88 protein-coding genes, 2 tRNA genes, 3 pseudogenes and 1 riboswitch (1 of these 94 running past the window's edge) are annotated in these 115,343 nt (G+C 63.7%); of the genes and pseudogenes, 42 read left to right on the top strand and 51 right to left on the bottom strand.

Annotated features, from left to right (window positions below):
* Nucleotides 1-54, bottom strand: the start of a protein-coding gene (locus C8267_RS00470) for an Ig-like domain-containing protein (protein WP_106633270.1). It extends 1,533 nt beyond the left edge of the window; only the first 54 of its 1,587 coding nucleotides appear in the window; its start codon is at nt 52-54; the stop codon falls past the left edge of the window.
* Nucleotides 55-202: 148 nt separating this feature from the next.
* Nucleotides 203-1,888 carry a helix-turn-helix transcriptional regulator gene (locus C8267_RS00465; protein WP_106633269.1) on the bottom strand — a complete coding sequence of 562 codons (1,686 nt, stop codon included), beginning with the start codon at nt 1,886-1,888 and terminating at the stop codon, nt 203-205.
* Nucleotides 1,889-2,871: 983 nt separating this feature from the next.
* Between C8267_RS00465 and C8267_RS00460 the strand changes: the two genes are divergently transcribed.
* The 4 genes from C8267_RS00460 to C8267_RS00445 are packed head-to-tail and all read left to right on the top strand — an operon-like array spanning nt 2,872 to nt 6,942.
* Complete coding sequence (locus C8267_RS00460) at nt 2,872-3,888, top strand: NAD-dependent epimerase/dehydratase family protein (RefSeq protein ID WP_106633706.1); 1,017 nt, start codon at nt 2,872-2,874, stop codon at nt 3,886-3,888.
* 8 nt (nt 3,889-3,896) lie between these two features.
* Complete coding sequence (locus C8267_RS00455) at nt 3,897-4,628, top strand: glycosyltransferase family 2 protein (RefSeq protein ID WP_106633268.1); 732 nt, start codon at nt 3,897-3,899, stop codon at nt 4,626-4,628.
* Between the two features lie 3 nt (nt 4,629-4,631).
* On the top strand, nt 4,632-5,255 hold the full coding sequence (locus C8267_RS00450; RefSeq protein ID WP_087360681.1) for a lipid-A-disaccharide synthase N-terminal domain-containing protein: 624 nt from the start codon (nt 4,632-4,634) through the stop codon (nt 5,253-5,255).
* Entirely contained in the window at nt 5,245-6,942 is a 1,698-nt protein-coding gene (locus C8267_RS00445) for an ArnT family glycosyltransferase (RefSeq protein ID WP_158699646.1), read from the top strand. The genes C8267_RS00450 and C8267_RS00445 overlap by 11 nt, the downstream gene beginning before the upstream one ends.
* A 781-nt stretch (nt 6,943-7,723) precedes the next feature.
* On the opposite strand, the gene C8267_RS00440 is transcribed toward C8267_RS00445, so the two are convergent.
* The 6 genes from C8267_RS00440 to C8267_RS00415 all read right to left on the bottom strand — a co-directional run bounded on the left by C8267_RS00440 (nt 7,724) and on the right by C8267_RS00415 (nt 13,050).
* Complete coding sequence (locus C8267_RS00440) at nt 7,724-8,494, bottom strand: S1/P1 nuclease (RefSeq protein WP_106633267.1); 771 nt, start codon at nt 8,492-8,494, stop codon at nt 7,724-7,726.
* A 43-nt stretch (nt 8,495-8,537) separates the two neighbouring features.
* On the bottom strand, nt 8,538-10,253 hold the full coding sequence (gene rho / locus C8267_RS00435) for a transcription termination factor Rho (RefSeq protein WP_106633266.1): 1,716 nt from the start codon (nt 10,251-10,253) through the stop codon (nt 8,538-8,540).
* 235 nt (nt 10,254-10,488) lie between these two features.
* Nucleotides 10,489-10,574, bottom strand: a tRNA-Leu gene (locus tag C8267_RS00430).
* Nucleotides 10,575-10,616: 42 nt separating this feature from the next.
* Nucleotides 10,617-11,537, bottom strand: a complete 921-nt coding sequence (gene miaA / locus C8267_RS00425; protein WP_087360621.1) for a tRNA (adenosine(37)-N6)-dimethylallyltransferase MiaA — start codon at nt 11,535-11,537, stop codon at nt 10,617-10,619.
* The gene (locus tag C8267_RS00420) at nt 11,512-12,021 is read right to left on the bottom strand and encodes an IS1096 element passenger TnpR family protein (RefSeq protein ID WP_106633265.1); all 510 of its coding nucleotides are present in this window, start codon (nt 12,019-12,021) and stop codon (nt 11,512-11,514) included. The genes miaA and C8267_RS00420 overlap by 26 nt, the downstream gene beginning before the upstream one ends.
* Before the next feature lie 36 nt (nt 12,022-12,057).
* Complete coding sequence (locus C8267_RS00415) at nt 12,058-13,050, bottom strand: acyl-CoA reductase (RefSeq protein ID WP_106633264.1); 993 nt, start codon at nt 13,048-13,050, stop codon at nt 12,058-12,060.
* Nucleotides 13,051-13,259: 209 nt separating this feature from the next.
* Here C8267_RS00415 and C8267_RS00410 point away from each other — a divergent pair.
* The 6 genes and pseudogenes from C8267_RS00410 (at nt 13,260) to C8267_RS00385 (ending at nt 19,474) form a co-directional block, all read left to right on the top strand.
* Nucleotides 13,260-13,335: transfer RNA gene (locus C8267_RS00410), tRNA-Gly, on the top strand.
* A 437-nt stretch (nt 13,336-13,772) separates the two neighbouring features.
* Entirely contained in the window at nt 13,773-14,987 is a 1,215-nt protein-coding gene (locus C8267_RS00405; protein ID WP_234025638.1) for a site-specific integrase, read from the top strand.
* Nucleotides 14,988-15,313: 326 nt separating this feature from the next.
* On the top strand, nt 15,314-16,492 hold the full coding sequence (locus C8267_RS00400; RefSeq protein ID WP_234025637.1) for an aldo/keto reductase: 1,179 nt from the start codon (nt 15,314-15,316) through the stop codon (nt 16,490-16,492).
* 31 nt (nt 16,493-16,523) lie between these two features.
* Nucleotides 16,524-17,705, top strand: a pseudogene (locus C8267_RS00395) (iron-containing alcohol dehydrogenase).
* Nucleotides 17,706-17,758: 53 nt separating this feature from the next.
* The gene (locus C8267_RS00390; RefSeq protein WP_087362323.1) at nt 17,759-18,418 is read left to right on the top strand and encodes a flavodoxin; all 660 of its coding nucleotides are present in this window, start codon (nt 17,759-17,761) and stop codon (nt 18,416-18,418) included.
* A gap of 12 nt (nt 18,419-18,430) precedes the next feature.
* On the top strand, nt 18,431-19,474 hold the full coding sequence (locus tag C8267_RS00385) for an amidohydrolase family protein (RefSeq protein ID WP_234025636.1): 1,044 nt from the start codon (nt 18,431-18,433) through the stop codon (nt 19,472-19,474).
* Here C8267_RS00385 and C8267_RS00380 read toward each other — a convergent pair.
* Nucleotides 19,437-20,336, bottom strand: coding sequence for a helix-turn-helix domain-containing protein (locus C8267_RS00380; RefSeq protein WP_087362325.1), 900 nt, complete (start codon nt 20,334-20,336; stop codon nt 19,437-19,439). The genes C8267_RS00385 and C8267_RS00380 overlap by 38 nt on opposite strands.
* Nucleotides 20,337-20,507: 171 nt before the next feature.
* On the opposite strand from C8267_RS00380, the gene C8267_RS00375 reads away from it, so the two are divergent.
* Nucleotides 20,508-21,515 carry a flavin reductase gene (locus C8267_RS00375; RefSeq protein ID WP_442778170.1) on the top strand — a complete coding sequence of 336 codons (1,008 nt, stop codon included), beginning with the start codon at nt 20,508-20,510 and terminating at the stop codon, nt 21,513-21,515.
* A 141-nt stretch (nt 21,516-21,656) separates the two neighbouring features.
* Here the strand turns inward: C8267_RS00375 and C8267_RS00370 are convergent, their stop codons facing one another.
* The 8 genes and pseudogenes from C8267_RS00370 to C8267_RS00335 form a co-directional block, all read right to left on the bottom strand.
* Nucleotides 21,657-23,702, bottom strand: coding sequence for a BACON domain-containing protein (locus tag C8267_RS00370; RefSeq protein ID WP_158699645.1), 2,046 nt, complete (start codon nt 23,700-23,702; stop codon nt 21,657-21,659).
* Between the two features lie 184 nt (nt 23,703-23,886).
* A complete protein-coding gene (locus C8267_RS00365; protein WP_158699644.1) occupies nt 23,887-25,416 on the bottom strand; it encodes a tetratricopeptide repeat protein in 1,530 nt (509 codons plus the stop codon).
* Nucleotides 25,320-26,456 (bottom strand): hypothetical protein, encoded by a 1,137-nt coding sequence (locus C8267_RS00360; RefSeq protein ID WP_106633259.1) that lies wholly within the window; start codon nt 26,454-26,456, stop codon nt 25,320-25,322. Before C8267_RS00360 ends, C8267_RS00365 begins: the two co-directional genes overlap by 97 nt.
* A 125-nt stretch (nt 26,457-26,581) precedes the next feature.
* A complete protein-coding gene (locus C8267_RS00355) occupies nt 26,582-26,935 on the bottom strand; it encodes a hypothetical protein (protein WP_158699643.1) in 354 nt (117 codons plus the stop codon).
* A 324-nt stretch (nt 26,936-27,259) separates the two neighbouring features.
* Nucleotides 27,260-28,513, bottom strand: a pseudogene (locus C8267_RS00350) (glycoside hydrolase 5 family protein).
* Between the two features lie 274 nt (nt 28,514-28,787).
* Nucleotides 28,788-29,339 (bottom strand): cyclophilin-like fold protein, encoded by a 552-nt coding sequence (locus tag C8267_RS00345; RefSeq protein WP_106633257.1) that lies wholly within the window; start codon nt 29,337-29,339, stop codon nt 28,788-28,790.
* A gap of 292 nt (nt 29,340-29,631) precedes the next feature.
* Nucleotides 29,632-30,627 (bottom strand): DUF362 domain-containing protein, encoded by a 996-nt coding sequence (locus C8267_RS00340; RefSeq protein WP_087362328.1) that lies wholly within the window; start codon nt 30,625-30,627, stop codon nt 29,632-29,634.
* Between the two features lie 32 nt (nt 30,628-30,659).
* Entirely contained in the window at nt 30,660-32,615 is a 1,956-nt protein-coding gene (locus C8267_RS00335) for a TonB-dependent receptor (protein WP_106633256.1), read from the bottom strand.
* A 576-nt stretch (nt 32,616-33,191) separates the two neighbouring features.
* Between C8267_RS00335 and C8267_RS00330 the strand changes: the two genes are divergently transcribed.
* Together C8267_RS00330 and C8267_RS00325 are read left to right on the top strand one after the other, a co-directional pair.
* Nucleotides 33,192-34,271 carry an IS110 family transposase gene (locus C8267_RS00330; protein ID WP_106633255.1) on the top strand — a complete coding sequence of 360 codons (1,080 nt, stop codon included), beginning with the start codon at nt 33,192-33,194 and terminating at the stop codon, nt 34,269-34,271.
* Between the two features lie 376 nt (nt 34,272-34,647).
* Entirely contained in the window at nt 34,648-34,902 is a 255-nt protein-coding gene (locus tag C8267_RS00325; protein WP_106633254.1) for a hypothetical protein, read from the top strand.
* Nucleotides 34,903-35,028: 126 nt separating this feature from the next.
* Here the strand turns inward: C8267_RS00325 and C8267_RS00320 are convergent, their stop codons facing one another.
* The gene (locus C8267_RS00320; RefSeq protein WP_106633253.1) at nt 35,029-37,650 is read right to left on the bottom strand and encodes a 4-alpha-glucanotransferase; all 2,622 of its coding nucleotides are present in this window, start codon (nt 37,648-37,650) and stop codon (nt 35,029-35,031) included.
* A gap of 188 nt (nt 37,651-37,838) precedes the next feature.
* A riboswitch (cobalamin riboswitch) is annotated at nt 37,839-38,042 on the top strand.
* Between the two features lie 40 nt (nt 38,043-38,082).
* Between C8267_RS00320 and C8267_RS00315 the strand changes: the two genes are divergently transcribed.
* The 5 genes from C8267_RS00315 to C8267_RS00290 all read left to right on the top strand — a co-directional run bounded on the left by C8267_RS00315 (nt 38,083) and on the right by C8267_RS00290 (nt 45,111).
* Nucleotides 38,083-40,089, top strand: a complete 2,007-nt coding sequence (locus C8267_RS00315) for a TonB-dependent receptor (RefSeq protein WP_106633252.1) — start codon at nt 38,083-38,085, stop codon at nt 40,087-40,089.
* 103 nt (nt 40,090-40,192) lie between these two features.
* Nucleotides 40,193-41,266 (top strand): YncE family protein, encoded by a 1,074-nt coding sequence (locus C8267_RS00310; protein WP_234025680.1) that lies wholly within the window; start codon nt 40,193-40,195, stop codon nt 41,264-41,266.
* Between the two features lie 54 nt (nt 41,267-41,320).
* Nucleotides 41,321-42,349, top strand: a complete 1,029-nt coding sequence (locus C8267_RS00305) for a PKD domain-containing protein (RefSeq protein WP_106633251.1) — start codon at nt 41,321-41,323, stop codon at nt 42,347-42,349.
* Nucleotides 42,350-42,405: 56 nt separating this feature from the next.
* Nucleotides 42,406-43,842: a DUF5074 domain-containing protein gene (locus C8267_RS00295; RefSeq protein WP_158699642.1), complete on the top strand. Its 1,437-nt coding sequence runs from the start codon at nt 42,406-42,408 to the stop codon at nt 43,840-43,842.
* A 27-nt stretch (nt 43,843-43,869) separates the two neighbouring features.
* The gene (locus C8267_RS00290) at nt 43,870-45,111 is read left to right on the top strand and encodes a DUF5074 domain-containing protein (protein ID WP_106633248.1); all 1,242 of its coding nucleotides are present in this window, start codon (nt 43,870-43,872) and stop codon (nt 45,109-45,111) included.
* 101 nt (nt 45,112-45,212) lie between these two features.
* Here the strand turns inward: C8267_RS00290 and C8267_RS00285 are convergent, their stop codons facing one another.
* Together C8267_RS00285 and C8267_RS00280 are read right to left on the bottom strand one after the other, a co-directional pair.
* The gene (locus tag C8267_RS00285; RefSeq protein ID WP_106633247.1) at nt 45,213-45,908 is read right to left on the bottom strand and encodes a response regulator transcription factor; all 696 of its coding nucleotides are present in this window, start codon (nt 45,906-45,908) and stop codon (nt 45,213-45,215) included.
* On the bottom strand, nt 45,892-47,373 hold the full coding sequence (locus C8267_RS00280; RefSeq protein WP_158699641.1) for a sensor histidine kinase: 1,482 nt from the start codon (nt 47,371-47,373) through the stop codon (nt 45,892-45,894). The genes C8267_RS00285 and C8267_RS00280 overlap by 17 nt, the downstream gene beginning before the upstream one ends.
* A 151-nt stretch (nt 47,374-47,524) precedes the next feature.
* Here C8267_RS00280 and C8267_RS00275 point away from each other — a divergent pair, with 151 nt between their 5' ends.
* Both C8267_RS00275 and C8267_RS00270 read left to right on the top strand, forming a co-directional pair.
* Nucleotides 47,525-48,385, top strand: a complete 861-nt coding sequence (locus tag C8267_RS00275) for a GLPGLI family protein (protein ID WP_106633246.1) — start codon at nt 47,525-47,527, stop codon at nt 48,383-48,385.
* 13 nt (nt 48,386-48,398) lie between these two features.
* Nucleotides 48,399-50,969 carry a TonB-dependent receptor gene (locus tag C8267_RS00270; protein WP_106633245.1) on the top strand — a complete coding sequence of 857 codons (2,571 nt, stop codon included), beginning with the start codon at nt 48,399-48,401 and terminating at the stop codon, nt 50,967-50,969.
* A 331-nt stretch (nt 50,970-51,300) separates the two neighbouring features.
* Here the strand turns inward: C8267_RS00270 and lpdA are convergent, their stop codons facing one another.
* Together lpdA and C8267_RS00260 are read right to left on the bottom strand one after the other, a co-directional pair.
* Nucleotides 51,301-52,677: a dihydrolipoyl dehydrogenase gene (gene lpdA / locus C8267_RS00265; protein WP_106633244.1), complete on the bottom strand. Its 1,377-nt coding sequence runs from the start codon at nt 52,675-52,677 to the stop codon at nt 51,301-51,303.
* A gap of 99 nt (nt 52,678-52,776) precedes the next feature.
* The gene (locus C8267_RS00260; protein ID WP_106633243.1) at nt 52,777-54,471 is read right to left on the bottom strand and encodes a C69 family dipeptidase; all 1,695 of its coding nucleotides are present in this window, start codon (nt 54,469-54,471) and stop codon (nt 52,777-52,779) included.
* A gap of 156 nt (nt 54,472-54,627) precedes the next feature.
* Here C8267_RS00260 and C8267_RS00255 point away from each other — a divergent pair, with 156 nt between their 5' ends.
* Both C8267_RS00255 and proC read left to right on the top strand, forming a co-directional pair.
* A complete protein-coding gene (locus tag C8267_RS00255; protein WP_087362343.1) occupies nt 54,628-55,305 on the top strand; it encodes a YggS family pyridoxal phosphate-dependent enzyme in 678 nt (225 codons plus the stop codon).
* A complete protein-coding gene (gene proC, locus C8267_RS00250) occupies nt 55,302-56,081 on the top strand; it encodes a pyrroline-5-carboxylate reductase (protein WP_106633242.1) in 780 nt (259 codons plus the stop codon). The genes C8267_RS00255 and proC overlap by 4 nt, the downstream gene beginning before the upstream one ends.
* Before the next feature lie 242 nt (nt 56,082-56,323).
* Here the strand turns inward: proC and C8267_RS00245 are convergent, their stop codons facing one another.
* The 3 genes from C8267_RS00245 to argS form a co-directional block, all read right to left on the bottom strand.
* Nucleotides 56,324-56,611: a hypothetical protein gene (locus C8267_RS00245; protein ID WP_087362345.1), complete on the bottom strand. Its 288-nt coding sequence runs from the start codon at nt 56,609-56,611 to the stop codon at nt 56,324-56,326.
* 443 nt (nt 56,612-57,054) lie between these two features.
* A complete protein-coding gene (locus C8267_RS00240; protein WP_106633241.1) occupies nt 57,055-58,056 on the bottom strand; it encodes a hypothetical protein in 1,002 nt (333 codons plus the stop codon).
* A 146-nt stretch (nt 58,057-58,202) separates the two neighbouring features.
* Nucleotides 58,203-59,984, bottom strand: coding sequence for an arginine--tRNA ligase (gene argS, locus C8267_RS00235; protein ID WP_106633240.1), 1,782 nt, complete (start codon nt 59,982-59,984; stop codon nt 58,203-58,205).
* Between the two features lie 170 nt (nt 59,985-60,154).
* Here argS and C8267_RS00230 point away from each other — a divergent pair, with 170 nt between their 5' ends.
* From C8267_RS00230 to C8267_RS00215, 4 genes are all read left to right on the top strand, one after another.
* Nucleotides 60,155-61,432 carry a hemolysin family protein gene (locus C8267_RS00230; protein WP_106633239.1) on the top strand — a complete coding sequence of 426 codons (1,278 nt, stop codon included), beginning with the start codon at nt 60,155-60,157 and terminating at the stop codon, nt 61,430-61,432.
* Nucleotides 61,429-62,451, top strand: a complete 1,023-nt coding sequence (gene dusB / locus C8267_RS00225) for a tRNA dihydrouridine synthase DusB (protein WP_087362349.1) — start codon at nt 61,429-61,431, stop codon at nt 62,449-62,451. The genes C8267_RS00230 and dusB overlap by 4 nt, the downstream gene beginning before the upstream one ends.
* 236 nt (nt 62,452-62,687) lie before the next feature.
* The gene (locus C8267_RS10795) at nt 62,688-63,056 is read left to right on the top strand and encodes a hypothetical protein (protein WP_158699640.1); all 369 of its coding nucleotides are present in this window, start codon (nt 62,688-62,690) and stop codon (nt 63,054-63,056) included.
* A gap of 75 nt (nt 63,057-63,131) precedes the next feature.
* A complete protein-coding gene (locus tag C8267_RS00215; RefSeq protein WP_106633237.1) occupies nt 63,132-64,418 on the top strand; it encodes a S41 family peptidase in 1,287 nt (428 codons plus the stop codon).
* 149 nt (nt 64,419-64,567) lie between these two features.
* On the opposite strand, the gene C8267_RS00210 is transcribed toward C8267_RS00215, so the two are convergent.
* The 4 genes from C8267_RS00210 to C8267_RS00195 all read right to left on the bottom strand — a co-directional run bounded on the left by C8267_RS00210 (nt 64,568) and on the right by C8267_RS00195 (nt 67,299).
* Nucleotides 64,568-65,053: a methylglyoxal synthase gene (locus C8267_RS00210; RefSeq protein WP_087362351.1), complete on the bottom strand. Its 486-nt coding sequence runs from the start codon at nt 65,051-65,053 to the stop codon at nt 64,568-64,570.
* A 266-nt stretch (nt 65,054-65,319) separates the two neighbouring features.
* Entirely contained in the window at nt 65,320-65,739 is a 420-nt protein-coding gene (locus tag C8267_RS00205; RefSeq protein WP_087362352.1) for a DUF5606 family protein, read from the bottom strand.
* 46 nt (nt 65,740-65,785) lie between these two features.
* Nucleotides 65,786-66,316, bottom strand: a complete 531-nt coding sequence (locus C8267_RS00200; protein WP_158699639.1) for a hypothetical protein — start codon at nt 66,314-66,316, stop codon at nt 65,786-65,788.
* Nucleotides 66,317-66,369: 53 nt separating this feature from the next.
* Nucleotides 66,370-67,299 (bottom strand): mechanosensitive ion channel family protein, encoded by a 930-nt coding sequence (locus tag C8267_RS00195; RefSeq protein ID WP_106633235.1) that lies wholly within the window; start codon nt 67,297-67,299, stop codon nt 66,370-66,372.
* A 102-nt stretch (nt 67,300-67,401) separates the two neighbouring features.
* Here C8267_RS00195 and serB point away from each other — a divergent pair, with 102 nt between their 5' ends.
* The 3 genes from serB to C8267_RS00180 are packed head-to-tail and all read left to right on the top strand — an operon-like array spanning nt 67,402 to nt 70,149.
* On the top strand, nt 67,402-68,625 hold the full coding sequence (gene serB / locus C8267_RS00190; protein WP_087362355.1) for a phosphoserine phosphatase SerB: 1,224 nt from the start codon (nt 67,402-67,404) through the stop codon (nt 68,623-68,625).
* Between the two features lie 2 nt (nt 68,626-68,627).
* A complete protein-coding gene (locus tag C8267_RS00185) occupies nt 68,628-69,410 on the top strand; it encodes a DUF5689 domain-containing protein (RefSeq protein ID WP_106633234.1) in 783 nt (260 codons plus the stop codon).
* Complete coding sequence (locus tag C8267_RS00180) at nt 69,400-70,149, top strand: DUF5689 domain-containing protein (protein ID WP_234025633.1); 750 nt, start codon at nt 69,400-69,402, stop codon at nt 70,147-70,149. The genes C8267_RS00185 and C8267_RS00180 overlap by 11 nt, the downstream gene beginning before the upstream one ends.
* A 5-nt stretch (nt 70,150-70,154) precedes the next feature.
* Here C8267_RS00180 and obgE read toward each other — a convergent pair whose 3' ends face one another.
* The gene (gene obgE, locus C8267_RS00175; RefSeq protein ID WP_106633232.1) at nt 70,155-71,147 is read right to left on the bottom strand and encodes a GTPase ObgE; all 993 of its coding nucleotides are present in this window, start codon (nt 71,145-71,147) and stop codon (nt 70,155-70,157) included.
* A gap of 78 nt (nt 71,148-71,225) precedes the next feature.
* Nucleotides 71,226-71,696: a TspO/MBR family protein gene (locus C8267_RS00170; RefSeq protein WP_106633231.1), complete on the bottom strand. Its 471-nt coding sequence runs from the start codon at nt 71,694-71,696 to the stop codon at nt 71,226-71,228.
* Nucleotides 71,697-71,830: 134 nt separating this feature from the next.
* Here C8267_RS00170 and C8267_RS00165 point away from each other — a divergent pair.
* Both C8267_RS00165 and C8267_RS00160 read left to right on the top strand, forming a co-directional pair.
* Nucleotides 71,831-73,148 (top strand): annotated as a pseudogene (locus tag C8267_RS00165) (Na+/H+ antiporter NhaC family protein).
* Between the two features lie 158 nt (nt 73,149-73,306).
* A complete protein-coding gene (locus C8267_RS00160; protein ID WP_106633230.1) occupies nt 73,307-74,185 on the top strand; it encodes a bile acid:sodium symporter family protein in 879 nt (292 codons plus the stop codon).
* A gap of 125 nt (nt 74,186-74,310) precedes the next feature.
* Here C8267_RS00160 and C8267_RS00155 read toward each other — a convergent pair whose 3' ends face one another.
* From C8267_RS00155 to C8267_RS00140, 4 genes are all read right to left on the bottom strand, one after another.
* Nucleotides 74,311-75,360: an AI-2E family transporter gene (locus C8267_RS00155; protein ID WP_106633703.1), complete on the bottom strand. Its 1,050-nt coding sequence runs from the start codon at nt 75,358-75,360 to the stop codon at nt 74,311-74,313.
* A 313-nt stretch (nt 75,361-75,673) separates the two neighbouring features.
* Nucleotides 75,674-76,264 carry an HAD family hydrolase gene (locus C8267_RS00150; protein WP_106633229.1) on the bottom strand — a complete coding sequence of 197 codons (591 nt, stop codon included), beginning with the start codon at nt 76,262-76,264 and terminating at the stop codon, nt 75,674-75,676.
* A gap of 277 nt (nt 76,265-76,541) precedes the next feature.
* The gene (locus tag C8267_RS00145; protein ID WP_106633228.1) at nt 76,542-78,758 is read right to left on the bottom strand and encodes a sodium-translocating pyrophosphatase; all 2,217 of its coding nucleotides are present in this window, start codon (nt 78,756-78,758) and stop codon (nt 76,542-76,544) included.
* Nucleotides 78,759-79,246: 488 nt separating this feature from the next.
* Nucleotides 79,247-81,667, bottom strand: coding sequence for an outer membrane beta-barrel family protein (locus C8267_RS00140; protein WP_234025632.1), 2,421 nt, complete (start codon nt 81,665-81,667; stop codon nt 79,247-79,249).
* A 366-nt stretch (nt 81,668-82,033) separates the two neighbouring features.
* Here C8267_RS00140 and mgtE point away from each other — a divergent pair, with 366 nt between their 5' ends.
* A complete protein-coding gene (gene mgtE / locus C8267_RS00135) occupies nt 82,034-83,401 on the top strand; it encodes a magnesium transporter (protein ID WP_087362364.1) in 1,368 nt (455 codons plus the stop codon).
* A 263-nt stretch (nt 83,402-83,664) separates the two neighbouring features.
* Here mgtE and nqrF read toward each other — a convergent pair whose 3' ends face one another.
* Genes nqrF through C8267_RS00105 form a run of 6 tightly spaced genes read right to left on the bottom strand, consistent with a single transcriptional unit; the run spans nt 83,665 to nt 89,602 of the window.
* Nucleotides 83,665-84,927, bottom strand: a complete 1,263-nt coding sequence (nqrF, locus tag C8267_RS00130; RefSeq protein ID WP_087362365.1) for an NADH:ubiquinone reductase (Na(+)-transporting) subunit F — start codon at nt 84,925-84,927, stop codon at nt 83,665-83,667.
* Between the two features lie 22 nt (nt 84,928-84,949).
* Nucleotides 84,950-85,558, bottom strand: coding sequence for an NADH:ubiquinone reductase (Na(+)-transporting) subunit E (nqrE, locus tag C8267_RS00125; RefSeq protein ID WP_087362366.1), 609 nt, complete (start codon nt 85,556-85,558; stop codon nt 84,950-84,952).
* 10 nt (nt 85,559-85,568) lie between these two features.
* Nucleotides 85,569-86,225, bottom strand: coding sequence for an NADH:ubiquinone reductase (Na(+)-transporting) subunit D (locus tag C8267_RS00120; protein WP_087362367.1), 657 nt, complete (start codon nt 86,223-86,225; stop codon nt 85,569-85,571).
* Complete coding sequence (locus tag C8267_RS00115; RefSeq protein WP_087362368.1) at nt 86,218-87,108, bottom strand: Na(+)-translocating NADH:ubiquinone reductase subunit C; 891 nt, start codon at nt 87,106-87,108, stop codon at nt 86,218-86,220. Before C8267_RS00115 ends, C8267_RS00120 begins: the two co-directional genes overlap by 8 nt.
* Nucleotides 87,109-87,116: 8 nt before the next feature.
* Nucleotides 87,117-88,226 (bottom strand): NADH:ubiquinone reductase (Na(+)-transporting) subunit B, encoded by a 1,110-nt coding sequence (gene nqrB / locus C8267_RS00110; RefSeq protein WP_087362408.1) that lies wholly within the window; start codon nt 88,224-88,226, stop codon nt 87,117-87,119.
* Between the two features lie 20 nt (nt 88,227-88,246).
* Nucleotides 88,247-89,602 (bottom strand): Na(+)-translocating NADH-quinone reductase subunit A, encoded by a 1,356-nt coding sequence (locus tag C8267_RS00105; protein WP_106633227.1) that lies wholly within the window; start codon nt 89,600-89,602, stop codon nt 88,247-88,249.
* 187 nt (nt 89,603-89,789) lie between these two features.
* On the opposite strand from C8267_RS00105, the gene C8267_RS00100 reads away from it, so the two are divergent.
* The 5 genes from C8267_RS00100 (at nt 89,790) to C8267_RS00080 (ending at nt 93,405) form a co-directional block, all read left to right on the top strand.
* Complete coding sequence (locus C8267_RS00100; RefSeq protein WP_087362409.1) at nt 89,790-90,398, top strand: TatD family hydrolase; 609 nt, start codon at nt 89,790-89,792, stop codon at nt 90,396-90,398.
* Nucleotides 90,395-91,126: a tRNA threonylcarbamoyladenosine dehydratase gene (locus tag C8267_RS00095; protein WP_087362370.1), complete on the top strand. Its 732-nt coding sequence runs from the start codon at nt 90,395-90,397 to the stop codon at nt 91,124-91,126. The genes C8267_RS00100 and C8267_RS00095 overlap by 4 nt, the downstream gene beginning before the upstream one ends.
* Nucleotides 91,127-91,429: 303 nt before the next feature.
* Entirely contained in the window at nt 91,430-92,386 is a 957-nt protein-coding gene (locus C8267_RS00090) for an NAD(P)-dependent oxidoreductase (protein ID WP_087362371.1), read from the top strand.
* 12 nt (nt 92,387-92,398) lie between these two features.
* Entirely contained in the window at nt 92,399-92,905 is a 507-nt protein-coding gene (locus C8267_RS00085; protein WP_106633226.1) for a prolyl-tRNA synthetase associated domain-containing protein, read from the top strand.
* Nucleotides 92,906-92,961: 56 nt separating this feature from the next.
* Entirely contained in the window at nt 92,962-93,405 is a 444-nt protein-coding gene (locus tag C8267_RS00080; protein WP_087362373.1) for a YbjN domain-containing protein, read from the top strand.
* A 243-nt stretch (nt 93,406-93,648) separates the two neighbouring features.
* Here C8267_RS00080 and C8267_RS00075 read toward each other — a convergent pair whose 3' ends face one another.
* Nucleotides 93,649-94,221: a Crp/Fnr family transcriptional regulator gene (locus C8267_RS00075; RefSeq protein WP_106633224.1), complete on the bottom strand. Its 573-nt coding sequence runs from the start codon at nt 94,219-94,221 to the stop codon at nt 93,649-93,651.
* 133 nt (nt 94,222-94,354) lie between these two features.
* Between C8267_RS00075 and C8267_RS00070 the strand changes: the two genes are divergently transcribed.
* Nucleotides 94,355-95,872, top strand: coding sequence for a hypothetical protein (locus C8267_RS00070; protein WP_106633223.1), 1,518 nt, complete (start codon nt 94,355-94,357; stop codon nt 95,870-95,872).
* Nucleotides 95,873-96,285: 413 nt separating this feature from the next.
* Here C8267_RS00070 and gpmI read toward each other — a convergent pair whose 3' ends face one another.
* On the bottom strand, nt 96,286-97,812 hold the full coding sequence (gene gpmI / locus C8267_RS00065; RefSeq protein WP_087362377.1) for a 2,3-bisphosphoglycerate-independent phosphoglycerate mutase: 1,527 nt from the start codon (nt 97,810-97,812) through the stop codon (nt 96,286-96,288).
* A 381-nt stretch (nt 97,813-98,193) separates the two neighbouring features.
* Nucleotides 98,194-100,815, bottom strand: coding sequence for an alanine--tRNA ligase (gene alaS, locus C8267_RS00060; RefSeq protein WP_106633222.1), 2,622 nt, complete (start codon nt 100,813-100,815; stop codon nt 98,194-98,196).
* Nucleotides 100,816-101,247: 432 nt separating this feature from the next.
* Between alaS and C8267_RS00055 the strand changes: the two genes are divergently transcribed.
* The 3 genes from C8267_RS00055 (at nt 101,248) to C8267_RS00045 (ending at nt 103,905) form a co-directional block, all read left to right on the top strand.
* Nucleotides 101,248-102,264, top strand: a complete 1,017-nt coding sequence (locus C8267_RS00055) for a M23 family metallopeptidase (RefSeq protein WP_087362379.1) — start codon at nt 101,248-101,250, stop codon at nt 102,262-102,264.
* Nucleotides 102,265-102,266: 2 nt separating this feature from the next.
* Entirely contained in the window at nt 102,267-103,217 is a 951-nt protein-coding gene (locus C8267_RS00050; protein WP_106633221.1) for a M23 family metallopeptidase, read from the top strand.
* 76 nt (nt 103,218-103,293) lie between these two features.
* Nucleotides 103,294-103,905 (top strand): HAD family hydrolase, encoded by a 612-nt coding sequence (locus tag C8267_RS00045; RefSeq protein WP_087362381.1) that lies wholly within the window; start codon nt 103,294-103,296, stop codon nt 103,903-103,905.
* 189 nt (nt 103,906-104,094) lie between these two features.
* On the opposite strand, the gene C8267_RS00040 is transcribed toward C8267_RS00045, so the two are convergent.
* The 3 genes from C8267_RS00040 to C8267_RS00030 all read right to left on the bottom strand — a co-directional run bounded on the left by C8267_RS00040 (nt 104,095) and on the right by C8267_RS00030 (nt 108,140).
* Nucleotides 104,095-104,376 (bottom strand): hypothetical protein, encoded by a 282-nt coding sequence (locus C8267_RS00040; protein ID WP_158699638.1) that lies wholly within the window; start codon nt 104,374-104,376, stop codon nt 104,095-104,097.
* A gap of 205 nt (nt 104,377-104,581) precedes the next feature.
* The gene (locus C8267_RS00035; protein ID WP_106633219.1) at nt 104,582-107,428 is read right to left on the bottom strand and encodes a PD-(D/E)XK nuclease family protein; all 2,847 of its coding nucleotides are present in this window, start codon (nt 107,426-107,428) and stop codon (nt 104,582-104,584) included.
* A gap of 4 nt (nt 107,429-107,432) precedes the next feature.
* Nucleotides 107,433-108,140 carry a GIN domain-containing protein gene (locus C8267_RS00030; protein WP_087362384.1) on the bottom strand — a complete coding sequence of 236 codons (708 nt, stop codon included), beginning with the start codon at nt 108,138-108,140 and terminating at the stop codon, nt 107,433-107,435.
* A 121-nt stretch (nt 108,141-108,261) separates the two neighbouring features.
* On the opposite strand from C8267_RS00030, the gene C8267_RS00025 reads away from it, so the two are divergent.
* Nucleotides 108,262-111,627 (top strand): UvrD-helicase domain-containing protein, encoded by a 3,366-nt coding sequence (locus tag C8267_RS00025; RefSeq protein ID WP_106633218.1) that lies wholly within the window; start codon nt 108,262-108,264, stop codon nt 111,625-111,627.
* 611 nt (nt 111,628-112,238) lie between these two features.
* Here the strand turns inward: C8267_RS00025 and tsf are convergent.
* The 4 genes from tsf to rplM form a co-directional block, all read right to left on the bottom strand.
* Nucleotides 112,239-113,069 (bottom strand): translation elongation factor Ts, encoded by an 831-nt coding sequence (gene tsf / locus C8267_RS00020; protein ID WP_087362387.1) that lies wholly within the window; start codon nt 113,067-113,069, stop codon nt 112,239-112,241.
* 45 nt (nt 113,070-113,114) lie between these two features.
* Nucleotides 113,115-114,002: a 30S ribosomal protein S2 gene (rpsB, locus tag C8267_RS00015; RefSeq protein ID WP_106633217.1), complete on the bottom strand. Its 888-nt coding sequence runs from the start codon at nt 114,000-114,002 to the stop codon at nt 113,115-113,117.
* A 210-nt stretch (nt 114,003-114,212) separates the two neighbouring features.
* Nucleotides 114,213-114,599 (bottom strand): 30S ribosomal protein S9, encoded by a 387-nt coding sequence (rpsI, locus tag C8267_RS00010; RefSeq protein ID WP_087362389.1) that lies wholly within the window; start codon nt 114,597-114,599, stop codon nt 114,213-114,215.
* Nucleotides 114,600-114,607: 8 nt separating this feature from the next.
* Complete coding sequence (gene rplM / locus C8267_RS00005; RefSeq protein ID WP_087362390.1) at nt 114,608-115,063, bottom strand: 50S ribosomal protein L13; 456 nt, start codon at nt 115,061-115,063, stop codon at nt 114,608-114,610.
* Nucleotides 115,064-115,343: the final 280 nt, after the last annotated feature.

Below are 115,343 nucleotides of genomic sequence, written 5' to 3'. Positions count from 1 at the left end.
TACCGCGACAGTCCAGAATACCAACATCCGAACTGCAAATAATGCATGTTTCATAGTAGTGACCGTTCGTTAAGGATTAATAAAAGGATTCGGGGAAGAGGCGCCCGCCGAGTGGGGAAAACCTCTTCCTCAAAAGTAGAGAGAACGGTCCAAGAATGAAAATTTAACTGTAGATAGTTCTACAATTTTACAAATTATCGGATTATTTGTCCGATTTGTAGCCTCTGACCTCCTTGCGGTAGATGCTTGGAGTGCATCCGGTCTCCCGCTGGAAGGCCTTCGAGAAGACCGTGACCGAGTTGTAGCCGATGTCGTCGGCCAGCTGTTTGAAGAGCATGTCGCTGCCCCGGTCGGCGATGAGGCGCGTCGCCTCGGCGATGCGGAAGGTGTCGAGGTAGCGGTTGAACGACATGCCGGCAAAGGTGTTGATGGCGCGCGAGCAGTAGGTCCGGTTGGATTCGGTCATGTCGGCCAGCACCTCCAGCGTGAGGTTCTTCATGCGGTAAATCCGGTCGACGCGCATGAGGTGTTCAATCTTGCCGAAGAGCTCGCGGTCCGTATCGCTGTGTTCGTCGCCACCGGCGCTGGTGTTGCAGTTCGACTTGAGCTCCAGCAGCGAGAGGTACTCCTGATGCTTCTTGACCAGTTTGCCGTACATCTTGCGCTGGCGGTAGTAGAGCAGCCCGAGCAGGAACGAGAAGCCCGTCACGCCGATGGAGAGCGAGAGCAGCAGCAACAGACGCTGCCGGTTCTTGCGCTGCTCCAGCTCGCGGGCCAGCATCATGCGCTCGACCTCCGAGGCCTCGCGCTGCTCGATGAGCTCGCGGAACTCCCGCTCGCGCAGATTCGACGTGGTGTCGGAGTAGGTCTTGTACATGCGCGAATAGCGGGCGGCATCCATGTAGTTCCCCATCTCGTAGGAGAGGTCGGCCATCTGGCCGAGCAGGCTCTTGCGGTACTCCATGTTGCCGGTCGAGTCCGAAATCTCGAGCCCCCGCCGGTACATGCCGGCCGCCGCCGTGCGCTCGCCGCGTCCGAGCAGGTAGTCGCCGTAGGTGAGGTAGACCTGCGAGGCGGTGCCGGGGTCGGTGTAGCGGATGAAGTCGAGGGCCCGGTCGTAGAACTTCGAGGCGTCGGCCCCGTCGCCGCGCGACTGGCTTATCCAGGCGAACATGGCATAGATGAACGGCATCTGCGAATGGGCCCCGCCCTGCTGCGCATAGCGGTCGGCTTGGGTCAGGTAACGCTCCGCAGCGTCGTAATCGTGCTTCACGTAGTACATCTGCGCCATGACGATGCAGGCCGCGCACTTGGCATAGAGGCTGACCCCCTCCTGCGTGGTGGCCAGGGAGTAGGCCTCGCGGGCATACTCATAGCCCTTGTCGCTGTTCTGCACGTAGAAGATGTTGACGATGTTCGAAAGCAGCGCGATGCGGTCGCTTGTATTCTCGCGGCCGTCGGCCCACTCCAGCCCCTCGATGTAGTTGTTGAGCGCCTTCGAGTAGTCGAGGCTCGAACGGAGGAGGTAGCTGCCGAGCACGTTGCTGCGCATGATGTGCAGCCCCGACGAGAGGGGGAAATCCTTCAGCGGCTCGATGAGGTCGACGTAGCGGCGCACCGAGTCCATGTCGCCCATGAAGAGGTACGACTGCGCCATGTTGAGCCCCGTGTAGACCATCATCAGCGTATCGTGCCGCCGGGCGGCGTCACCGTAGGCCGGGCGGGCGACGAGAATCACCGAGTCGTGCTGTCCGGCGAAGCTGTAGCGCTGCAGCGTGCGGGCCAGCGTTTCGCGGGCCAGCTTCGTGGCGGCATCGACCTCATCGGTCGTGCCGGGCTTCGCATGCGAGCAGGCCGCAAGCGAGCAGAGTAGCAGCAACAGGACCACTGCATGGTGCGCATATGTGACGACAGACCGTTTCATGAGGCGTCAAGGGGAAGGAGGAAGGGAGGGTGCAATGGAACCGGGCACGGGAGCGTTCGAAGGGTTCACGGTGCATCCAATGGCGTAAAGATAGGAAAAAATATGGTTGCGGCAATGCATTTTCGTCTCCGATGCGGCATCTTCACCATCCGCACCCGGCACTCCGACCGGTGTCGGCACGGATTTGCCGCACGCCCGACGGTCGTATCGGGGCTGCCCCGCGACACTTAGTATTAAAAGACGCCCCGCTTCACCGCACCCGCCCTCATCCTCCCCGTACGGGAGCATCCTCCGACTCCCGGCACGGGCACACCCGAGGAATATTTTCATCCGCCGGAGGGGAATTGCACCCCGAAGGGGTCAAATAAGGACAAATCGAACACTTCGTCAAACCTTCGGGAATAAGAACTTCGCCGGCAAATGATGAATTTTGCCGATGAAAAGCAGACTGTGCAAACAGCGACGCGCTACCCCCGACCAAGCGTCCTGCCCAAGACTCGCCCCCAAGTCCGAGCCTTCCGCAACAACCGCATAGCCAGAGAGGAAACAGCCATCAGAACGATGTCTGTCCGAGGCCTCTTTCCATACGCCGCACCGATGGTCCGAAACGACATCGGCTGCGGAGTGCTGTGACACGTCCGCCGTGGATGGAGGTGCCGCGCCGTGATGCGGCCGCCGGGGAGTGGAGAGCGCCAAGCACCGCAGGCAACCGGAAGAAGATTGCGAGAAGACCGGGCAACCGAAAGGGGCCCGCGGAGCGACCGGGTGAAGAACGCGGGAAGGCCGCAAAAGCTGCGGGGAAGCAGCGGAAAGCCGCAGCAGCCGGGGCAAAACCGGGCTACGGCGAACAACCGGGCGAAGCCCGCAAACGGGTGCGCGAGCCGCGGAAAAGCAGGAAAGCAACGCCGGTCTGCCGGATGTTCCACGACATAACCTTATCGCACGAGATGAAGATACTGATTACGGGAGCCGCCGGATTCATCGGCTACCACCTCTGCCGCCGGCTGCTCGACGAAGGTCACCAAATCACGGGCATCGACTCGCTCAACGACTACTACGACGTCCGCCTGAAGCTGGCCCGGCTGGCCGAACTGGGCATCGACGCCCCGACGGACGACACCCCGCAGCTCCGGTCGTCGCGTACCGCCCCGATGCGCTTCGCACAGATGCACATCGAGGATGTCGCGGTACTCGAGGGGCTCTTCGCCGCCGAACGCTTCGACCGGGTCATCCATCTGGCGGCGCAGGCCGGCGTCCGCTACTCGCTCGAGAACCCGATTGCCTACGCCAGCAGCAACGTGCTCGGATTCGTCAACCTGCTCGAGTGCTGCCGCAAGCAGGGCGTCGGCCACGTCCTCTACGCCTCGTCGAGCTCCGTCTACGGAGGCAACACGAAGGTCCCCTTCGCCGAGAGCGACCCCGTGAACCACCCCGTATCGCTCTACGCCGCCACCAAGCGCAGCGACGAACTCATCGCCGAGGTCTACGCGCGGCTCTACGCGCTGCCGCTCACGGGGCTCCGCTTCTTCACGGTCTACGGCCCGTGGGGACGCCCCGACATGGCCCCGATGCTCTTCACGCGGAGCATCCTCGCGGGGAAGCCGATTCGGGTCTTCAACCACGGCGACATGCGGCGCGACTTCACCTACATCGACGACATCGTCGAGGGGGTGGTGCGGCTGCTCGACCAGGTGCCCTCGGGCGCCATCCCCACCGAGCTCTTCAACATCGGCCACGGCAGCCCGATGGAGCTCATGGAGTTCATCCATACGCTCGAGCGGGCGCTCGGCCGCACGGCGCAGCTCGACCTGCAGCCCATGCAGCCGGGCGACGTCCCCTGCACGTGGGCCGACACGACCCATCTGCAGGAGCGGATTCACTTCCAGCCCCGCGTGACGCTCGCCGAGGGCATCGGCCGCTTCGCCGCGTGGTACCTCTCCGACAAGAACCCCTTGAAGAACTGAATACGGACATGAACCATACATCGGAATACGAATTTACGATTATTGTCCCCGTCTACAACGAGCGGGACAACATCGACCGGCTCGAGGAGGCCTTCGCACACTACCTCCCCGCGGCATCGCGACGCAGCTGCGTGCTCTTCATCAACGACGGCTCGACGGACGGAAGCCTCGAGCTGCTGCAGCGCATCTGCGCCCGCAACCCCCACTTCTACTACCTCTCCTTCGTGCGCAACGCCGGGCTGAGCGCCGCGCTCAAGGCCGGAATCGACCACGCCGAGTCGCCGCTGGTGGGCTACATCGACGCCGACCTGCAGACCCATCCCGAGGATTTCGAGCGGCTGCTGCCGCTGGCCGTCGAGCATCAGCTCGCCACGGGCATCCGCGCCGGACGCAAGGACTCGCTCTTCAAGCGCTTCCAGTCGAAGTTCGCCAACTCGTTCCGCCGGATGATGACCCACGACGGCGCCACCGACACGGGCTGCCCGCTCAAGGTGATGCAGACGCCGGCGGCCAAACGCCTGCCCCTCTTCAAGGGGATGCACCGCTTCCTGCCGGCGCTCATTCTGCTGCAGGAGGGTGCCACCTATGCCGAAACCCCCGTGCCGCACTACCCGCGCACGGCCGGCGCCTCGAAGTTCCACCTCTGGAACCGGCTCATCTCCCCGCTGATGGACTGCTTCGCCTACCGCTGGATGCGCAAGCGGGCCATCAACTACCGGGTCGGACCCACCAACCTGTAGGCCATGGGGTGGATTTACGCCATCGGCTTTCTGGCGCAGCTCTTCTTCTCGGCGCGCATCCTCATCCAGTGGGTCCTCTCGGAGCGGGCGCACCGCATCGTCTCGCCCTCGGCCTACTGGATATGTTCGCTGGCCGGGTCGTGGCTGCTCTTCCTCTACGGATGGCTGCGCGACGACTTCTCCATCATCCTCGGGCAGCTGATTTCCTACTACATCTACCTCTGGAACCTCAATCTGAAGGGACTCTACCGCCGCATTCCGCTGCTGCTGAGGGCTGTGCTGCTCCTCACGCCCGTGGCGGCGCTCGTGGCCATCGCCGGCCATGCCGAGGCCTTCGTGCGGGACTTCCTCCAGAACGACCAGGTGCCCCTCTGGCTGCTGCTCTTCGGCTCCGTAGGGCAAGCCATCTTCTCGCTGCGCTTCGTCTACCAGTGGCTCTACTCGGCGCGCCACGGCGAGTCGAGCCTGCCGGTCGGATTCTGGGCCATGAGCCTCGTGGGCTCGGCCATGATTGTCTGCTACGGTCTGATTCGCCTCGACCCGGTGCTCATTCTGGGTCAGTCGGTCGGATTCATAGCCTATGCCCGCAACCTCCTTATCGGACGCAAACACGACCATGAAGCATAGATTCCCGCTGCTGCTGGCCGGCTGCCTGCTGGCCCTGCTTCCGGTGATGCTCCTCCGGGACTTCACCCCCTCGAACGAACTGCGCTACCTGAGCATCGCCGACGAGGCGCTGCGCGAGGGGCACCTCTTCACCTTCACCTTCCAGGGCGAGCCCTACGCCGACAAACCGCCCCTCTACCTGTGGCTCGTCATGCTGGGCCGGCTCCTCTTCGGACAGCACCAGATGCTCTACCTCGCGCTGCTGGCGCTGCTGCCGGCGATGGTCATCCTCGCCACCATGGAGCGCTGGCTGCGCACCGTCGTCGAAAGGCGCAACCGCATGACGGCCGCCCTGATGCTGATGACCAGCGGGCTCTTCCTCGGGCTGGCGGTCTGCGTGCGGATGGACATGCTCATGTGCATGTTCATCACGCTGGCGCTCTACTCCTTCTGGCAACTCTACACCGGCACGGGCAGCGAGCGGCTCCACCGCACGCTCTTCGCGCTCTTCACCTGGCTGGCGCTCTTCACCAAGGGGCCGGTCGGGCTGCTCGTCCCGCTGCTCTCGGCGACGCTCTTCCTGCTCGTCGAGCGCAAGCCGCGGCTCATCGCCCGCTGCTGCGGATGGTACACGTGGGGCATCATCGCCGGCTGCAGCGCCCTCTGGTTCCTGGCCGTCTGGCTCGAGGGCGGGTCGGAGTACCTCAATAACCTGCTCTTCCACCAGACAATCGACCGCGCCGTCGACGCCTTCCACCACAAGGAGCCCTTCTGGTACTACCTCGTGTCGTACTGGTACTCGCTGGCCCCCTGGTCGCTGCTCATCGCGGGCATCATCCTCACGGCGCTGGTGCGCCGCATGCGGATGACCGACCTCGAGCGCCTCTTCCTCACCGTCATCGTCTCGACGCTGGTCATGCTGTCGCTCTTCAGCTCGAAGCTGGCCGTCTACCTCGCGCCGACCTTCCCCTTCTTCGTCTACCTGGCCGCATCGCTGGCGCAGCGGATGCCCCCGGCACGGTGGATGAAGGCGACCGTAGCCCTTCCGGCCCTCATCTGGTGCGCGGCGCTTCCGGCTGCCGTCGTGCTGCGGCAGAACGCCGACCTCGCCTTCCTGGGCAACGGCTGGTGCCTGGCCGCCACGGCGCTGCTCACCGCCGCTGGCATCGCGGCGCTGACACTTCTGTGGCGGGAGCAGACGCTCCGGCACGCCATCAATACGCTGGCCGCGGGGCTTCTGGCAGCCCTCTTTGTCGGCGGCATGGCCCTGCCGCGGCTCAACACCCTGCTGGGCTACGGCACCATGTGCCGCCAGGCCGTCGAACTGGCCCGGACGAACGGCACGACGGCCTATTACAGCTGGGAGGTGCGCCGTCCCGAGTCGATGGATGCCTACCTGGGGGCTCCGGTCCGGGCGGTGACGACCGACGAGGTGCTTGCGGGCGAGGTGACCGAGGGTATTCTGATGCTCGCGGCGCGCAAACTGGAGCAGGACGACGCCATGCAGCGGTTCCTTGCCGGCAAGCGGCTGCACCCCGTAGGCGAGTACCTGCTGGTCGAAATCACCCCGGCCGACACCGATACTGCGGAACCGGCCGAAGCCGGCAGTGCTGAGCCGACCGACACTGCCCCGACCGGCACCGACGCCGCGGAAACGGCTGACACTGCGGTCCGAATTGCAACCCCGGCCCCGACCGACCGGCAGTAACCCGCACAGCAGAGCCAACTCCCCGCCCCGGCCTGCCGCCCCCTCCAGCCGATGACGGCTCCGGCTGCGGCCCGACAGTCCCGCCAACCACCCGCCGACCACTTATCCGCCTGCCCTTCCGACCGATGGGCAGGCGTTTTTTTGCTCCGTGCGGCTCCGCAGTCAGCAACAATATCCGCCGCCCTCGTCGCTCCGCTCCGGGAACCCCGCTTTCCACACCCGCCTCTGCCTCCGCTTCCTACCGCACCGCCGCATTCTCCGCTCACCCACGCCATGACGGCTCCGGCTGCGGCCCGACAGTCCCGCCAACCACCCGCCGACCACTTATCCGCCTGCCCTTCCGACCGATGGGCAGGCGTTTTTTTGCTCCGTGCGGCTCCGCAGTCAGCAACAATATCCGCCGCCCTCGTCGCTCCGCTCCGGGAACCCCGCTTTCCACACCCGCCTCTGCCTCCGCTTCCTACCGCACCGCCGCATTCTCCGCTCACCCACGCCGGCACCGGCCCACTTGTCCTCCCCGCATATCCGCCGCTCGCTCCGAAGGCCGCTCGCTCCGCCTGCTGCCGTACCGTTCTCCCCCACCGCCGGCCAACAAAAAACCCGCCCTCGGTCGAGGACGGGTTCCACACACAAACATTAACAATACAAACAATGCAATGGCTGAATTTTCTGCTTATTGTTCTCGATACAAAGGTCGGGCAAAACAACGCGCCGGACAATCGCCACAAATGAGTATTTTCGTTCGTGTGAACTCACCACTTATGGGGAGCAGCCTCCCCCGCTATCGGTAAATCTCGTTCAACAGCCGGGCCAGACGGTATCCGCCGCGCAGGAACTGGCGCTCCACCACCGGGGCATATCGCGCCACGTAATCGTATGATATGGAGCTTCCTTCGGGTGTCGCACCGTAGATTTCGCTGCAAAGCGCCCACGTCTCGAGGGCCCAGTCGCGCGGCAGCCCCGACTCGACGAGCATCACTTCGTCGTCGGCCAGACGGTCAATCTGCTCCTGCCACTCCGTATAGCTCCATTTGTGGGCCGACTCGGGAAGGGTCGTATCCCACGCCGCATGGAGGTTCGACGAGCGGCCGAAGACGGTCACCGGCACCCGGTTGCCCCCCAGGTCGGAGAGGTGCCCCAGATGCATCGGGCAGTGCATGTCGCCCACCAGATGAATCAGCATCTTGAGGTCAAGCGCCTCCTCCTCGGGCGAGAGCTCCCCCGACGAGAGCCGCTCGACGAGCTGCTCGACGGCCGTCAGCACGTCGCCGTCGGGATTCACGGGCATCGTCTCGAGCGTCTGCCCGGCGTCGATGTTACGGTAGTGCCACGTCTTCGTATAGGCATATTCGGGCTGGTGGCTGGCGTTGTCGAGCCAGTTGGCGTAGTAGACCAGCGAGTGGCCGCCCAGCACCTTGTCGACCGCCTCGGCAGCCTCGGGCGTCAGGTGGCATTCGGCGATGTAGGCCGTCACGTCGTGCCCCTTGGGCCCCCACGCCAGCGAGGCCTGGGCCAGCACGAGGCTGCAGCACAAAAGAACAATACGTTTCATAGTAATCGTTTGTTATCCAAAGGTTTCTTCTCGTCCACCTCCATCAGTGGTTCATCGTTGCGAGGAACTCCTCGTTGGTCTCCGTCAGATTCATCTGCTTCTGGAGGAACTCCATCGCCTCGACGGGCGTCATGTCCGAAAGGTACTTGCGCAGCACCCACGTGCGGTTCATCACGTCACGCGGCAGCAGCAAATCTTCGCGGCGCGTACCCGAGGCAATCACGTCGACGGCCGGGTAGACGCGCTTGTTGGCCAGCTTGCGGTCGAGCTGCAGCTCCATGTTGCCCGTGCCCTTGAACTCCTCGAAAATCACCTCGTCCATCTTCGAACCGGTGTCGATGAGCGCCGTGGCGATAATCGTCAGCGAGCCCTTCTCCTCCGTATTGCGCGCGGCACCGAAGAAGCGCTTGGGCTTGTGGAGCGCATTGGCGTCGACACCGCCCGAGAGCACCTTGCCCGAGGCGGGCTGCACGGAGTTGTAGGCACGCGCCAGACGGGTGATGGAGTCGAGGAAAATCACCACGTCGTGGCCGCACTCGACCATCCGCTTGGCCTTCTCGAGCACCATCTCGGCCACCTTCACGTGGCGCGAGGCCTGCTCGTCGAAGGTCGAGGCGACGACCTCGGCCTTGGCGTTGCGCGCCATCTCGGTCACCTCCTCGGGGCGCTCGTCGATGAGCAGCACAATCAGATAGACGTCGGGATGGTTGTCGGCTATGGCGTTGATAATCGACTGCATGAGCATCGTCTTACCCGTCTTGGGCTGGGCGACAATCAGCGCGCGCTGCCCCTTGCCGATGGGCGAGAAGAGGTCTACGATGCGCGTGGTGAGGTTGTTGTGGCCGTTGCCCGTCAGGCAGAACTTCTCGTTGGGAAAGAGCGGCGTCATGTACTCGAACTGCACCCGGTCGCGGATGTATTCGGGCTTCAGGCCGTTGATTTCGTTGACACGCACCAGCGGGAAGTACTTCTCGCCCTCCTTCGGGGGGCGGATGACGCCGTTGACCGTATCGCCCGGCTTCAGACCGAAGAACTTGATTTGCGAGGGCGAGACGTAGATGTCGTCGGGCGAATTGAGGTAGTTGTAGTCGGCCGAGCGGAGGAATCCGTAGCCGTCGGGCATGATTTCGAGCACGCCCTCGCCCTCGACCTCCCCGGCGAAGTCATCCTTCGTGATGACCTCCTCGTCGAGCGAGCGGATGGCATCCTGCACCGTGGCGGCCTGAGGCTGCGGCGCCGCAGCGCCCCGCTCGGCAGCGGGCGCCTCCGAGGGCTGCTGGTGCGCCGCGTTCTTGGGCTTGCGGCCGCGGCGCTTCCCGGCCAGTGCGGGCTGGGCCTGTCCTTCGGCCGCAGCCGGTGCGTCGGCTCCGGCAGCGCGGGTCTCGGCGCCGTCCGTCGGAGCATCGGCCGCGGCGGCCGGCATCCCGGTTTCGGCAGAGAGCTCCTCGGCCCCTTCGACCAGAGAACCGTCGACAACGGGTCCGGCGGCCGGCTCTACGCTCTGCTGCGCAGCCTCCTCGGCCGGCTTGAGCCGCGGACGGCGTCCGCGACGCGGTTTGGCGGGCGCCTCGGCCGCAGGCTGAGCCGCGGGTTGTGCGGCGGGCGTTTCGGACGCCGCGGGCTCCCCGGCACCGTTTCCGGCGATGGTCTCTATCAGTTCGCGCTTCTTCTTGGCCATGACATTCTTCAGGCCCAGGGCCTTGGCGATTTCACGCAGTTCGGCAAGGCTTTTCCCTTCCAGCGCTTTCAAATCCTGCATAAGGTAACGTGTAAAATTCTTAATGATGATTGTACCCGGGCGGGCGCCCGGCGTTCGGAATTCGCATGCAAAGATAATGCATTATTTTGGATTTCAAAACAAAATGCGCCTTCCGGGACCCTTTGGGCCGACATTCAGGCCATTCGGGCCGCGCGGCGGGCAAAAAAGAACCGACTGACCGCGCAAAACGCCACACGGTCAGTCGGATAGTTCCATTCGGAGCGGAGCCCCTGCGTACTCGGAGCGGGAATCGAACCCGCACGACCATTGCTGGTCACAGGATTTTAAGTCCGGCGTGTCTACCTATTCCACCATCCGAGCTCCCGCCTCCGGTGCGGAGGCGCTGCAAAAATAAGAAATAATTTACGATTCGCCAAAATCCACATGGCGGAACATCGCCTCGAGGTCGTCGCGGCGGAACCAGCGAATCTCCCCGTCGCGGCGGAACCAGGTCATCTGCCGCTTGGCATAGCGGCGCGTGTTGCGCTTGATGGCCTCGACGGCCTCGTCGCGGGAGCACCGCCCCTCGAAGAAGTCGAACAACTCGCGGTAGCCCACCGTCCGCAGGGCATTCAGATGGCGGTAGGGATAGAGCGCACGGGCCTCGGCCTCGAGCCCCTCGGCCATCATGGCGTCGACGCGGCGGTTGATGCGCTCGTAGAGCTCCTCGCGCGGCACCTCGATGCCGATTTTCACGATGTCGAACGGACGCTCGCGGCGCCGCCCGAGGCGCAGCTCCGAGAAGGGGCGCCCCGTCTGCAGGCAGACCTCCAGCGCCCGCACCACCCTCGCGGGGTTGCTGCGGTCGACCTGCTCGTAGTAGAGCGGGTCGAGCGTGCGCAGCCGCTCGGCGAGCGCCGCCACTCCCTCTTCGCGCAGCTGCTCGGCGAGCGCCGCCCGCAGTTCGGGGTCGGCCTGCGGCAGTTCGTCCATTCCCTCGCAGAGCGCCTTGATGTAGAGCCCCGAGCCGCCGACGGCGATGACCGTCCGATGCTGCTCGAACAGCCGGTCGAGAAGCGCCAGAGCTTCAACCTCATAGGCGCCGCAGCTCAACTCCTGCGTGATGTCATGCGAGGCGATGAAGTGGTGCTCGGCCGCACGCAGCTGTTGGGCCGTGGGCTGTGCCGTGCCAATCGGCATGCCGCGGTAGAACTGCCGCGAATCGGTCGACACAATCGGAGCCCCGTAGTGCTGCGCCAGCGCGATGGCCAGGTCGGTCTTGCCCGACCCCGTAGGGCCCACCACTACGACGAGCCGTTTAGTATTCGTCGTCGTAGTTGTCATCCCCCTCGAAGTCGCGGAAATCGTCCATCACCTCGTCGAAAATCGACCCTTCGCCCGACTGCACCACCCCGGCGCGGTACTGGTCGGGCACCTCCTCGCGCGCATAGATTTCGCGCGGATAGGACTCGCCCGGACGCGCCTCGTAGGCACCCGTCAGCTCGAGGAAGTAAGCACGGTCGCCGAACATGTCGAAGAGGTAAATCAGCCTGTCGCGCAGGTTGTGGATAATCTGTCCGAGCGTCACGGACTCCATCGGGCGCGGCGCCCCAGGCGAATCTTCGCCCATGTCCATGAGCGTGAACTCACCGAGCTTCTCCCACCGTTCGTCGGCCGTGAAGAACGAAGTCATGCACTCCTCATACTCGAGCGACTCGAGCAGGAAGCGGTGGAAATCGAGCAGCGTCATGTCGTAGGGCACCTCGTAGTCGCGCACGAAGTTGTCGTTCTCGTCACTCAGCATGCGGAATCGGAAAATCATCGACATAGCACAAAAAATATTTATAACGTTCAAAGATACCATTTATCGGAGCTCCGTCGTCAGGAAGCGGAGAATATCGCGGTCGTCGGGATAGTCCGTGAGCGTCGGCAACTGCGCCTGACCGAAGTCAACGCGCCGCGAATGGTCGACGCACTGCGAGACGACGCACTGCAACTTGCCGTCGTGCGCGGCGAGCCACGCCTCCACCTCCCCCGTCGAGCGGTATTCGGCCACGGCCAGCTCGCTGAGCATGCGCGGGAAGTCGCGGCGGGGCACCAGCAGTGCTCCGCCGACATCGACGAAGGGGTGACGCTCCATCACCAGCAGCGCCCGCGCCTGGCGGTAGTTGCTGGCGAATTTGGGATTCATCCCGTCGGGCACCCGCAGATGCGGCCTGTACCCCTCGGGGACGAAGAGCAGCGAGACGTTGCGGCAGCCGAGGCCCGAATAGGCCCAGATGTCGTCGGCGAGCGCCGCGAGCTGTTCGTCGCGCTCGCGGCCCGAGAGGACGGCCACCGAGTGGCGGTTGCCGCGCAGCAGCGCCGGGATGCCGCCGAAGCGGCTGCGGAAGTAGCGGTTGGCATTGTCGCTGCCGGTGGCGATGACGCCGTCGACCTCCCCTCGCCCGTCGTACTCCTCGATAGCCATCCCGGGCTCAATCTCCCGCAGCAGCGCGCAGACATACTCCATCAGCACGCGGTCCTTGGCCGCCGGCTTGACCAGACAGCGGTGGCCGCTCGCCACGACGCAGAGCAGGTCGAAGAAGCCGACCAGCGGGATGTTGCCGGCCATGACCACCAGCACGCGGCGGGGCTTGCAGACCGGGATTCCCTCGTAGCGAGAGAGCCACCCCGCAAGCAGCCCGGGGTCGAGCATCCGGCTCACGATGGCCCCTACGGCCCGCCGGATGTCGCGGGGCGTAAACCAGCCGTTGGCCGCACAGGCGCAGTCGATGACCAGCCGCGAGGCCTCATCGTCGCCGAAGCCGCGCAGGCGCCGCCCGAGCTCGGCAAAGAGTTCAATCGTCCGTTTCATGAAGACAAAGATAAGGGTTCGCGGCGGAAATTCTACGCCCGACGAGCGGATATTTTCACATCCCCACTGACGCTCAGCCGGATACGGCGCAGCGCCTCCGGTTTTGGAAAATAAAAACGCGGAAAATTCAAAAAAATGGGGCCAAAAATTTGGAAGTGCGCATTTTTTACCTACCTTTGCACTCGCAAACGACAAACGTCGCTACCGATGCGGAAATAGCTCAGTTGGTAGAGCGCAACCTTGCCAAGGTTGAGGTCGCGGGTCCGAGTCCCGTTTTCCGCTCCAAAGCAGAAGGGAGAATCTTCAAAGATTCTCCCTTTTGTTTTGCATGCCGGGCATGCCGGGGCGATGGACTCGGCACCTGCGACCTCAAAGCGCCCCTTCCAGGGGCCGGGGGTGTCTGCAAAGTTTCGCGGAACCGCTCGCGCGCAGCGCGAGTGCGAGTCCCGTTTTCCGCTCTCCGGGTCAGACGAAAGGACGAGCAGAGAACTGACCAAATCCTAGAAAACCTTGTATATCAGCGATATGCAAGGTTTTTTCTTTTATTCCCCCACTCCTGTTGAAGCAAAAGGCAGCAAGTATTTCAGGCCTTAATCGTGACCTTTTTCGCTCGGACCGAAAACAGGTCACGATTTAGCTCTATTTCACTGATTTGCATCATTTTCCTCTGCAACATTCCGATGCTGAAGACGTTTAATTTACTCAAAAACCAAGCCGTCCTATTGCCACGAACCACCTTCAGCGTTGTCTTCTTCTGCAAGAAGACCAAAGTCACGAAAAAGGGCAAGGCCCCGATCTATGCCCGCATCACCACGACCGGCCAGTCGACCGAAATTTATACACAATGCCAGATCGAGCCGGAACGCTGGAACCAGCGCCTCGAACGCTCGCTCTACAAGGACGAGGTCGACCTGCAGATCAACCGCATCATCGCCAGTTACCGGGCCTCGATCCTTGCCGCCTATGACCGCCTGATCCAGGAGAACAAGACGCCGACCTGCTTTGCCGTCAAACAGCTGCTCGGCTCCGCCTCTTCGAGCCGAATGGTGCTGACGGAGTTCGGCAAATACTGCGAGAAACGCCAGCAGGAGGTCGGCACCCGCATCACGCAGCTCACGGCCAACAAGTACCACCGCCTGCTGCGCTACATGACCGAATATATCCGGGATACCTACCACAAAGAGGATCTTCCGCTGGAGACGGTCGACTATGCCTACGTTGATGGGCTGAATACCTACATGCAGACGGCCTACAACTGCCACAACAACGGGGCGGTCAATCTGCTGTGCTGTTTGAAAAACTTTCTACTCTATGCGGTCCGCAACGAGTGGATCGAGAAGAATCCCTTCCGTTACTACAAGATGAAGATCGACAAGACGAATGTCAAAGTCCCGCTGACGAAGGCGGAACTGGATTTGCTGCTGAAGCGGCCGATGCCCAACGAGCGTCTTGACCGCATCCGGGATGTCTTCTGCTTCTGCGCGCTGACGGGACTGGCCTTCACGGATGTCGACCACCTGCGGCGGGAACACTTCACGACGGACGAGGAGGGACAGCTGTGGATCCATAAACCGCGGGAGAAGACCGCGGTGATGAGCCGCGTTCCGGTGCTTCCGCAGGCGGCGGCCCTGCTGGAGAAGTACCGCGACGACGCCAACTGTCGGGCGCGGGGCAAACTGCTGCCTGTCCCGTCGAATACGAAGATGAACGCCTACCTGAAGGAGATAGCGGATATTTGCCAGATTCACAAGCATCTGACCACGCACCTGGCGCGCCATACGTTTGCCACCTTGGCGATTGAATACGGAATGCCGATCGACATCATCGCCAAGATTCTGGGCCATACAAATACGAACATGACACGGCGCTACGCGAAGATCTCCGAGGCGAACATCAGTCGCGAGATGCGCCGCATCGGCCAGGTGCTGACGGCATAAACCGGTTGTTGAGTTGAAAAAACGAAGATGCGGCGGCGAGGGTTCTATTGCAGATCCCCGCCGCTCAGTTTATAGGGATTCATAATCCGTAAAAACTGTACATTCTTCCATGAAATCGTTACGTCGGGTGACTCCCCGCCAGATTACCTTTGCAGCAGACACAACGGCCACAATTCTGTCTGACCGGGGGTCGGAACAGATAAACGGGAAACGACATGGATAGACGCGATTTTCTTAAAAGTGGACTTTTTGCCGCAGCTGCCAGTGCGATAATCGGTCCGAAAGCCCTGGCGCAGGAGGTTGAAAAACAAGCCGTACGGGAGCGGTTGTCGAGAGAGATTCTCAATTACAATCCGCAGATGCAGTACCGCCCGATGGGGCGAACCGGCGTGAAGGTATCGGCGCTGGGTTTCGGCATGCTGCGGCTGCCGATGAAGAACGGTCACGTGGATTTCGACCAGACCACGCCCATGGTACGCCGTGCCATCGAAGGCGGTGTGAACTACATCGACACGGGGCGTGTCTACCTGGGCGGAGAGAGCGAACAGACGGTGGGTCGTGCTTTGGCCGGAGGCTGGCGCGACCGGGTGTATGTCACCTCCAAGATGCCGTGGTGGGAGATGCGGTCGGCGGACGATTTCGAAAAGTTCTTTGACCAGTCGCGCCGTACCATTGGTACGGACGTGATTGATTTCTACCACATCCACATGATCATGCACCGCGCGTGGAAGGATTATGTGCTGCCTTATAGGCTCATCGAAAAGATGGAGCGGCTGAAGGCCCAGGGCAAGATCCGCTTCATGGGTTTCTCGTTCCACGACAGCCTGCAGCTGTTCAAGAAGGTAGTGGAATACACCCCGGCCTGGGATTTCTGCCTGATTCAGCACAACTACCTGGATTACGAATACGAGGCAGGGGTGCTCGGCCCGAAGTATGCCGCCGCCAACGGGATGGGGCTGGCGGTGATGAAGCCCGTCCGCACGGGGTTCCTGGCCCGTCTGCCGCAGGCGATGCACGATGCACTGGCCTCGACGGGGATCCGCAAGCCCTATGCAGAGTGGGCGCTGGACTATCTGTGGGATATTCCCGAGGTGAGCGTGGCGGTCAGCGGCATGGGTTCCATGGCGGATGTGGAGGAGAATCTGAGGTATGCTGCCAAGGCCCGGCCGAATATGTTCTCGCCGGCCGAGCGTGAGGCGTTGGGAGCTGCCATCCAGGCCTACCGCCATGCACCGGGCCATATCGACTGCACGGGTTGTTACCAGTGTATTCCCTGTCCGCATAACGTGGCCATCGGCTACATCTTCGCCTATGTGTACAACAACTACCTGTTGCACAGCAACCTGCAGCGGGCGCTGGCCGACTATACCGTGTCGATGTCGCCCGTTCAGCGCGGCGACCCGGCCTCCTCGTGTGTCGCGTGTGGCGAATGCCTGGCCAAGTGTCCGCAGCATCTCGATATCCCGAACCTGCTGGCCCGGGTTCGGGAGACGATGGGTAAATAAAGAATACACTTACATAAAACAATTCTAAAAGATGGAAACCAATCTTATGTACGACATGTATGTTCCGACCCGGGTGATGTTCGGGGCCGGGATGCTGGACAAACTGAATGAACAGCCGATGCCGGGACGCCGCGCCCTGATCGTGATCTCCAACGGAAAATCGACCCGTGCCAACGGCTACCTCTCGCGTACGGAGGAGCAGCTGCACAAGGCCGGCGTGGAGACGGTCCTCTTCGACGGGGTGATGCCGAATCCGACCGTCAGCAACGTCGACGCCGGGGCGAAGGCGGCCCGTGAGCACGGCTGCGATTTCCTCGTGGCGCTGGGCGGCGGCAGCGTGATGGACTGCACCAAGGCCATTGCCGTGATGGCCGACCAACGACGGGGAGCTTTGGGACTATGTACCCATCGGTTCGGGCAAAGGCAAACCGATTGCCGTCCGGCCGTTGCCCATCATCGCCATCACGACCACGGCCGGAACGGGTTCGGAGACGGACAACTCGGGCGTCATCACCAGGGAGGATACCTTCGAGAAGGCGTTCGTGGGCGATGCTTCACTCTTTCCCGTCCTCTCAATCGTCGATCCGGAACTGATGGCCAGCGTGCCGCCCGCCTTCACGGCCTACCAGGGCTTCGATGCCCTGTTCCACAGCACCGAAGGCTACATTGCCCGGGGTGCGAACCTGATGAGCGACATGTATGCCCTGACGGCCATCGAGAATCTGGCGACGTACCTGCCCCGTGCCGTGAAAGATGGCAAGGACATGGAGGCTCGCACCCACGTGGCTTTCGGAAACACGTTGCGGGTGTGGTGATGTGCCTCACGCTGATTACGAGCGAACACGCGTTGGAGCATGCCCTTTCGGCCTATCATCCGGCACTGCCTCACGGTGCAGGGCTGATTATGATTAGCCGGGCCTACTACAAATACTTCATCGAACGCCACGCCTGCGACGAGCGCTTCGTTCGCATGGCGCAGGCCATGGGAATGCCCGAAGCCACCCGGCCCGAAGATTTCCTCACGGCTCTCACCCGGCTGCAGGAGGCCTGCGGCGTGGCCGACCTGAAGATGTCCGACTACGGCATCACGCCCGACGAATTCGAGACCTTGATGCGCAATACGCGCGAGGTGATGGGCATCATGTTCACCAGCGACCGGGTGCAGATGAGAGACGAGGAGATTGTGCGCATCTACCGGGAGTCGTACAGATAGTCGATTCCCAATCCGGACCTTGGAAAAGCGTCAAACCTTTAAAAGAGAAGCGTATGAAAAAGTTGTTTTTGATCCCCTGGATGCTGCTGACGACACTTGCCGTGACAACGGCCTGCGGCGAACCCCATCCTTCATCGAACGAGCCGGAACAGACCCGACCCGAGGACGACGGGAACGACGAGGAAGGCGGCAACGTGAACGGAGCCGACGGGCGTTACCTTGTCCTCTACTGCTCGCGCACGGGCAATACGGAGCGGATGGCCCGGACCATTCAGTCCACATTGGATTGCGAGATGGCGGAGGTGGAGCCGGCTGTGCCCTACGATACGGACTACAACGCAATGCTCGACCGCGCACAGACGGAGCTGGAGGCCATTGCTCAAGGCGATTTCCCGGCAATCACCACCTCGGTCGAAAGTTTTGACAATTACGACATCATCTTTGTCGGCTATCCGATCTGGTTCGGGCACATGGCCTCGCCGATGCAGGCATTCCTGCATGATCATGCCGCGTTGCTGGCCGGAAAGCGGATCGCTCTCTTTGCCAGCAGCGGGAGCAGCGGCATCGGAACCTCCGAACGGGATGCTGCCGCGCTGGTTCCCGAAGCCTTGTTCGAAGAGTCGCTGCTACTCACCTCCGGCTCGTTGGGCAGCATGGCGACCCGTATTCCGGCTTGGCTGGAGGAGCTCGGAGCAGGCCGGGAGGAGCATTAAAAAGCACGCGACATGAGAAAGCAACTGTTCACTTTGCTGCTTGCGGGCATGCCTCTCGGGACGGCGCCCCTTTACGGGCAGACGGTCGATCTCCATACCCACATCATCCTTCCGGAGTATCTCGAGGTGCTGAAGGCGCACGGCGCGGAGCTCGAAGAGAGTTTCCCGCTGCCTGCGTGGGATGCCGCACGGCACATCGACTTCATGGATCGTGCGGGTATCCGAACGGCCGTGCTGACGATGCCGGCCCCGCAGCCCTACTATGGCGATACGGATGAGTCGGCCCGCTGCATCCGCCGTGTGAATGAGGCCTCGGCCGAACTGAAACAGCGATACCCCGGCCGGTTCCGGTTTTGTGCCGCGCTGCCGCTGCCCGACGTGGAGGCTGCCATCCGCGAAGCCGTTTATGCGCTCGATACGCTGGGGGCCGACGGGGTGAAACTGGCGACCAACAGCCGCGGGCAGTATGTGGGTGACGAGGCGCTGGATCCGCTGATGGAGGTGCTCAACGAGCGACATGCCGTCGTCATCCTCCATCCGCACCGCCCGACGCCCTGTCCCAAGGAGATTATCGCCACCACACCGCTGGCCATGTACGAATATCCGGCCGAATCGACCCGGACCGTGGTGAACATGCTGGCGCGGAACGTGCTGGTCCGTTACCCGAATATGAAGGTGGTCGTGCCCCATTGCGGTTCGTTCCTTCCGCTGGCATTGCCGAGAATGAAATCCATCCTCCCGGCGATGGTGTCGCAGGGCTGCATGCAGCCGATTGATTGGAAAGCAAACCTGTCGCGCCTCTATTTCGACCTGGCGGGGAATCCCACGGCAGAGGTCCTGCATGCGCTGCTCACCATCACCACGCCCGACCATATCCTCTACGGTTCGGACTATCCCTATCTGCCCGATGCCGTGTTGCAGGCCAATCTGGAACGATTGAAACAGACACTCGCCGCCGACGGGGAGCTGGCCGGGTATGCCGACCGGATTCTGGGGCGGAATGCCGAACAGCTGTTTGTCAGGAGCGCCGCTTGCGGCTGTACTCCGACGGAGTAATGCCCTCCTGTCGCCGGAACATGCGGCTGAAGTGCTGCGGATACTCGAACCCGAGGCGGTCGGCTACCTGCGCGACGCTCTCGCCGGCCGAAAGTCCGTTCTTGGCAAGCCGAATCACGAACCGGCGGATGTGGTTGCTGGCCGTGTCGCCCGTCGTTCTCTTGACGACGTCGCCGAAGTAGTTGGGCGACAAGCAGAGCCGGTCGGCGCAGTACTGCACGGTGGGCAGTCCGAGCTTCAGCTGGAGCTGCTGCTCGTAATAGTCGGCGAGCAGCCGGTTGAAGCGGACCAGAATGTCGGAGTTTTCCGCCTCGCGGCTCTGGAACTGGCGGTTGTAGAAGCGCTGGCAGAAGTTGAGCACCAATCCGATGTAGCCGACCAGAATGGCATCCTGCTGTGCGTCGCGCTCGTTGTCGAGCTCTTCGCGCATGCGGCGCATCAGCGAAACCAGGATGTCGTGCTCCCGGTCGCTCATGTGCAGCGCCTCGTTGACGCGATAGTCGAAAAAGGAGTAGTCGCGGATTCGTTTTTCGAGCGGCGTGCCGCGCAGCAGGTCGGGATGGAACAGAAGCGCCCACCCCGTAATCGATACCCGCTCGCCGTTGTCCTCCTTGCCGCCCACCTGCCCCGGGGCCACGCAGAGCAGCGTTCCCTTGTTGTAGTCGTAGCGGCCGCAGCCGTAATCGAGCTCCACGCCGACGTCATCGCGCAGGAAAAGTGCGTAGACGCCGTAGTTGTTCAGACTGTGGCGGATGGGCGACACCTCGGCATAATCGATGACACAGACCAGCGGATGCCGTGCCGGACATCCGAGGTAGCTGCCGTAGTCATTGACGCTTCGAACCTTCAGGATTTTGCTCATCGGGGAAAAGGCTTGAGGAGTTGTCTCAACAAAATTAACAATTCCCGGGCATATCTCCCAATCGGTCGGCGGACGATTCGGTAAAACGGGTATGAACTTCCGGGGTTACGGTACCTGCACAGGCGGGCGAACCGCTACCTTTGCGATGTAAAACTCTGGAACAGTCCAACCATGACAAAGCGCATCTTCACTTTCGCGTGCCTGCTGCTGGGCCTGATGCTCTCGGGCGACGGCAAGGCGCAGGCTCAACCGTCGAATTCATCAAATACAACCACCATGGAAAAGAAACTCATAGGAAACACCCTGGCACTCTACCCCATGCCGCTGACGGTCGTCGGGGCCGAGGTCGACGGCCGCGTCAACTGGCTCGTCGTGGCACATGTCGGGGTTATCGGCCTCGACCGGATTCTGGTCAGCATGAGCCAGAGCCACTACACCAACCGGGGAATCCGCGCCTCGCGCAAGCTCTCGGTCAACCTCGTCAGCCATGAGATGCTCCCCGAAGCCGACTATGTGGGAAGCGTAAGCGGTGCCCGCGAGGACAAGTCGCAGGCCTTCGCCTGGCATCGGGGCGCAAACGGCGCGCCGGTGATTGACCGCTCGCCGCTGACGATGGCGTGCGACGTCGTGGATATTTACGAGACGGAGGGCTTCGACAACTTCATCTGCTCGATTGCGGCGACCTACGCCTCGCCGGAGGTGTTGGACGAACGCGGACGGCTCGACTACACGCGGCTGAAGCCCGTGCTGTTCGAGTTCCCGACCTACTCCTACCTCTCCACGGGCGAGGTGCTCGGACGCTGTCTGCGGCTCGACAGCGAACCGTCGATGTGCGCCAAGGAGCCGATGGCCGGGGACGGCATCGTGCGCCTCTCGAAGATTGAGGTCCGGCCGGAGTATCTCGACGAATATATGCGCTTCGCCGCCGAAGTGGGCGAAGTCTCGCTGCGCACCGAGCCGGGCGTGCTGACGATGTATGCCGTCTCCGAACGGGAAAACCCGTGCCGAATCACCATCCTCGAAACCTACGCGAGCCGCGCAGCCTATGAGAAGCACATCGCCTCGGCGCATTTTCAGAAGTACAAGCAGGGGACGCTCCACATGGTCCGGTCGCTCGAACTGACGGACCAGAGGCCGCTCAACCCGGCCAACCGCCTCCGCAACTTCATCCAACAATAGCAAAGGCTGCCGCCGTCCGCCGGGCGGGGGGGCTCGGCCGCGAGGCCCGGCCTGCCGCATGAAAAGGGAGAGCGACCCCCGTCCGAAGACGGTCGGGTCGCTCTCTTTCTCGCAATCACTTGTTGACTCGTATTCTACCCCTTAATCCCGAAGTGAGCGACGCGAGAATTCAGGCACCGTTCCCGTGAAATCGGGCATCCCCTCGCATTTGGGGCGGAAAACCTTCAGCTCGCCACCCTGGTAGGTCACCTGCTTCGGGGCCGCAGGCGTTGCGCGCCGGGTAACCCCCGGAGTCATGCCGAGGTCGGAACGTTCGCCGCGGCTGGCCTTGGTGAGCAGCGGTGCCCGCGTGGCCGGAGCCGACTGGGGATTGTACAGATTCACATACTTGTCGATGAACTGCTGTGCATCGGATACGCCGCTGGTGGTAATCGTGAAGGGCTTGCTCTTGAAGAGAGGACCCCAGTTGCCCTCTTCGTCGATGGCGAATCCGAGAGCAATCACCGTATCGTCGTAGTAGAGCGTGTAGAGGGAACCCTCCGGATTGCGCGGCTCCTGGTAGCATGCGTTATAATAAACCTCGGCCTGCAAATCCGCATCGGACGTCGTATCGAAATAGGACTCATAGTCGTAGACGGCATAATAGAGGTCCGCCGTGGCGCCTTCGGGAGTCAGAATCGGCTGCAGGGGGAGGTATACGTCGTAGAAGCTGTCCCAGCCCGAAACTGCCGACGGGTCGATTTCATAGATGGCTCCGATATCGTAGTATTCGTCGCAGGGAATCTCGATGGAGACGCTGCCGACGGTTGCTTCGGGGGTGGTGAAGTCGGCACGGAAGAGGTCGGTCGTCACCGTTCCCGAGAGGTAACCGAATGCACATACCGCATATTTGCTGTTGGGGCTGAGCTTCGAGAGGGAGTACTCCTCGTCTCCGATGGAATAGTAACCCAGATAGTAGTTGGAGGTAATGTAATCGAGCACCTCCTGGTTCGACTCGCCGGCCTCGTCCAAATCCTCCGCATCAAGCAGGACGTAGACATAGGGGTCTTCGTTGGTCGTGGTAATCTTGACGTCGGCACTGCGCGCCTTGAGGTTGGAGATGGTGATTTCGAGGATGTTCTTCGAGGTCACGGCAGCGCTCGTCTCGATTTCGAGCACCGAGGGGTCGGAGCATACGAGCAAATCCTCGGAGACGGCGTATGCCACGACCGTATACTTCGTTTCGGCCTGAAGTTCAATCCGGCGGAAGCCCTGGCCCTTGTTGCAGGAGGCAAGAATGTCCTCCTTCGCGTAGCCGAACATTTCGTACGACATGACCAGATTGTTGAAGCTGTTCGAGCAGATTTCAAACAGCGAGAGGCTCGGGTCGATGGATGCGGTTTCGTAAGCCTCGAAGAAGTAGTAGCCGTCGTAGTTTTCGGGGGTGACGGTCACGTCGGCAATCGTGGAGTAGATTTCGGCTTCAATCTTGAAGCGGGCGTCGACCTTGTCGACAGCCGGGGTTGTGGTATATGCATAAACGATGTCGGTGAGCATGTCGCCGCTCTCCACGTCGCTTCCATAGGCATAGACGACATACTCGGTATCGGGATAGACCGACAGGACCTTGTCCTTCAGGTCGCCCGTGCTGCAGAAGTCGGCGATGGAGTAGCCCGTCGACTCGATGTATTTCAGGTCGTCCTCATGAAGCGCCTCGTCCGTATCGAGCGACAGCTTGTCGATATACTCCTGGGTATTCCAGAAGACGACATAGGTCATCTCCTTGTCCCGCGGCGTGACATCTACGGTGAGCGAAGAGGTCGTCACATCTTTGATTGTGATTTCAAAGGGGTCGGGCTCCACTCCGGCCTGCACGATGGTGAACGAGAGCTCCTCGGAGAGACGGGGATACGAGACGGAGACCTTGACGCTTCGCTCCTCGTTGGCCGTATTGGCCGCCACCTTGAAGGCAATGGTTGACGCGGCTTCGTCCACCGTGAAGTCCGAGACCCACTCCTGAGTTTCGGGGCTGACCGTTAGGGAGGCTCCTTCGACGGGATTCTCCAGTTTGTACACGACCGTACAGCTGCCGCCTTCGGCGGAAACCTGCACTTCGCTCTGTGCAAGGGTCAGAACCGGTCTCTGGTCGAGGACATCGTCATCACTGCTGCTGCAACTTCCCACGGATAAAATCAGTCCGAGAAGCATGGGGAAAGAGAGTCATTTTTTCATAAGGTCATTGGGGGTTAAGTTTGATAATAGTTGACTCTTACGAATACAAAATTACCCGCGGAAGGTTTTACCTCAAAATGAAAAGTTTAACATTTCAAGATGCAACACGTTGTAAATCAACGCCCGTTAAAAAAATATCGTGCACGTTACCCCAGCAAGTTTAACAGCGGCTCCGAAGGTATCTGCCGAGGTTGACGTCATGCTCCGTCAGTCCGAGTTTGGCCCTGATTCCGCTGCTGTCAAGATAGTGGCGCCGGCGTCCGAGGTAGGCCATGATGTCCTTGCCCTGGAGGCCGATTGCATAGAGGCAGCAGATGAACGTCTCCTCGCGCGACAGCCCCTTCCGGCTGAGGAAGGCGAGGAATTCGGGATGGGTCAGCGTAAAGGTTTCGTAGAGGGATTCGACAAAGGCGTCACGGTCCTTGGCAAGATTCTCCATCTCGCTCACGATTTCCCGTCCGGCACTCTTGCCGAGCACGAAACTCTTGGCGATAAAGCTGTTGAGCGTCTCGAGCCGTTCACAGATGATTTCCATCTTCTGGCGGTTCTCCTCGGCCGACAGCTGTCTGAGCCGGTCGAGCTGCTCCTGCATGCTCTCCAGCTCCGCCTTGTCCCGCTCGATTTCCGTCCTCAGACGCCGATTGATTCTCCGGCGGACCCGATAGGCGTAAATCATTGCGGAGGCCAGAATGACGAGGGCGACCCCGAGCATGGAGAAGAGCATGGTCCGGTTGCGGGTCTTTTTCAACGCCAGTTCATGCATGTTCCGCTCCTCGAGGTACTTCGTGTCGCTGGCCAGGTCGTTGCGCGTCAGCGAATCGGTCAGCCGGTCATACTTCCGATACTCGGCAAGGGCCTTGTCGTAGCAGCCAAGCGAATCGTACAAAGCGGCCGTCTTGAGATAGTAAAAGGTATACTCGCAGTCCAGCCGCCTGGCCGAAAACTGCTCGCTAAACCGGTGCCAGGAGGAGAGCGCCTCGGCAAACCGGCCCAGGAACATCTGCGCATCGCCGACATTGCCCCACTCTATCTTCCGGGCGTCGGCATAGCGGGTCAGGTACTCGTCGAGGGCCGAGGCCACAGCCTCGCGGTCGTTCCGCTCGATGCCGCGGTCAATCTTGATGCCGTAGTATTGATGCAGGAACTCCTTGTCGGCATACCTCCTGTTCCATTCAATCTCCTGCCAGGTCACCTCCCCGATGCTGTCGGCGCCGATTTCCTGACAGACGATGGTCCGGTAGAGCAGCGAGCGGATTGCCCGGTTCGTATCGCGCGCCTGATAGAACACGTCGGCCGACTTGCGATAGTAGTCCACGGCCTTGGGGTCCTTGATTTTGACATAGATATAGGCCGAGGTGTTGTAGAGCAGGGCCAGAATCGGCAAATCGGTCACCCGGTCGGCATACTTCTCCGCCTGGAGGAAGGTTCGGATGGCCGACTCGTAATCGTAGGCGCACAGATAGGTATTTCCCAGATAATAAAGCGTGCGGACCTTGTCGTCGGGGGTTCCGTGGTGCCGGTAGTAATCGACAGCCGTGCGAATCAGCGAGTCGTTGGGCACGTCAATGTAGTTCCGGTCGTAGGCCATCGACATCAGCACCGCAAAACGGGCCCGGAGCTCCCGCGTGCAGAGGCTGTCCCGGGGAATCGCACGCAGCAGGCAAAATGCGCTATCGGCATCGGAGCGCATGAGCGCCGAAATTCGGTCGAGACGCCCTCCATGCGTGCCGGAGCGGGGCCGGAACAGCCGGCGACGGCAAACAGCACAACGGCGCAGCAGAGGCAGAGCAGCTCCCGGAGGTACTTCCCGAGGTTGGTATCGTGCATGTTGAGCCCGAGCTTTGCGCGAATCTCGCTGCTGAGGTTGTAGGTGCGCTTCTTGGAGGTGTAGGCGATAATCTCCTTGCCGCTCATGCCGATGGCGTAGAGACAGCAGATGTTGATTTGTTCGCGCGTGAGCCCCCGCTCCTCGAGGCGCTCGATGAACCGGGGCCGGATGATGCAGAAGGTCAGCCTCAGCGACTCCCGGTCCTCCTTGATTGAGTCGAGGATTTCGTCGATGCGGCTGCCCCCGTCCTCCTTCGAGGAGAGGACGCTGGCCATGCACTCCTCGAGAAGCCGGAGCCGCACGACGATGAGACTCCGCAACTCGGGCGACTCGCCGGGATTCCGCCCCGACACCGCCTTGAGGATGGCAATCTCGGCACGTATCTCCTTGATTTTCAACCGTGCTCTCTCCTCGGTCCGGTTCAGCAGGATTTGCTCGTCCTTGGTCCTCTTCAGCACAATCGCGATGCCGACAATCACGACCACCAGCAGGACGATGCCAGCGAAGACAAACATCAGGGTTCCCCGGTACTTTTCGAGTGCGAGTTCGTGCTGATGCCGTTCGTTGATGTACTTGGCGTTGCTCCAGCGCGCCCGCATCTCGAGCGAGTCCTTGATGGAGCGGTATTGCTTGAAGACCTCGAGCGCCGCCAAATCCCGGCCCTGACGGGAGAGCACCTCGGAGCGGAGCCTGAGGCAGGCCGGACTTCCGAGCAGGTTGCTCCGGTACGCGGCCACGGAGTCGAGGGCCGCGGCCGCCCCCTCCGTATCTCCCAGAGCAAGCCGTATCTCGCCGACGCCGAGCCAGTCGGTCGCGGCGCCGCCGCCCGCAGCCAGGGCTCTCTTCAGAAGGCTCCCGGCACGCTCCTTCGCGCCGGAACGGAGGGCGAGCCGCGCCTCCATGAGTGCGACGGAGGAGTCGAAGCGCGAATTTCCGCAAAGGCTCCGCGTCAGCTCCCGCAACCGGCAGGCAGCCTCGTCGGGACGGTTCCCGATAATCAGACTGCCGATGCTTTCGAGCCGCGCCCTTACGAATCCCGCCGTATCGCCGCCGTGCAGAAACGATTCGCAGCGCGTTCGTAGTAGGGTCCGGCGCAGCTGGCATCCAGCAGCACCCGGTCGTAGAGCCGGGCGACGGCAGCATACAGGCGCCCCTTGAGCGTATCGGATTCGGCCTCCGGGGCAAGACGTTCGGCGCGGGCGTACCACGCCATGGCGACCTCCTCCTTTCCGGAGCTTTCGCAATGCCGTGCGGAGTCCAGCATGGCCGAAATCCGCACGTCGGCCGGCTCCGAAGCGGGGCGGGCGGCCGAGGTCAGGAAGAGGAGTGCAGCCGTCAGGGTCAGGGCTGCCAATATCGGGATTCTGATGATTCTGGGCATGGCCGTGCATGTTGCAGGGATTCCCGCCGGGAAGGAGCTCCGGCCAGCAAGGGCCGGCCCGGTTCCCCGACGCAATCGAAGAGCCGGGCGGGAGTCCGTTGCATACAAAGATAACATTTTCGATGAAACGACGCAACAGAAAAGATTCATTGTTGGTCGCGTCGCCCGCTTTTTGCCGCACGGGGTGTCCGGGGTGTCGGGGCTGCTCGGGAGCGTCCGGGGGTCGGGAGCACCCGGGGGTCGGGAGCACCCGGAGCTGCATGGGACGTCCGGGATGTCGGGCCGCCATGCGTACCGGCCGCTACCGGCACCGCCTCCGGAAGGCTACTTCAGCTCGCGGGCCGTGCGGCGGATGAGCCCGACGGTCGTGTCGTCGTCGAAGACCGAGTAGAGCCCCTGGGGCTCCTGTGCCGGGTCGCCGCAGTAGACGTCGCCCGCCTGCCAGAACGTGTGGGCCGGATGCGCCTCACCGCCCCACGCCCAGAAGTTGGCCCCGGCGAGCAGCCCTCCTTCGCGCTTCGAGGCAAGCAACCGGTCGCAGATGCAGGTGTAGTAGGCGTCGCGCAGCGAGGTGGCGCTGCCCCGCTCGTAGCGCACGCTGTCGCGCGGGTAGCCGAACTCCTCGATGACGGCCGGTTTGCCCAGCCGCGCGGCAACCTACAGATGGCGGTCGATGTAGCGGCGGGTCTCCTCCATCGAGTTCCGAAGCCCCGAAGCGGGGTCCTTGCGCGGCGTCCAGTTCCAGTTATAGGGCCAGATATGGAGGTTCACGTAGGAGATTTCGGGCACGGCGTGGATGCGCTCCACCAGCTCCATGTCGGCCTCGCAGCCATAGAAGCCCTCCGAACCGGTCGAAATCATGTGGTTGGCGTCGAGCGAGCGAATCAGCCGCGCCGTCCGGGCAATCCACTCGGCGAAGGCCTCCTTGTTCTGCTCGCCGAAGGGGCGCGGCTCGTTGCAAATCTGCCACGAGAAGATGGCCGGGTCGTCGGCATACCGGAGCCCCGTATAGCGGTTCGTGCGGCCGACGATGAAGCGCACGTGCTCCTCGAGCAGCGCGCGGGCCTCGCGGCTGGGGATGAAGTGCGAGACATACTCGACGTAGGCCTCATAGCCGTCGACGGCCGGGATGGCCGGCTTGCCGGCACCTGTCCAGGCCAGGTATTGCGAATAGCCGCCCGACCACTCCCACGAATTGGTCAGGTAGAGCACGGCCTTCATGCCGCGCCGTCCCAGCTCGGCGAGGAAGTAGTCCAGACCGTCGAGCAGCTCGTCGTTGTACTTGCCGGGGACGTACTGGAGCGTCGGTTCGATTTTGGAGGGGACTCCCCCGCCGCCGTCGGCCCCCACCAGCACGCGCAGGTTCGTCACGCCGCAGGCGGCCAGCGTATCGAGCTCCCGCGCCAGGCGTTCGCGGTCGCCGCCGGGGCCCTTCGAGCCGAGGATGGGGCCGTACCAGAAGTTGGTACCCAGGAAGTAGCAGGGTTTGCCGTCGAGCACGAAGCGGCCGTTCTCGACGCGGACGAACGCATCGCCGTCCTCCGCGGTGCCGCAGCTGCAGGCCAGCCCCGCGAACATGCAGAGGCAGAGTTTGAAGAGAGATTTCACGGTATCGGGATTTAGAGGTTGGAGACAAAGATACGAAAAAGGGGCTCCCCAACCAACCAGGAAAGCACTTTTCCATGTCGGAGCGCCCCGCTCCTCATCCGATAGCCGCCCATGCGGCCCCGTACGACCGGTTCATCGCCCCGGTTCGTCACCCGGGCTCCACGCTTCGGGCGGCCCCGTTCTGCCGCGCCAGCCGTTCGACGCAGGTCGTTCGACGCCGCCCGCAGCCACACGGGTCCCGGCCTCAACGCTCCGTGCCGAGCGAAAGGGTCACCGTCACGGTGCCCACACCGCCGAGCAGTTCGAGCACGCGCTCGCGGGTCGAGGCGTCGTCGAGACGCCCCAGACGGGTGTAGCTCCACGAGTTCGAGCCGTAGAAAATCACCAGCGAATTGCCCTGATAGAGCACCATGTCACCGGGCGACGTGGTGGTCGAAGCGTCGTTGCGGGGCAGCGAAAAGCCGAAGCTGCCCACCTTCTCCATGTCGCCGTAATCCTCCATGCGGATGTCGACGGGTCCCTGTGCGAGGCGGGCCTTCAAAGCCTCCGTCGCCTGGTTTTCGACCAGCGTGGCCGTAAACGAGCGGCCGCCGGCTGTCAAGGTAATCGTATTGCTGTTCATCGTATCCTCGTCCGGGTCTTTGTCCGGATTGTTCTCTCCGTCACCGCCCGACTCCCCAGGTTCCTCGGGTTGTACGGATGTTCCGGGTCGATAGGGCTCCTCGTCAGAGGGGTTGCAGGCCTCAGCCGAGAGGAATGCCAGAAGCATGAGCGGAAGCAGGCGGAATCGGTGCATTGCAGTGTGTTTTTCAGGTTTGTTCTCTATTTCCCGATACAAAGATAGCGCACGGCGACTGCCGACACGGTATACGGATTCATGGTATGCTTACCCCGATTACGGATTTGCCGCACCCGGGGTCCGCAAGCGGCCTCCGAAGAGGCCATTACCGGCACCGCCGCCTCTTTTCTCCCCGCCCGGAAGCCTCGTTCCGCCGCCCCTGCGCGCCCCGCCCCAAAAAAGAGGGCCCGCCTCCGTACCCCCTCTGGAGGGTCGGAAGCGGGCCTCGGTACAGACAATCCGGCGGTCGTCAGTCGAGCGTCACCAGTTCGTACTTCTGGCTGCCCATGCCGAGCGCCTCGGCGTGGTCGAGCGTATGCATGCCGTGGCGCGAGTCAATGCGCTCGATGAGGTGCACCTTGCCGGGGTCCTCCGACGAGCGCACCAAATCGGTGCAGGCACGGTCGAGCGCCACGGGGTCGAGCGAGGCGAGGATGCCGATGTCACCCATGCGCGGCTCCTCGGGCGAGGCGTCACAGTCGCAGTCCACCGAGAGGTTGTTGGCCACGCTGATGTAGAGAATCCGGTCGCCGCAATGGTCCGCCACGGCCTTGGCCGCCTCGGCCATCGACTCCAGGAAGTCGTCCTGCTCGGGCAGGTTCTTCCACGCCTCGGCCGGAACGCGCGTCTTGCCGGCCGAGTGAATCCACGCCTTGCCGTTCGACGAGGCGATGCCAATCGACATGTTCTTGATGGCGCCGCCGAAGCCGCCCATGGCGTGGCCCTTGAAGTGCGAGAGGATGATGGTGAAGTCGTAGTTGAGGAAGTCCTTGCCTACGATGTCGAATTTCAGGTGCTTGCCACCCTCGACCGGAAGTTCCACTTCACCCTCGGCATCCATGATGACGACCGGTGCGATGGCCGTGAATCCGTGGTCGGCCGCCGCCTTCAGATGGCTCTCCGTATCGGCCCGGCCGCCGCCGTAGGCCGTGTTGCACTCGACAATCGTTCCGTTGACCTTCTGCACCAGCGCCTTGATGAGCGACGGCTGCAGGAAGTTGTGGCCGCCCGGTTCGCCGGTCGAGAGTTTGACGGCCACCTTGCCCTTGGCCTCACGGCCGAGCGCCTCGTAGATTTTGACCAGATTGTCGGACGAAATCTCCTTGAAGAAATAGACCTTCGGGAGCGTTGCCGCAGCCGCCTCGGGTTCCGAAGCGGCCGAAGCCTTGCGTTGTTTCTGCGCATTGGCGCAGCCGGTCGCGGCGAGCAGCGTCGCCAGCAGGACCACCAGAATGTTCTTTTTCATCGTTTCGGGTATTTGAAGGTATTTGTCTTGTTTCAGAATTTGAGTTCGATGCCGCCCATCGCCGTGGCCCGGGGCATGGGATAACCGGCGATGATTTGGTAGGACTGCGCCAGCAGGTTCTCGCCGCGGGCCCAGAGCGAGAGCCAGCGCGTGGCGCGGAACGAGGCCCGGAGGTTCCACAGCACGAACTCCTCGGTCTGCACGGGGTCGGTCTGCGTATAGAGCCCGGCGATGTACTGTATGCCCGTCGCGACGCTCCAGCGCCCCCTCACGAAGGCGGCCCCCACGTAGAGCTTGTGCTCGGGAGCGGCCGGAAGGGGCTGCTCCATGTGCAGGAAGCTGTAGTTGCCGTCGAGCGACCAACTGCGGTCGATGCGCCAGGCGGCCTGCAGCTCGACGCCCGCATTTTCAATCCGCCCCGAGTTTTGGTTGAGCATGCCGCTGCCGTTGGGGTTGGGGAGGGTCAGGATGAGGTTCCTGCCGTCGATGTAGAAGAGGTTCACACCGTAGCTCAGCCGCCCGTCGAGCAGCCGCTGGCTGAAGGCCGCCTCGTAGTTCCACATCGACTCGGGACGCAGGTCGGGATTCTGGGGCGGGAACATGTGCATCTCGCGCAGCGTCGGATAGCGAAACCCCTTCGAGGCCGAGAGCTTCAGCTCGATGCCCGCGCCGAGGTGGAAGGCGGCACCCGCCTGAGGCACCCACTCGGTCCCCGCGCGCGAGTGGTGGTCGACCCGCAGCCCGGCGTTGAGCGTAAGCCACGACCCGACATCCTGCCGCACGTCGACATATCCGGCCACCTCATCCTCGTGCATGTCCACCAGAGGAGAGATGCTCCCCGCCTGCTCGCCGCTCACATACTCGTTCCAGGCGCGGCCTCCGTAGCGGAACCAGTCGGCACCCAGCGTGATGCGGCTGCCGTGGAAGAGCTGCAGGCTCTGGTAGAGCGACGCCCCCATCATGTCGTCGTACGAAAGGAAGCGGTCGTCGGGCGGCAGCTCGCCCTCCGACGAGGTGTAGCCGTCGTTTATCCGGTGGTCGCCCCAGTTGTAGAAGAGGCTCAGCCCGCCGGAGCTCTTCGCGTAGCGGTTCTCGACGGCCAGCGAGGCGGCGCCCCGCGTGATGCGCTGGTCGCCGTCGAGCAGCCGGGCTCCGACCGGTCCGGGATAGGAGGCGTTGAAGTGGGTCACGTTCACGTCGCCGCGCAGACTCCAGTGCTCGCTTGCCTCGTAGCTCAGCCGCACATTGCCGCCGTACTGCTCGAAGCCCATGTCGGCGCGGTGGCCGTCCGTACGGTTGTACGAACCGGAGAGCGTGCTCGAGAAGCGCCCCTTGTGGATGAGGTTCGTCAGCTCGCTCTCCAGCGTGTTCCACGAGCCGTAGCCCGCCCTGAGGCGGGTCTCCACGCCGTCCCCGGCCAGATGGCGGGTGACGATGTTGACCACGCCGCCCATGGCGTTCGAGCCGTAGAGCACCGATGCCGGTCCGCGCAGCACCTCGACCCGCTCGGCCAGAAACGACTGGCAGGCGTCGGAGACGGGGTGACCGAAGATGCCGGCATACTGCGGATGGCCGTCGATGAGGACCATCATCCGCCCTGAGCTGCCGCTCAGTCCGCGCAGCGAGATGTTGCCCGCCGCGCCGTTCGAGACGCCGTAACCCATCACTCCGCGCAAGGTGACGAAGAGCCCCGGCACCTGCTCGCTCAGCACGGGGAGCAGCGAGGGCTGCTGTGCGCGTTCAATCTGCGGCCGGCCGATGACGGAGACGCTCTGCGAGAGGTGGCGCGGGTCGGTCACCGTGCGGGCGCCGGTCACCACGACCTCGCCGATTGCGTAGCTCCGTGCCGGTCGGAGCGAGTCCTGGCTGGACGCGACGTCCGGCAGTGCAGGGTCCGTCAGTGCAGGGTCCGTTACGCGGGCCTGAGCCGCGAGGCTGCATCCCGCGGCAAGGAGCAGTGTCAGAATCCGGGTCTGGAGGTTCTTCATGATTTCAGTCTGCGGGGCATGGCTTCGGAAGCCATGCCCATGATACAAAGATAGTTCAAATGAACGGTTCGGTCGCACGCCCGGAGCCGGAAATTCACCGCCCGGGCACTCTTCCGGCGACAGGCCGCCCCTTTTCTGACGGGCCTGCCCCGTTTCCGGCAGCCCGGTTCCGTTTGCGGCAGCCCGGCGCCCCCTTTCGGCAACTCGGTTTCGCTTGCGGCGGCACCTTGTCCCGCCATGCGCGGCACCCCGGCACCCGCCTCGGCGGCGGCACACCCGTTCACGCTGCAAAATTAGGGTGGAACCGGCTTCGGGCACCTATCCCGATTACGGCCGCGCATACCCGATTTACGGATATCGCAGCACCGGGGCCGGATTCGACGAACAAACGCACAATTTCGACTCCCGAACGAAGAGTACGGAACGCCGCGAAATAACGATTTTTACGCACTCAAAAACAGTTCCTATGTTTACAATCCGAGTAGACCGCACCGATAGCGGATAGAAGAAAAAAGCTATCGAGATTTTGGTTAGATTAAAGCAGCCAAACCTTAACTAACTAAAATAGCGATAGCCATGAGAGGACAAAGAAACGAAATTAGTTTCAGAGGACAAAAGATTTATATAGGGATCGATGTCCATTTGAAGAGTTGGTCGGTTACGGTCTTGTCGGAGACCTCCGTGCTGAAGAAGTTTAGTCAGCATCCGAGTCCGGAAGCATTGCACGGATTTCTGGCGCGGAGTTATCCGGGAGCCGAATATCATTCGGTATACGAAGCCGGCTTCTGCGGGTTCTGGATACACGAACGGCTGACGGCATTAGGGATTGACCACGATGTTGTCAATCCGGGGGATGTTCCGACCAAGAGCAGTGAAAAGCTTCGTAAGAGTGACGCCGTGGATAGCAGCAAGCTGGCGCGGAGTTTACGAGCCAACGAACTGAAAGGCATTTACACGCCGGACAGCGCATCGTTGGAGATGCGTTCCTTGATAAGATTGAAGAACTCGATAACAAAAGACACGACGCGTCAGAAGAACCGGATCAAGTCCCAATTGCGGTATCTGGGCATTGGGATTCCACAAGAGTTCCTCGAACCGTTCTCCAACTGGTCAAAACGTTTTATTGCCTGGTTGAAGGAGGTTGAAACCCTCACACCGAGCGGGCGTCAGGCCTTCGACATTCAAATCCGGCATCTGGAGGAGCTACGCCGCCAGAAGTTGGAGATGACACGGGCTTTGCGGACATTGGCCAAGACGGACCGGTTTCGCGAACCGCTGCGGTTGATTATGACCGTTCCGGGGTTCGGACAGGCTACGGGAATGGCATTTCTTTCGGAGATATGTGACATTGCCCGTTTCCGCAATGCCGAACAACTGGCCGCCTATATCGGGATGATCCCGATGTGCCATTCCAGTGGAGAGAAAGATGGGACAGGAGACATTACCGTGCGAAGAAACGCCGTCATGCGCTGTAACCTGATAGAGGCCGCATGGGTGGCGGTACGTCAAGACCCTGCGATGAACCTGTTTTTTACTGAACAGTGCAAGCGAATGCCAAAGAGCAAGGCCATCGTAAAGGTCGCCCGCAAACTGGTCAACAGATTATACTTCGTACTCAAGCACCAGACTGATTATGTCAATAGTGTCATGTCATAGAGAAACCCTTCCGGTAAACGGATTTTCCCAGAGAGAATACTACATGATGTTTGCGGCGTTAACGTCCGCTTAAAATAGTTTGCTCCTCTGGCCTTTGTAAACTAATACAGGAACATGCGGCAGCGTGCTGACCGCTGTGGAAAGTCTGTTTACCGAAGGTTTTTTACGGGTTCTGAAATCTCGGCTTTCGAAAGGGCCAAAGGTGTTAAGCACGAAGTGTCTCCGCACCGGCTCGATCAGAGGCCGGCGGAGTCACTTGTGCCTTGACCTTTGGCCGGGAAGATCTTCAAGAAACGCAATATGTTGTTAATGAAATAAAAACAAATCTAACCAAAAACTTTGATCCAAATTTATTTGGATTGTAACTGGAAACGACATGATGGGACTCGAACAGGTGAACGACGCCTACCTGGGAGGCGAAGCGACGGCCTCCTGCTCGGCCTCCACGGCCGCCGAGGTCGACAGCGAGGTGCTGCGCATCATCCGCAAGGCACACGAGAAGGCCCGCGGCATCATCTCGGAACATCTTGACATCATGAACGAAGCGGCCGAGTACCTGATGGAACGCGAGAGCATAACGGGCGACGAGTTCATGCGCATCGTGCGCAAATACGTTCCCGCCCGGAAGTAGGACGTCCGAAGTGAAGATGCAGCGCCGGAGCTCCTGTTCGGGACCCCGGCGCTGCATTTTGTGTTCCGGCTTTGCGGTCCGGCGCGGGAACGTCCGCCGGCGGCCGTCAACCATCCTCAACCGTCCTCAACCGCGGCCGCTGACGGCTATCATGTCGCAAAGCGTCGTATTGAAGTCCTCGGCCGCGAGCAGCTGCTCGAGCGTCAGGTGCATGCGGTAGCGCCAGTAGTAGCGGAGAATGGCCGGGACGTTGATGCGCTCCTTTTCGGGGTCGGGCGCCCGCAGCTCCTCATCCATCGCCAGCCAGTCCTGCAGCGGCAGGATGGCGAACATGGCGGGCGAGGTGAGGTGCATCTCGACAATGCGCCGGCAGAGCCACGGCTCGCACTCGGCGGGAGCCTCGCCCGGACAGCGGAGCACCTCGTTGTAGAAGTGCTGCGTAGTGGCGCGCTCCTCACGCCACCAGGCGCGCAGCGGCGTCATGTCGTGGGTCGAGGTCGAGCAGACGCTCAGATAGGGATAGTCGGCCGTCGCGGCGAAGCGCTCGCCCGCACGCTTGGGCATGCGCTGGATTTCGAGCGAGAGAATCTGCAGCATCCGCATCGTCGCGGGCACACAGTCGGGAATCATCCCCAGGTCCTCGCCGCAGGCGAGCATGTCGGTGGCCGTGAGCAGCACCGGCAGCTTGCGCAGGGCCGACTCCTGCCAGAAGCGGTCGTGGCGCCGGTAGAAGAAGTCGTCGTGCAGCCGCATGAAGGCCTCCTGCTGCCAGCCGGGCAGCAGCGCGAACGAACGGGTCCCGCGGGCCGCGATGCGGGGATGGTAGTACCCCTTGCGGTAGGGGTCCTCGACGAAGAGCACGTCGTCGAGCAGCGTCATCAGCCCCCCGCGCATCCGGCGGTCGTGCTCCTCCTCGCCCGGATAGCGGGCCGCCGCGCGGCGCTGCGTCGAGCACGAGGAGACGAGCCGCCCGTGGCGGATGCAGTCGCGCCGCACCTCGTCGGCCAGCTCGCCGAATATCGCCCCGAGCGTTGCGTCGTCGAGCGGCGGGGTGACGTAGCGCCCCTCCGAGAGGTCGAAGCCCATGCCGCGCAGCTCGCCGGCCGAATAGGGCATCGCCGGATTGAAGTGGCCCAGCAGCCCGTGGAGCGCCTCGGCGGGAATCTCCCAGATGCGGAAGAAGCCGAGGATGTGGTCGATGCGGTAGGCGTCGAAGTATTCGGACATCTTGTGCAGCCGCGCGCGCCACCATGCGTAGCCGTCGTGCGCCATGCGCTCCCAGTCGTAGGTCGGGAAGCCCCAGTTCTGCCCCACCTCCGAGAAGGCGTCGGGCGGCGCCCCCGCCTGCGAATCGAGGTGGAAGAGGCGCGGCGACTGCCACGCGTCGGCGCTCGTGCGGCCGATGCCGATGGGCAGGTCGCCCTTGAGGACGATGCCGCGGCTGTGGGCATAGCGGCTCACCTCCGAGAGCTGGAGGTGGAGGTGGTACTGCACCCAGCAGTGGTAGCCCACCTCGCGGCTGTGGGCCAGGCAGTAGGCCTCCACCTTGCGCCGCTCGTAGCGGGCATAGGGGCCCCACTGCGCGAAGTCGGCCGTGCCGTACTCGTCGCGCAGGCAGCGGTAGGCGGCATAGGGCAGCAGCCAGTGGCGGTTGGCCTCGACGAAGGCCTTGTAGTCGGCCCGGGCCGCCGTGCGGGCACCGCAGCGGGCGAAGGTGGCACGCAGCAGCCGCTCCTTGGCGGCGTTGACCCGCTCGTAGTCGACCTCCTCCAGCGCGTTGAGCTCGTCGCGCAGGCGGCAGTACTCCTCGTCCTCGGCCACGCCCGCCGCCGTCAGACGGAGGAACTGGGGGTGGAGCGCATAGATTGAGTTGGCGTTGTAGGGATAGGAGTCCTCCCACGTGCGGGTCATCGTCGTATCGTTGACCGGCAGCAGCTGGATGACCCGCTGGCGGGTCGCCGCGGCCCAGTCGATGAGCAGCTTCAGGTCGGCGAACTCGCCCACGCCGAAGCTCTCGCGCGAGCGGAGCGAGAAGACCGGAATCGCCGTCCCGGCGCCGTGCCACTGCCGCTCGGGCAGGCGGGGCGTGAGCGACGCCTCGACGAGCAGCTCCCCGTCGGCCGCCGCACCGCTCCAGCGGCGGTTTTCACCCTCCTCCCAAACGACGGGGCGCCCCGTCGCACGGTCGATGACGAGCAGCTTGAAGGCCGCCCCCTCGGGCAGCGTCAGGCGAAGGCTCCACTCGGGGAACTCCCCGTCGTCGAAGGGCACCATGCGCTGCCAGCCGTCGAGGCGCTCCGAGGCGATGGCCAGCTGCTCGCCGGGGCGGATGTCGGGAGCCACGACGCGCAGCAGCACCTCGCCGCCGGGGGCCTTTCCTACCGGTCTGGGCTCGGCGGCACCCTCCGTACGGCCCTGCCGACGGGCAAACACCGCCCGCGTGAAGGCCGACGAGAGGAAGGCGGCTCCGGCGGGAAGCTCCTGCCAGCGGTCGCGGATGCGGACCTCGCGGCAGGCGAGCCCGCGCGGCAGACGGAGCCGGTGGCAGCGCCACTCGGTGCGGATGCAGACCCCCTCGCGCTCGACCGTATAGCGGTAGGTCGTTCCGTCGCCTCCGCGCGGTGCGTCGCAGACGCCGCGCCAGAGCCCGTTTTCCACATAGTGCAGGACGATGCGCCGCCGGCCCCAGAGGAGCACGAGCTGCTCGCCCCATTGGGTGCGGTATTCGATTTCAAAGAGGAGTTTCATAGGCCAGAATAGGTTTGGGGAGGGTTTTAACCCTACAAAATTAAACATTTTGCTCCCAAAGCGGAGCGCACCGTCCGAAAATTTTTGTCGACGCTCCGAACCACCGACGAATCAGCACGATGGCCCCTGCGGCGCGCTGCCGGGGCGAAAAAAACACCGGCCTACGCTTCCGCATTCGGGGAAAAAGCGTATCTTTACGGCCGATTGGTTCCCCAAGAGGCCCTTCAGGCCCTGTGGATTAAAAGGGAATCGGGTGCAAGTCCCGAACAGTCCCGCTGCTGTGAACCTCCGCCAATCCTTCCGAACATCACATGCCACTGACCCCGCCCGGGGTCGGGAAGGCCTCGGAAGGAGGAGAAAGTCAGAAGACCTGCCAACGAATTTTTACCGGTTGACCGGACCCGTGGAGAGGACGGTCGAATCGACAAGCGAATGTTTTACAGGATTTACGGTTTTCTAAGACTGTTCATACCCCTTTGTGCGGGTCTGAATGCATGCATGGCGGCACACGCCCAGAGCCTCGACTCGCTGCAGCATGTCGAGGAGGTGGTCATCACGGGGCACATCGTGCGCCGCGAGGTGATTCCCGTGCAGGAGCTCTCGGGACGGGCGCTCCAGCGGCTGGGCACCCACAACGTGGCCGACGCGCTGCGCTACTTCTCGGGGGTACAAATCAAGGACTACGGCGGCGTGGGCGGTCTGAAGACGGTCAACATCCGCTCGATGGGCACCAACCACGTGGGGGTCTTCTACGACGGTATCGAGCTGGGCAACGCCCAGAACGGCACGGTCGACCTGGGGCGCTTCTCGCTCGACAACATGGAGTCCATCACCCTCTACAACGGCCAGAAGAGCGCCATCTTCCAGCCGGCCAAGGATTTCGGCTCGTCGGGCTCGATTTACCTCCAGACGCGCACGCCCCGCTTCGAGGAGGGGGAGCACGACCACGTCAAGGCGACCTTCAAGAGCGGCTCGTTCGGCGTGGTCAACCCCGCGCTGCTCTGGGAGCACCGAATCACCGAGCGGGTGAGCAGCTCGCTCAGCGCCGAATACCTCCACTCGTCGGGGCGCTACCGCTTCACCTACCGCATGGAGGAGGGCTACGACACGACGGCCGTGCGCCGCAACGGCGACATCAACGCCCTGCGCGTCGAGGGGGGCACCTTCGGCCGTCTGGAGCAGGGCTACTGGCGCGCCAAGGCCTACCTCTACACCTCGGAGCGGGGCTATCCCGGGGCGGTGGTGCGCAACAAGTTCTCGCACGAGGACCGGCAGTGGGACACCAACTTCTTCGTCCAGGGGGCGCTCAAGAAGGACTTCGAGCCGTGGTACAGCCTGCTCGTCAACGCCAAGTACGCCTACGACTACCTCCACTACCTGGCCGACCCCCGCAAGGACGAGTCCATCATGTACACCGACAACCGCTACTACCAGCAGGAGCTCTACCTCTCGGCGGCCAACCGCTTCAAGCTCTTCCCGTGGTGGGAGGCGAGCTTCTCGGCCGACTACCAGTTCAACCTGCTCGACGCCGACCTGCGCGACTTCGCCTATCCGCGCCGCCACACACTGCTGGCCTCCGTGGCCACGTCGCTGCGCTTCGGCCGCGCCGAGCTGCAGGCCAGCCTGCTCGGGACGCTCGTCCACGACCGCACGCGCGGCGAGTCGGCCCCCGACAAGCGGAAGCTCACCCCGGCCGTCTTCCTCTCGTGGAGGCCCTTCGCCCGGGCGGACTTCAACCTGCGCGCCTTCTACAAGCGCATTTTCCGCATGCCGACGCTCAACGACCTCTACTACACCTTCGTGGGCAACATCAACCTCGACCCCGAGTTCACCACCCAGTACGACGTGGGCTTCACCTACGGATGGAAGTTCGAGCACACGTGGCTGCGCCATCTGAGCATCCAGGCCGACCTCTACTACAACGAGGTGGAGAACAAAATCGTAGCCACCCCCACCTCGAACTTCTTCCGCTGGACGATGGTCAACCTGGGCAACGTCGAAATCCGGGGCATCGACGCCGCACTCGAGAGCGGGTGGGCCATCGGCCGCGACTTCACGCTCACCACGCGTCTGAACTACACCTACCAGAAGGCGCAGGACTTCACCGACCCGACGAGCGAGTTCTACGGCGGGCAGATACCCTACATCCCGTGGCACAGCGGCTCGGCGGCGCTCAACCTCAACTGGCGGCGCTGGGAGGCGAGCTACAGCTTCATCTATACGGGCGAGCGCTACTCCTCGCAGGCCAACATCGTCTACAACTACCAGCAGCCCTGGTATACGAGCGACCTCTCGCTGGGGCGCAGCTGGGAGCTGGGGCGCGGCGAGCTGCGCGCCACGCTCGAGGTGAACAACCTGCTCAACCAGCAGTACGAGGTGGTGGCCTGCTACCCCATGCCCGGCATCAACTTCAAAATCATCGCACAATACTCCTTCTGACCCCGCCATGAAACCCCTTTCCCAGACCTTCGGACCGCTGCTGCGCCCCTGCGCCGCCGTCGTGCTGCTGCTCGCCGCGACGGCCTGCCGCAAGGAGCTGCCGATGATTCACTCCGAGGTGGACTACGTCGCCCTGCCGACCACCCCCGAGCGCATCGAGGGCTTCTTCCTGCTCAACGAGGGCAACATGGGCAGCAACAAGTGCACCATCGACCACTTCGACGCCCGCAGCGGCGGCTACCGGCGCAACATCTACCCGGAGCGCAACCCCGGCGTGGTGAAGGAGCTGGGCGACGTGGGCAACGACCTGGCCATCCACGACCGGCGGCTCTACGCGGTGGTCAACTGCTCGAATCTGGTCGAGGTGATGGATGTCTACACGGCCGAGCACATCGGCAGCATCTCGATACCCAACTGCCGCTACATCGTCTTCGAGGGCGACCGCGCCTACGTGAGCTCCTACGCCGGGCCCGTGCAGATTGACCCCGAGGCGCGCCCGGGCAAGGTGGTCGAAATCGACACCCGCACGCTCGAAATCACCCGCGAGGTGACGGTCGGCTACCAGCCCGAGGAGATGGTCATCACGGGCGGACGGCTCTACGTGGCCAACTCGGGGGGATACCGCTTCCCCAACTACGACCGCACGGTCTCGGTCATCGACCTCGACACGTTCGAGGTGGTCAACACCATCGACGTGGCCATCAACCTCCACCGCATGGAGCTCGACCGCTACGGCCGCATCTACGTCAGCTCGCGCGGCGACTACTACGGCACGGGCTCCGACATCTACGTCATCGACGCGGCCAGCGAGCGCGTCATCGGCAGCCTCGGCATCGCGGCCAGCGAGATGTGCATCGACGACGACCGGCTCTACATCATCAGCACCGAGTGGAGCTACACCTCGCAGAGCAACGAGGTCTCCTACGCCGTCTACGACACGGCCGAGCAGCGCATCGTCTCGCGCAACTTCATCACCGACGGCACCGACCGCGAGATTGTGCTGCCCTACGGCGTGGCGGTCAACCCCGAGACCAAGGAGCTCTACGTCTGCGACGCCACCAACTACGTGACGCCGGGCTACCTCTACTGCTTCTCGCCCGAGGGGGAGTTCCGCTGGCGGGTCCGCACGGGGGACATCCCGGCTCACATCGCCTTCTCGCCCGAGCCCTTCTACTGATGCAGCCCGGCGCAGCCATCCGACAATAGAACGACAAATATCCCATAAAAAAACATGAAACAGATTCTTCCGAACAACCGGTTCTGCCGCACTTCGGCCGCCCTTGTGCTGGCCCTTGCGACACTCTCCTGCTCGACGGACGGGGGTGACGACGCCCCCTCGACGGGCAAGGCCACACCCTACGTCACGCGCGTCGTGGAGTTCCGCCCCGCCCCGGGGCAGTTCGTCAACCAGCTGCCCGAATACAGCGAGGGCGACACGCCCGAGGACATGAACCGCAAGGCGCTCGAAGCCATCGGCAACAACCGCCAGGGCATGGTCTCGCTGGGCGGTTTCGGCGGCTACATCGTCGTCGGCTTCGACCACACGATTGAGAACCGCGCCGGGCTGTGCGACTTCCGCGTGCTGGGCAACGCCTTCTACGCCAGCGGCCAGAGCGCATACGGCAGCAGCGAGCCGGGCGTCATCCAGGTGGCCTGGGACGCCAACTCGAACGGCCGTCCCGACGAGGACGAATGGTACGAGATTGCCGGCAGCTCCTACCCCACGGCCTCCGAGTCGTGGCTCGACAAGGCGGCCGAGGCGGGCAACGACACCCGCACGCAGCTCGGCTACCGCATCACCTACCACCGCCCGGCACAGGAGCCCGGCGCCCCCACCGAGGAGTACATCCGCTGGGAGGACAACCTGCAGCAGACGGGCTACATCGCCATGAACTCGGCGCACCTGCAGTCCTACTACCCGCAGTGGCTCACCGACGACGAGCTCACCTTCGAGGGGACGCGCCTGCCGCAGAACGGCATCGACCTGAGCGGCGCGGGGACCAACTACGCCCTCTACCGCTTCGCCTTCGGATATGCCGACAACGACACCAACGAGAGCGCCGCCTCGGCCATCGACATCGACTGGGCGGTCGACGCCTCGGGCTCTCCGGTCCATCTGCCCGGCGTGGACTTCATCCGCATCCACACGGGAGTCAACCAGGTCAACGGCTGGCTGGGCGAGTGCTCGACCGAGGTGATGGGCGTCACCGACCTCCACCTCACGGGCGAGGAGCTCCCGAGCGAGGGCATCGGACGATAGGAGGACCCAACAAGCGATTCGTATTAAACATTTTATTTTATCACAAACCACTTGTCATGAAGAACAGATTACTCTGGAGCACGCTGCTGCTTGCGGCGGCACTCACCACCGCCTCGTGCAGCAGCGACGATACGCCGGCTGCCGAGCCGACCTTCGAATTCACGACGGGCGTCGAGACGGGCATGCCCGTGATGGTCGTCCCGGGCACGCCGACGACGCTCACCTACAAGGCCGAGCACCTTGCCGGACTCACGGCCGAGGCCCTTCCCCAGGGTTGGGACATCGCCATCGACCCCGCCGCGGGCAGCATCACGCTCGAGGCTGCGGACGACGCCGTCTCGAAGGCCGTGCTGCGCCTCTCGGCCACGGGTTCCGCCGCGCAGCAGCCGCTCTGCGAGGTTGAGCTCCGCTGCCTCAACACCTTCGACGACCCGGCCGGCACGTTCATCCTCAACGAGGGCAACATGACCACCGAGAACGGCTCGCTGACCTACATCTCGCCCGAGGGCTACGTGCTCGACGACGCCTACCGCACGGTCAACGGCTCGGAGCTGGGCAACGTGGCGCAGGACATGGCCTTCTGTGACGGCAAAATCTACGTCATCTCGCAGAACGGCAACCGGAACGCCAACGGCGCGGAGTTCGAGAACGACGGCATGCTTGTGGTCATGGATGCCCGCACGCTGCGCCGGACGGCCTCCTTCTCCAACGAAGAGCTGGCCGGACTCGACTGGCCGACGCACATCGCCGTACTCGACGAGCGCCACATCTACATCCGCGACAATGCCGGCGTCCACCGGCTCGACGGCGAAACCGGAACGCTAACCTTCGTCGAAGGTTCGGAGGATGCACCCAAGAGCCGCTTTGTCACGATGAACGGCAAGGTCTACACCTACCTGTCGGGATACATCAGCAAGATTTACGAGATTTCGCCCGAAAGCGACGCCGTCAACAGCATCCGGCTCCCGCTCACCGGCATCGAATGCGACATCAACGAGGTGCTGGGCATCCAGGCCGCGGACGACGGCCGGATGTGGATTATGACGTTCGGATTCGGCAAGACGGCCATGAACAAGTTCGACCTTTCGACCCAGGACATCGTACAGCGTCAAATCAACATCAAACCCACGGCAGGAGCCTCGGGCGTGGCATTCGCCGCACACGACAACCTCGTCTACTACGCCGACGGAACGACCATCTACCGGCTCCCCTTCGACGAGAGCGCCAAACTCGACGCCGCTTCGGGACTCGACGCCGTCGAGCTGCTGATCGACGTGTCGGGGCTGGACCCCAATGCCGGACAACTCTACAACGGGCTGGGCGTACACCCCGCAACGGGCCACCTGCTTATCAACTCCATCAAGTCCTTCGCCCTGTTCACCCAGAACCAGATTTGGGCGTTCGACCCCGCCGGCGACTTCCTGTCACCGCTGGCCAAATATGAGAACTACACTAACTTCCCGGCCGGGTTCTTTTTCCCCGAAAACCGATAGACGACCATGAAAAACATATCTTCGACCATGAAACGAATCTGGTTATGGGGTGCGGTGCTCGGCGCATCGGCCCTGCTCAACGGCTGCACGTCCGACACGGACAACGACGGCGGCACTCCCCCTCCCGCCCACCAGGAGGGGTATGCCGACCCCGACGGTGTCATCCTGCTCAATCAGGGGGCCCGCATGTCGGAGAACGGTTCGATTTCCTACCTTGCGCCCGACGGCACCATCGAAAAGGATGTCTACCGGACGGTCAACGGTTCGGCCTTCGGCAACGAGGCCATGGACCTCGACATGTGCAACGGGAAAATCTACATCATGAGCAACAACCTTTACCGGCCGAACAACGAAGCCGGCGACGGATGTCTGGTCGTGGCCGACGCCGAGACGTTCCGCCGCGAAAAGGTCTTCACGGCCGACGACCTCACCTTCCCCCGGCCCGAAGGTTCGCTCGAGGAGCAGGAGATGCTCCCGCTGTTGACCCCGCTGGAGAACATCGCCGTCATGGACGAGCACAACATCTTCTTCTCGGACAGCCAGGGTCTGTTCCGGCTCGACGGCACAACCGGCGAGCTGAACATCGTCAAGGGCTCCTATGCCTTCGGCAACCAGGGTGCCACCATCGAGACGGTGGTCTCGACGCGCGGCATGACCGTCATCGGCGACCACCTCTACTGCGCCGGAGGGGGCTTCTGGTCCGAGACCAAGCTCTTCGAGTTCACCCGGGGCAGCGACGAGGTGACGCGTGAGCTGCCGCTCAAGGGCGAGTTCATCAGCGGCATCTGCCGCACGGGCGACCACGAGCTGCTCGTGGCCACCTGCGGACGCTCGGGCAGCACGAAGAGCTACCTCACCTACGTCGACACCGACTCGTGGAGCATCACCCTCGAGCGGCCGCTCAACGCCGACATCTCGGCCGAGTTCATGAACTCGTCGGGCGTGACGCTCGCGGGCGACTACCTCTACTTCGCCGCCGGCTCGCTCACCGTGAGCCGCCTCTCGCTCAAGACGTGGGAGGTCGAGGAGTACATCCACGTCACGGACGACGCCCCCGAGGCGCGCTACCTGACCTGCAACGTGGTGGCCGACCCCGAGCGGCAGCTGCTCTACGTCTCGGTTTCGAACGAGCTGAGCGAGGCGATTGTCTCCGACGGCAACATCCTGGTCTACGACTGCAGCGGCGAGGAGCCCGTGCTGAAGAACAATCTGGTCAACCGGGGCAGCTACCCGGTGAACATCTACCCCGTTTCGCGCTTCTACCGTTGAGCCGGGCGGCACGATGCAGCACCGAACGCCCCGCTTCCCTATCAGGGAGGCGGGGCGTTTGTCATGCGGCACGGCGCACGTCCGGGTGCATCCGGCCCGTTTCAGAAGAGGAGCTTGTAGCCCACGCCGCGGGCGTTGACCAGCCGGATGTCGGGGTCGGAGGCCAGACGGTGGCGCAGGCGCGTGACGAAGACGTGGAGGCTGCGGGCGTTGAAGAAGGAGTCGTCGCCCCAGATGCGCTGCAGAATCAGCTGCGTGGGGACTACCTCGCCGCGCTGCTCGCAGAGCATCGCCAGCAGCGCCGTCTCGCGGGCCGAGAGTTCGAAGACCCGCTCGCCCAGCGTCAGCCGCTGCTGCCCCGCATCGAAGAGGAAGCGCCCCACGGCAAGCGGCGCCGGACGGGCCGCCGGCTCCGCGGCCGCTTGCCGTCCCGCAAGGGCGCGCAGCCGCACGATGAGCTCGCTCATGGCGAAGGGCTTGCGCAGGTAGTCGTTGCCGCCCGCCTCGAAGCCCCGCACCACATCCTCGGCGGCCGAGCGGGCCGACAGGAAGAGAATCGGCACCGAAGGGTCCCTGCGGCGGAGCTCAGCGACGAGCGACAGCCCGTCCATGCCCGGCATCATGATGTCGGTCACCACCACCTGGGGCCGCTCGCGGTCGAAGGCGCGGAGCCCCTCGACGCCGTTATAGGCCACCGTGACGGTAAAATCCTTCTCGGAGAGCGTGTCGGCGATGATATCGGCGAGCGTCTGCTCGTCCTCGACGAGCAGCACGCGAATCTTAGGAGCGGGAGTCATGGCTCGGAATAGTGATGGTGAAACGGGTGCCGCGCCCCGGTGCGGAGTCGACGCGGATGGTGCCGCCGTGGCGCTGGGCCACCAGGCGGGCGTAGTAGAGCCCCAGACCGAAGCCGCGGACCTCCTGCCGGTCGCCCGTCGGCACGCGGTAGAATTTCTCGAAGATGTGTTCGCGCGCGCGGCGGTCGATGCCGATGCCGTCGTCCTCGACCGTCAGCCGCAGCCGCTCCCCGGCCAGACGCGCCCCGATGCAAATGTGCACCCGCTCGCCCGAATACTTGAGGGCATTGTCGACCAGATTGCCCGCCAGATGGCGCATATGGAAGCGGTCGAGCGGAAAGAGCAGCGGGTCGGGCTCGATGCGGAGCTCGAAGCGGGCCTCCTTGCGGCTCTTGAGCCGGTACTCGTCGACCACCTCGCGCAGCAGCGCCCCGACGTCGGTCTGCTCGCGCACGAGGGCGAACTCGCCGCGCTCCTCGACGCTCATCGTCAGGATGCGCTGCACCATGTCGCTCAGCGCGGCCAGCTGCCGGCGGATGACCGTCAGATAGCGCCTCCGCCGCCGGGGGTCGTCCGCCGCGCCGAAGTCGAGCAGGGCGTCGTTCGCGGCGTTGGCCACGGCGATGGGAGTCTTCAGCTCGTGGGTGATGTTGTGGGTCAGGTCGCGGCGCATCTCCTCGAGCGTCTTCTGGCGGAAGAGCGTCCGCAGCAGGTAGAGCAGCGCCCCGGCTACGGCCCCGAGCATCAGGAGCGACGAGATGACCACGCCCGCCATCTCGCCCAGAAGCTGCCGGTAGGGATTCTCGATGCGCAGCCGGAAATAGAGCTCGTCGTCGGTCGTGAGCGAGGTCGTGAAGGTGAGCGGATCCGCAATCCGCAGCGAATCATTAAGAGCTGTAACCACCACCTCCGAATCCGGGAGCGGCTTTGCTGTAAAGGGCTTCACCGACGACGTGCTGTCGGAAGGACCGCGTACGACATCCACCTTGTGGGGCAGGTCGATACCCGCCGCTGCAAGGTTGCACGTGAGAAGCGAGTCGTAGCGTGCCATGTTGAGCTGCAGAAGATAGACCGGCGGAATGCGGATCTCCTGGCGGATGTAGCGGGTCGTTTCGCCGTCCGAGACGCTGATATTGTGGTGAATCGTATCGGATTTCGAGGTGAAGGAGATACTCTTGCCCGCGCCGCCGAGATTCTTTACCGAAACCGACTGAATCATATCCACCTGAATCGAGTCGATGTTCCCCGATGAGGAGAAGGTAATAAGGCTTTTGCGTTCGGTGGGTTTGTTTCCCAACAGCAGGTCGTCATAGGCGGCGCGCGTCATGGCCTGCATCACCTGCCGCGAGAACTCCTCGCGGCGGTCGCGGTAGACACCCGCAAGGCTCCACGCCTGCACGGCGACGAGCACCGCCAGCGAGGCGGAGACCAGAAGCGAGATGCGGCCGAAGCGACGTTTGTTCATCCGGAAGAGGTTCTTGTGCCGAACAAAGGTACGCATAAAATAGCCACGGCCGACGGCGTTAAGACTATTTAACATTCGTTAACGGGGCATTAACCATCGCCTGCCGGATTTCGTGCGACCTTTGTCTTCGGAAACCAAAACCGCAACAAAGATGAAAAAGTTCCTTATTCTCCTCACGCTGCTCGGCGCATCGGCCGGAGCGGCGCCTGCCCAACAGACCATCGTAACCTATACGCCCGACGGCGTCAAGACCTACGACACGGCCGAACCGCCCAGCGAAGTGCTCGACACGACACGCTTTGTCGTCAGCTACCGCATGCTCTACCAACAGCGGCCCGAGAGCGAACTCCCGATGGAGGACCTACTGCTGCTCCAGATCGGGCGCAACGTTACGAAATTCTACTCCTACAAGACATGGCAAACCGATTCACTCGTGCGCGTCACGCCGCCCGAACAGGTGTTGGCCAACCTCGGAAGTTTCCACGGAGGCGTGCAGGATGTCCTCTTTCGCGACCAAGCGGGCGGTCGACTGACTCATATCGATCAGATCGACATGGACCACCTGCTCTACACCGAACCGCTGCCCGTCATCGACTGGGAGCTTGAGGAGGGCGAGCGGACCATCCTCGGCTATGCGTGCCGCCGGGCGCGCTGCACCTTCCGCGGCCGCAACTACGAGGCGTGGTATGCGCCCGAGATTGCCGTGAGCGCCGGGCCGTGGAAGTTCGGCGGGCTGCCGGGGCTGATTCTTGCCATCAAGGACGATGCCGGGGTGCTCGACATGGAGGCAACGGGTGTGGAGCAGCGCGTCGAACCCATCCGCATGACCGATCGCAACTACATGAAAACAAGCCGTAAAAAGTACCGCGAGCTCAAGCAGAAGATAATGACTGACCCAATCGGTTACCTCACGAACAACTCGAACGTAAGTATAACCGTCACGTCCCAGGACGGCACGCCTCTCGGGCCGGGCGACCTTGTGCGCGGCTACAACCCCATCGAACTCGAGTAACCTCCAGCGACGCATGAAGTGGACATTATATATCGTTGCGCTGTTCGGAGTTATGCTCACGGCCGCAGCCCAGGAGCTGACCGGGCGCGTCGTGGATGCCGCCGACGGACGGCCCCTTGCCGGGGCCATCCTGCTGGCGGCCGACAGCACGGGCCGGCAGGCCGGCTACACCACCACGGCGGCCGACGGCGCCTTCCGCCTCCGCCCGCGGCAGGGGATGCGGGCCGCCAGCGTCGAGGTCTCGATGATGGGCTACCGCCCGCAGCGCCACACCACCGCCCGGCTGCCGCGCGAGATTCGCCTCGAGGCGGAGGCCGTGAAGATTCGCGAGGTCGAAATCCGTGCGCCGCGCCTCTCGCTGCGGGGCGACACGGTGAGCTACAACGTCGCGAGCTTCACCGAGGTGCAGGACCGCACGATTGCCGACGTGCTGCGCAAGATGCCGGGCATCGAGGTCGAAAGGACGGGCGAAATCCGCTACAACGGCGAGCCCATCAATAAGTTCTACATCGAGGGGATGGACCTGCTCGACGGCCGCTACTCGCTGGCGACGAACAACATCCGGCCGCAGGACGTGGCCAGCGTCGAGGTGCTGGAGAACCACCAGCCCATCAAGGCGCTGAACGACATCACCCTGAGCGACCGTGCGGCGCTGAACCTCCGCCTGAGCGAACACGCCCGCTCGCGCTGGACGGGGTCGCTGCGCGGCGCCGGCGGCTGGGCCTCCGACGGGGCGCTCTGGCGCGGCTCGGTCTTCGCCATGCGCATGGCGGCCCGCAGCCAGTCGATGCTCAACCTCAAGGGAGACAACACGGGGCAGGACCCCACGGCCGACCTCACGCAGCTGACGACCGACGAGCTGCTCGGCAACGACTTCAACCGTTACCGGAGCCCCGAGTGGTTCCGGACGGAGCTCACCTCGGCCCCGCTGGCCCAGGAGCGCACGCGCTTCAACCGCTCGGTCATGGCGAGCGCCGACCACCTCTGGAAGCTCACCGACGACTACCAGCTGAGCGGCCACGTCGGCTGCGGCTACGACCGTCTGACCTCCGATTGGGCGGCGCGGACGCTCCGCTACCTGACCGACGGGAGGCTCGAGGAGCTGGCGACGGAGCAGGCGCTGCTGCGCAACCGCACGGCCTCGGGCCGGCTCCGGATGCAGGCCAACACCGAGCGCCTCTACCTCCGCGAGCGCCTCTCGGCCGACCTTGCGTGGAGCGATTTCCGCTCCGCGGTCGGGGGCAGCTACCCCAATCAGCAGCGCGCCTCGACCCCCTCGTACCGCGTGGAGAACGACCTGGACTGCATCCTCCGCAACGAGCGGCGCACGCTCACCCTCTCCTCCTACGTGCTCTACCTCTCGCAGCCGCAGTGGCTCACCGTCGAGCGTGCGGAGTCGGGGCAGCGGCAGGAGCTCGACATCGACCTGGTGCGGATGAACCACAACGCCGCATGGGCCCTGCAGGCCGGACGGCGCTGGACGCTCCAGCTCAAGGGCGGCATCGCCGCGCTGCTGCGCCGCATGGGGAGCTCGCTGACGGGCGTCGAGGCGGCCGCAACGTCGGTGCAGAGCCGTCTGGGCCAGGCGGGAGGCTACCTCCAGCCCTCGGTCACCTTCCGCACGCACCAGGTGCACCTCACGCTTGACCTCCCCCTCGAGCTGCGCCACTCGTGGCTCGGCACACGGCGCAGCACCGCCCTGCTGTGGGAGAGCCGCGCGGCACTCCGCTGGGAGCCGGCCGCACGGTGGCGTCTGACGGCGGCCGCCACGCTGGGCGAGAGCGCTCCCGACGAGCAGCAGCTCTTCACCGCCACCCTGCTGCGCGACTACCGCACGCTGACGCGGGGCATCACCTCGTTCGACCGCACGCTGCGCCGCTCGCTCTCGGCCGGCGCCAACTATCGCAATCCGCTCAGCGGCATCTTCGCCCATGCGCTCGTCATGCGCACGTGGAGTGACATGCCTTGGCTCTCCGAGCGGAGCTATGCGGGCGACTACATCGTCGACGGCTGGCTGCGCCGCACGAACCGCACGGCGTCGTGGTTCGTCGCGGGCGGCGCGAGCATCAACATCGACGCCCTGCGCGGGCAGGCGGGGGTCGACGTGCAGTGGCAGACGACCCGTCTGGAGAGCATCCAGCAGGGCGAGCCGATGCCCTACCGTCTGGCGACGCTCACCCTCTCGCCTCGCTTCAACCTCCGCCTCGCCCGCTGGTTCAACACCGAATACCGCCTCAACTACCGCCGTTCGGTGCTGGGCATCGAACAGCAGGAGCGCTCCGTACAGCACTCCTTCGACCAGCAGCTGCAGCTCCACTTCGCGCCGACGCGGCAGCTCGTCATCCGCCTCACGGGCGAGCACTACTACACGCAGCTCACCTCCACGCAGCGGAAGCACCTCGTGCTGGTCGACGCCTCGCTCGGCTGGAAGGTCGGCGAGCGGTGGGAGCTCACCCTCACGGCCACCAACCTGCTCGACCGCGACAGCTACACCTATACGCTCTTCGACGGACCGAGCTCGTCGTCGTACCGCTACGCCATCCGTCCGCGCAACCTGCTGCTGGGAGCCTCGTGGCGCTTCTGAGCCGGGCAGAAAGAGAGACGGGACCCCTCAATTCCGGGGGTCCCGTCTCTTCGTTTGTTCTGCTGACGGCCGCTGCGTTCTGTTACCGGCCGCGGATGAACATCTGCCGGTAGTTGATTGTCAGCTGCCGGAACGACCGAACAAAATCGGCGCCCAGCGACCCGGCGTAGAGCAGCAATCCTCCCCGCTCAGAGGAGAGCCAGCCCCCGCATCCGGGGAGAACCGGCCCCCGCATCCGGAGAGAATTGCGGCGCCCCCGCATCCGGAGAGAATCGCCCCCGCATCCGGAGAGAGCCGCCCCGCCGCTCAGTGGAAAGCCTGCCGCCCCGCGTCAGAGGTGAATCGCGGCGCCTATGGCCGCCTCGGCCGCCTCCATCACCCCTTCGTTCATCGTGGGGTGGGCATGGATGATGCGGGCCAGACGGTGGGCCGTGACGCCGAGCGCCTTGGCAAGCGTCGGCTCGGCCAGCATCTCGGTGACGCCGGCACCCACCATGTGGGCGCCGATGAGGCGCTCCTCGCCGTCGAAGAGCAGCTTGACGAAGCCGTCGCGGTCGCCCGCCGCCGTCGCCTTGCCCGAAGCGGTGAAGGGGAAGCGCCCGACGCGCACGTCGATGCCCCGCTCGCGCGCCTGCTGCTCGGTCATGCCGACCGACGCCACCTCGGGCGAGGTGAAGATGCACGAGGGGATGGTCGAATAGTCGACCGGCGCGGGGTTGAGCCCGCAGATGGCCTCGATGCAGCATACGGCCTCGGCCGAGGCGACGTGCGCCAGCGCCGGACCGCCCACGATGTCGCCGATGGCGTAGATGCCCGGCACGTTGGTGCGGTAGAAGGGGTCGACCACCACCTTGTCGCGCTCGACGGCGATGCCCAGCTCCTCAAGGCCGATGCCCTCGATGTTGGACTTGATGCCGACGGCCGAGAGCACCACCTCGGCGCTCAGCGACTCGACACCCTTGCGCCCCTCGACTTCGACGACGCAGCGTCCGTCGGCGCCGACCACGACACTGCGCACGGTGGTCGAGGTGAGCACCGTAGCCCGCAGCTTGCGGAAGACGCGCTCCATGGTCTTCGAGACCTCCTCGTCCTCGAGCGGCATGATGCGCGGCAGATACTCGATGAGCGTCACCTTGACGCCCAGCGTGGCGTAGAACCAGGCGAATTCGCTGCCGATGGCGCCCGAACCGACGACCACCATCGACGCGGGCAGCCGCCGCAGCTCCAGCGCATGACGCGACGAGAGGACATGCTCGCCGTCGATGGGCATGAAGGGCATCTCGCGCGGACGGGCGCCCGTCGCCAGCACGATGTGGTCCGCCTCGTAGACGACGCCGTCGACGTCGAGCCGCCCCGGAGCCACCAGCCGGCCGAAGCCGGCGATGAGGTCGATGTTGTTCTTGCGCAGCAGGAAGGCAACCCCCTTGCTCATCGTCTCGGCCACGCCGCGCGAGCGGTCGACGATGCGCTCCAGGTCGGGGCGCACCTCCCCGTCGAGCGTCAGGCCGTAGTGGTCCGCAGCCCTGCACCAGGCGTAGACCTGGGCGCTCTTGAGCAGCGCCTTGGTCGGGATGCAGCCCCAGTTGAGGCAGACGCCGCCCGCCTCGGCCCGCTCGACAAGCGCCACGCGTCGGCCGAGCTGTGCGGCACGGATGGCGGCGACATACCCGCCCGGACCCGAGCCGACTACAATGATGTCATATTTCATGGTATTCGTTTTAGGAGCGAGGGGACGACGTGCGCCTCCGATGCGGCTCCGCCCTCCCCTCGATGGTTTTACTATGGTTGTTTCTCCGAATGGCGCCGCTTACTTGACCACGCGCAGCACCTCGCCGTTGTCGGCCGCCACGGCGCGCTTCCACTTCTCGTTGTAGCCCGGGAACTGAATCTTGTCGGGGATGTCGCGGCCGTTGCCGTTGTCGACGAAGTGGGCCGACGAACCGTCGCCGTCGAGGTACGAGAGCACGTCGCCGTGTTCGCTCTTGACGTTGCCGTCCATGTACTTAATCAGCAGGTAGCTGTTCAGACGCTGCCAGCGGTCGAAGAGCTCCTGTGCCGTCGAGACGCTCACCTCGGTCAGATAGCTGCGGCGCGCCTCGTCCGACATCATGCCGATGCGGGCCGGAAGGCTCTCCATCAGGGCCAGGTGGTCGTTCTCCCACTTGTCGGTCACCTTGCGGATGTCGGCCGAAATCATGTCGTAGCGCATGTAGGCGAAGTTCGTCGTGCGGTTGAAGAGCCAGAAGGCCGACGTGGGCGAATAGCTGAGCATCGAGCCGTTCTTCTCGCTGAAGCACTCGGGAACCTCCTGCGCCGAGCAGAAAATCGGCGTCAGGCACGAGGTTGCGGCATCGTCGACACCGAACCAGAGGATGCCCGTATCGGCCGGACGGTCGGCGCGGGCCTGGCCCACGAACCAGAAACCGGTCTGCTGCGTGGCCGTCGCACGCTCGTTGAGGTAGGTGACGCCGTCCACCTCGAAGTCCATCGGGCGCCAGCGGTAGGGGCAGTTGTGACCGCCGGCACCGAGGTCGCGGGTCATGTCCATCGGCGTACCCTCGTAGTGGTCGCGCATGCAGTCGAAGACCGTCTTGGGCGATACCTTCTGGCGGGGCTTCACCCAGAGCGGCAGACGGTTCTTGAGGTTGTAGCCCATGGCGTAGTCCTCATAGGCGTCCATGCCGTCGGCCACCGTGCGGAAGAAGGCCCACACGCGGGCGTCGCAGCCGCGCACCGTGGCGAAGTCGGCCGGGCAGTAGGCGTCGGCGAAGCTGAACTTGCGGTCCGGACCCTCGTAGTAGCCCATCTCACGGGCGAACGAGATGACGTCGGGAGCATAGAGGCAGTTCTCTGGGTCGTCGAGCGGGAAGGTGGTGATGCGCGCCTGGTTGGCATGGCCCGAGACATATCCGTCGGGGATGCGGCGTGCCACCCAGACGATGCCGCGGCGGGCGTTGCCCCCCTTGCCGTCGTCCTTGTAGCCCTTGCCGATGAGCTCCATAATCCACGCCTCGTTGGGGTCGGCGATGGAGAACGACTCGCCGCTCGAGGCGTAGCCGTAGGTGTTGGCCAGCTCGGCGATGAGGGCGATGGCCTCACGGGCCGTCGTGGCGCGCTGGAGCGTGATGTATATGAGCGAACCGTAGTCGATGCCGCCCGTCGAGTCGGCCAGCTCGGCACGGCCGCCGTAGGTGGTCTCACCGATGATGAGCGAGTGCTCGTTCATGTTGCCGACGGTCGACCAGGTCTGCGCCGCCTGGGGTATGTCGCGCAGGTAGCGGCCCGTGTCCCACTCGTAGACGGGCATCATCGTACCCGGAGCGTAGCGGCCGGCCGCCGTGTGGTAGAGCGCCCCGTAGAGGGCATGCGAATCGGCGGCGTAGGAGACCATGACCGACCCGTCGGTCGAGGCGCCGCGCGTGACGATGAAGTTCGTGCAGGCCGAAACCGCCCCATAGGCGAGCAGCGCCACGGCCGAGAGAAGCAATTGACGTTTTTTCATTTTTTCTGGTTACTGGGTTTTGGAACAAATACAAATATAGGAAACTCTCGGCAAACCGCAAAACGCCCGGAGGGGCTGCGGCGGAAAATTTCGGCGGCCGTATCGCCGTTCCGCGAAAATTCGCTACATTTGTTCTTGCATAAAAAACGGACAACCATGTCGGTAAAGGAACAACTGGCCCGCGTGCGGGAGTCGCTGCCCGAAGGGGTAAGGCTCGTCGCCGTCTCGAAGACCCACCCGGTCGAAGCCATCCGGGAGGCCTACGACGCCGGGCAACGCCTCTTCGGCGAGAGCCGCCCGCAGGAGCTGCGGGCAAAATACGAAGTGCTGCCCAAGGATATCGAGTGGCACATGATAGGTCATCTTCAGACCAACAAGGTGAAGTACATTGCGCCGTTCGTCTCGCTGGTCGAGTCGGTCGACAGCGCGCGGCTGGTCGAGGCGCTGCAGCACGAAGCGGCGAAGTGCGGCCGCCGGCTGGACATCCTGCTCGAGATTCACGTCGCCGACGAGGAGACCAAATCGGGCTGGGAGCCCGACGAGCTGAGGGAGTACCTCTCCTCGGAGCCCTTCGCCGCCGCAACGGCGCTCCGCGTCCGCGGCGTGATGGGCATCGCCACCAACACCGACGACGAGGAGCACATCCGCCGCGACTTCCGCCGCCTCAAGCAGCTCTTCGACGAGCTGCGCCCCCGCTTCGGCGCCGATTTCGACACCCTCTCGATGGGCATGTCGCACGACTATCAGCTGGCCGTCGCCTGCGGCTCGACCCAGGTGCGGGTCGGGTCGCTCATCTTCGGCGAGCGCGACTACTCGAAACCCTTCACGCTATGAGACTCGGCTTCATCGGCTTCGGCAACATGGGCCGCGCATTGGCCGAGGGGCTGCTCCGCAAGGGGGCCCTTGCGGCGGAGGAGATGGGGGCCTGCGCCCGCGACTTCGACAAGCTGCGGCGCAACACGCAACGGAGCGGCATCCGGGCCTTCCGGCAGGCGGCCGAGGTGGTCGACTTTGCCGACACGGTCGTCGTGGCCGTGAAGCCCCACCAGGTCGAGGAGGTGCTCGCGCCGCTGCGCGACGCACTGCGCGGCAAGTGTCTCATCTCGGTGGCGGCCGGATGGTGCTTCGACGACTACGAACGGCTGCTCGCACCCGGCACGCACCACCTCTCGACGATTCCCAACACGCCGGTCTCGGTGGGCGAGGGCATCATCGTCTGCGAGCGGCGCCATTCGCTCAGCGATGCGGAGTGGCAGGCCGTACGGGAGCTCTTCGGCCGGATTGGGCTGCTTCCGGTGGTCGACACGGCGCAGCTGAGCGCCGCGGGCACCATCTGCGGATGCGGGCCGGCCTTCATCGCGCTCTCAATCGAGGCGCTGGCCGACGCCGCCGTCAAGCACGGCATCGCCCGCGACGAGGCCTACCGCATGGTGAGCCAGATGGTGGTCGGCACGGGGCGGCTCCAGCTGGAGAGCGGCGAGCTCCCCGCCCGGCTCAAGGACCAGGTCTGCTCGCCGGGCGGCACGACCATCCGCGGCGTGGCGGAGCTCGAGCGGCGGGGACTGCGCGGCGCACTTATCGACGCCGTCGACGCCATCGAGGGGCGCTAAGTCCGGGGCCGGGCAAGGGGTGAAGGCTCCGGAGCCGAACGTAGGGCGCTGAATCGGGCGTCGGGCGTGGAGCAGCGAGCCGGGCGCAAAGAGAGCGGCCGCAGGGAGAACAGCGTCAAAAAGAATGGCCGCGGAAAGCAAAGCCGCGAAAAGAGCGGCCGAGTAAAGAACAGCCGCGTGAAGCAAACAAAACGGGGCGGGAGTTGCACTCCCGCCCCGCATGTTTTGCGAAGGGATGGCCGCTACTTGGCCTCGTTGATTTCGCTCAGCCGCTTGAAGAGCTTGTCGTACTCGGCAACCATCTCTGCACGCAGCGCGGTGTAGTGCTTGCGCACGAGCGAGCGGTTGTGCGGCTCGGCGGGATTGTTCGCCTTGACGAAGAGGGCGTTGCGCACGGCAACGGCGTCCTGCATCACGTCGAAAATCTCCTTCTCCTTCGAGGGCTGGAAACAAATGGCCATATCGCAGTCGAAAACGACCTCCTCAAGACGATAGTCAATCTCCTTCTTCAGGTCTCTCAAATTTGCCATAATCGTAAACGGATTTTAATGAATTGTGAGCAAAGATAGCAAATCCCTTTGAATCTGCAAATTTTTCTTTTCCGGCCCGGGCCGCAGCGCCGCTCCGGGGCGGAGAGAGGGGGTTACTCGGGCCAGCCACGGCGCTGCTCCGGAGCGGAGAAAGAGGGGGTGGCACTCGGGCCGGGCCGCGCCGGGGCGAAGAAAGAGGGAGGTGGCACTCGGACTGGGCTGCGGCGCTGCTCCGAGGCGGAGAAAGAGGGGGTGGCACCCGGGCCGGCGGCGCGGCGTGGCTCCGGAACATCTTCCGGAAGCGGCACTCTAAAAAATGCCGTTTCGGAAACACTCGCCCTCCCCCGAGACACGCCTCAACCCAAAAAGCGGAGCGGCCTTCGCTCGGGAAGACCGCTCCGCACTTCGCAGCATGCCTTGCGGCACGCCCCACGGCGGCCGGCTTAACGCAGCCGCTCCAGCTCGCGGGCACTCTTGCGGGCCGCCTTTTCGGCCTTCTTGGCCGCCTTGGCCTCCTTCTTCGAGACCTGCTTCATGCCGCGCAGCTGCTCCTTCTCGACCTTGCCGGCCACTCGGGCGTCGTGACGGACGTCGCGCACCTCGTCACGGAACTGGCGGCGGAGCTGGCGGCGGTACTGTCCGGCATCCTCCTCGGGCATCTCGACGATGATGCCGGTGATGGAGCGGTCGATGACCTCACACGGGCAGTTGTCACCGCATCCCTTGGCCGCCGGAGCGGGCGCAGGGGCCGCCTTGGGCAACATCGTGCGCTGCACGAACACGTTGCCGTCGTTGTAGACGACCACCAGCGTGGCCCGGCGCATCGTCGGCAGGATGTTGTGTTTGAGGTAATTCCACGCCGCGGGCATCGCCTTGAGCTTCGCCTCGAGGGTGGCGTCCGACAGTTTGCGGTCCAGCAGGTCGAGCACCGCCTGCCGCTCGGGCATGTTCGAGGCGGCGACCAGCGTCCTGCAGGCCGACCACGGCTCGACGACGGTATTGACGCTCACGGGGCAATGCTGCGAAAGGGCGTACTTCGCATCGACATACCCCTTGAGGTCCTGGGCGCGGTGGAGGGCCAGCGTCCGGTTGAACTGCATCGGGCCGTCGGGCGAGGCATAACCCGTAATCGCCACCGAACGGAGCTGCCGGAGCGTATCGTGCATCGCGCCCGAGACGAAGGCATCCAGTTCGGAGAGCTCCCCGGCATTGCCGTTCAGCGTCGAGACGAGGCGTGCCGAGTCGATGCGGTAGAGCACCGAGAAGCTCGTGTCGTCGAGCCGCCGGACGACGAACCTGCGCACGAGGTAGTCGCCGTCGGTCGTCTCCGACAGCATCACGGTATCGGGCGCAGGGGCCGGAGCCGTGCTCTTGCTTTGGGCCGTCGCACCGGCGGCCGCACACAACGCAAGAGAGAGGGTGAAGGTAGTAACGAATGTTTTCACGCTGAATGTGTGTTTGGTTGTTGCTGACTCCCCCACTCGCAAGATTCGTACCACGCCGGCCCCCGGCCGCACGACAGCAACGCACAAAAAAGTCCCGGAAGCCGTCGGCTTCCGGGACACCTCTTCGGACAACGTCCGGAGCGCGGTTACATGCGCTCGGGGACGTCGATACCCAACAGCTTCATGCCCAGGCGGATGACCCGTGCCACCTGCTGTGCCAGGCGAAGCCGCATGCAGCGCACGTCGGCCTGCTCCTCCTTCAGAATCGAGTGGTCGTGGTAGTATCCGTTGAACTGCTTGGCCAGCTCGTAGACATAGGCAGCGATGAGCGACGGGGCGAAGTTCTCGCCGGCGGCCTTCACCACCGACGGATACTCGGTCAGCATCTTGACCAGCTCCCGCTCCTCGGGCAGATAGGACGCACGCACCGGCTCCGAATAGTCGATGCCCGCCTCGGCCGCCTTGCGCAGCACCGAGCAGATGCGGGCGTGGGTGTACTGGATGAAGGGACCCGTATTGCCGTTGAAGTCAATCGACTCGCGCGGGTCGAAGAGCATCGTCTTCTTGGGGTCGACCTTCAGGATGAAGTACTTGAGCGCGCCGAGGCCCACCATCGTCGAGACGGCGTTGGCCTCCTCCTCCGTGCAGCCGTCGAGCTTGCCCAGCTCGGCCGACATCTCGCGGGCCGTGTGCACCATGTCGGCAATCAGGTCGTCGGCGTCGACCACCGTACCCTCGCGCGACTTCATCTTGCCCTCGGGCAGCTCGACCATGCCGTACGACAGGTGGGTGATGTGGTCGCTCCACTCGGCGTAGCCCAGCTTCTTGAGCACCAGCTTGAGCACCTGGAAGTGGTAGTTCTGCTCGTTGCCCACCACGTAAATCATGTCGTCGAGCCGGTTGTCCTCGAAGCGGCGGTAGGCCGTGCCGAGGTCCTGCGTCATGTAGACCGACGTGCCGTCGCCGCGCAGCAGCAGCTTCTCGTCCAGACCGTCGGCGCGCAGGTCAATCCACACCGAGTTGTCGGGGCGGCGGTAGAAGACCCCCTTGCGCAGCCCCTCCTCGACGAGCGACTTGCCCAGCAGGTAGGTCTGCGACTCGTAGTAGACCTTGTCGAAATCGACGCCCAGCGCCCGGTAGGTGACGTCGAAGCCCTCGTAGACCCAGCCGTTCATCATCTCCCACAGAGCGTAGACCTCGGGGTCCTTCGCCTCCCACTTGCGCAGCATCTCCTGCGCCTCGCGCATGATGGGGGCGTTCTTCTTGGCCTCCTCCTCGCTCTGGCCCTCGGCCATGAGCTCCTTGATTTGGGCCTTGTAGTGCTTGTCGAACTCGACGTAGTACTTGCCCACCAGGTGGTCGCCCTTCATGCCCGTCGAGGCGGGCGTCTCGCCGTCGCCGTAGAGCTTCCACGCCAGCATCGACTTGCAGATGTGGATGCCGCGGTCGTTGACCAGGTTGGCCTTGATGACGCGGTGGCCGTTGGCCTGGAGAATCTGCGCCACGGAGTAGCCCAGCAGGTTGTTGCGGATGTGGCCCAGGTGGAGCGGCTTGTTGGTGTTGGGCGACGAGTATTCAATCATCACGGTGCGGCCGGTCGAGGGCTGGCAGCCGTAGTTCTCCTGCGCGGCCAGCTCGTCGAAGCGGTCGGCCCAGAACGAGCCGTCGAGCACGAGGTTCAGGAAGCCCTTGACCACGTTGAAGGAGCTGATTTCGGGGTTGTGCTCCTTCATGTAGGTGCCCAGCTCGGTCGCGGTGACCTCGGGCGACTTGCGGCTTCGTCGCAGCAGCGGGAAGGTCACCAGCGTATAGTCGCCCTCGAATTCGCGGCGGGTCTTCTGGAGCTGCAGCTGCTCGCCCTCGAGCGGGCCGTAAAGAGCTTCGGCGGCACGACGGGCCGCCTCCGTAACAAAGTTCTCGATATTCATAACCGTGTAATTACTTTTCTATTCGGAATCAGGGTGCAAATTTAACGCTTTTTCCCCGGAAAATCAACCTCCGGCGCAAGTTTCCCGCCGCGAACCGCCCCTGCGATTTTCCGCTTTCGGAAACTATGCCTATCTTTGCAGACAAAACGACGGATTTTTCCGCACCTTCTATGGAAATTATCATCATTCTGGTGCTGATTCTGCTCAACGGCCTCTTCGCCATGTCGGAAATAGCACTCATCTCCGCCCGCCGCTCGAAGCTCGACCTGGAGTCGCGCGCGGGCAACGCCGGGGCACGCCGCGCACTGCGGCTCATCGAGAACCCCGACCGCTTCCTCTCGACCATCCAAATCGGCATCACGCTCATCGGCATCCTCACGGGTATCTACTCGGGCGATGCGCTGGCCGAACGCTTCGGTCACGAGCTGGCCGCACTGGGCATCCCGCCGCGCGCGGCAGCCGCCACGGCACAGGTCCTCATCGTCATTGCGGTCACCTACCTCACGCTCATCTTCGGCGAGCTGGTTCCCAAGCGCATCGGCATGAACGCCGCCGAGAAGACCGCCTGCGCCGTCTCGCGCCCCATGCACCTGCTCTCGCTCGTCGCCTCGCCCTTCGTCTGGCTGCTCTCGCGCAGCACGGCGGGCATCACCCGCCTGATGGGCATCGAGAAGACCGGGAGCCGCGTCACCGAGGAGGAGATTCGCTCCATCATCCGCGAGGGGGCCGAGGAGGGCGAGGTGCAGGAGGTCGAGCAGAAAATCGTCGGGCGCGTCTTCTCGCTGGGCGACCGCCGGGTCGAATCCATCATGACGCCCCGCGGCGAACTGACGTGGCTCGAGGTCGGGATGACGCCCGATGAAATCCGCGCCGTGGTGAACGCCCACCCCCACAACCGCTACCCCGTGGGCCGGGGCAGCCTCGACTCGCTCATCGGCGTGGTCTACCTCAAGGAGCTCTTCCAGCACCTCCACGAGCCCGGCTTCTCGCTCGAACGGCACCTCGAACCGGTCAAGTTCTTCCACGAGGGGCTCGAGGTCTACGGCGCCCTCGAGCAGCTGCGCAACGAGCAGCTCGGCTACGGCGTGGTCTTCGACGAGTTCGGCCTCACGCGGGGCATCATCACCCTCAAGGATATCTTCGAGGCGCTCGTGGGCGAGATTCCCGACGGCGAGGAGGAGCCCGACATCGTCACGCGCGAGGACGGCAGCTGCCTGGTCGACGGGCAGTGCCCCTTCTTCGACCTGCTGACCCACTTCGGCATGGACGGCACGCCGCTCGACAACGCCTACAACACCGTCAGCGGCCTCTTCCTCGACCTGACGGGCCACATTCCCCAGACGGGCGAGCAGGTCGACTGGAAGGGGCTGCGCCTCGAAATCGTCGACATGGACGGCGTGCGCATCGACAAAATCCTCGTCACCCGCATCAAAACACCCGAAGCATGAAAATCGCCGACATAGAACTCGGGGAGAAGCCGCTGCTGCTCGCCCCGATGGAGGACGTGACCGACCCCTCGTTCCGCTACATGTGCAAGCGCTTCGGCGCCGACGTGGTCTACACGGAGTTCATCTCCTCGGACGGCCTTATCCGCGACGCCGCCAAATCGCTCAAGAAGCTCGAAATCGACGACGCGGAGCGCCCCGTGGGCATCCAAATCTACGGACACCTCATCGAGCCGATGGTCGAGGCGGCCCGCATGGCCGAGGCGGCCGACCCCGACATCATCGACATCAACTTCGGCTGCCCGGTCAAGAAGATTGCCGGGCGCGGCGCCGGTTCGGGCATGATGCGCGACGTGCCGCTGATGGTCGAGATGACGCGCCAGATTGTCCGCGCCGTGCGGAAACCCGTGACGGTCAAGACGCGGCTGGGGTGGGACGACGAGTCGAAGAACATCGAGGAGATAGCCCTGCGGCTGCAGGACGTCGGCATCGCGGCGCTCACCATCCACGGCCGCACGCGGGCCCAGATGTACCGCGGCGAGGCCGACTGGACGCTCATCGGGCGGGTGAAGAACAACCCCGCCATCCACATCCCCATCATCGGCAACGGCGACGTCGACTCGGGGCCCCGTGCCGCCGAGATGTTCGACCGCTACGGCGTCGACGGCGTGATGATTGGCCGCGCGACCTACGGCCGGCCCTGGATTTTCCGCGAGGTGAAGCACTATCTGGCCACGGGCGAGGTGCTGCCGCAGCCCTCGGTCCGGGAGCGGGTGGCCATCGCCCGCGAGCACCTCGCCAAGTCGCTCGAGGTGAAGGGCGACTACGTCGGCATCCTCGAGATGCGGCGCCACCTGACCAACTACTTCAAGGGGCTGCCCAACTTCAAGGAGACGCGGCTGAAGCTGGTCACGACGCTCGACGTCGAAGAGCTCTACGCAACGCTCGACCTCATTGCCGAGCGGTGGGGCGACTACGACCTCTCGGGGGCCGTTCCCGCCCCGCTGTCGCACGACCTCTGACCTTCGCCGGGCCGCGGAGAAAGGCGGGCAGCAGAGCCGGGGGAGGGAGCGGAAAACCGGGCGGCGGCGAAACCGGGGCAGAGGAGGAACCGGGCGGAGGAGGAACCGGGTGGAGGAGGAACCGGGCGGAGGAGGAACCGCCCGAAAAAGCCGTCCGAAAAAACGAAAAAGCGGTCCGGCGGGATACGATTCGGCTCTTCGGAAGCGTTTAAGAAGGGTAACCAACCCGCTGAACCATGGACCGAAACCCGCTCCGTCAGACGCTGCTCCTTGCGGCAGCTCCCGACGTTCCCGGCCCCGCCGGTCTTTCCAAGGCACCCGAGGCCACCGAAGCTCCCGGCGCTTACAACTCTTCCGGCGGCCCCGACTCCATCAACACCCCCGACCGGCCCCAGCCGGCGATACGGGCCGCGCAGCTCACCGGCAAGGAGCTGGACAGCATCATGCAGGCCGGCCGGAGCTTCGAGGTGCGCGTCCCCGACCGATGCTACGCCATCCTCGACGTCAACATGCCCCGCTCGCTGGTCGGCGGTGAGCGCCGTCTTTTCCGCGTCAGCAGCCATCCGGGACTCGATTCGCTCTTTACGGAGGCCGAAATGCGGTAAATCCGCGCCGAGATTGACGCCCGCTGCGATTCGCTGGGCAAGGATTCGCTGCTCACCTCGGAACTCTTCTGGGCGATGCGCCCCTACCTGGACCGTCTCCACTACGAAGACCCCCACTACCGGATTCTGATACCGACCATCGCCGACCCCGAGGTCTACACCCGCCGCGACCTGCGGCGCTTCGAGCGGACGCTGCCCACCCCGGGCTTCAGCCTGCTGCAAATCAACGACACGCTCGTCGTCGACCGCTCGCTCGACCCGGCCTTCCGGCGCGGCGACCAGGTGACGGCCATCAACGGTGTACCGGCGGCCGAATACCTCAAGTACGGCTACGACGACCGCTACACGTATCCCATCACGCTCATGGGGCGTTGCTTCTACAGCCAGGTCGTCGACCGCTCGCTCGACCCGGCCTTCCGGCGCGGCGACCAGGTGACGGCCATCAACGGTGTACCGGCGGCCGAATACCTCAAGTACGGCTACGACGACCGCTACACGTATCCCATCACGCTCATGGGGCGTTGCTTCTACAGCCAGGTCGTCGACCGTTTCCGCATCGAGCTCCGGCGCGACGGCCGGCCGATGGTCATCGAGACCCCCGGCATGCCGAACGCCCGAACGCTGTTCCTCCTCACGCGCGCCGAGGAGCTGGACCGCAGCATCCGCACCTGGCCCGAGGCGGGCTGCGGCTACATCGCCATTCCCGAATTCTTCCCCAACAACAACCGGCTGATTCGCATCCTCCACCGGACGCTTCGCGACTTCCGCCGGCAGGGGCTGACGGACGTCATCCTCGACCTGAGGCGCAACACCGGCGGCAACGGCCACAACTTCGACCGGCTCCTGTCCATCTTCATCGACAAGCCCGTCGTGGAGTACTGCACCGGGCAGTGGGTCAAGGCATCGAGAAGGTCGATGCCCTACTACGACTTTCTGACCGAGGAGATGCTCGGGCAGACCGTGCCGCTGCCCGAGGGAGAGTTCGTCCGTTCGTTCCCGACCATCCCCGCGATGCATGTCGACGGGCTCCGGTTCTACGTGCTCGTCGGACGCGACACGGGCTCGATTGCCGCCTCGTTCGTCAACATGCTCCAGTACCACGGCGCCGCCCTGCTGGCCGGCGAGCCGCTGCGGCACAACGCCCTCAAGTACGGCGAGGTGGTCGACGGAGGCCTCCTCCTTCCGACGAACCTCTACCAGGGGGCCGTCTCGATGGTGCGCATCGATGAGCGTACGCGCGCCGTCGACGGGGTCGTGCAGCCCGACATCCCCATCCCGTGCATCGCCGCGGAGTACCTCTCGGGGCGCGACGGCCAGCTCGACCGCCTGCTGGCCATCATCCGCGAGCGCAACGGCCGCTGAGCGGCAAGCGGCCGCAGGCTCCCTACGCAAAGAAGGCCGTACCGGTGTCCGGTACGGCCTTCTCCATGGCCGGTTGCCTCGCGCAATGACGCGTTGCGGGATGCGGGATGCGGGATGCGCGTTGCGGGATGCGCCGGGCGCTCCCCCGCCTACTTCAGCACCCGCTCCACATATTCGCGGTAGTCCTTCACCACGGGGCAGTAGTCGTCGTCCTCGAACAGGGGCGACGAGATGAGGAAGTCGGCCGACGAGCGGTTGATGGCCGTCGGCACGTTGTAGAGCGTCGCCAGACGCAGCAGCGCCTTGACGTCGACATCGTGCGGCTGGGCCGACATCGGGTCCCAGAAGAAAATCAACGCATTGATTTTCCCGTCGGCAATGAGCGACCCCAACTGCTGGTCACCACCCAGCGGGCCCGACTTGAGCAGCGTGATGTGGAGCCGCGTCCGCTCGGTCTCGTCACCATGCTCCCATTGATGGTCCAGAAGCGTCCGCTCCACCATCTTGCCCGTCGTTCCGGTGCAGACGAGGTGATGCTCGCTCAACTTTCCGGAGTTCCAATCCACCCACTCCGCCAGGTCGCGTTTCATGTTGTCGTGCGCGACCAGCGCCAATACCTTTTTCTTCTTCTCCATAGGGCTCATGCTCTTGTTGTGCGGAGCCGGGAGGCTCACGCGGAATTCACATCAGTTCGTTCGGTCCGCGCTCAGCCGCACGCGGGCGACAGCGCCCGCACGGCAGCGAACCATCTGCAAAGATAAGCAATCGCGGGGCTTCGTGCTCCTCCGCAGCGCAAAATTCATACAAACGTATCGCCGCCGGACGCCTGCGGTCCGCCCCGTACAACAAAAAAGTCCCGCACCGTGGGGGTGCGGGAGCTCTTTGCAGGGATACATCCGCCCTACTTCTGCTCTTCGCCGTTCTCCTGCTCGGGGAGCTTGAACTCCGTGAAGCCGGCGCCGACCAGAATGTTGTACCACGAGATGCACTTCTTGATGTCGGAGAGGTGCACCCGCTCGCGGTCGTATTCGGGAAGCACCTCGGCGAAGAAGGCCTTGAGTGCTTCGGGCGATTCGCGGTGGCTGATGGCCTGTTTGCCGCCCGTATGGGCATAAATCCGGGTAAAGACCTCGGCCAGCGGAATATCGTCGCCCTCGGTGAACATCGAAATCTCGGTCAGCGCGCTCACACGCGACGAGGCCGACGCGTTCGAACGCTTGCCGTCGAGCAGCGACTCGACAATCACGCCGCGCGTGGACTGGGCCACGTATTTGTAGAGTCCGGGCTGACCCGAAATGGCCAGAATATCCTTCAGTTCCATAGTGTATAAAAAAAGTTGTGATTAGAAGTTTTCGCAATCATGGGCGTTACTCGCCGGGCTGCTCGGGTTCGGGCTCGGGTTCGGGCTCCGGTTCGAGGCCGCCGGTGCCGTTGCTCTCGACCGTCACCGTATACTCCTGGGGGAAGCTGTACGACACCACGCCGAACGGGCTGATGGTCCAGATGTAGAAGGAGACCTTCGACCCCACGGGCTGCTTGGGAATCTCGCCCTGGTAGATGGCGCGCGTCTGCAGACGGTCGGGCTCGTATTCCACCTCCGAGGCGGTCCGTTCGACTCCGGGCTCGTAATCCTCGCTGGGGGTGGTCACCGCGCTCTGGTCGACCGTATAGCGAATCAGCGCAAGGTAGAGGCGGTAGGGGTTCGAGAGCGTGGCGTTGACCACCACGGGCTGGTCGGCCGCAATGGGCGACGAGGGGTTCTTGCCCTTCGACCAGAAGACGATGCCTTCGATGTCGGTAGGCGTCTGATATTCAGGACCGCTCTGATGCTCCTTGTTGCAGGCCGTCATCGTGGCGACGGTCATGGCGACGAGCGCCAAAAACAGCATTTTTTTCATAGGAATAAATTTGAGTTTAATTAAAAAATGGTTTGACTTTACGCTTGGGAGCTCTACTCCTTTTTCACGTGCACATCCATCTGCGGGAAGGGGAAGCTGACCCCGTGCCGGGGCAGCAGTTTGTAGAATCGTTCGTTGTTTTCGTAGAAGACACTCCAGTAGTCGGCGTTGAGCGTCCAGGCCCGCACCGTAAGGTTCACCGAGCTGTCGGCCAGCGCCGCAACCCACACCACGGGCGCAGGCTCGCGAAGCACCCGCTCGTCGGCGGCCAGAATCTCGAGAATCGCCTTACGCGCCACATCCACGTCGTCGCCGTAGGAGATGCCGATGGTCCAGTCGACGCGCCGCCGGTCGGCCGTCGAGTAGTTGTCGATGATGGCCGTGGCGATGGAGTTGTTGGGGATGTAGATAATCTGGTTGTCGTTGGTGGCGATGACCGTCGAGAAGAGCTTGATTTCGCGCACCGTGCCCGACTGCCCCTGCGCCGAGATGTAGTCGCCCACGCGGTAGGGCTTCATCAGCAGAATCATCACGCCGCCGGCGAAGTTCTGGGCCGTGCCGCTGAGGGCCATACCGATGGCCAGCGTGGCGGCCGAGAAGAGGGCGATGAGCGAGGTGACGTTGACGCCGAGCGTCTGGACGACAATCATCACCAGGATGAGCGTGAAGACGACGCGCACGGTCTTGCGGAGGAACATCCGCAGCGAGACGTCGACCTTGCGGCGCTCGAAGGCGGCGTCGAGCAGCTTCACCAGCCGGCGCACAATCCAGCGCCCGATGAAGTAGATGGCCAGCGCGATGACAATCTTGATGGCCACCCACAGCATCTCGGAGGCCATGTTGCGCAGGAACTCGTCGAAGTCGAAGTCGGCCAGCCTGCGGACCGTCTCCGCAAAGCGGGCCTTCTGCACGCTGTCGGGCAGCATGAGCGGGGCGGGCGTTTCAGCCGCCACGGCCGTGAATATGTTGAAGAGTGGCCACATGAGTCGTATCCTCCCGAAAAAAGTTTGTGCGGACAAAAATAGCCAAAAAACAGATATTTTACTAACTTTGTTTCAAATTTACGGTAAAAGCCCTCACTTACGATGAAGAACAACGTGGAAATCATCCAGATAAACATCTCCGGCGAAGACAAGCCGGGCATGACCTCCTCCCTGACCGAAATCCTCGCCCGCTACGATGCCTTCATTCTCGACATCGGACAGGCCAACATCCACCAGTCGCTCACGCTGGGCATCCTCTTCATGACCACCTCCGACAAGTCGGGCAACATCATGAAGGAGCTGCTCTTCAAGAGCTCGGAGCTGGGCGTCATGATTCGTTTCACGCCGATTTCCGAGGAGAAGTACAACGACTGGGTGAGCCGTCAGGGCAAAAACCGCTACATCATCACGCTGCTGGGCCGCACCGTCACGGCGCGCCACATTGCCGAGGTGACGAAGGTGGTGGCCGAGCAGGGGCTCAACATCGACGCCATCAAGCGCCTGACGGGCCGCATGCCCCTCGAACGCGACGACCGCGCCGCCAAGTCGTGCATCGAGCTCTCGGTGCGCGGCTCGCTCACCGACGAGCAGAAGAGCACCATGCAGGAGCGCTTCATGAACCTCTCGGAAATCGGGCTCGACGTCTCGTTCCAGAAGGACGACATCTACCGCCGCAGCCGCCGTCTCATCTGCTTCGACATGGATTCGACGCTCATCGAGACGGAGGTCATCGACGAGCTGGCCGACCGCGCAGGTGTGGGCGACAAGGTTCGTGCCATAACCGAGAGCGCCATGCGGGGCGAAATCGACTTCCGCGAGAGCTTCACGCGGCGCGTGGCGCTGCTGCGCGGGCTCGACGTCTCGGTCATGGAGGACATCGCCACCCACCTGCCCATCACCGAGGGGCTCGAACGCATGATGACCATCCTCAAGCGCGTGGGCTACAAGACGGCCATCCTCTCGGGCGGCTTCACCTACTTCGGCAACTACCTGCGCCAGAAGTACGGCTTCGACTACGTCTATGCCAACGAGCTGGAAATCGCCGACGGCAAGCTCACGGGCCGCTATGCGGGCGAAATCGTCGACGGACGCCGCAAGGCCGAGCTGCTGCGGCTGCTCTGCCAGTTCGAGAAAATCAACATCGCCCAGTCGGTGGCCGTGGGCGACGGAGCCAACGACCTGCCGATGCTCAACCTGGCGGGTCTGGGCATCGCCTTCCACGCCAAACCCAAGGTCAAGGCGACGGCCCGCCAGTCCATCTCGACCATCGGTCTGGACGGCATCCTCTACTTCCTCGGTCTGAAGGACTCCCGCATCGAAGAGTGACCATGGCACGCCGGGACATCACAGCGCTGCTGCTCGCCACTCTACTCTCCGCGGGCGGCTGTTATGATTCGCACTTCTCCGAAGCGGCCGGCGGCGCCGCAGCCGGGGAGGGCAACACCCCTCTTTCGGAACTGCGCGCACGCTACACGGGTAGCCCGACCCTGGTCGAGGAGGATATCCGCGTCGTGGGGTACGTCACGACGAGCGACCGCGCCGGCAACTTCTACCGCACGCTCTGCATCGAGCAGGCGGGTGCCGCCCTCGAGGTGATGGTCGGGCTGGACCACCTGCACAACGACTACCCGCCCGGAAGCCGCCTCATGGTGCGGCTGCGCGGCCTGACGCTCGGACTCCAGTACGGGGTGCTCCAGGCCGGCACCCGCGCCGAACCCGGCAGCGGATATGCGACCGGCTACCTCGGCTCGCGCCCCGCAGCCGACGCCGCCATCGTCCGCCTCGACGGCGGGCAGAGCGTCGAACCCACCCTTCTGCACATCTCCGAACTCACGCCCGAACGGTGCGGCACGCTGGTCCGCATCGAGGCGCTGCAACTCCGTCCCGACGACGGGGAGCCTGCTCCCGAGACGTGGAGCGGATACCATACGTTTGCCGATGCGTCGGGCCGCACGCTCCGCACCTACGTCCGCGCCTATGCCGACTTTGCCGACGCTCCGATTCCGACCGGCGAGGTCACGCTGACCGGCATCCTGCAGCTCGAAGGCTCCTCCTCGGACCGGTACATGCTCAAGATGAGGTATGAAACCGACTGTCTTGTTGTTCGTTAGTCTCCTCTGGGCCGGAAGCTGCGACAAGGCGGACGAGCCCGGCTACATGCCCGGGCCCGACGCCGTGTTCATGAGCATCGCCCATCTGAAGTCGCTCTGCACCAAAGCGAGCGTGACGCTCACGCGCGACATCCGGCTGCGGTGCGTCGTCACGGCCAACGACCACTACGGAGAGTTCGACCGCACGCTGGTCGTAGCCGACGCAAGCGGCGGAATCGAGGTGGCCGTCGACGCCGCGGACCTCTACCGCGACTATCCGCTCGGGGCCAACCTCACGCTCTACTGCAACGGTCTGGCGCTGGGCGACTACGGCGGGAAAATCCAGCTCGGCGCCCCGCCCCGGGGCGACTATGCCGTCGACCGCATCCCCGCGCGGGAGCTCTCCCACTACCTGCGGTGCAACGACGGCGGAACGCTGCAACGCGACTTCGTCCGCCGCTCCATCTCCGAGATTTCGCTGCGCGACGTCGACACCTACGTCCGCTTCGACCAGGTGCGCTTCACCACGCAGGGCACCTGGTGCGACATCGACCCGCTGAGCGGCAAGCGGCTCACCACGGAGCGCACCATCGTCGACTCCACGGGGGCCACCTTCCGCGTCCGCACGCTCGGCAGCGCCCACTACGCAGGCGAGCCTCTGCCCAAGGGCAAAGGCTCGCTGTGCGGAATTGTCGATTATTTCAACGGTGAATTTGCGCTGCGGGTGACCAACTACGAATTCTTCGGCTTCACCCCGTAGGGCGCTCAGCGCTGGAGCGCCTCCCAAAGCATGTCCTTGAGCCGTGCGATGTTCAGCCCCGAGACCGACGAGATGAAGAGCGACGGAACGCCCTCGGGCAGGTGGGACTTCATCTCTTCGAGCAGCCCCTCGTCGAGCATGTCGCACTTGGTGACGGCCAGCAGCCGCTGCTTGTCCAGCAGCTCGGGGTTGTACTGCGTCAGCTCGCCCAGCAGAATCTCATAGTCGCGGCGCACGTCGTCGCTGTCGGCCGGCACCATGAAGAGCAGCACCGAATTGCGCTCGATGTGGCGCAGGAAGCGCGTGCCGAGGCCGCGGCCTTCGTGCGCACCCTCGATGATGCCCGGAATGTCGGCCATGACGAACGACTTGCCGTCGCGCACCTCGACGATGCCGAGGTTGGGCTCCAGCGTCGTGAAGGCGTAGTTGGCGATTTTGGGCTTGGCGGCCGAGACCACCGAGAGGAGCGTCGACTTCCCGGCATTGGGGAAGCCCACCAGCCCCACGTCGGCCAGCACCTTCAGTTCGAGGATGAAGGAGCCCTCGGCCCCCTCCTCGCCCGGCTGCGCATAGCGGGGCGCCTGGTTGGTCGCCGTCTTGAAGTGCCAGTTGCCCAGCCCTCCGCGGCCCCCCTTGAGCAGCACCAGCCGCTCGCCGTCGGCCGTCACCTCGCCCACCAGCTCGCCCGTCTCGGCGTTGCGCGCCACGGTGCCCAGCGGTACGGGGATGACGATGTCGCGGGCATCCTTGCCCGTCGAGCGGGCTCCCGAGCCGTTGCCGCCGTCCTCGGCGAACTGGTGGCGCTGGTACTTGAGGTGGATGAGTGTCCAGTACTGACGGTCACCCTGAAGCACGATGCTGCCGCCGCGGCCGCCGTCGCCGCCGTCGGGGCCGCCGAAGGCGACGAACTTCTCGCGGCGGAAGTGGGCCGAGCCCGCGCCGCCGTGGCCCGAGCGGGCGAAGATTTTCACGTAGTCTACAAAATTGGAGCCTGCCATAAGTTTCGGGTTTTCGGCCTCAAAGATACGAATTTTTCGGGAATCCCCGCACGCGGGCCGCAAAGTGGGCGCCGCTCCTTAGTTGAAGGCCCAGATGTAGGCATTGAGGTAGGTGGCGAAGAGCAGCCAGAGCAGGTAGGGGACGAAGAGCCAGGCCGCGGGCCGGCACAGGCGCCAGGAAACGACCACGTAGGCGAAGACCAGCATGTCGAGCAGCGCGATGTCGATGAGGCCCGCCGTCGGGTTGCGCAGGTTGAAGAAGAGGACGCTCCACAGGAAGTTGGCGGCCAGCTGAGCCAGCCACAGCCACACCAGCGCGCTGCGGGCCTGCAGCAGCTCCTCGCGGGCGAGCACCGCCCCCAGCGAGATGCCCATGCAGAGGTAGAGGATGCTCCACGCCACGGGGAAGACGACGGCCGGGGGCGTGAGCGGCGACTTGACCAGCGTGGGATACCACTCGACGAGCGCCTCGCTCTGGAGCCAGCCCGCCATGGCGCCGATGCCGAAGCAGAAGAGCACCGGGACCAGATAGAAGAGAATGCGTTTCATTCGGACAGGGATTTTTTTCAGCCGGAGAAGCGTTCAAACATCGTTCCGTTCGGGGCCGCGGCGGACGAAAAGTGGCGCGGATGTCGGATTTTGCGAAAAAGCGCTTATTTTTGCCCCGAAACACCGATTCCGAAATGCACCACGACAACAAGATACCGCACGGCCCGCACCGCGGAGGGCTCTTCGCCCTTACGCCGCTCCTGGTCTTTCTGGCCAGCTACCTGCTCGTCTCGCTGGTGGCGGGCGACTTCTACCGGATGCCCGTCTCGGTGGCCTTTCTTGCCGCCGCCGTCTACGCCGTCGCCACGACGCGCGACCTCCCCTTCGCCCGCCGCATCGAGCTCTTCTCGGCCGGGGCGTCGAACGGCAACGTGATGCTCATGATATGGATTTTCATCCTGGCGGGGGCCTTCGCCGAGTCGGCCCGCAGCATGGGGGCCGTCGACGCGACGGTCAACCTGACGCTCCACCTGCTGCCCGACTCGCTGCTTCCGGCGGGGCTCTTCCTCGCCTCGTGCTTCGTGTCGCTGGCCATCGGCACCTCGGTGGGGACCATCGTCGCACTCGTCCCCGTGGCCGGGGGCATCGCCGCCGAGACGGGAAGCAACGCCGCCTGGCTGACGGCCATCGTCGCCGGCGGCGCCTTCTTCGGCGACAACCTCTCGTTCATCTCCGACACCACCATCGCCGCCACCCGCACCCAGGAGTGCGACCTGCGCGACAAGTTCCGCGTCAACATCCGCATCGTCGCCCCGGCGGCCGTCGCCACGCTGGCGCTCTACATCCTCACGGGCGAGGCTGTCGGCGGCGCCACGGCCACCGAGCGCATCGAGTGGGTCCGCGTGGTGCCCTACCTGCTGGTGCTCGTCACGGCGCTCTGCGGCATGAACGTGATGAAGGTGCTCCTGCTGGGCATCCTCTCGTCGGGGCTCATCGGCATGGCGGCCGGGAGCTTCACGGCGCTGGAGTGGTGCAGCGGCATGGGGCGCGGCATCACGGGGATGGGCGAGCTCATCATCATCACGATGCTGGCGGGCGGCGTACTCGAGATGCTGCGCCACAACGGCGGCATCGACTACCTCATCGGCCTGATGACCCACCGCATCCGGGGACGGCGCGGTGCGGAGGCCTCCATCGCCCGGGCTGGTCTGCGTGGCCAACCTCTGCACGGCCAACAACACCATCGCCATCCTCACCGTGGGACCCATCGCCCGCAAAATCGCCGACCGCTTCGGCATCGACCGCCGCCGCAGCGCCAGCCTGCTCGACACCTTCTCGTGCTTCACGCAGGGGCTGCTCCCCTACGGCGCCCAGCTGCTCATGGCGGCCGGGCTGACGGGGCTCTCGCCGCTGGAGATTATCCGCTACCTCTACTACCCCTTCATCATGGGCCTCTGCGCGCTGCTGGCCATCGTGCTGCGCTATCCCCGCTCGGTAGCCGGCGTCCGGTAGCCGACGCTCCGGCCCCGAAGCCGTAAGGTCCGAAAGCGCAACGTTCCGAGCCCGCAAACGCCGAACCCGAACCGTCCCGAATCCGAACCGTCCAAAATCACAAACGCCGAACCCGAACCGTTCCGAACCCGAACCGCAAGCCTCAAAACCGCTCCGCCATGAACACCGTCTGGATTGTCCTGCCGATACTGCTGGTGCTGATGTTCCAGCTCGGCCTCGAACTCGACCGCAACTCGTTCGCCGCCCTGCTGCATCGCCCCAAAGGGGTGGTGGCCGGCCTGCTCGGGCAGCTCGTCGCGCTGCCGCTCATCGCCTTCGGCGTGGGGGTGCTCTTCCGCCTCGAACCCGTCCTCTTCATGGGGCTCATGCTCGTCGCCTGCTCGCCCGGCGGCAGCTCGTCGAACGTCTTCACGATGCTGGCCCGGGGCGACGTGGCGCTCTCGGTGACGCTCACGGCGCTCAGCAGCCTGATTACGCTGGTCACCATCCCGCTGCTCATGGAGGGCGTCGCCCGCTTCGTCGCGCTGCAGAGCGACACGGCCATCGAGCTGCCCGTCGGGCGGCTGCTTCTCCAGAACATCCTCCTCCTGCTGCTGCCGATGCTCTGCGGCGCTCTCTTCCGCAGCCGCTTCCCCGCACGGGCGCAGCGGCTGCACGCCCTTCTGGGGCGGGTCGCCTTCCCGGCGCTGATGCTGCTCGCCGCACTCTTCTTCGTGCAGTACGCCCGCACCATCCTGGAGAACCTGCCCGCGCTGGGCAGCGCCTCGCTGCTGCTGATTCTGGCGGCAATGGGGGCCGGGCGGCTGCTCGCCGACGGCTTCGGGCTCGACCGCACGGGACGCCGCACGGTCGTCATCGAGGTAGGCATGCAGAATGCCGCCCAGGCGATTGCCGTCGCCTCGTCGCCGCTGATTTTCAACAACGAACGGATGGCCATCCCGGCCATCGTCTATGCACTGGTGATGAATGTCGTGCTGCTGCTCTACCTCAGGGTGCTGCAGCGCGGCGACCGGCTCCGCGCAGGGGCCGGGCGGTAAACGGACGAAGGGCGGAACGCCCCGGAAAGCCGGCCCATCGGTACGGGTCAACGCCGGACAAAGCGGCCCCGGGCTGCATCGGCCGCGCCGAACCGTTCCGTCGGCATTCTTCTCCCCGTTCCCGGTCAATGCCGGGCTGTCGGGGCGGGGTCGGCCGACTCGTCGGGACGGCCGTCGATGTAGCGGCGCTTGAAGATGTGGAGGCAGAAGAGGAAGAGCGAGAGCATGAGCGGCCCGAAGATGATGCCCATGAATCCGAAGAGGGCCAGCCCGACGAAGACGCCGAAGACGGTCACCAGCGGATGGATGTCGGCCATGCGCCGCTGCAGCACCAGCCGCGTGAGGTTGTCGACGTGGGTCACCACGAGCGTCCCGTAGGCGGCCAGCCCGACGGCGGCGGCCCAGTGGCCCTCCAGCGCCAGATAGGCGGCCAGCGGCAGCCAGAGCAGCGCCGTGCCGACAATCGGGATGACCGTCGCAAAGCAGGTCAGCACGCCCCAGAACAGCGGGTCGGGAACCCCGAAAATCAGATAGCCCACCAGCGCCACGCCCCCCTGCACGACCGCCAGCAGCGGGATGCCGATGGCATTCGACCGCACAATCTGATGCATTTCGTGAATGACGTCGTCGCGCTGCCCACCGTCGAAGGGGACCAGGTCGCGGACATAGGCCTCCATGGCCCGGCCGCCCGTCAGCATGAAGTAGAGGACGAGCAGCAGCACGACAATGTTGACGGCGAAATCGACGATGCCGCCCAGCACGTACTGCCCCGCTCTGGGGAGCATGGCGATGAACGAGGCCACGTTGCGCTCCTGCCACAGGTCGTAGCCTGTCCGTTCGTAGAGCAGCGCCGAGAGGTTTTTCACGGCGTGGAGCAGCTGCTGGGGGTCGGCCGCGAGGTGCTGGACGTGGGCCACCAGCATCCAGCCAACCAGCGTGAGGGGGACCAGAAAGCAGAGGACGGCCTCGACCAGCAGCAGCGCAGCGGCGGCACTCGGCCGCCAGCGCCGCCGTTCGGTCAGAAAGACCATCTGGCCGCGCAGCAGCACGTAGAGGGTTGCCGCCCCCATCAGTCCGCCCAAAAAGGGGGTCAGTTCGATGAAGATGGTCGCGCCGAGTCCGAAAATCAGCACGAAAAGCGCATAGCGCCCGTATCGCTCCCGAAAATTCCGCATACACCGCCCCACGGGCAAGGAGCGTGCCGGAAGCGCCGCCGATGCGGGTCGATTTCTTCCGGCCGCCATTCTGCGCGCCCCGTCTCGGCACGGGCGGATTCCGTCCGGTGCGGCACGGTCTCATCTATCCCGGCACGGGACCTTCCCCGTCAGCCATAGGCGCGGCACCTTCTCCACCCGCCGCGGACGCGACATCTTCTCCGCCCGTCCGGTACGGGGCTCACCCACCCCGGTGCGGGCCGGCGCATTGGCTCCTCCTGTCCGGCACCTTTTCCGTCCGGCGCGGGTCCACTCCCCTCCCGCCGCAGGGACGTCAACCGAGCAGCTGCTCGCGCAGCAGGCGGCACGTAGCCTCGGGCGCCTTGGGGTCGAAGCGCTGCGTATGGATGCCGAAGGCGGCCGCAGCCTCGAGGTTGATGCCGCGGTCGTCGATGAAGAGCGTCTCGGCGGGGTCGAGGCCGAAGCGCTGGAGCAGCAGCTCGTAAATCCGCGGCTCGGGCTTCACGCACCCCTCCTCGCAGGAGACCACCTCGCCCTCGAAGAGCCCGTAGACGGGAAAGGTGCGCAGGTAGGCGATGAATTCGCGCGACATGTTCGAAAGGATGTAGAGGCGATAGCCCGCCTGCTTCAGCTGACGAATCAGCGCCTCGGTCGGCTGCACGGGCTCCTGCAGTTCGATGGAGTAGCGCAGGTAGGAGGCGCACTTCTCGCGGCTGCATCCGTTCATGTCGGCGAGGGTGCGGGTCACCTCCTCGAAGGTCGAGGTGCCGCGGTCGTACTCCTCCCAGAAGCGGGGCATCCGCTCCGAGCGGACAAAGGAGAAGAAGTCGATGAACTCCTGCGTGCAGCGCTTTATGTTGCGGGCGAAGACGACGCCGCCCAAATCGAAAACGATGTTTTTCATGAAGGCAAAGATAGGACTTTTTCGCGACATGCGGAAGCGCGCATCGTCCGTCTGCCGCATCCCGGGGGCATAAAAAAGCGGAGGCGCAGCCTCCTAAAAGCTGCGCCCCCGCATGCTGAAGCCGGTTACAAGCCGGTTCCGGCCGGACTTTTTCCGGACTTTCCCCGGACCTTTCCGGACTTCACGCCGGTTTGCTTCTCCGCCGGCCGCCGGAGCCCGATGCCGGTTCCGGCCGAATGCCGTCGGCCCGGGCGTCACACACGCCGGTCACACCCCGCTAAAAGAGGTGCCAGGCCACCGTGAGGCCGGCCATGACGATGGCCACCATCGACATGAGCTTGACCAGGATGTTGAGCGACGGGCCCGAGGTATCCTTGAAGGGGTCGCCCACCGTATCGCCCACGACCGTCGCCTTGTGACAGTCGGAGCCCTTGCCGCCGAAGTGGCCCTCCTCAATCATCTTCTTGGCGTTGTCCCACGCACCGCCGGCATTGGCCATGAAGACCGCCAGCACGAAGCCCGAGCTCAGTCCGCCGACGAGCAGCCCCATGACGCCGGCCACACCGAAGACGAGCCCCACGACCACCGGCACGATAATGGCCAGCAGACTCGGGAAGAGCATCTCGCGCTGGGCGCCCCGCGTCGAGATGGCGACGCAGCGGGCGTAGTCGGGCGTACCCTCACCCGTGAGGATGCCCTTGATTTCGCGGAACTGGCGGCGCACCTCCGTCACCATGCTCTCGGCCGCGCGGCCCACGGCATTCATCGTCAGACCGCAGAAGAGGAACGACATCATCGCGCCGATGAAGAGGCCGATGAGCACCGTGGGGTTCATGAGCGAGATGTGGTAGTACTCCATGAAGTCGAGCATCGAGGCATCCTCGACCAGACGGGTCACACCGCCCGGAAGCTCCAGGAGCGTCTGCCCGTTGTGAAGCATGCCGATGCGAATCTCCTCGACGTAGGAGGCCAGCAGCGCCAGCGCCGTGAGGGCCGCCGAACCGATGGCGAAGCCCTTACCCGTGGCGGCCGTCGTGTTGCCCAGCGCATCGAGCGCATCGGTGCGACGGCGCACCTCGGCCCCCAGACCGCTCATCTCGGCGTTGCCGCCGGCGTTGTCGGCAATCGGACCGTAGGCGTCGGTGGCCAGCGTGATGCCGAGCGTCGAGAGCATGCCCACGGCCGCAATGCCGATGCCGTAGAGGCCCAGCGAGAGGTTCTGCGGTTCGAGCATGTGGTGGACGTCGAAGCCGATGGCGCAGAGGTAGGCCACGATGATGGCGGCGCCGATGGTCACCACGGGAATCGCCGTCGAAATCATGCCCGAGCCCACGCCGGCGATAATCACCGTGGCGGGACCCGTCTGCGCGCTGCCGGCAATCTTCTGCGTCGGCTTGTAGGAGTGCGAGGTGTAGTATTCGGTCGCCTGGCCGATGATGATGCCTGCCACCAGACCCGTGATGACCGAGAAGGAGAGGCCCAGCCAGTTCTCGACGCCCAGCAGGTAGAGGATGCCGAAGGTGGCCAGCGCAATGAGCAGCGAGCTGAAGTTGACCCCCACGCCCAGCGAACGCAGCAGCTGGCGCATCGTGGCCCCCTCCTTCGTGCGGACGAGGAAGATGCCGACAATCGAGAGGAGGATGCCCACGGCAGCAATCAGCATCGGAGCCAGCACGGCCCTGAGCTGCATCGCCTCGCTGCCCGACGAGGCGAAGGCCGCCGCACCGAGGGCCGCCGTCGCCAGAATCGAGCCGCAGTAGCTCTCGTAGAGGTCGGCGCCCATGCCGGCCACGTCGCCCACGTTGTCACCCACGTTGTCGGCGATGGTCGCCGGGTTGCGCGGGTCGTCCTCCGGGATGCCGGCCTCGACCTTGCCCACCAGGTCGGCGCCCACGTCGGCCGCCTTGGTGTAGATGCCGCCGCCGACACGCGCAAAGAGCGCCTGCGTCGAGGCGCCCATGCCGAAGGTGAGCATCGTGGTGGTGATGACCACCAGCTTCTGCGGGCCCGCCACGTCGACGAACGACTCGAGCACCACGTACCAGAACGAAATGTCGAGCAGGCCGAGCCCCACCACGACGAGGCCCATCACCGCACCGCTGCGGAAGGCCACCTTCAGACCGCGGTCGAGCGACTGCCGCGCGGCGTTGGCCGTGCGGGCCGAGGCGTAGGTGGCGGTCTTCATGCCGAAGAAGCCGGCCAGACCCGAGAAGAAGCCGCCCGTGAGGAAGGCGAAGGGAACCCAGCCGTTCTGCACGCCGGCACCGTAGGCCAGGTAGGCGAAGAAGAGCGCCAGCACGACGAAAATGATGGCGACGACCTTGTATTGCTGACGCAGATAGGCCATCGCACCCTTGCGGACGTGCGCCGCGATTTCGCGCATGCGCTCCGTGCCCTCGTCCTCGCGCTTCATGGCGCGGTAGAAGGCCCAGGCCATGCCCAATGCGACGACCGAGGCGGCCGGCACGGCCCAGAAAATCGAAGGAATGTTCATAACGGTATGTAAATTTATGGATTGGTCGAATACAAATTTAAGAAAAAATCGGGCGTTCTGTTCCCGATTTCTCCATTTTTTATTTCGAAAAATAACATCGAAGTATCGTTTCGAAATCTCCGCGCCACCCATCCATGCCCAAAAACCGGCTGAACGCGCCCGACCCCAACCAAACCGACTGAGCCCAACCGAACGCGACCGAACGTAACTGAACCGACCGAACGCAACTGAACCAACCGGACGCGACCGAACGCAACTGAACCAACCGGACGCAACTGAACCGACCCGCCGCCCTACCCTGCCCGGGAACCAACAGCCCCACCCAGAACCGACCTCCCGTACCGGTTCGCCCCGGTCCGAATCCAACCCGCCGCACCGGAATCGGCCGAGACCGCCCCAACCGGGGACCATCTACCCTGCCCGTAATCGGGCACTTCCCGCACCGGAATCAGCCGGAACCGGGCCATCACCGACCGAACCAGAGCGCGCTAAAGACGGTTCAGCTCGTCGAGGTCGCGGCCGCTCCTGCGCTCGCGCCCGGCAGGGGCGCCGAAACGATAGGTAAGGTTGAACTTCACCTGCCGCGACTCCCATTTGCCCCAGTTGTAGAGGTAGAATCCTTCGTAACGGCTCGTGCTGTCCCAGTTCGAAGTCCAGAAGAGGTCGCTCACGCCGAGGCTCGCCTCGAGGCGGTCGCCAAGGAACTTGCGGCTCAGCGCCACATCGACGCTGCCGGTCGGTTCGCACACCTCGATGGCCTCGCCCAGACGCCGCGTCGTGAAGCTGCCGCCGAGCTCGAGCCGCAGACGTCCCGGCAGGCGGAAGGTGTTGCGCAGCGAGAAGATGGCGGCCAGACGCTTCAGGTCGAAGCGCCGCATGCGGTCGTAGGCGATATCGTTGTTGAGCCAGTAGCAGGTGACACCTGCCACGGCATCCCACCAGCGGGCGACGCGCACCTGCTGGAAAAGCTCGAGCGCGAGGCGGTGCTGCCGCCCGAGGTTGCGGGGTGTCATCACCAGACGCTTCACGTCGAGCGTGTCGCTGATTTGCGTCCTATAGTCGGTCAGACAGGTGTACGACGCCGTGACGGCCGTTTTGCGCCAGCTCCACGAGAGCGCCACGCGATGGCTCCGCTGCGGTTCGAGGAAGGGGTTGCCCTGCCAGCAGGTAAGCTCGTCGAGCATGTATTCGAAAGGATTGAGGTCCTGATAGGCCGGGCGGTCGATGCGGCTGCCGTAGGAGAGGGCGAAGGTGCTCTGCCCGCCCGCCTTCCAGCTGAGCGCAAGCGAGGGGAAGAGGTCGAAGTAGCGGCGGCGGTTGTGCTCGCGCGGAGAGCCGTCCGTGCGGCGCAAATCGCCGTCCGAACGGGTATATTCGCCGCGCAGCCCCACCTCGAGCGTCGCACGGCGTCCCAGCGGACGGTTGTACTGGAAGTAGGCGGCCAGCAGCTGCTCCTGATAGAGGAAGCGGCTCGACTGCGACGGGTCGAGCTGCTCACCCGCCGGGGCGACCGTCGAGAACCGGTAGTCGTTGTCGGCCCGCACCCACGAATACTTCACCCCCGCGTGCAGGGTGCCGCCCCACAGGCGGTGCTGCTGCGCATAACTGAGAGCCAGGATGTCGATGGCGCGGCTGTTCACCGAGCGATAGAGGTCGTCGGAAAGGACGACGCCCGCCGGGTCTTCGTAACGGTTGGGCTGCAGGCAGCCGGCGCCTCCGTCGAAGAAGGCGTAGTCGACGTCGAGCGCATAGTGCTCGCCCTCGCGCGGCGCATAGGTGTAGAAGAGGGTTCCGCCGTAGCGGTTGCCCTTCTGGCGGTAGTAGTCGTTCGAGGCGCGAAGGAGCGATTCGACGTCGAGCGTCGCGGCGTCCCGCACCGTGGTGGTCGTGCGGGTCCGACCGGGTCCGAAGAGCGTGTTGACATCGACCCGCGCACCGAGCGTATGGTACTCCGAGGGGCGGTACTCCACCCCGACGTTGCCCGTGACGGTGCGCCGCCGGTCCTCGTCGTCGGTCGGGCTCAGGTAGTCGGTCCCGTTCTGGATGCGGTGCATGCCGTAGTAGAGCCCCGTACGGCCGAGCGCATGGCTGTAGTTGGCGTAGAGACTCACCCGGCCGGTATTGCAGCTGAACGCGAGTTCGGTGTTCTGCCGCCAGTTGTCCCAGACCGAAAAGCCGTTGTTGAACGAAAGGGAGAGGCCGTCGGCACTTCGCCCGCGCTCAACGTTGATGTTGATGACGCCGGCCAACCCTTCGGCGTCGTACTGCGCCGAAGGGTTGCTCATCACCTCCACGGACGAAACCGACGAGGCGGGCATCGAGCGCAGCATGGCGGCCAGTTCCTCGCGCTGCATGTAGGTCTGCTTGCCGTTGAGCATCACCAGCACTCCGGAACTGCCGCCGAGCGAGATTTCGTTCTCGCCGCTGACCATCACGCCGGGGGTCTGTTTCAGCGCGTCGAGCGCCGTACCGCCCGCCAGCGAGGCGCTGTTGCGGGGCGTATAGACCATGCGCCCCTGCTCGACACGCAGCGTTGCGTTGGGATTCTCGGCCACGACCACCACGTCGTCGATACCGACGGCCGTCCCTTCGAGGCGCAGCTCCCCGACGTCGGTCGCCCGCACCGCGTCGAACGGTTCGCCGACATAGGGGGCAAAACCCAGGCAGCTGACGAAAAGACGCACGCGGCCCGAGGCCGAAAGCGTAAAACGCCCCTCGTCGTCGGTCACGGCGTGCTGCAGCATCGCCTCCGAGTCGGGGGCAAGGGTTGCGACCACAGCCGTCGGCACGGGTCGGAGCAGAGAGTCAACCACGCGCCCGGTGAGCGGGAAGGCCTCTTGGGCCAACGTTGCAAACGGAGCGAGCAGGGCCGCGAGAAGCGACAGCAGACGGACGGATTTATGCATCATGTGAACGGATTTTTACACCTTACGCTCACAAAGATAGAAATTTTGCGGGGGAGGAAATTTTTCACCTCTTTTTTGAAAAAAATCTGCAAAACACGGTCGGAAGCTGTTCCCGGAGGCGTTTCCGCATGTCCATCTGTGAGGCACGGCACTCGGGAAACAGGGAAAAATGACGCACGGGGTTGTTTTTTCCGGTTCGGGAGCGTACATTTGCAGCGCCGGCAGCCGCCGGAACCCCGTGTCTAACTCAAAAAAACAAAAACATGGACGAAGGCCCGTACAGAAAACTCACGAAAACGACATCGAATTCTTGAACCACCTGTAAGGGCCCCGCGTGGTCTCCCTTGCAGGACAAAAGGAGACCATGCCATGAAAGAGACCAACATCCGACTGCTGCAGCTGCTCGCCGATGGCGACTGGCATGCACTCAGGGAGGCGTTGAGCCGTTGCGACCTGCCAACGCTCCACGCCCTCATCGAAGCCTCCCCCGCCGAGGCTCAAGCCATCCTTTTCCGACTCTCCCCGCATCGTGCGGCCGAGGCCCTCTTCGAAGGCTTCGCCCCGCCCCTGCGCCGCAGGCTGCTCACGGCACTCGCGGCGATGGCCGCCGCCGGAGACTCCCCGCTCGAGGCCTTCACGCCCGATGAACTCGACGAGATGCCCGCCGAAGCGGTGCGCCTGCTGCCGGAGTATACGGCCGGGCTCGCCCCCGAACGACGCTTCCTGCTGGCCGGCTACGACAGCGAATGCGTCGGGAGGCTCCTCTCGCACCGCTACCTCACCCTGCCACACGACCTGAGCGCCGGCTCGGCCGCCGAACGGCTGCGCCAGACGACCGCCGCTTCGCGTGCGGAACTGCTCTGCGTGACCGCACCCGGGTGCCGGCTCGTCGGAGCACTCCGTCCCGACGAGCTGCTGCTGGCAGACCCCGCCGAGCCGGTCGCGTCGCTCTGCCGCCCCTCCGCCGCGCCCCTTCATGCGCGCGACACGCTGGGCGAGGCCTCCGCCCGCATGGTGGGTCAGGCGACCACGGCGCTCCCCGTAACCGACGCCTCGGGGGCGCTGCTGGGCATCGTCACGGCCGACCGTCTGCTCAAGGCGCTGCGCGAGGCGGGCACCGAGGATTTCCAGAAGTTCGGCGGCGCCGAGGAACTGGAGCTCTCCTACACGCGCACGCCACTCCTCTCGCTGGTGCGCAAACGGGCCGGATGGCTCGTCATCCTCTTCCTGAGCGAGATGCTCACCGCCTCGGCCATGGGCTATTTCGACGACGAAATCGCCCGGGCGGTGGTTCTGGCGCTCTTCGTGCCGCTGATTATCTCGAGCGGAGGCAACTCCGGGTCGCAGGCCGCCAGTCTCATCATCCGCGCGCTGGCGCTCGGCGAACTGGGGATAAGGCAGTGGTGGTACATTCTGCGCAAGGAGCTGCTCTCGGGGGTGCTGCTGGGGGCGATTCTGGGGTGCATCGGACTGGTGCGCATCATCGTCTGGCAGCAGTTCGGCCTCTACGACTACGGCGAGTACTGGGGCTGGATTGGCGCAAGCGTCGCCGTATCGCTCCTCTTCATCGTGCTGTGGGGCACCGTTTCGGGCTCGATGATTCCGCTGCTGCTCAAACGCATCGGTCTCGACCCGGCCACCGCCTCGGCCCCCTTCGTCGCCACGCTGGTTGACGTGACGGGGCTCATCATCTACTTCACCGTCTCGGCCATTCTGCTGAGCGGCAAGCTGCTCTGACCCGGCGCGGGGCCGACTCCCAATTGCTCCATTCCCGAAGAACGACCCTCCTTCTTCCAAAAAGGAGGGGGCGGCCGGGGGGGGAAAAGAAAAAGAAACCGAGAGCGGGCCTGCCGGGGGAAGAACCGCAAGCGCCCCGCCGGGAAAGGTTCGCAAGCGCCCCGCCGGCAAAGGGTCGTACCATAAAAAAGGGAGGCGGCATCCGGTCGAAACCGGATTGCCGTCTCCCTGTCGTATGGCCCGTTGCCGGGCCGAAACTCAGGCTACGAGCCGAAGTTGTCGTAGAGGATGTTCTCGGGCGGTACGCCGAGCGAGTCGAGCATCTTCACCACCGACGCAATCATCATCGGGGGTCCGCACATGAGGTAGATGCAGTCCTCGGGTGCCTGATGGTGCTTCAGATAGTTCTCGTAGAGCACGTTGTGGACGAATCCCGGCGTATACTTCACGCCTGCTGCATCGGCCTCCGGGTCGGGACGGTCGAGCGCCAGGTGGAACGAGAAGTTGGGGAACTCCTTTTCGATTTCGTGGAACTCGTGCAGATAGGGAGCCTCCTTGAGCGCACGGGCACCGTACCAGAACGATACCGGACGCTTCGTCTTCTCGGTCTTGAAGAGGTGCATGATGTGGCTGCGCATGGGCGCCATACCGGCACCGCCGCCCACGAAGATGAGCTCCTGCGTGTCGGGCAGGTTGTCCGGCAGGAAGAACTCGCCGTAGGGGCCCGAGATGGTCACCTTGTCACCCGGCTTGCGCGAGAAGATGTACGACGAGCAGATACCCGGGTTCACCTTCTTGAACGTGCCGGTCGCACGGTCGAACGGAGGAGTGGCAATACGGATGTTGAGCATGATGATGTTGCCCTCGGCCGGGTGGTTGGCCATCGAGTAGGCGCGGAAGGTCGGCTCGGGGTTGGTGGCCACCAAATTCCACATCTTCATGCGGTCCCAGTCGGCGCGGTACCTCTCGTCAACGTCCATGTCCGAGAACTTGATGGCATCGTACTTCGGGATGTCAATCTGGATGTAACCGCCGCTGCGGAACTTGAGGTGCTCGCCTTCGGGCAGCTTCACCACGAACTCCTTGAGGAAGGTCGAGATGTTGCGGTTCGATACTACGGTGCACTCCCACTTCTTCACGCCCAGAACGGATTCGGGCACCTTGATTTTGAGGTCGTTCTTCACCTTCACCTGGCAGCCCAGACGCCAGTGGTCCTTGGCCATCTTGCGCGAGATGAAGCCCGTTTCGGTCGGCAGGATGTCACCGCCGCCCTCCATGACCTGGCACTTGCACATGCCGCACGAACCGCCGCCGCCGCAGGCCGAAGGCAGGAACACCTTGTTGTTGGCCAGCGTCGAAAGCAGCGAGTTGCCGCTCTCGGCCTTGATGACCTTCTCGCCGTCGTTGATGTCAATCGTCACTTCGCCCGACGAGGTCAGCTTCGCCTTCGCTACGAGCAGGATTGCCACCAGGACGAGCGTGATGACAAGGAAGGCCACGATTGCTATGATGATTGTCAATTCCATTTTCTAAATCACTTTTTACAGGTTAGAACTGGATGCCCGAGAATATCATGAAGGCGATACCCATCAGGCCGGTGATGATGAAGGCGATGCCGGGGCCCTTCAGCGCTGCGGGAATGTGCGAATAGGTCGTCTTCTCGCGGATGGCGGCCATCATGACGATTGCCAGCCACCAGCCAAGGCCCGAACCCAGTCCATAGGCTACGGTCTGCACGAACGAGGTGAGCTCGCCGGCGTCAACCTTCTGCTGCATGAAGAGCGAACCGCCCATGATGGCGCAGTTGACGGCAATCAGCGGCAGGAAGATACCCAGCTGGTTGTAGAGCGTCGGCGAGAACTTCTCGACAATCATCTCGACGAGCTGCACGAATGCGGCAATCGTTGCGATGAAGACGATGAAGGTGAGGAAGTTCAAATCGACACCCTCGACCAGTGCGTTGGCCTTGAGCACGTATTCATAGAGCAGATAGTTCAGCGGAACGGTCATCACCATCACGAAGGTAACGGCGGCACCGAGACCCAGTGCGGTCTTGACGCTCTTCGACACGGCGATGTAGGAGCACATGCCGAAGAAGAAGGCGAAGACCATGTTGTCGATAAAAATCGACCGGATAAAGATATTCAGTGTTTCCATACGTTATCTTCTATTTTTCCTGTAAATCCTTGTTGCGCGAACGGTGTACCCAGATGATGCAGCCGACGATAATCAGCGCCATGGGCGGGAAGAGCATCAGACCGCAGTTCGAATAGAAGCCGCCCTCGGACATGTACCAGCTTTCGGGGATGATGCGGTAGCCCAGCAGGCTGCCCGAACCGAGCAGTTCGCGGAAGAAGGCCACGATGACCAGAATCATGCCGTAGCCCAGGCCGTTGCCGATACCGTCGAGGAACGAAGGCCACGGCTTGTTGGCCAGCGCGAAGGCCTCGACACGGCCCATGACGATACAGTTGGTGATAATCAGACCCACGTAGACCGACAGCTGCTTGGAGACCTCATAGACGTAGGCCTTCAGCACCTGGTCCACCAGAATCACCAGCGCGGCGATGACCACCAGCTGGACGATGATGCGGATACGCGCCGGCACGCCGTTGCGCAGCAGCGACATCACCAGGTTCGAGAAGGCGGTCACCACCGTCACCGAAAGTGCCATGACGATGGCCGGCTTGAGCTGTACGGTGACGGCCAGAGCCGAGCAGATACCGAGAATCTGCACGATGACGGGGTTGTTCGCCGAGAAGGGACCCGTCAGGTATTTCATGTTCTTAGCCGAAAACAAAGGCTCTCTTTCGTTCTTACTCATTGCTTGCTACATTTTCATCGTTAGACACTTCCTCGGCGGCTGCCGGCTGCACGGCTGCGGCCTTCTTGGCCTCCAGCAGCGGCAGATAGTGCGAGAAGCTGTCGAAGAGCATGGCCGTCACACCGTCCGAGGTCTTCGTACCGCCCGAGACGGCATCCACCTCGTGGGCGGGGTCCTGGGCGCCGCCCTTGCGCAACTTCACCGAGACGAACTGGTCACCCTCGAAAATCGTCTTGCCGAGGAACTTGGACTGATACTTCGACGTGGCGATTTCGGAACCCAGACCCGGGGTCTCGCCCTTGTGGGCCATGATGATACCCGAAATCGTGTTCATGTCCTTCTCGAGCGCCACGTAGCCCCAAATCGGGCCCCACAGACCGGCACCGTAGACGGGCAGCACCACGCGGCCGTCCTTGGCCTCGAAGACCGGGAGCTTCCCTTCGGCAAAGGCCGTCGGCAGGTCGTTCAGCAGCGCAAAGACATCGCCGTCGATACGCTCGCCGCGGTCATTGACCACATAGGCGCTGACGACATCGTCGTAGCTAATCGTGTCGATGAGCTTCTCCGCGTCGACCTGCATTCTTGCGGCATCACCCGCATAGAGCGACGCCAGAATGTTGCGCTTCTTCTCGTTCAGGTCGTTGGCATCCTGACGCGGCTTGAGCGCCAGCGCTGCTACGGCCAGCAGGACGGCCACGATGATGACCATCACCGTCGAGTACATGATGATATAGGCGTTGCTGTTCGTGTCGCTGAACAGCCCCTTCTTCTTCAGAGGGGTGAATTCCGATGCGGGAGCACCGCAGACGGGGCACTTTTCGGGAGCGGCCGCACCTTCATGGATATAGCCGCAAACATTGCATTTGAATTTTTTCGTTGCCATTCTACTCCCTATTTTGCCAGTTTAACACGTTTGTTTCTGCGCGAGATGTTCGCCTCGACCACATAGTGGTCCACCAGCGGAGCCAGCGCGTTCATGAAGAGAATCGAAAGCATCATGCCTTCGGGATATGCCGGATTGACCACGCGAATCAGGATGGCCAGGGCGCCCGTCATGAAGCCGACGATGTACTTGCCCGTGTTGGTCTGGGCCGAGGTCACGGGGTCGGTGGCCATGAAGACCGCACCGAAGGCGAAACCGCCGACAATCAGGTGCCACCATGCGGGATACTCCGTCACGCCGAGAGCCTGGAAGAGGTAGCCCATCGCCAGACCGCCGACAAAGACCGAAAGCATCGTACGCCACGAGGCGATGCCCGTCAGCAGCAGAATCGCGGCACCGATGAGGATGGCCAGCGTCGAGGTCTCGCCGAACGAACCGGGGATGAAGCCCAGGAAGGCGTCCAGCGGCGAGAAGGTCATCGTGCCGGTCGAGCCGAGCTGCTCGAGGGCCGTGGCACCGGTGATGCCGTCGACGTGAGCGCCCATCATCGTCCAGTCGGAGTACCAGACCGTCTCACCCGACATCGAGGGGGTGTAGGCGAAGAATGCGAATGCGCGGGCCAGCAGCGCGGGGTTGAAGACGTTCATGCCCGTACCGCCGAAGACCTCCTTGCCGAAGACTACGGCAAAGGCCGTTGCGAGGGCCACCATCCACAGCGGCGTGCTCACCGGCATAATCATCGGGATGAGCAGACCCGAGACGAGGAAGCCCTCGTTGACCTCGTGGCCGCGCGCCTGGGCGAAGGCGAACTCGATGCCCAGACCGACGATGTAGGAGACGCAGACCATCGGCAGCACGCGCACCAGACCGTAGAAGAAGGCCGTGAAGCCCGTCAGGCCGACCTGAATACCCGTATTGAAGCATCCGAAGAGGAATGCCGGCAGCAGCGCCACGACCACCACAATCATCGTACGTTTCATATCGTTGCAGTCGCGGATGTGCGCACCCTTCGTCGTAGTCGTATTGGGCACGAAGAGGAAGGTCTCGAACGCATCGAATGTCGATTCGAGGAAGCCCAGTTTACCGCCCTTGGTAAAAGTGGGCTTGATGTTGTCCATGAATTTACGCAGTCCCATCGTTAAGCCTCCTTAATCATTAAGTTAATACCGTCGCGGATAATCTGCTGAATCTCGGTCTTCGAGGGGTCGACGAACTCGCAGAGTGCAAAGTCCTCCTCCACGACCTCGTAGATACCCAGATTCTCCATCTTCTCGATGTCGCCGGCCAGGCAGGCCTTCAGCAGATACATCGGGTAGATGTCCATGGGCAGATACTGCTCGTAGAGACCCGTCACCACGAAGGGGCGCTCGCCGCCGTTGAGGTTCGTGTCCAGACGGTAGGACTTCTTCGGGCAGAGCCACGAGAAATAGGCGTGCGACACCGAGAACTTGTTGCAGCGGGGCATCGCCCAGCCCAGCAGTTCGTACTTGTCGCCCTCGGGAATCACCGTCAGCATGTTGGCGTAGAAGCCGATGAAGCCATCGGCGGCGACCTTCGTACCCGTCAGCACGTTGCCCGAGATGATGCGGACGCTGTCGCCCGGCTTCTGGGGCTTGATGTTGTTGCCGAGAATCGATGCCACGCTGGCGCCCGAGACGATGCGCACGTAGTGCGGTGCGGCAACCTCCGAGCCGGCCACGGCGATGACCTTCGTCATGTCGACGCGGCCCTCGTTGAACAGGCGGCCGATGATGGCCAGGTCCTGGATGTTGACCGTCCAGACCACGTCACCCTTGTTGATGGGGTCGATGTGGTGAATCTGGACACCGACGTTGCCCACGGGGTGCTTGCCTGCAAAGGTGTGCAGCTCGACGTTTCTAAGCGACGGCATCGCACCTTCGGCGCCGGCGCGCATCGAGAGGTGCACCTTACCCTGGGTCAGACGACGCATCACCTCGATACCTGCCTGCAGGTTCTTCTGCTCGCCCTGCAGCACGAAGTTGTAGTCGGGGGCCAGCGGCGCGGAGTCGAATGCGGAGATGAAGACCGCCTTCGGCACGTCGTTCGGGTCGGCAATGATGCCGTAGGGGCGCTGCACGAGCATCGGCCAGAGGCCCGACTTGAGCAGCAGCTCGACAATCTCCTCGCGCGAGGCCTTCGACGGCTCGAGCCGTGCGAACTCCTCGTAGTCGGTACGCTCGTCGGCAGCCACCGTCACGTTGAGCACCTTGCGCTTCTCACCGCGGTTGACCGCCGTCACCGTGCCGCTGACAGGCGACGTGAAGAGCACCCGCTCGTTGTACTTGTTGAAGAACAACGGCGTGCCCGCCTTCACCTTGTCACCCACCTTAACCAGCAGCTTGGGCGTCACGCCCTCGAAATCGAGGGGCGACACGGCATATTCGGACGAACGCGGCGCTTCCGCCAACGTCTCCTCGGCCTTGCCCTGAAGATTGATGTCGAGACCCTTGCGTAGTGTAATGATTTTCGACATTGATTAAAGATTTTGATTGTTATTTTGGAATATTTATGGGTTTCCGCATACGTTGTTAGCTGACTAACACACTAATTCGCGTGCGAAAATACGATTTTTTTCCGACAATTCCCCATCCGGAGCACAATATTTCTTAAATTAACTTACAAATCCACAATTTCCCCGGGAAATGCGTATTTTTGCCTTCATGACTGCACCTTGGGTCAATATCCACACGCATCGGCCGACGGGTCTGTGCATCGAGCTTCGGGCGGCGGGCATCCATCCGTGGAAGGTCGCGGCGTCCGGCGCCGGGGGGCTCGGCAGGGCGCTCGACGAGCTCGACCGTGAGCTCGACGGGGCGCAGGCCGTCGGCGAAATCGGGCTCGACCTTGCCTGCGGCGTGCCGCTCGCGCAACAGGAGGAGCTCTTCCGCGCGCAGCTCGAACTGGCCGAGCGGCGGGGGCTTCCCGTGGTGCTGCACTGCGTGCGGGCCTTCGAGCCGGTGATGAAGGAGCTGGAACGCCACCACCTCCGTGCGGTCATCTTCCACGGCTTCATCGGCTCGCCGCAGCAGGCGCGGCGCGCCCTCGCGCGGGGCTGCATGCTCTCGTTCGGCGAGCGGACCTTCGCCTCGCCCCGCACGCTGGAGGCGCTGCGCGCGACGCCCCTCGGGCAGCTCTTCGTCGAGACGGACGAGAGCCCGACGCCCATCGGGCGGCTCTACGAACGGGTGGCCGAAGCAAGGGGGGTGAGCGTCGAGGCGCTGCGCGAGGCGGCATGGGAGAACTACAAACGCATTTTCGAAACGACATGACAAACGACAACTGGCTGGAACGCACTGAATTGCTCCTGGGAGCCGAGAAACTGGAACGGCTGCGCCGCGCCCATGTCCTCGTGGTGGGGCTGGGGGGCGTAGGGGCCTATGCCGCTGAAATGATAGCGCGCGCGGGCGTGGGACGCATGACCATCGCCGACGCCGACACGGTCTCCCCGTCGAACATCAACCGCCAGCTCGTGGCGCTCCACTCGACCGTCGGCCGACCGAAGGCCGAGGTGCTGGCCGAGCGGCTGCGCGACATCAATCCCGACATCGAGCTGACGGTGGTCAACCGCTACATCCGCGACGAGGAGACCTACACGCTGCTCGACGCCGCGCGCTACGACTACGTCGTCGACGCCATCGACACCCTCTCGCCCAAGCTGGCCCTCATCAAGGGGGCGCTCGACCGCCAGCTGCGGCTCGTCAGCTCGATGGGGGCCGGTGCGAAGACGGACCCCACGCGCATGGAGATTGCGGACATCGGCCGGACGCACCACTGCCCGCTGGCCCACATGCTGCGCAAGCGGCTCCACAAGCTCGGCATCCGGAGCGGATTCCGGGCCGTCTTCTCGGCCGAACCGATGCACGAGGGGGCGATGATTCTCTGCGAGGAGCAGAACAAGAAGTCGAACGTCGGGACCATCTCCTACCTCCCGGCGCTCTTCGGCATCGGCTGCGCCTCGGTGGTCATCCGCGACCTGGCGGGCGAGCCGATTCCCTGACGCGACGCCCCTTTCCGGAAGGGGTCGGCCCAGAGCCGGCAGAGGGACGAACGGGGCGGAGGCGGCAGAGGGACGAACGAGGCGGAGGCGGCAGCCGCCGGAAACGCACCCGTCAAACGGACGCCGCGACCGCCGGAAACGAACCCGGCAAGGCGGAGAAGGCGGCCGTCGGAGGTACCCCGAAACGGGACCGAAGGCCTCCGGAAAAGCCGCCGCGAAGGGCCCGGCTGGAAGTCGCGGCCGGGCTGCGGACAACAACGAACGAAAACGGACAAGTAATATAACAACTAACTGACTGTCAAGATGGAAAACAACACGAAGAAACCTACCATCGTCTTTCTCGACGAATACACGCTGGGCGGCGCCGACCTGCGCCGCATCAAGGCGCTGGGCGACTATACGGGCTACGAAAACACCACCCGCGAGGAGGTCATCGAACGCTGCCGCACGGCCCGGGTCGTCATCACCAACAAGGTGGTGCTCGACCGCGAGACGCTGCGCGCGCTGCCCTCGCTCCGGCTCATCTGCGTCGCCGCGACGGGGATGAACAACATCGACCTCGAGGCTGCGGCCGAGCTGGGCATCGAGGTGCGCAACGCCGCCGGATACTCGACCCACTCGGTGGCCGAGACGACGCTCGGGGCCGCCATCGCGCTGCTGCGCCACAGCGTCTACTACGACCGCTACGTCAAGAGCGGCGCCTACGCCTCGTCGGGGCGGCAGTTCCACTTCGCCCTGGCCAACCACCAGCTGCACGGCTCATGCTGGGGCATCGTCGGGCTGGGCACCATCGGCCACGAGGTGGCGCGGCTTGCCGAGGCCTTCGGATGCGAGGTCCGCTACACCTCCACCTCGGGCGTCGCACGCGAGGAGCCCTACCCCGCCCTCTCGCTGGCCGAGCTGCTGAGCTGGGCCGACGTCGTCTCGATACACTGCCCGCTCAACGCCCGGACGCGCAACCTCATTGGCGCCCCCGAGCTCGAAATCATGAAGCGGTCGGCCATCCTCATCAACGTGGCGCGCGGCGGCATCGTCGACGAGGCGGCGCTGGCCACGGCACTCGACCGGGGCAGCATCGCCGGTGCGGCGCTCGACGTCTTCACGCAGGAGCCCCTGGCGGCCGACAACCCGCTGACGCACATCGCCGCCCCGGACCGCATCCTGCTCTCGCCCCACAACGCCTGGTCGCCCGTCGAGGCCGTCGAGGTGCTGGTGGGCTGCATCGAGCGCAACATCACGGAGTTCTGCAACCGTCAATAGAGCGACGACCGCATGGAGACTACACCCGACGAACGCCGCCAGCGGGTCTTCGACTTCCTCGACGCCCACGGCATCCGCTACACCTGGTATGAGCACCCCGAGGCGCCGACCATCGACATCGCCCGTCAATATTGGCACGACGACGGCTCGAAGCACTGCAAGAACCTCTTCTTCCGCAACCACAAGGGCGACCGCCACTATCTGGTCTCGTTCGACTGCGAGCGGAATCTGGCCATCCACGACCTCGAACACCGGCTGCGGCAGGGGAAGCTCTCCTTCGCCTCGGAGCAGCGCATGGAGCGGTGGCTCGGGCTGCGGCCCGGCTCGGTGTCGCCCTTCGGGCTCATCAACGACGCGGAAACCCACGTGCACCTCTTCCTCGACCGCAACCTCGACCGCTGCGACGCCTACTCGTTCCACCCCAACGACAACCGGGCGACGGTGGTCATCACGCGCGAGGAGTTCATGCGCTATCTGGCAGCCGTGGGCAATTCGTTCGAATTCATCGACCTGTATTGAACGGCGGAAGCAAATTTTTTCTATCTTTGGCTAACCAAACCAAAAAAACACGACTCATGAAAAAATTGACGCTTATTCTGCTCCTGCTCTTCTGTGCGGCCGGCACGCTCCGGGCACAGGAGCTCAAGCCCGACATCATGTCCTACCTGCGCAGCGAAGGCTACGCCCCCTCCTACGACGAGGACGGCGACGTACAGTTCAAGGTTGAGGGATATACCTACTACGCCATCACCCGCGACAGCGGCATGGGATACTCCTACGTCGAGGTCCGCGTACAGTTCGCTACGGACCAGCCGCTCGACAAGCTCATCACGATGGCCAACGACCTCAACCGCGGCAAATACGTCTGCAAGTATACGGCCTACGAGAACGACGGGGAGAATGTCTTCCAGTTCGGCGTGGAGTTCATCGCCTCGACCACGGCCCAGGTCAACTACATGATGGGACACGTGCTGCGTCTGCTCCCCTCGGAGGTGAATTCGGTCATCGACTCGCTCTGATTCATCCGGAGCACCTATTTATAAGAAGAGGGATGCACTCCGTTCGGGGGTGCATCCCTCTCTTCTCTGTATCGTATCGGCTTCTGTGTCCCACGTTCGCCCCGGCGGCGGAAGGGAGCCCCGGACGGGCGGGTGCAGGGCGCAGGGCGCAGGGCGCAAGGTGCAGGGCGCAAGGTGCAGGGCGCGGGAGACGAGCGCAGACCCGCCGCAGAACCGTCGCAGGCCGCCACGCCCCGGCAGCGCTCAGAGAATCTCCTTCTTGATGCGGCAGAAGTAGGCCTCGGTCACCCCGATGTAGGAGGCCAGCGTCCGCGCCGAGACCACCTCCAGAATCTCGGGCCGGTACTTCAGCACGGCGATAATCCGCTCGCGGGCATCGCCCTTGATGTACTTGAGCTTCTTCTCCGAGGTGTAGAACTGCCACATCGCCAGGTCGAACATCCAGCGGGCGAACTCGTGCGACTCGACCAGCAGCCGGTCGAACTTCGCCTTGGGGACCATGATGCAGGTGCACCCCTTCTTGCAGGTCTCGAACTGCATGACGGCCGGCTGGTTCATATAATACGAGTGGGGCGAAAGCAGAATCGTCCCCGGAGAGGCGAATCCGTAGGTCTCCTCCTTCTCCTTCTCGAAGTAGACCCCCCGCAGAATCCCCTCCTTGACGATATAGACGTTGCGGTTGATATGACCGAACTCGATGACGGCCTTCTTGGGACCGAAGTGCACCTCCTCGCCCAGCGCGAGCAGCTGGCGGACCACCTCCTCCGAAGGATGGAAATCCCCCTCGTGCATAATCAGGTCAATCAGTTCATCCATGGCTGAAAACTCTTTTCGGGGCAAATTTACCAAAAAAGAGTCGAAAACAAACAATGTTTGACCTATGTCAATGTTTTTATGGCTTCCTTTCTCTACTTTTGAAACTGAATAAACAACCAAATCCCCTTGTATTATGAAAAAGTATCTACTCTTTACCATTGCGCTCTTTGCAGCCCTGGCAATGCAGTCGTGCAAGGACGACAAGACCGACGAGCCCAACCCCGGACCCGACCCCGAACCTACCGTGGAATACGACGTGGATACCGTCTCTTCCATCTGCGAAGGAATCTACTTCGGAGACGCCTACCTGGCCAACGACGAGGTCTACACCTACTACCTCTCCATCAGCGACCTGCCGGTTCTGGACGGCGGCTATACGGACAGCGAGGGCACCTATTACATCCTCCGGCTCAACACTCCGTTCGAGGAACAGATAGCCAACGGCACCTATACGATGACCGAGGAGACCAACAAATATACGGAATACACCATCCTCGGGGGCAATTACAGCTACATCGTCTACCAGAATCAGCAGTTCTTCATCAAGGAGGGCACCCTGACCGTGACGAACGCCGAGACCAAGCCCAGAATCGAAATCGAGATGACCGCGACCGACGGCACGACCTTCCACACCGTCTACGAGGGCATCTACTTCTACTACAACAAGAGCATCGAGTGGCTGAAGCAGGACATGAACACGAAGATGACCAGCGTCTACTCGTGGTATCTGGAGGAGATGAACGAAGACCGCAACGCCAATCTGAACATCACCCTCTATGAGAACATCGACGCGGACGGTTGGGTCGTAGTCCCCTCGAGCGTGCTGATTTTCGTGGGCCGCGGCGAGTTCGACGACGACGGCAACCTCATCCCCGGCACCTTCACCATCACCAACGACGAAGAGGCCTCGGACTACACCTTCCTCGCAGGCGGCTGCATCAACTTCATGAATGCACCCTTCCCGACCAGCACCAACTTCTGCTATTACTACGACCCGGAGAACTCGTCGGCCATCCAGGTGGGTCTGGCCCAGTCGGGTACGGTCGAGATTGAGAAGAACGGCGACAACTACACGCTGACCTACGACCTGACGACCGACAAGGGCAAGAAGCTGACGGGCAGCTATACGGGCCCCATCGTCGTGCAGGACGCCCCGAAGGTGATTGAAAAGAACGAATGGGACCTCTCTGAAGACCACGAGCTGTCGTTCAATGCTCCGAATATCAACGTACAGGCTTTCGGCAGCAAATATACGGTCGAAAACGCCTATACCTGGCAGTTCCAGTTCAAGCAGTACGATGAAAACTGGAGCTACACCTCCGACCAGTTGTATGTCGAGGTCGTATGCGACCTCGATGCCACCGAGGGACCAGTTCCCGGTGTATATCAGATAAGCGAAGGCAACGAAGTGGGCACGGCTCGAAAGGGTACCTTCAACATGTCGGGCGGCGTTGACGGATTCGGCACGGGAACCTACTTCAAATATTACGAAAACGGTGAAGTGCGCTGGGCTGCCGGAGCAAACGGAGGTGAAGTAGAAATTACGAAGAACGACGACGGCACCTATACCATTACCTTCGACTTCCTCGACGGACAGGCCGAGCCCAAGCACTTCAAGGGCACCTGGACTGGCGAACTCGAAATCTTCTAACGGCAGAAAAAGAGCGAGTCAAATAAAACAACAAGGCACTTAAGGGAACAGCCCGGAGAATTTTCAGAATTCTCCGGGCTGCTCATTATCTGCTTCACATCTGCTTCTCGTCTGCTTCACGCTGTCGGGATGGAGCTGCGCCCCATGTCCGCGGCCAACGACGCTCCGGATGAGGTATGCCCCGAAACAAAAAAATTCCCGAAGCAAGGAACGATGCTCCGGGAATTTGCGTATGGCTCACCCCGCCAGGAACGGAGGCGTCTCACACCGGAAACGGAAGCATCCCGCGGGGGCGGCAACACCCTGCACCTCGCCCCCCACCCCGCAGCCGGAAACAAAGACGCCCCGCCGCACAATGATGCGGCGGGGCGTCGCGGACGGAACCGAATCCGTCGTGCGGTTAACCGTGCCTGCTACTTCATCTCGACGAGCGAGTGTCCCGTCATCTCGGCGGGCTGCTCCAGACCCATCAGCTTGAGCACCGTGGGGGCCACGTCGGCCAGAATGCCGTTGTGAACAGCCTTCACACGGTCCGAAACCACCACGATGGGCACCGGATTGAGCGAGTGCGCCGTGTTGGGCGTACCGTCGGGATTGATGGCGTTGTCGGCATTGCCGTGATCGGCAATCATCACCACCTCGTAGCCGTTGGCCTTGGCAGCCTCGACCACCTTGGCGACGCAGCCGTCAACGGCCTTCACGGCCTTCACAATCGCGTCGTAGACGCCCGTGTGGCCCACCATGTCGCCGTTGGCGAAGTTCAGGCAGATGAAGTCGAACTTGCGCTCGCCGAGTGCCGCCACCAGCTTGTCGGCAACCTCCGGAGCCGACATCTCGGGCTGCAGGTCATAGGTCGCAACCTTGGGCGATGCGACCAGGATGCGCTCCTCGCCGTCGAACTTGTCCTCGCGGCCGCCGTTGAGGAAGAAGGTCACGTGGGCATACTTCTCCGTCTCGGCGATGCGCAGCTGCTTGAGGCCCTGCTTCGAAACCCACTCGCCGATGGTGTTGTGCACGTTCTCCTTGTCGAAGAGGATGTGCAGACCCGTGAACTTGGCGTCGTAGGGGGTCATGCAGCAGTAGTAGAGCGGCAGGGTGTGCATGCCGGCCTCGGGCATATCCTGCTGCGTGAGGACGATGGTGAGCTCCTTGGCGCGGTCGTTGCGGTAGTTGAAGAAAATCACCACGTCGTTGGGGCGAATCATGCCGATGGGCTGGCCGTTCTCGTCGATGCGGACGAACGGCTTGACGAACTCGTCGGTCACCCCCTCGTCGTAGGACTTCTGCATCGCCTCGACCATGTCGGACGAGTGGTCGCCGATGCCGTTTACCAGCGCGTCGTAGGCAATCTTGATGCGCTCCCAGCGCTTGTCGCGGTCCATGGCGTAGTAGCGGCCGATGATGGTGGCAATCTTGCCGGTCGTGGCGGCCAGATGCTCCTCCAGACGGGCGATGAAGCCCTTGCCGCTGTGCGGGTCGGTGTCACGGCCGTCCATGAAGCAGTGCACGTAGGTCTTCTCCAGCCCGTACTCGGCGGCGATGTCGCAGAGCTTGAAGAGGTGGTTGAGCGACGAGTGCACGCCGCCGTCGGAGGTCAGGCCCATGAAGTGCATCGCCACGCCGTTCTTCCTGGCGTATTCGAAGGCGGCCTTCACCTCGGGGTTCTGCATAATCGAGTTGTCGGCGCAGGCGCGGTTGATTTTCACGAGGTCCTGGTAGACCACGCGGCCGGCGCCGATGTTGAGGTGGCCCACCTCCGAGTTGCCCATCTGTCCGGCGGGCAGACCGACGTTCTCACCGTCGGTGCGCAACTCGGCGTGGGGATAGTGCTCGGTCATGGCCGAAATGTATGCGGGATGCACCGTCGAGATGACATCCGCCTTGTCGTGATGGCCGTTTCCCCAGCCATCGAGAATCATCAAAAGAACTTTGTTTGCCATAATTGTAGTTTTTTTGCTTCGTGTTCTCTATTCCGTTACCGGATGTTCCGTTGCCGGCAGGCGGAGGGGCGAAAATCACCCGGATTCCGCACCGCCCCGTTCGGGCGGCCTTTTCCGACAGCCTCCGCTCCATTCCGGCAGCCTCAGCTGTTTTGGCAGCCCCCGGCCCGCATTCGGCCGCCTTTTTCGACAGCCCCCGGTCCGTTCCGGCAGCCTCAGCTGTTTTGGCAGCCCCCGGTCCGCATTTGGCAGCCCGCCTCGACCGTTTTGTCAGCCGCCGCACCGCATTTGGCAGTCGGTGGCAGGCTTTGGCAGGCTCCGCACGGCGGAACAATCCGCAGGACAATACGTCAAAAAGCGCGCCGTCCCGCTGCGCGGCCCCTATCGGAGCGCAGCGCCAATCAGCTCGACGGCCTTGTCAATGGCGGCCTGCAGGCCGTCGGGGTTCTTGCCGCCGGCCGTGGCGAAGAAGGGCTGGCCGCCACCGCCGCCCTGCATCAAACGGGCCGCTTCGCGGACCACGGCACCGGCATTGACGCCGCGTGCGGCAATCTCCTCGCCCAGCATGACCGTCAGCGTCGGCTTGCCGCCCGCAACCGTACCCACGACGAAGACCAGCTTCGGCGCGCGCTGGCGCATGGCGTAGGCCAAATCCTTGATGAAGTCGGCCGGACGCTCCAGCTGCGCCGATACCAGCTGCACGCCGTCGCGCTCGGGCGTCATCGCGAGCATCTTCTCGGCCCACTGGGCCACCTGCTCGCGGCGCATCGACTCGACCTCCTTCGAGAGCGCCTCGTTGTTCTCGACCATCTTGCGGACGGCCTGGAGCACCTGCGAATTGTGGAGCTGCTCGCCCACCGTGCGCAGCGTATCCTCGGCGGCGTAGAAGAGCCGCTCGGCAGCCTCGCCCGTCACCGCCTCGATGCGGCGGACACCGGCCGAAATGGCGCTTTCGTTGACAATCTTGAAGATGCCGATGTTACCCGTGGCGCTCGTATGCGTACCGCCGCAGAGCTCGACCGAGGGGCCGAACTTCACCATGCGGACGCGGTCGCCGTACTTCTCGCCGAAGAGCATCATCGCTCCGCAGCGCTCGGCCTCCTCCTTCGTGGCATTGCGGTTCTCCTCGAGCGGGTAGTTGGCCCGCACGAAGCGGTTGACCAGCTGCTCGACGCGGCGCAGCTCCTCGGGGGTCACCTTCTGGAAGTGCGAGAAGTCGAAGCGCAGCGCCTCGGGGGTCACCATCGAGCCCTTCTGCTCGACGTGCTTGCCCAGCACCTCGCGCAGCGCGGCGTGCAGCAGGTGGGTGGCCGTATGGTTGTTGGCGGCATTCTGGCGCTTTTCGGCGTCGACCACCGCGGTGAATTCGGCCGCGGGGTCCGACGGGAGGTGCTCCACAATGTGGATAATCAGACCGTTCTCCTTCTCGGTGTCGACGACGGGCACCTTCTCGTCACCCGACTGGATGTAGCCCACGTCGCCAATCTGACCGCCCGAGTTGCCGTAGAAGGGCGTGCGGTCGAAGACCAGCTGATAGGTCGTGCGGCCCTTCGACGTCACGCGGCGGTAGCGCGCGATGCGCACCTGCTCGATGAGCGTGTCGTAGCCCGTGAAGATGCTCTCCTTCAGCGGGAAGAGCTCGACCCAGTCGTCGGTGTCGACCGCCGCGGCGTTGCGCGAACGGGCCTTCTGGGCCTGCAGCTCCTTGTCGAAATCCTCGAGGTCGACCTCGACGCCCTGCTCGCGGGCGATGAGCTCCGTGAGGTCAATCGGGAATCCGAAGGTATCGTAGAGCACGAAGGCATCCTTGCCCGAGATGCGGGAGGTGCCCTCCGCCTTGACGCGTGCTATCACGCCGTCGAGCAGGTTGATGCCCGTGGCCAGCGTGCGCAGGAACGAGGACTCCTCCTCCTCGATGACCTTCTCGATGAGGGCCTGCTGCGCCTTCAGCTCGGGGAACTGGCCGCCCATCTGCTCCACCAGCCCGGCGACGAGCTTGCAGAGCGTCGGCTCGGTGAAGCCCAGGTAGGTGTAGCCGTAGCGCACGGCGCGGCGCAGGATGCGGCGGATGACATATCCCGCCTTGACGTTCGAGGGGAGCTGTCCGTCGGCAATCGAGAAGGCGATGGCGCGCAGGTGGTCCGCCATGACGCGCATGGCCACGTCGCACTGCTCGTTCTCGCCGTAGCGCTTGCCCGAGAGGGCCGAAATGCGCTGGATGGTCGGCTGAAAGACATCCGTATCGTAGTTCGACTTCTTGCCCTGGAGAATCATGCAGAGGCGCTCGAAGCCCATGCCCGTATCGACGTTGCGCGCCGGCAGCGGCTCGAGCGAGCCGTTGGCCTTGCGGTTGAACTGCATGAAGACGAGGTTCCAGATTTCAATCACCTGGGGATGTCCCGCGTTGACCATCTCGCGGCCCGGCTTGGCGGCAATCTCCGCCTCGTCGCGCAGGTCGAAGTGAATCTCCGAGCAGGGGCCGCAGGGACCCGTCTCGCCCATCTCCCAGAAGTTGTCGTGCTTGTTGCCGCGGATGATGTGGTCCTCGGGCAGATACTGGCACCAGTAGTCGTAGGCCTCCTGGTCGAAGGAGACGCCGTCCTCGTCGGAACCCTCGAAGACGGTGGCGTACATCCGCTCGGCGGGCAGGTGGTAGACGTCGTGCAGCAGCTCCCACGCCCAGCCGATGGCCTCCTTCTTGAAGTAGTCGCCGTAGGACCAGTTGCCCAGCATCTCGAACATGGTGTGGTGGTAGGTGTCGTGTCCGACCTCCTCCAGGTCGTTGTGCTTGCCCGAGACGCGCAGACACTTCTGCGTATCGGCCGCACGGGGATACTTGCGGGGGGCGTTGCCCAGGAAGATGTCCTTGAACTGGTTCATGCCCGCATTGGTGAACATGAGGGTGGGGTCGTTCTTGACGACCATGGGCGCCGACGGCACGATGGTGTGACCCTTGCTTGCGAAGAAGTCCAGAAATGCCTGGCGGATTTTGTTCGATTCCATATTGTACGTTTACGATATAATCAAAAAAAGCGGCTTACGGAGCACGCAACCGCCTGCCCGGCCGACAGGGAGCGGCGGCAGACAAAGAGCAGCGGCTGCCATCGGCCTTTCCCGAAGAGCGGCAGCCGACCCCGGCTCCAACCATCTGCAACCGAAGAGCGGCGACTGCCACCGGCCTTTTCCGAAGAGCGGCGGCCCCCGGCCCGGCCCTCTGCTTCCGAAGAGCGGCGACCGATATGCGGCCCTTCCGAAGGCAACGGCGGCCCCGGGACAACCCCGACGACCCGGCAGACACCCCCGCCAGGGGCCCTGTGACGAATTTATTTGCCCTGCGGCACACTTTCCGCCCGGGTGGTTCCGTTATCCGTTTCGGGTTGCAAAATTACGCATTTTCACCTAAATTTGCACCATCGCGACCCAGTTTTTTAGGTCATGGCACGAAAAGAGCAGATATTCGATACCGAGGCCCTCACACACGAGGCGCAGCTCCTTACGCATGAGGCGCAGGTCATTACGCGCGAGGTGGTGACGGCCCCCTTCCGGCTGCGGACCTACCGGCTGCTGCGCAAGGTGCTCATCGGATTCATCCTCGTCTCCATCGCCAACGTGCTCTTCGCCTACTTCTTCTATACGCCCAAGATGTACCGCATCACGCGCGCCAACCGCGAACTGGTGCTCCGCTACCGCATTCTCCAGGACCGAATCCGCACGGCGCAGCGCCAGGTCGACGAAATCCACGAACGCGACAACTACGTCTACCGCTCGCTCTTCGCCACCGACACGCTCGCCATCGAGGGCATCGCCGAACCCTACCCCGCCTCGAAATACGCCTCGATGGCCGACGACGACTACGCGCCGCTGATGGTCGGCACGTGGATGAACATCGACCGCCTGGCCCGCACGCTCTACGCCGAGTCGGTCTCGCTCGACGAGCTGCAGCAGCTCTCGAAGGACAAGGAGAAGATGTCGGCCGCCATTCCGGCCATCTGGCCCATCGACCGCAAATCGCTGCACAACAACCACATCGGTGCATTCAACCTGCGCCGCATCCACCCCGTGCTGGGGTACATCCGCCCGCACAAGGGGGTCGACTTCGGCTGCGACCGCGGAACGGCCGTCTACGCCACGGGAGATGCGGTGGTCGAAATCGCCTCCGAAAGCGGCTACAACGGCGGCTACGGCCACATGGTGCTGCTCGACCACGCCTTCGGCTACAAGACGCGCTACGCCCATCTGAGCCGCGTGCTGGTCTCGCCCGGCGAGCATGTCGTGCGCGGCCAGAAGATTGCCGAATCGGGCAACACGGGCATCTCGACCGCCCCGCACCTCCACTACGAGGTGATTCACAAGGGGCAGCCCGTCAACCCCATCAATTACTTCAACCGCAACATGACCCCCGAGGAGTACGACCGTCTCCAGGAGACCATGCGTGAAACCAACTTCGAATAGCCATGGCCGGGAAAAAGGATTTGGAACGACTTCGCCGGCGCCGGCGCCGCAAACAGAACATCATCCGCTTCACGGTCCAGACGTTCGTGTGGGCCGGTGTGGCCGTGCTCTACTACATCGGATTCTCGCTCTTCTTCGACACGCCGGTCGAATACGAGCTCAAGCACTCGACCGACCGCCTGCGCAGCGAATACGAGGCGCTCTCGGCGCGCTACGACACGCTACGCATGGTGCTCGACAATGTCGCGGAGCGAGACCGCAACGTTTTCGGCATCCTCTTCGAATCGACGCCCTACGACTTCGACTCGGAGCGCGACAACGAAAAGGAGCTCGACTACGAACAGACGCTCACCCGCCCCACGCGGCAGCTCAAGCGCGAATTCCGCGACCGGCTCGACGACATGGAGCGCTCGCTCGCCCATCTGAACGAGAGCTACCAGACGCTGCAGCAGCGCATCGACTCGACGGGCAGCGGCTGCGACAACATCCCCGCCATCCAGCCCGTCATCAACAAGCAGCTCTCGCTGCTGACGGCCTCCTACGGCATGCGCATCCACCCCTTCTACAAGACGCTGCAGGCCCACCAGGGGGTCGACTACACCATTCCCGAGGGTTCGCGCGTCTTCGCCACGGCCGACGGCCGCGTGAGCGACGTCATGCGCCGCAACTCGACGCAGGGACTCACGGTGGTCATCGACCACGGCAACGGCTACACCACCTCGTACAGCCACCTCTCGAAGAGCAACGTCACGAAGGGGCAGCAGGTGCGCCGCGGCGACATCATCGCCCTCTCGGGCGACACGGGCCTCTCGCTCTCGCCGCACCTCCACTACGAGGTGCGCCACAACGGCATGCGCGTCGACCCGATTCACTACTTCTTCATGGAGCTCTCCCCGGCCGAGTACCAGCGCATCATGCGCATCGCGCAGTCGGGCATGCAGTCCTTCGACTGACGGCACTCCACGGCGGCCTCACCCGCGGCGGCCTTCGCCGCGGCATGTTTTTCACTGCAACAACCCCATACGAACGATGAACAATCCCCGCACCGATACCCGCATCCGACTCATCCTGCTCGACTTCGACGGCACGCTGGCCGACACGCGGCGCGCCAACACGCTCGCCTACCTGCAGACGCTCGCCGAGGCGGGCATCCCGCTGAGCGAGGAGGAGTATGCGGCCCGCTACTTCGGCATGCGGTGCAGCGAGTTTCTGGCGAGCCTAGGCATCGCCGACCCCGCCGAGCGCGAACGGCTGCGGCGGCGCAAAATCGAGCTCTACCCCCGCTACTTCGACAGCGTGCGGCTCAACCGTCCGCTGTGGGAGTTCTGCCGCCAGTTCCAGCAGGGCGGCGGCCGGGTGTGGGTCGTCTCGACGGGGAGTCCCGACAACATCCGCAACGTGATGCGCCACACGGGCATCGGCGGCCCCGACGACCCGGCTGAGGCGTGCCCCGAAGGGCGTCTCGACGGCATTCTGACGGGTGCGGACGTCACCCGGAGCAAGCCCGACCCCGAGTGTTTTCTCGAGGCGATGAGGCGCGAGGGGTGCCGCCCCGAAGAGACGCTTATCTTCGAGGATTCGGACATAGGGATGGAGGCCGCGCGCCGAAGCGGCGCCGGCTACATCCGCGTCAAGCTGTAAAACGGTTCGGAAGGGGGCTGCAACCGGCCCCGAGTGCAGGGCGACAAGGCTCAATACAAAGGCAACGGGCCCCGATGCAAGAGCAACGGAGCCCGGTGCAGGGCAGCAGGACGCAGTACGGGGTCAGCGGCCCCGGAAAGGTCTGCGCGTCAGGCCCAGGCGTACAAGACTTCGGGCCCCGATGCAGGGTCAGCGGAGCCGGCCCTCCTCCAGCGGTCCTCGGTCGCGGCGCTCCTTCTTGGCGCGCTTCTCCTTCTTGGGCTTCTTGGGCTTTTTCGGCTTTTTGTGTTTTCCAGGCTGCTCCGGAGGAGCGGGATGTCCCAGATGTCCCGGATGACCGGGGTGGCCGGGAGGCAGCGGCGCCTCGTGAAGCGGACGGGGCGGACGGGGACGCGCCGTCCGGTTCACGGCGCAGGAAGAGACGAGCAGGGCCAGCACCAGCAGCCACATGCTCGAGAATCTGCGTTTCATGAGGGTACTGCAAGGGGTTTACACCAACAAAGATACATTTTTTCACGGGACGGCAAAGCGCATGCCGCCCTTTTTTCTGCGGGTTCAGCGAGCCGACGGCTGAGGGTCAGCAGTCACGGGTCAGCGGTCAGCGCCCCTGACCAGCGGCGGAACAGCGGGTCAGCGACGCGGGTCGAGGGTCGGCACCCCGGGTCAGCCCCCCCGGTCAGCGGCGGCAGATGACGTTGAAGTCGCAGAAGCGGCACGTATCGGTATCGGCGCACTGGCGGAAAGGCTGCGTCGGGTCGAAGAGCTCGGCGAGCGTTTCGCGCACCAGCTCCTCGAAGCGCCCCTCGTAGAGCGAATAGGGGGCCCCCCGCACGCCGAGCTCCCGGTCGGTGAGCAGCGGCGAATAGTCGCTGCGGTGCATCTGCCGCACGTAGTAGAGCTGCGGCACGGCGTCGCTGCCCCGCACGTGGCGCAGCATCATGGAGTAGAGCAGCGTCTGGAGGATGTTCGAGAGCCGCTGCTTGCCCTTGCCGCGGAAGAGCGACTCGAGCCCGTCGAACTCCAGGTGGGGCGTGCCCGTCTTGTAGTCGACCACGCGCAGCGAGCCGTCGTCGAGCCGGTCAATGCGGTCGGCAATGCCGGCGAACTTCATCCCGAGGCTCCGCCCGCCCGCCTCGAAGGGGAAGTCGTAGCGCACCTTCTCCTCGAGCCCCGTCACCGTAAAGCGGTCGTTGGCCGCATCGTAGGCCATCACGCCGTCGCGCAGGTAGCGGACCACAATCTCGCGGATGAGCAGCAGGTTGCCCGTATACTCCTCGGCCGAAGCGGAGGCGTCGCCGAGGTAGTTTTCGTTGATGGAGGCCTCGACGGCCCGCTCCACCTCGCCCGAGCGCATCAGCGCGCGGAGCGTCTCTCCCGGATGCAGCTCGTCGCGCACCCGCCCGTAGAGCTGCTCCACGGCGGCGTGGAGAATCGTACCGAACATCGGGGCGTCGACCTCCTCAGCAACGTCATCGTCGACGCGCAGCCCCGCCACCGAGTGGAAGTAGAAGCGCAGCGGGCAGGCCACGTAGCGGAAGAAGGCCGTCGGCGAGAGGGTCACCGGACTTTCGGGGTCGACGAAGCGTTCGAGCGCTTCCATCACGGAGCCCTCCTTGGCCACCTCGATGGGGGCGTTCTCGACCAGATTGACATCGACGCCCACCTCGACGTGGTGCACCTCGAAGCCGCTCTCGTAGTCCAGCTGGCGGATGTAGCGGCTCGGCTCGCCGGTCGACTTCTCGTCGGCGTGCGAGCAGTAGAGCATGTGGACCGTCCGCGCCCGCTGGATGAGGCGGTAGAAGTAGTAGGCGTAGACACCCTCGTGGTGTTCGGGGGTGGGCAAATCGTAGGCGGCCCGCAGGTTGTAGGGGATGAACGACGACTGCGCGGCGAAACTGCCGGGGAAGTTGTCGTCGTGCATCGAGAGCAGGATGACGTGCTCGAAGTCGAGGTTGCGCGTCTCGAGGATGCCCATCACCTGAATGCCCTCGAGCGGCTCGCCCTCGAACGGGACGCGCAGCGTCTGCAGGTGGCGGCGCAGCAGCGAGACGTAGGTCTCCATCGAGAGCTCGATGTCGCACTCCTCGAGCGTATTGCGCAGCTTGACGATTTCTTCGGAGAGGACGGCCAGGAACTCCCGGCGGCGGCGCACGTCGTCCCCCTCGAAGGGAAGCCGGGCCACCTCGTCGAGCGTGGCGAGCAGCCACTCCGAGAGGGCGCGCCACTCCTCGGCCCGCCGGAAGAGCCGCCCGAGGAAGGGGCTGCGCGCCAACCACTGCGCCTCGACCGAAATCCGCCGCTCGAGCACCACCTTGTCGGCCAGCTCGCGCGTGAGCGCCGCGTCGCTCTCGGCCACGTAGGGGTGCGCCAGCAGCCCCGTCACGTCGGCATGGTAGAAGAGCGTCTCGCCGCGGCGCGTGCGGCTGTGCTGCTGCAGCTCGATGAGCCGCTCGACGAAGGTGTAGGCCAGCGTCTGGCGCAGCGGATAGCCCATCGTGACGTTGACCTTGCCCACCTCGGGCGGCAGCGCATAGAGCAGCGGCAGCAGCAGGTTCTCGTCGGTCAGCACCACGGCGGTCTCCTTGCCCAGCGGCCCGTAGTCGCGGCGCAGGCGGCGCAGAATCTCGCCGACGTACTTGCACTGCACGGCATTCGAGACGCACGAGACGGCGAAGAGCTCCTTCCCGCGGCGGAAGTTGTCGTGCGACACCCCGCCCGCCGGCGGGAAGGCCACGACGTTGCGCCGGATGAACATGCCGGCCTCCTGCTCCCGGTCGTCGCGGTAGTAGTCGTCGAAATCCCAGTAGAACCGGGCCCCGGCGGCCGTCGACAGGTACTTGAAGAGCTCCTGCTCGCACGCCGAGAGGGCGTTGAAGCCCGCCACGACGAAGCGCCGCGGGCGGTCGAAGGCGAAGCTGCCGCTGCGCAGCCGCTCGACGGCCGCGCGCTGCATCATGCCCCCGTAGGCGATTCCCAGCTCCGCCAGCCGCTCGCGGAAGCGGTGGTAGAGCGGCAGCAGCGTCTTCCAGAGGGCCAGGAAGCGGCGCTTCTCCTGCGAGAGGTCGGCCTCCTGTCCGAAGGTCGACCAGAAGGAGCGGACGAGCCGCTGCTGCTCGGGCGTGAGGTACGAGAGGTCCGATTCGAGCTCCTTCAGCTCCCAGAGGTTGCGCAGCAGCATGTCGGCATCGACCCGGTACTTGTCAATCGAGTCGAAGTCCGAGAGGAGCATCTCGCCCCAGAAGTAGAAGCGGTCGAAGGGTTCGTCGTGGTACTGGCGGTAGATTTTGTAGAGCTCGGTGACCAGCCGCACCCGCTCGGCCGTGCGCAGCCCCGAGATTTCCGACATCAGCTCGTCGACCGTCGTCCAGCGCGGCTGCCAGAGCGGCCGGTCGACAAGCGACGAGAGGGCGTCGGCAAAGAAGATGCGGGCACGCCGCGACGGGAAGAGGAGCTCCATCGACGAGAGCTCCTCTCCGTAGCGGGCGTAGAGCTCCGCTGCAACTTCGTTCAGAAAACCCGCCATGGGGCTACTCCTCCTTCAGATGACGGATGTCGCCGCCGAGGAATTTCGCTCCGCCCCGGACAATCGAGGGCGAGCCCTTGTAGCGGATGGTGGCATTGGTCGAGGTCTTGCCCTCGAAGCGGTCGGTCACCCACAGCGAGACATTGGCGCCGCTCTGGGCGTTGACCGTGGCGGCCATCACCTCGAGCCCCGAGGCCTCGAGCTTGCCGGTGGTGGCAAAGAGCGACATGTAGCGCGCCTTGCCCGTCAGGTCGACGGTGCTCTTGCCCGCAAGGTCCATCTTCAGGTCGTCGACCTCGAGCGTGAGCACCAGCGAGGCGTTGCCCCCGACCGAGAGGTCGAAGAGCTTGCGGCGCAGCGTATCGGCGAAGGTCACCGAGGCGTCGTAGACGGTCAGCTGCTCCAGCTCGCTGTAGTAGAGCGTCACCTGCGAGCGGCCGACGCGCTGCGACGAGGGGCGCTCGGTAATCTTCAGCACGCGGTCCTTGACCGTGAAGCGGAATTTCGTATCGGAACCCTTCGTGTCGTAGACGATTTTCGGAGCCTCCGAGGCGGGAATCTGCACCAGGCGGATGTCCAGCGGAGCATCGACAACCAGGGCCGAATAGGAGGTGAGCCACTCGCTGACGCCGGTTGCGGGGTCCTGCTCCTGGGCACGGAGTCCGCCGAGGGTCAGCAGCGCCGCTGCGACGCTAAGAATCAGTTTCTTCATAGTCGTATAACTTAAATAATGCGTGAATAACACGCCTCTAAATTACAAAATTATCGCGAAAAACCGCCTCCGTTCGGCTTTTGTTTCGTACTTTTAGGGGACAAAATCCCACTGTTGCGCCATGCGGGCAAAGATACTCAATGCCAGTGCCGGTTCGGGCAAGACCTACCAGCTGGCCTACAAATACATACACGACGTCATCGAGCGTCCGGAGCTCTACCGCCACATTCTGGCCGTCACCTTCACCAACAAGGCCACCGAGGAGATGAAGAGCCGCATCCTGCGGGAGATTCACCTGCTGGCCACGGGCGACGAAAGCCCCTATGCCGCGCAGCTGCAGGAGGAGCTCGGCCTCGACGCGCGCACGCTCCAACAACGGGCGCACGACGTGCGGTCGCACATCCTGCACGACTATTCGCACTTCACGGTGCTGACCATCGATACCTTCTTCCAGCGCATCCTGCGGGCCTTCATCCGCGAGCTGGGCTTCGACCTCGACTACAACGTCGAAATCGAGACGGAGAGTCTGCTGGCCAAGAGCGCCGACTCGCTCGTGGAGGGCATCACCGAGAACCGCGAGCTGAAGCGCTGGCTCACGGACTTCGTCCAGGAGCGCATCGACGACGGCCGCCGCTGGGACATCCGCGACGGCATTCTGGCCCTCTCGGGCGAGCTCTTCAAGGAGAAGAACCGCGAGGCGCTCGGGCGCGCGCTGCCCAAGGAGGAGCTGCGCCGTCTGGTGGGCAAGGCGGGCGAGAAGGCGCGCGCAACGCGGCGCGCCATGCAGGAGAAGGCGCGCGAGGCGCTGCGTCTGATGGAGGAGGCGGGGGTCTCGCCCTCCGACTTCACGGGCAAGAGCCGCAGCTTCGCCAACTACTTCCTCGCGGCGGCGGGCGACGAGCTGAAGGCGCCGTCGGCCACCGTCGAGCGGATGAGCCGCACCACCGAGGGGTGGTGCCCCAAGGGCTCGCCCGCACAACCGCTCGTCGCCCGGCTGCAGCCCCTGCTGCGCGACATCTGCGACATCTTCCGGCTCAACGTCCGGCTGTGGAACACCGCGGCGCTGCTGCGCGAGAACTACCGCAGCTTCGCCCTGCTGGCCGACCTCTACGCGCAGGTGCAGCGCCTCTGCGACCAGGAGAGCACGATGCTCCTCTCGGAGACGAAGTACATCCTGGCCGAGTTCATCGGCCACAACGACGCGCCGTTCATCTACGAGAAGGTGGGCAACCGCTTCGAGCGCTACATGATAGACGAGTTCCAGGACACCTCGGCGCGCGAGTGGCGCAACTTCCTGCCCCTGCTGCACAACGCCATGGCGCAGTCGCAGCAGATATCGGTCTTTCTGGTGGGCGACATCAAGCAGTCGATTTACCGCTGGCGGGGCGGCGACTGGAAGATTCTCCACAGCGAGGCGCGCCGCGAGCTCTCGCCCGCGGATACCGAGGTGGTCAACCTGCGCGACAACTGGCGCTCGCTGCCGACGGTCGTCGAGTTCAACAACGGCATCATGGAGCGCATCGTCGCGGCCGACAACCGCGCGCTCAACACGATGCTCGACGAGGCGGCCGCCACGGGGGCCATCGCTGCGGAGCGGGCCGCCGAGCTGCACGACATCCTCGCGGCGGCCTACGGCGACCACGCCCAGGTGCCGCGCCGCGTGAAGGACGGCCCGGGATATGTCAGCGTGACGGCCTGCACGGGCGAGCCGCCCCTGGTGGAGCGCATCAAGCAGGTGCTCGACCGGGGATTCCGCCCCTCGGACATCCTGATTCTGGTCCGCAGCGCGACGGACGGCGCACGCGTGGCCGCCGAGCTGCTGCGCTTCAAGGGGGAGAACCGCGACGAGCGCTACCGCTTCGACGTCATGACGCGCGAGGCGCTCATCGTGGGCAATGCCCCCGTGGCGGGCTTCCTCATCGCCGCGCTGCGGCTGACGGTCAACACGGAGGACACGCTCAACCGCGCCATCTACAACCGCTTCCTGGGCCGGGCGTTCGGCGCGCCGCTTCCCGACGACGAGCGCGACTTCTGCCGCGCGCTGCGGCTGCTCTCGCCCGAGGAGGCCTTCGAGCGGCTGGTCATCCGCCACCACCTGGCCGAGCGCAGCGACCAGACCGCCTACCTGCAGGCCCTCCACGAGCAGCTCATCTCCTTCTGCTCGAGCAAAATCGCCGACATTCCCCTCTTCCTGCGCTGGTGGGACGAGCAGGGAAGCAGCCGCTCGCTGAGCATCGAGCAGAGCGAACGGACCATCGAAATCACCACGGTCCACAAGGCCAAGGGGCTCGAACGGCCGGTGGTCATCATCCCCTACTGCACGTGGCAGCTCGACCCCAAATCGAGCGGCAACGTCACCAACATCGTCTGGGCGCGGGCGAGCGACGAGGAGGCGGCCATCGGGCAGTTTCCCGTGCGCTACAAGCAGGCGATGGCCGATTCGGAGTTCTCGGAGGCCTACTACCGCGAGCTGGTCTACTCCCACGTCGACAACATCAACCTGCTCTACGTGGCGCTGACGCGCGCCGCCGAGTCGCTCCACGTCTTCATCCCCACGGGGGGCAAGGCGGCGAACGTGGGCTCGCTGCTGTGGAAGGCGCTGAATCCCAAGGCTGAAGGGTGCCCGCTCGGGAAAATCGAGGGGCGGCTGCAGACGACCGAGGCGGGCGAGGAGTGCACGTTCGGCAGCTTCGACGGCCCGGCGCCCCGCAAGGCGAAGAGGGACCTTCCGGAGCACGTGCTGCTGGAGCACTACCCCACGGCCATGGCCGACCTGAGGCTGCGGCTCCCCTCGCAGCGCTACTTCGAGGAGGAGCGCGACGCACTCCCCTCGCCGCGCGACTTCGGCATCCTGATGCACAAGGCCTTCGAGAATGCGGCCGACGAGGAGGAAATTCGCCGGAGCGTCACGCAGATGCAGAGCGACGGCATCCTCTCGCAGAGCGAGGCCGAGGCGCTCGGCACGATGCTCGACGAGGCGCTTGCCAACCCCGTCGTGCGGGAGTGGTTCGCCGGCGAGTGGGAGGAGGTACGCACCGAGAGCGACATCATCCTCCTGGCCGCCCGGGCGCAGCGCGCCGCGGCAGAGGATGCGGCCGCGGGGGCCGGAAAGGCGGCGGTTGCGGCAGAGAGCGCGGCGGTTGCGGCCGGGAAGGCGGCCGCTGGAGCAGAGAGCGCGGCAGCCGGGGCCGGGAAAGCGGCCGCTGGAGCAGAGGGCGCGGCAGCCGGGGCAGGCACCGCGCAGCGCAGCTCCGTGACGCGGCGTCCCGACCGTGTGATGATGCGGAGCGAGCGCGTCGGGGAGCGGGAGTTGCGCCGGGTTGTGGTGGTCGACTACAAGTTCGGCGAGCACGAAACGGCGGGCCACCGCCGGCAGATTGCCGAGTACATGCGCCTGCTGGGCGAGATGGGCTACGACGAGGTCAAGGGCTATCTGTGGTACATCCGTCTGCGTAAGGTGGTGGAGGTCTCCGCCCGGGAGGCGTAATCCGCCCCGAAGGCGGGGCACCCCCGCCGGTGCGCACCCGTCAACAGCCATCCAGGGGACCGCACCGTCCCATGCCAAGCCATGCCCTCCTGCCGCCCGACACACACCCACACGCATCCGCCCTGCCACCTCGCTGCCCGACACCGTTCAGAGCCATGCCCTCCTGCCCCGGCATCACGCTGCACGGCAACGCTCCACTTTCGCTGCCCGGCCGCCGTGCTCATGCGGAAGCCCGCACCGGAACGCAAACCGGAGCTCAAGCCGGGGCCGGACCCGCCCTACGGCAATACGCCGCGGAACAGAAGATTCCGCCGCGCATTTCCGCCGGCACACGGCGCCCGACACCACCGCCCGACACCTCACCACCGAACAGCTCGCCGCGCATTTCCGCCGGCACACAACCGCCGCCGCACTCATTCCCCGACACACTCCCTCGCACACATCCGCCCCGGAACACGCATCCGCCCCGGAACGCGCATCCGCCCCCGGAACGCACATCCACGCCGGCCCCGCCGACCCGCACTGCCGCTCCGCCCCGTCGACGCACGCGCGCACAAAAAAGCGAAGCACCCTTGCGGATGCTTCGCCTCTCTTTGGAAACGTGGAGTCCGTTACTCGCCCAGAGCGAAACGCTTGTAGGCAACTACGGTAGCCTCCTTGTCGGCCTTGTGGATGAACTCGGCAATCGTCTCCTTCTCGCCTACGACCAGCTGGTTGAGCAGCGTGTTCTCCTCGAAGAACTTGCGCATCTTGCCCTCGGCAATCTTCTCGAGAATGGCCTCCGGCTTGTTGGCGTTCTTCGGGTCCTGCTTCATCGCCTCGACGGCAATCTTGCGCTCGTGCTCAACGACCTCGGCCGGGCAGTCGGCCTCCGAAATCGAAACGGGGGCCATGGCCGTAGCCTGCATGGCAACGGTGTGTGCCACCTCGGCGGGTACCTCCTTGTTGAAGCCCAGAATCACACCGAGCTTCTTGTTGAAGTGTACGTAGGTCGCGCAGTAGGGAGCCTCGATGCGGCCGTAGTAGGCCAGCTCAATCTTCTCGCCCGTCTGACCCGACTTCTCGGTCACCATCTCCTCGACGGTGTGACCCTCGTCGTTCTTCGCGGCAAGCAGCGCGTCGCGGTCGGCTGCGTCGTTCTTCACGGCTACCTCCAGCATGGCCTGTGCCGAAGCGGAATACTCGGCGTTCTGGGCCACGAAGTCGGTCTCGCAGGCCAGGCAGAGCATGTATGCCTTCTGGCCGACGATTTTCGTTACAACGACACCCTCCGTAGCGGTACGGTCGGCACGCTTGGCAACCACCAGCTTACCCTTCTCGCGGATAATGTCCTGAGCACGCGCATAGTCGCCTTCCGCCTCCTGAAGGGCCTTCTTGCAGTCCATCATGCCGGCGCCGGTCATCTTGCGGAGCTTCATCACATCAGCAGCTTTGATTTCCATAGTCTTTGTATCTTTAATCGTTCGTAAATTCAATAATTCCCGAGCCTACTCGGCCTTGGCCTCCTCGGCGGCGTACTCAGCGGGCTCCTCGAACGGGGTCTCCACCGAAGCTACGACGTCGGCTACGGCAGCCTCCTCGGCGTCGTACGACTCCTTGACGGCCTTCTTGATGCGGGGCTTGCCCTCCTTCTTGGGAGCAGCCTCACCGTTGGCGGCAGCCTCCTGAGCCTCCTTCTCCTTTTCGAGACGGCGCTCCTCGGTGCCCTCGGCGATGGCGGCGCACATGGCGTCTACCACTACGGCAATCGACTTGGCAGCATCGTCATTTGCAGGGATAACGTAATCAATGTCGGTCGGATCACAACAAGTATCTACCATTGCAAATACGGGGATGCTCAGTCGCTTGGCCTCCTTCACGGCGTTGGCCTCCTTCTGTACGTCTACGACGAACAGGGCGGCCGGCAGACGCGTCAGGTCGGCAATCGAGCCCAGGTTCTTCTCCAGCTTGGCGCGCTGACGGGCAATCTGGAGCTTCTCGCGCTTCGAGAAATTATCGAACGTGCCGTCGTTGGTCATCTTGTCGATGGTGGCCATCTTCTTGACGGCTTTACGGATGGTGGGGAAGTTGGTCAGCATACCGCCTGCCCAGCGCTCCGTAACGTAGGGCATTCCGACGGCTGCAACCTTTTCGGCAACAATCTCCTTGGCCTGCTTCTTCGTGGCTACGAACAGCACGCGACGTCCGCTCTTGGCAATCTGCTTGAGGGCTGCTGCTGCCTCATCGATTTTCAGCACGGTCTTGTGCAGGTCGATGATGTGGATGCCGTTCTTCTCCATGAAGATGTAGGGAGCCATTTTGGGGTTCCATTTGCGCTTCAGGTGACCGAAGTGCGCACCGGCTTCCAATAAGGTATTGAAATCTGTACGTGACATTTTTGTTTCTCTTTGTTTGTTTTAATTCTCTGTTCTTCAACTCTCCGGGTAGCGGCCCATGTCCGGTCCCGAGGAGTTTTCCGCGACGCGGCAAACGAAGGGTAATACCCCGTTGCACTGTCGGCCGACAGGACAACATATAATATATAACAGGTAGTCGCTCCGTTTTGGCAACCGTCGTCGTGCTTGCCGAAAATCCGGTCGTGCGTATTAACGCTTGCTGAACTGGAACTTGCGACGTGCTCCGGGCTGACCGGGCTTCTTACGCTCAACCTCGCGGGGATCGCGGGTCAGGAATCCGGCCTTCTTCAGCACCGGACGCATCTCGGCGTCAATCTCGCACAGTGCGCGAGCGATACCCAGACGAGCGGCTTCGGCCTGTCCCTTGATGCCACCGCCATCGAGGTTGATAGCGATGTCGTAGCTCTCGGCAGTGTTGGTAGCCAGCAGCGGCTGCTTTACCTGGAACTGGAGAATCTCGAGCGGGAAATAGGCGGCAAGCTCCTTGTGGTTGATTGTAATCTGACCCTTGCCCGGCTTCACGAATACGCGAGCCACAGCGGCCTTACGACGACCTACGGTGTTTACAACTTCCATAACTCCTCTTACTTAATCTCGTTCAACTTAATCTGCTTGGGGTTCTGCGCGGCGTGCGGATGCTCGGCGCCGGCATACACCTTGAGGTTCTTGAGCTGTGCGGCACCCAGACGCGTGCGGGGCATCATGCCCTTGACAGCCTTCTCAATCAAGAACGTCGGTTTCTTGGCCAGGTACTCGGCAGGCGTTGCATAGCGCTGGCCGCCGGGATAACCCGTGTGACGCGTGTAGACCTTGTCGGTCATCTTGTTGCCCGTGAGCTTCACCTTCTCCGCGTTGATGACGATGACGTAGTCACCGCAGTCGGCGTGGGGGGTAAAGCTGGGCTTGTTCTTGCCGCGGAGAATCTTTGCAATCTGCGAGGCAAGACGTCCCAATACCTCGTTCGTAGCGTCGATGACAATCCACTCCTTGGTTACCGTCGATGCATTGGCCGAGATAGTCTTGTAGCTTAATGAATCCACTTTGTTTACGTTTAGTTTAACTTGTTTGTAATCCGTTTCCCGTATATTACGGGTGCGCAAAGGTACGAAATATTTTTCCTGTCTCTTATACACATTCTCCGAGCCCACGAGACCGTACTAGATCTCGTATGCCGTCTTCTGCTTGAAAAAAAAAAAACCTTCTATCCTTGATCATCTACTTCTTTCCTCGCACTCTGCAATGCACTGTGCATGGAAAGGTGACGACGACAACGTACATGGGCAATATACTTAAAGAAATAGTTCTGATGAAGCATCATAA

The organism is Alistipes sp. Marseille-P5061 (assembly GCF_900290115.1).
In the GTDB taxonomy this organism is placed as follows: Bacteria; Bacteroidota; Bacteroidia; order Bacteroidales; family Rikenellaceae; genus Alistipes; species Alistipes excrementigallinarum.
Note: the sequence above shows the minus strand (reverse complement) of the source record. Positions and strands in the feature narration are given on the sequence as shown.

What these genes read in the sequence shown, in the direction of transcription:
- C8267_RS00460 (WP_106633706.1), top strand. Translation starts at nt 2,872, where the DNA reads ATGAAGATACTGATTACGGGAGCCGCCGGATTCATCGGCTACCACCTC.
- C8267_RS00455 (WP_106633268.1), top strand. Translation starts at nt 3,897, where the DNA reads ATGAACCATACATCGGAATACGAATTTACGATTATTGTCCCCGTCTAC.
- C8267_RS00450 (WP_087360681.1), top strand. Translation starts at nt 4,632, where the DNA reads ATGGGGTGGATTTACGCCATCGGCTTTCTGGCGCAGCTCTTCTTCTCG.
- C8267_RS00445 (WP_158699646.1), top strand. Translation starts at nt 5,245, where the DNA reads ATGAAGCATAGATTCCCGCTGCTGCTGGCCGGCTGCCTGCTGGCCCTG.
- C8267_RS00440 (WP_106633267.1), bottom strand. Translation starts at nt 8,494, where the DNA reads ATGAAACGTATTGTTCTTTTGTGCTGCAGCCTCGTGCTGGCCCAGGCC.
- rho (WP_106633266.1), bottom strand. Translation starts at nt 10,253, where the DNA reads ATGCAGGATTTGAAAGCGCTGGAAGGGAAAAGCCTTGCCGAACTGCGT.
- miaA (WP_087360621.1), bottom strand. Translation starts at nt 11,537, where the DNA reads ATGACAACTACGACGACGAATACTAAACGGCTCGTCGTAGTGGTGGGC.
- C8267_RS00420 (WP_106633265.1), bottom strand. Translation starts at nt 12,021, where the DNA reads ATGTCGATGATTTTCCGATTCCGCATGCTGAGTGACGAGAACGACAAC.
- C8267_RS00415 (WP_106633264.1), bottom strand. Translation starts at nt 13,050, where the DNA reads ATGAAACGGACGATTGAACTCTTTGCCGAGCTCGGGCGGCGCCTGCGC.
- C8267_RS00390 (WP_087362323.1), top strand. Translation starts at nt 17,759, where the DNA reads ATGAAAAAGTTGTTTTTGATCCCCTGGATGCTGCTGACGACACTTGCC.
- C8267_RS00385 (WP_234025636.1), top strand. Translation starts at nt 18,431, where the DNA reads ATGAGAAAGCAACTGTTCACTTTGCTGCTTGCGGGCATGCCTCTCGGG.
- C8267_RS00380 (WP_087362325.1), bottom strand. Translation starts at nt 20,336, where the DNA reads ATGAGCAAAATCCTGAAGGTTCGAAGCGTCAATGACTACGGCAGCTAC.
- C8267_RS00375 (WP_442778170.1), top strand. Translation starts at nt 20,508, where the DNA reads ATGACAAAGCGCATCTTCACTTTCGCGTGCCTGCTGCTGGGCCTGATG.
- C8267_RS00370 (WP_158699645.1), bottom strand. Translation starts at nt 23,702, where the DNA reads ATGCTTCTCGGACTGATTTTATCCGTGGGAAGTTGCAGCAGCAGTGAT.
- C8267_RS00365 (WP_158699644.1), bottom strand. Translation starts at nt 25,416, where the DNA reads ATGCGCTCCGATGCCGATAGCGCATTTTGCCTGCTGCGTGCGATTCCC.
- C8267_RS00360 (WP_106633259.1), bottom strand. Translation starts at nt 26,456, where the DNA reads ATGGAGGCGCGGCTCGCCCTCCGTTCCGGCGCGAAGGAGCGTGCCGGG.
- C8267_RS00355 (WP_158699643.1), bottom strand. Translation starts at nt 26,935, where the DNA reads ATGCCCAGAATCATCAGAATCCCGATATTGGCAGCCCTGACCCTGACG.
- C8267_RS00345 (WP_106633257.1), bottom strand. Translation starts at nt 29,339, where the DNA reads ATGCACCGATTCCGCCTGCTTCCGCTCATGCTTCTGGCATTCCTCTCG.
- C8267_RS00340 (WP_087362328.1), bottom strand. Translation starts at nt 30,627, where the DNA reads ATGAAAAAGAACATTCTGGTGGTCCTGCTGGCGACGCTGCTCGCCGCG.
- C8267_RS00335 (WP_106633256.1), bottom strand. Translation starts at nt 32,615, where the DNA reads ATGAAGAACCTCCAGACCCGGATTCTGACACTGCTCCTTGCCGCGGGA.
- C8267_RS00330 (WP_106633255.1), top strand. Translation starts at nt 33,192, where the DNA reads ATGAGAGGACAAAGAAACGAAATTAGTTTCAGAGGACAAAAGATTTAT.
- C8267_RS00325 (WP_106633254.1), top strand. Translation starts at nt 34,648, where the DNA reads ATGATGGGACTCGAACAGGTGAACGACGCCTACCTGGGAGGCGAAGCG.
- C8267_RS00320 (WP_106633253.1), bottom strand. Translation starts at nt 37,650, where the DNA reads ATGAAACTCCTCTTTGAAATCGAATACCGCACCCAATGGGGCGAGCAG.
- C8267_RS00315 (WP_106633252.1), top strand. Translation starts at nt 38,083, where the DNA reads ATGTTTTACAGGATTTACGGTTTTCTAAGACTGTTCATACCCCTTTGT.
- C8267_RS00310 (WP_234025680.1), top strand. Translation starts at nt 40,193, where the DNA reads ATGATTCACTCCGAGGTGGACTACGTCGCCCTGCCGACCACCCCCGAG.
- C8267_RS00305 (WP_106633251.1), top strand. Translation starts at nt 41,321, where the DNA reads ATGAAACAGATTCTTCCGAACAACCGGTTCTGCCGCACTTCGGCCGCC.
- C8267_RS00295 (WP_158699642.1), top strand. Translation starts at nt 42,406, where the DNA reads ATGAAGAACAGATTACTCTGGAGCACGCTGCTGCTTGCGGCGGCACTC.
- C8267_RS00290 (WP_106633248.1), top strand. Translation starts at nt 43,870, where the DNA reads ATGAAACGAATCTGGTTATGGGGTGCGGTGCTCGGCGCATCGGCCCTG.
- C8267_RS00285 (WP_106633247.1), bottom strand. Translation starts at nt 45,908, where the DNA reads ATGACTCCCGCTCCTAAGATTCGCGTGCTGCTCGTCGAGGACGAGCAG.
- C8267_RS00280 (WP_158699641.1), bottom strand. Translation starts at nt 47,373, where the DNA reads ATGAACAAACGTCGCTTCGGCCGCATCTCGCTTCTGGTCTCCGCCTCG.
- C8267_RS00275 (WP_106633246.1), top strand. Translation starts at nt 47,525, where the DNA reads ATGAAAAAGTTCCTTATTCTCCTCACGCTGCTCGGCGCATCGGCCGGA.
- C8267_RS00270 (WP_106633245.1), top strand. Translation starts at nt 48,399, where the DNA reads ATGAAGTGGACATTATATATCGTTGCGCTGTTCGGAGTTATGCTCACG.
- lpdA (WP_106633244.1), bottom strand. Translation starts at nt 52,677, where the DNA reads ATGAAATATGACATCATTGTAGTCGGCTCGGGTCCGGGCGGGTATGTC.
- C8267_RS00260 (WP_106633243.1), bottom strand. Translation starts at nt 54,471, where the DNA reads ATGAAAAAACGTCAATTGCTTCTCTCGGCCGTGGCGCTGCTCGCCTAT.
- C8267_RS00255 (WP_087362343.1), top strand. Translation starts at nt 54,628, where the DNA reads ATGTCGGTAAAGGAACAACTGGCCCGCGTGCGGGAGTCGCTGCCCGAA.
- proC (WP_106633242.1), top strand. Translation starts at nt 55,302, where the DNA reads ATGAGACTCGGCTTCATCGGCTTCGGCAACATGGGCCGCGCATTGGCC.
- C8267_RS00245 (WP_087362345.1), bottom strand. Translation starts at nt 56,611, where the DNA reads ATGGCAAATTTGAGAGACCTGAAGAAGGAGATTGACTATCGTCTTGAG.
- argS (WP_106633240.1), bottom strand. Translation starts at nt 59,984, where the DNA reads ATGAATATCGAGAACTTTGTTACGGAGGCGGCCCGTCGTGCCGCCGAA.
- C8267_RS00230 (WP_106633239.1), top strand. Translation starts at nt 60,155, where the DNA reads ATGGAAATTATCATCATTCTGGTGCTGATTCTGCTCAACGGCCTCTTC.
- dusB (WP_087362349.1), top strand. Translation starts at nt 61,429, where the DNA reads ATGAAAATCGCCGACATAGAACTCGGGGAGAAGCCGCTGCTGCTCGCC.
- C8267_RS10795 (WP_158699640.1), top strand. Translation starts at nt 62,688, where the DNA reads ATGGACCGAAACCCGCTCCGTCAGACGCTGCTCCTTGCGGCAGCTCCC.
- C8267_RS00215 (WP_106633237.1), top strand. Translation starts at nt 63,132, where the DNA reads ATGCGCCCCTACCTGGACCGTCTCCACTACGAAGACCCCCACTACCGG.
- C8267_RS00210 (WP_087362351.1), bottom strand. Translation starts at nt 65,053, where the DNA reads ATGGAGAAGAAGAAAAAGGTATTGGCGCTGGTCGCGCACGACAACATG.
- C8267_RS00205 (WP_087362352.1), bottom strand. Translation starts at nt 65,739, where the DNA reads ATGGAACTGAAGGATATTCTGGCCATTTCGGGTCAGCCCGGACTCTAC.
- C8267_RS00200 (WP_158699639.1), bottom strand. Translation starts at nt 66,316, where the DNA reads ATGAAAAAAATGCTGTTTTTGGCGCTCGTCGCCATGACCGTCGCCACG.
- C8267_RS00195 (WP_106633235.1), bottom strand. Translation starts at nt 67,299, where the DNA reads ATGTGGCCACTCTTCAACATATTCACGGCCGTGGCGGCTGAAACGCCC.
- serB (WP_087362355.1), top strand. Translation starts at nt 67,402, where the DNA reads ATGAAGAACAACGTGGAAATCATCCAGATAAACATCTCCGGCGAAGAC.
- C8267_RS00185 (WP_106633234.1), top strand. Translation starts at nt 68,628, where the DNA reads ATGGCACGCCGGGACATCACAGCGCTGCTGCTCGCCACTCTACTCTCC.
- obgE (WP_106633232.1), bottom strand. Translation starts at nt 71,147, where the DNA reads ATGGCAGGCTCCAATTTTGTAGACTACGTGAAAATCTTCGCCCGCTCG.
- C8267_RS00170 (WP_106633231.1), bottom strand. Translation starts at nt 71,696, where the DNA reads ATGAAACGCATTCTCTTCTATCTGGTCCCGGTGCTCTTCTGCTTCGGC.
- C8267_RS00160 (WP_106633230.1), top strand. Translation starts at nt 73,307, where the DNA reads ATGAACACCGTCTGGATTGTCCTGCCGATACTGCTGGTGCTGATGTTC.
- C8267_RS00155 (WP_106633703.1), bottom strand. Translation starts at nt 75,360, where the DNA reads ATGCGGAATTTTCGGGAGCGATACGGGCGCTATGCGCTTTTCGTGCTG.
- C8267_RS00150 (WP_106633229.1), bottom strand. Translation starts at nt 76,264, where the DNA reads ATGAAAAACATCGTTTTCGATTTGGGCGGCGTCGTCTTCGCCCGCAAC.
- C8267_RS00145 (WP_106633228.1), bottom strand. Translation starts at nt 78,758, where the DNA reads ATGAACATTCCTTCGATTTTCTGGGCCGTGCCGGCCGCCTCGGTCGTC.
- C8267_RS00140 (WP_234025632.1), bottom strand. Translation starts at nt 81,667, where the DNA reads ATGATGCATAAATCCGTCCGTCTGCTGTCGCTTCTCGCGGCCCTGCTC.
- mgtE (WP_087362364.1), top strand. Translation starts at nt 82,034, where the DNA reads ATGAAAGAGACCAACATCCGACTGCTGCAGCTGCTCGCCGATGGCGAC.
- nqrF (WP_087362365.1), bottom strand. Translation starts at nt 84,927, where the DNA reads ATGGAATTGACAATCATCATAGCAATCGTGGCCTTCCTTGTCATCACG.
- nqrE (WP_087362366.1), bottom strand. Translation starts at nt 85,558, where the DNA reads ATGGAAACACTGAATATCTTTATCCGGTCGATTTTTATCGACAACATG.
- C8267_RS00120 (WP_087362367.1), bottom strand. Translation starts at nt 86,225, where the DNA reads ATGAGTAAGAACGAAAGAGAGCCTTTGTTTTCGGCTAAGAACATGAAA.
- C8267_RS00115 (WP_087362368.1), bottom strand. Translation starts at nt 87,108, where the DNA reads ATGGCAACGAAAAAATTCAAATGCAATGTTTGCGGCTATATCCATGAA.
- nqrB (WP_087362408.1), bottom strand. Translation starts at nt 88,226, where the DNA reads ATGGACAACATCAAGCCCACTTTTACCAAGGGCGGTAAACTGGGCTTC.
- C8267_RS00105 (WP_106633227.1), bottom strand. Translation starts at nt 89,602, where the DNA reads ATGTCGAAAATCATTACACTACGCAAGGGTCTCGACATCAATCTTCAG.
- C8267_RS00100 (WP_087362409.1), top strand. Translation starts at nt 89,790, where the DNA reads ATGACTGCACCTTGGGTCAATATCCACACGCATCGGCCGACGGGTCTG.
- C8267_RS00095 (WP_087362370.1), top strand. Translation starts at nt 90,395, where the DNA reads ATGACAAACGACAACTGGCTGGAACGCACTGAATTGCTCCTGGGAGCC.
- C8267_RS00090 (WP_087362371.1), top strand. Translation starts at nt 91,430, where the DNA reads ATGGAAAACAACACGAAGAAACCTACCATCGTCTTTCTCGACGAATAC.
- C8267_RS00085 (WP_106633226.1), top strand. Translation starts at nt 92,399, where the DNA reads ATGGAGACTACACCCGACGAACGCCGCCAGCGGGTCTTCGACTTCCTC.
- C8267_RS00080 (WP_087362373.1), top strand. Translation starts at nt 92,962, where the DNA reads ATGAAAAAATTGACGCTTATTCTGCTCCTGCTCTTCTGTGCGGCCGGC.
- C8267_RS00075 (WP_106633224.1), bottom strand. Translation starts at nt 94,221, where the DNA reads ATGGATGAACTGATTGACCTGATTATGCACGAGGGGGATTTCCATCCT.
- C8267_RS00070 (WP_106633223.1), top strand. Translation starts at nt 94,355, where the DNA reads ATGAAAAAGTATCTACTCTTTACCATTGCGCTCTTTGCAGCCCTGGCA.
- gpmI (WP_087362377.1), bottom strand. Translation starts at nt 97,812, where the DNA reads ATGGCAAACAAAGTTCTTTTGATGATTCTCGATGGCTGGGGAAACGGC.
- alaS (WP_106633222.1), bottom strand. Translation starts at nt 100,815, where the DNA reads ATGGAATCGAACAAAATCCGCCAGGCATTTCTGGACTTCTTCGCAAGC.
- C8267_RS00055 (WP_087362379.1), top strand. Translation starts at nt 101,248, where the DNA reads ATGGCACGAAAAGAGCAGATATTCGATACCGAGGCCCTCACACACGAG.
- C8267_RS00050 (WP_106633221.1), top strand. Translation starts at nt 102,267, where the DNA reads ATGGCCGGGAAAAAGGATTTGGAACGACTTCGCCGGCGCCGGCGCCGC.
- C8267_RS00045 (WP_087362381.1), top strand. Translation starts at nt 103,294, where the DNA reads ATGAACAATCCCCGCACCGATACCCGCATCCGACTCATCCTGCTCGAC.
- C8267_RS00040 (WP_158699638.1), bottom strand. Translation starts at nt 104,376, where the DNA reads ATGAAACGCAGATTCTCGAGCATGTGGCTGCTGGTGCTGGCCCTGCTC.
- C8267_RS00035 (WP_106633219.1), bottom strand. Translation starts at nt 107,428, where the DNA reads ATGGCGGGTTTTCTGAACGAAGTTGCAGCGGAGCTCTACGCCCGCTAC.
- C8267_RS00030 (WP_087362384.1), bottom strand. Translation starts at nt 108,140, where the DNA reads ATGAAGAAACTGATTCTTAGCGTCGCAGCGGCGCTGCTGACCCTCGGC.
- C8267_RS00025 (WP_106633218.1), top strand. Translation starts at nt 108,262, where the DNA reads ATGCGGGCAAAGATACTCAATGCCAGTGCCGGTTCGGGCAAGACCTAC.
- tsf (WP_087362387.1), bottom strand. Translation starts at nt 113,069, where the DNA reads ATGGAAATCAAAGCTGCTGATGTGATGAAGCTCCGCAAGATGACCGGC.
- rpsB (WP_106633217.1), bottom strand. Translation starts at nt 114,002, where the DNA reads ATGTCACGTACAGATTTCAATACCTTATTGGAAGCCGGTGCGCACTTC.
- rpsI (WP_087362389.1), bottom strand. Translation starts at nt 114,599, where the DNA reads ATGGAAGTTGTAAACACCGTAGGTCGTCGTAAGGCCGCTGTGGCTCGC.